The organism is Veillonella sp. CHU740 (assembly GCF_003992055.1).
Classification (GTDB): Bacteria; Bacillota; Negativicutes; order Veillonellales; family Veillonellaceae; genus F0422.
This window is the reverse complement of record NZ_RQVD01000003.1, coordinates 1-115,343: the sequence shown is the minus strand read 5'-3', so window position 1 is coordinate 115,343 and position 115,343 is coordinate 1. Positions and strand designations below refer to the sequence as shown.

95 protein-coding genes and 2 pseudogenes (1 of these 97 running past the window's edge) are annotated in these 115,343 nt (G+C 37.8%); 7 read left to right on the top strand and 90 right to left on the bottom strand.

The annotated features are described in order from the left end of the window. The 14 genes from menE to EO115_RS02730 form a co-directional block, all read right to left on the bottom strand. Window positions 1-429: the 5' end (the start) of an o-succinylbenzoate--CoA ligase gene (gene menE / locus EO115_RS02800; RefSeq protein ID WP_126937466.1), read on the bottom strand. It extends 1,068 nt beyond the left edge of the window; the window shows 429 of its 1,497 coding nt (coding positions 1-429); its start codon is at window positions 427-429; the stop codon falls past the left edge of the window. Between the two features lie 11 nt (window positions 430-440). After that, window positions 441-1,283: a 1,4-dihydroxy-2-naphthoyl-CoA synthase gene (menB, locus tag EO115_RS02795; RefSeq protein WP_126937465.1), complete on the bottom strand. Its 843-nt coding sequence runs from the start codon at window positions 1,281-1,283 to the stop codon at window positions 441-443. An 81-nt stretch (window positions 1,284-1,364) separates the two neighbouring features. Further along, window positions 1,365-1,784, bottom strand: coding sequence for a HutP family protein (locus tag EO115_RS02790; protein ID WP_126937464.1), 420 nt, complete (start codon window positions 1,782-1,784; stop codon window positions 1,365-1,367). Between the two features lie 273 nt (window positions 1,785-2,057). Continuing rightward, window positions 2,058-2,843 carry a tryptophan synthase subunit alpha gene (trpA, locus tag EO115_RS02785; protein WP_126937463.1) on the bottom strand — a complete coding sequence of 262 codons (786 nt, stop codon included), beginning with the start codon at window positions 2,841-2,843 and terminating at the stop codon, window positions 2,058-2,060. After that, window positions 2,836-4,029: a tryptophan synthase subunit beta gene (gene trpB, locus EO115_RS02780; RefSeq protein WP_126937462.1), complete on the bottom strand. Its 1,194-nt coding sequence runs from the start codon at window positions 4,027-4,029 to the stop codon at window positions 2,836-2,838. The genes trpA and trpB overlap by 8 nt, the downstream gene beginning before the upstream one ends. Before the next feature lie 11 nt (window positions 4,030-4,040). Continuing rightward, window positions 4,041-5,627: an indole-3-glycerol phosphate synthase TrpC gene (trpC, locus tag EO115_RS02775; protein WP_126937461.1), complete on the bottom strand. Its 1,587-nt coding sequence runs from the start codon at window positions 5,625-5,627 to the stop codon at window positions 4,041-4,043. A gap of 216 nt (window positions 5,628-5,843) precedes the next feature. Next, on the bottom strand, window positions 5,844-6,860 hold the full coding sequence (gene trpD / locus EO115_RS02770) for an anthranilate phosphoribosyltransferase (RefSeq protein WP_126937460.1): 1,017 nt from the start codon (window positions 6,858-6,860) through the stop codon (window positions 5,844-5,846). Between the two features lie 132 nt (window positions 6,861-6,992). Then, window positions 6,993-7,571: an aminodeoxychorismate/anthranilate synthase component II gene (locus tag EO115_RS02765; RefSeq protein WP_126937459.1), complete on the bottom strand. Its 579-nt coding sequence runs from the start codon at window positions 7,569-7,571 to the stop codon at window positions 6,993-6,995. A 1-nt stretch (window position 7,572) separates the two neighbouring features. Then, complete coding sequence (gene trpE / locus EO115_RS02760) at window positions 7,573-9,036, bottom strand: anthranilate synthase component I (protein ID WP_126937458.1); 1,464 nt, start codon at window positions 9,034-9,036, stop codon at window positions 7,573-7,575. A gap of 628 nt (window positions 9,037-9,664) precedes the next feature. After that, window positions 9,665-10,420 (bottom strand): type I 3-dehydroquinate dehydratase, encoded by a 756-nt coding sequence (gene aroD, locus EO115_RS02755; protein ID WP_126937457.1) that lies wholly within the window; start codon window positions 10,418-10,420, stop codon window positions 9,665-9,667. 357 nt (window positions 10,421-10,777) lie between these two features. Next, window positions 10,778-11,206, bottom strand: a complete 429-nt coding sequence (locus EO115_RS02745; protein ID WP_126937456.1) for a YbaN family protein — start codon at window positions 11,204-11,206, stop codon at window positions 10,778-10,780. Between the two features lie 419 nt (window positions 11,207-11,625). After that, entirely contained in the window at window positions 11,626-16,863 is a 5,238-nt protein-coding gene (locus EO115_RS02740) for a TonB-dependent siderophore receptor (protein ID WP_126937455.1), read from the bottom strand. 290 nt (window positions 16,864-17,153) lie between these two features. Further along, the gene (locus tag EO115_RS02735; protein ID WP_126937454.1) at window positions 17,154-22,304 is read right to left on the bottom strand and encodes a TonB-dependent receptor domain-containing protein; all 5,151 of its coding nucleotides are present in this window, start codon (window positions 22,302-22,304) and stop codon (window positions 17,154-17,156) included. Between the two features lie 298 nt (window positions 22,305-22,602). Next, window positions 22,603-24,924 carry a YadA-like family protein gene (locus tag EO115_RS02730; protein ID WP_126937453.1) on the bottom strand — a complete coding sequence of 774 codons (2,322 nt, stop codon included), beginning with the start codon at window positions 24,922-24,924 and terminating at the stop codon, window positions 22,603-22,605. A gap of 312 nt (window positions 24,925-25,236) precedes the next feature. Here EO115_RS02730 and EO115_RS02725 point away from each other — a divergent pair, with 312 nt between their 5' ends. Beyond that, window positions 25,237-26,232 carry a sirohydrochlorin cobaltochelatase gene (locus EO115_RS02725; protein WP_126937452.1) on the top strand — a complete coding sequence of 332 codons (996 nt, stop codon included), beginning with the start codon at window positions 25,237-25,239 and terminating at the stop codon, window positions 26,230-26,232. 72 nt (window positions 26,233-26,304) lie between these two features. Beyond that, on the top strand, window positions 26,305-27,249 hold the full coding sequence (locus tag EO115_RS02720; RefSeq protein WP_126937451.1) for an ABC transporter substrate-binding protein: 945 nt from the start codon (window positions 26,305-26,307) through the stop codon (window positions 27,247-27,249). A gap of 742 nt (window positions 27,250-27,991) precedes the next feature. Here EO115_RS02720 and EO115_RS02715 read toward each other — a convergent pair. From EO115_RS02715 to EO115_RS02585, 27 genes and pseudogenes are all read right to left on the bottom strand, one after another. After that, a complete protein-coding gene (locus EO115_RS02715; RefSeq protein WP_126937450.1) occupies window positions 27,992-29,560 on the bottom strand; it encodes a hypothetical protein in 1,569 nt (522 codons plus the stop codon). After that, on the bottom strand, window positions 29,541-30,215 hold the full coding sequence (locus EO115_RS02710; protein ID WP_126937449.1) for a hypothetical protein: 675 nt from the start codon (window positions 30,213-30,215) through the stop codon (window positions 29,541-29,543). The genes EO115_RS02715 and EO115_RS02710 overlap by 20 nt, the downstream gene beginning before the upstream one ends. Before the next feature lie 109 nt (window positions 30,216-30,324). Further along, entirely contained in the window at window positions 30,325-31,530 is a 1,206-nt protein-coding gene (locus EO115_RS02705) for an LlaJI family restriction endonuclease (RefSeq protein WP_126937448.1), read from the bottom strand. Between the two features lie 15 nt (window positions 31,531-31,545). After that, entirely contained in the window at window positions 31,546-33,267 is a 1,722-nt protein-coding gene (locus EO115_RS02700; protein WP_126937447.1) for an AAA family ATPase, read from the bottom strand. Between the two features lie 13 nt (window positions 33,268-33,280). Then, window positions 33,281-34,504: pseudogene (locus tag EO115_RS02695) on the bottom strand (DNA cytosine methyltransferase). A gap of 18 nt (window positions 34,505-34,522) precedes the next feature. Then, window positions 34,523-35,584 carry a DNA cytosine methyltransferase gene (locus tag EO115_RS02690; protein WP_240628921.1) on the bottom strand — a complete coding sequence of 354 codons (1,062 nt, stop codon included), beginning with the start codon at window positions 35,582-35,584 and terminating at the stop codon, window positions 34,523-34,525. Continuing rightward, window positions 35,577-35,801 (bottom strand): helix-turn-helix transcriptional regulator, encoded by a 225-nt coding sequence (locus EO115_RS02685; protein WP_126937445.1) that lies wholly within the window; start codon window positions 35,799-35,801, stop codon window positions 35,577-35,579. Before EO115_RS02685 ends, EO115_RS02690 begins: the two co-directional genes overlap by 8 nt. A gap of 1,796 nt (window positions 35,802-37,597) precedes the next feature. Beyond that, window positions 37,598-38,851 carry a DNA cytosine methyltransferase gene (locus EO115_RS02680; RefSeq protein WP_126937444.1) on the bottom strand — a complete coding sequence of 418 codons (1,254 nt, stop codon included), beginning with the start codon at window positions 38,849-38,851 and terminating at the stop codon, window positions 37,598-37,600. 29 nt (window positions 38,852-38,880) lie between these two features. Then, on the bottom strand, window positions 38,881-40,743 hold the full coding sequence (locus EO115_RS02675) for an ATP-binding protein (RefSeq protein WP_126937443.1): 1,863 nt from the start codon (window positions 40,741-40,743) through the stop codon (window positions 38,881-38,883). A gap of 1,428 nt (window positions 40,744-42,171) precedes the next feature. Next, complete coding sequence (locus EO115_RS02665; RefSeq protein ID WP_126937442.1) at window positions 42,172-42,531, bottom strand: type II toxin-antitoxin system RnlB family antitoxin; 360 nt, start codon at window positions 42,529-42,531, stop codon at window positions 42,172-42,174. Window positions 42,532-42,559: 28 nt separating this feature from the next. Further along, entirely contained in the window at window positions 42,560-43,957 is a 1,398-nt protein-coding gene (locus EO115_RS02660) for a viroplasmin family protein (RefSeq protein ID WP_240628920.1), read from the bottom strand. 211 nt (window positions 43,958-44,168) lie between these two features. Beyond that, entirely contained in the window at window positions 44,169-44,489 is a 321-nt protein-coding gene (locus EO115_RS08450) for a hypothetical protein (protein WP_240628919.1), read from the bottom strand. Between the two features lie 3 nt (window positions 44,490-44,492). Next, window positions 44,493-44,930: pseudogene (locus EO115_RS08445) on the bottom strand (KilA-N domain-containing protein). A gap of 513 nt (window positions 44,931-45,443) precedes the next feature. Continuing rightward, complete coding sequence (locus tag EO115_RS02650) at window positions 45,444-46,217, bottom strand: ABC transporter ATP-binding protein (RefSeq protein ID WP_126937440.1); 774 nt, start codon at window positions 46,215-46,217, stop codon at window positions 45,444-45,446. After that, window positions 46,217-47,179 carry a FecCD family ABC transporter permease gene (locus EO115_RS02645; protein WP_371413252.1) on the bottom strand — a complete coding sequence of 321 codons (963 nt, stop codon included), beginning with the start codon at window positions 47,177-47,179 and terminating at the stop codon, window positions 46,217-46,219. Before EO115_RS02645 ends, EO115_RS02650 begins: the two co-directional genes overlap by 1 nt. Window positions 47,180-47,214: 35 nt before the next feature. Further along, complete coding sequence (locus EO115_RS02640; protein WP_062402575.1) at window positions 47,215-47,880, bottom strand: precorrin-8X methylmutase; 666 nt, start codon at window positions 47,878-47,880, stop codon at window positions 47,215-47,217. Beyond that, window positions 47,867-48,643: a precorrin-6A reductase gene (cobK, locus tag EO115_RS02635; RefSeq protein WP_126937438.1), complete on the bottom strand. Its 777-nt coding sequence runs from the start codon at window positions 48,641-48,643 to the stop codon at window positions 47,867-47,869. Before cobK ends, EO115_RS02640 begins: the two co-directional genes overlap by 14 nt. Continuing rightward, window positions 48,640-49,329, bottom strand: coding sequence for a precorrin-3B C(17)-methyltransferase (cobJ, locus tag EO115_RS02630; RefSeq protein ID WP_371413250.1), 690 nt, complete (start codon window positions 49,327-49,329; stop codon window positions 48,640-48,642). The genes cobK and cobJ overlap by 4 nt, the downstream gene beginning before the upstream one ends. Window positions 49,330-49,349: 20 nt before the next feature. Further along, window positions 49,350-50,426: a cobalt-precorrin 5A hydrolase gene (locus EO115_RS02625; RefSeq protein WP_126937436.1), complete on the bottom strand. Its 1,077-nt coding sequence runs from the start codon at window positions 50,424-50,426 to the stop codon at window positions 49,350-49,352. Next, entirely contained in the window at window positions 50,426-51,184 is a 759-nt protein-coding gene (gene cobM, locus EO115_RS02620) for a precorrin-4 C(11)-methyltransferase (RefSeq protein ID WP_126937435.1), read from the bottom strand. Before cobM ends, EO115_RS02625 begins: the two co-directional genes overlap by 1 nt. A gap of 1 nt (window position 51,185) precedes the next feature. After that, window positions 51,186-51,767: a precorrin-6Y C5,15-methyltransferase (decarboxylating) subunit CbiT gene (cbiT, locus tag EO115_RS02615; RefSeq protein WP_126937434.1), complete on the bottom strand. Its 582-nt coding sequence runs from the start codon at window positions 51,765-51,767 to the stop codon at window positions 51,186-51,188. Next, window positions 51,764-52,390 carry a precorrin-6y C5,15-methyltransferase (decarboxylating) subunit CbiE gene (cbiE, locus tag EO115_RS02610; RefSeq protein ID WP_126937433.1) on the bottom strand — a complete coding sequence of 209 codons (627 nt, stop codon included), beginning with the start codon at window positions 52,388-52,390 and terminating at the stop codon, window positions 51,764-51,766. Before cbiE ends, cbiT begins: the two co-directional genes overlap by 4 nt. Next, window positions 52,366-53,484, bottom strand: a complete 1,119-nt coding sequence (cbiD, locus tag EO115_RS02605) for a cobalt-precorrin-5B (C(1))-methyltransferase CbiD (protein ID WP_126937432.1) — start codon at window positions 53,482-53,484, stop codon at window positions 52,366-52,368. Before cbiD ends, cbiE begins: the two co-directional genes overlap by 25 nt. A gap of 54 nt (window positions 53,485-53,538) precedes the next feature. Beyond that, a complete protein-coding gene (locus EO115_RS02600; RefSeq protein ID WP_062402554.1) occupies window positions 53,539-54,033 on the bottom strand; it encodes a YajQ family cyclic di-GMP-binding protein in 495 nt (164 codons plus the stop codon). A gap of 180 nt (window positions 54,034-54,213) precedes the next feature. Then, window positions 54,214-54,426 (bottom strand): DNA-directed RNA polymerase subunit omega, encoded by a 213-nt coding sequence (rpoZ, locus tag EO115_RS02595; RefSeq protein ID WP_009354099.1) that lies wholly within the window; start codon window positions 54,424-54,426, stop codon window positions 54,214-54,216. A 53-nt stretch (window positions 54,427-54,479) separates the two neighbouring features. Further along, entirely contained in the window at window positions 54,480-55,115 is a 636-nt protein-coding gene (gmk, locus tag EO115_RS02590; protein ID WP_126937431.1) for a guanylate kinase, read from the bottom strand. A 24-nt stretch (window positions 55,116-55,139) separates the two neighbouring features. Then, entirely contained in the window at window positions 55,140-56,021 is an 882-nt protein-coding gene (locus tag EO115_RS02585) for a YicC/YloC family endoribonuclease (RefSeq protein WP_126937430.1), read from the bottom strand. Between the two features lie 412 nt (window positions 56,022-56,433). Between EO115_RS02585 and EO115_RS02580 the strand changes: the two genes are divergently transcribed. Beyond that, entirely contained in the window at window positions 56,434-58,161 is a 1,728-nt protein-coding gene (locus tag EO115_RS02580) for an NFACT family protein (protein WP_126937429.1), read from the top strand. Window positions 58,162-58,340: 179 nt separating this feature from the next. Here the strand turns inward: EO115_RS02580 and bioA are convergent, their stop codons facing one another. From bioA to nth, 14 genes are all read right to left on the bottom strand, one after another. After that, window positions 58,341-59,687 carry an adenosylmethionine--8-amino-7-oxononanoate transaminase gene (gene bioA, locus EO115_RS02575; RefSeq protein WP_206168424.1) on the bottom strand — a complete coding sequence of 449 codons (1,347 nt, stop codon included), beginning with the start codon at window positions 59,685-59,687 and terminating at the stop codon, window positions 58,341-58,343. Between the two features lie 33 nt (window positions 59,688-59,720). Next, window positions 59,721-60,425, bottom strand: a complete 705-nt coding sequence (gene bioD / locus EO115_RS02570; protein ID WP_126937427.1) for a dethiobiotin synthase — start codon at window positions 60,423-60,425, stop codon at window positions 59,721-59,723. 106 nt (window positions 60,426-60,531) lie between these two features. Further along, window positions 60,532-61,095 carry a biotin transporter BioY gene (locus tag EO115_RS02565; RefSeq protein WP_126937426.1) on the bottom strand — a complete coding sequence of 188 codons (564 nt, stop codon included), beginning with the start codon at window positions 61,093-61,095 and terminating at the stop codon, window positions 60,532-60,534. 276 nt (window positions 61,096-61,371) lie between these two features. Then, entirely contained in the window at window positions 61,372-62,133 is a 762-nt protein-coding gene (gene surE, locus EO115_RS02560; protein WP_126937425.1) for a 5'/3'-nucleotidase SurE, read from the bottom strand. Between the two features lie 10 nt (window positions 62,134-62,143). Next, window positions 62,144-62,581, bottom strand: coding sequence for a ribose 5-phosphate isomerase B (gene rpiB, locus EO115_RS02555; RefSeq protein WP_126937424.1), 438 nt, complete (start codon window positions 62,579-62,581; stop codon window positions 62,144-62,146). A 17-nt stretch (window positions 62,582-62,598) separates the two neighbouring features. Beyond that, a complete protein-coding gene (locus tag EO115_RS02550) occupies window positions 62,599-63,051 on the bottom strand; it encodes a low molecular weight protein arginine phosphatase (RefSeq protein WP_126937423.1) in 453 nt (150 codons plus the stop codon). A gap of 18 nt (window positions 63,052-63,069) precedes the next feature. Continuing rightward, window positions 63,070-64,164, bottom strand: a complete 1,095-nt coding sequence (locus EO115_RS02545) for an L-threonylcarbamoyladenylate synthase (RefSeq protein ID WP_240628917.1) — start codon at window positions 64,162-64,164, stop codon at window positions 63,070-63,072. A 33-nt stretch (window positions 64,165-64,197) separates the two neighbouring features. Continuing rightward, complete coding sequence (prmC, locus tag EO115_RS02540) at window positions 64,198-65,148, bottom strand: peptide chain release factor N(5)-glutamine methyltransferase (protein ID WP_126937422.1); 951 nt, start codon at window positions 65,146-65,148, stop codon at window positions 64,198-64,200. Further along, the gene (gene prfA / locus EO115_RS02535) at window positions 65,141-66,223 is read right to left on the bottom strand and encodes a peptide chain release factor 1 (protein ID WP_126937421.1); all 1,083 of its coding nucleotides are present in this window, start codon (window positions 66,221-66,223) and stop codon (window positions 65,141-65,143) included. The genes prmC and prfA overlap by 8 nt, the downstream gene beginning before the upstream one ends. Before the next feature lie 12 nt (window positions 66,224-66,235). Next, the gene (locus EO115_RS02530) at window positions 66,236-67,126 is read right to left on the bottom strand and encodes a DUF1385 domain-containing protein (RefSeq protein WP_126937420.1); all 891 of its coding nucleotides are present in this window, start codon (window positions 67,124-67,126) and stop codon (window positions 66,236-66,238) included. Between the two features lie 72 nt (window positions 67,127-67,198). Continuing rightward, the gene (gene rpmE, locus EO115_RS02525; RefSeq protein ID WP_009354094.1) at window positions 67,199-67,396 is read right to left on the bottom strand and encodes a 50S ribosomal protein L31; all 198 of its coding nucleotides are present in this window, start codon (window positions 67,394-67,396) and stop codon (window positions 67,199-67,201) included. A gap of 87 nt (window positions 67,397-67,483) precedes the next feature. Then, entirely contained in the window at window positions 67,484-67,774 is a 291-nt protein-coding gene (locus EO115_RS02520) for a YdbC family protein (protein WP_126937419.1), read from the bottom strand. A gap of 2 nt (window positions 67,775-67,776) precedes the next feature. Next, the gene (locus EO115_RS02515; protein ID WP_126937418.1) at window positions 67,777-69,279 is read right to left on the bottom strand and encodes a hypothetical protein; all 1,503 of its coding nucleotides are present in this window, start codon (window positions 69,277-69,279) and stop codon (window positions 67,777-67,779) included. A gap of 1 nt (window position 69,280) precedes the next feature. Further along, window positions 69,281-69,916, bottom strand: a complete 636-nt coding sequence (gene nth, locus EO115_RS02510; RefSeq protein ID WP_126937417.1) for an endonuclease III — start codon at window positions 69,914-69,916, stop codon at window positions 69,281-69,283. A gap of 151 nt (window positions 69,917-70,067) precedes the next feature. Here nth and EO115_RS02505 point away from each other — a divergent pair, with 151 nt between their 5' ends. Next, entirely contained in the window at window positions 70,068-70,334 is a 267-nt protein-coding gene (locus tag EO115_RS02505; RefSeq protein WP_240628916.1) for a DUF896 domain-containing protein, read from the top strand. Window position 70,335: 1 nt separating this feature from the next. Next, the gene (locus EO115_RS02500) at window positions 70,336-71,664 is read left to right on the top strand and encodes a threonine/serine exporter ThrE family protein (protein ID WP_126937416.1); all 1,329 of its coding nucleotides are present in this window, start codon (window positions 70,336-70,338) and stop codon (window positions 71,662-71,664) included. 63 nt (window positions 71,665-71,727) lie between these two features. Here EO115_RS02500 and trxA read toward each other — a convergent pair whose 3' ends face one another. From trxA to polA, 8 genes are all read right to left on the bottom strand, one after another. Beyond that, on the bottom strand, window positions 71,728-72,051 hold the full coding sequence (trxA, locus tag EO115_RS02495; RefSeq protein ID WP_126937415.1) for a thioredoxin: 324 nt from the start codon (window positions 72,049-72,051) through the stop codon (window positions 71,728-71,730). Between the two features lie 12 nt (window positions 72,052-72,063). After that, window positions 72,064-72,435, bottom strand: coding sequence for a CoA-binding protein (locus EO115_RS02490; protein ID WP_126937414.1), 372 nt, complete (start codon window positions 72,433-72,435; stop codon window positions 72,064-72,066). A gap of 24 nt (window positions 72,436-72,459) precedes the next feature. Beyond that, complete coding sequence (gluQRS, locus tag EO115_RS02485) at window positions 72,460-73,386, bottom strand: tRNA glutamyl-Q(34) synthetase GluQRS (RefSeq protein WP_126937413.1); 927 nt, start codon at window positions 73,384-73,386, stop codon at window positions 72,460-72,462. A gap of 9 nt (window positions 73,387-73,395) precedes the next feature. Continuing rightward, window positions 73,396-75,381 carry an ABC-F family ATP-binding cassette domain-containing protein gene (locus tag EO115_RS02480; RefSeq protein WP_126937412.1) on the bottom strand — a complete coding sequence of 662 codons (1,986 nt, stop codon included), beginning with the start codon at window positions 75,379-75,381 and terminating at the stop codon, window positions 73,396-73,398. Window positions 75,382-75,419: 38 nt separating this feature from the next. Further along, window positions 75,420-76,064 (bottom strand): hypothetical protein, encoded by a 645-nt coding sequence (locus EO115_RS02475; RefSeq protein WP_126937411.1) that lies wholly within the window; start codon window positions 76,062-76,064, stop codon window positions 75,420-75,422. Window positions 76,065-76,075: 11 nt separating this feature from the next. After that, the gene (locus tag EO115_RS02470) at window positions 76,076-76,639 is read right to left on the bottom strand and encodes a lytic transglycosylase domain-containing protein (protein WP_126937410.1); all 564 of its coding nucleotides are present in this window, start codon (window positions 76,637-76,639) and stop codon (window positions 76,076-76,078) included. Then, complete coding sequence (coaE, locus tag EO115_RS02465) at window positions 76,636-77,250, bottom strand: dephospho-CoA kinase (RefSeq protein ID WP_126937409.1); 615 nt, start codon at window positions 77,248-77,250, stop codon at window positions 76,636-76,638. Before coaE ends, EO115_RS02470 begins: the two co-directional genes overlap by 4 nt. 77 nt (window positions 77,251-77,327) lie before the next feature. Further along, window positions 77,328-79,943, bottom strand: coding sequence for a DNA polymerase I (polA, locus tag EO115_RS02460; protein WP_126937408.1), 2,616 nt, complete (start codon window positions 79,941-79,943; stop codon window positions 77,328-77,330). Between the two features lie 210 nt (window positions 79,944-80,153). Here polA and rpsT point away from each other — a divergent pair, with 210 nt between their 5' ends. Continuing rightward, a complete protein-coding gene (gene rpsT, locus EO115_RS02455; RefSeq protein ID WP_126937407.1) occupies window positions 80,154-80,414 on the top strand; it encodes a 30S ribosomal protein S20 in 261 nt (86 codons plus the stop codon). A 167-nt stretch (window positions 80,415-80,581) separates the two neighbouring features. Here rpsT and EO115_RS02450 read toward each other — a convergent pair whose 3' ends face one another. The 27 genes from EO115_RS02450 to purF form a co-directional block, all read right to left on the bottom strand. Further along, a complete protein-coding gene (locus EO115_RS02450; protein WP_126937406.1) occupies window positions 80,582-81,118 on the bottom strand; it encodes an NYN domain-containing protein in 537 nt (178 codons plus the stop codon). A 10-nt stretch (window positions 81,119-81,128) separates the two neighbouring features. After that, window positions 81,129-81,848 (bottom strand): 23S rRNA (guanosine(2251)-2'-O)-methyltransferase RlmB, encoded by a 720-nt coding sequence (rlmB, locus tag EO115_RS02445; RefSeq protein ID WP_126937405.1) that lies wholly within the window; start codon window positions 81,846-81,848, stop codon window positions 81,129-81,131. A 658-nt stretch (window positions 81,849-82,506) separates the two neighbouring features. After that, window positions 82,507-82,965 (bottom strand): Mini-ribonuclease 3, encoded by a 459-nt coding sequence (locus EO115_RS02440; RefSeq protein ID WP_164724033.1) that lies wholly within the window; start codon window positions 82,963-82,965, stop codon window positions 82,507-82,509. Then, a complete protein-coding gene (gene cysS, locus EO115_RS02435; protein ID WP_126937404.1) occupies window positions 82,955-84,403 on the bottom strand; it encodes a cysteine--tRNA ligase in 1,449 nt (482 codons plus the stop codon). The genes EO115_RS02440 and cysS overlap by 11 nt, the downstream gene beginning before the upstream one ends. Window positions 84,404-84,427: 24 nt before the next feature. After that, window positions 84,428-85,867, bottom strand: coding sequence for a glutamate--tRNA ligase (gene gltX / locus EO115_RS02430; protein WP_126937403.1), 1,440 nt, complete (start codon window positions 85,865-85,867; stop codon window positions 84,428-84,430). Between the two features lie 3 nt (window positions 85,868-85,870). After that, window positions 85,871-87,037 (bottom strand): 2-C-methyl-D-erythritol 4-phosphate cytidylyltransferase, encoded by a 1,167-nt coding sequence (gene ispD, locus EO115_RS02425; RefSeq protein ID WP_126937402.1) that lies wholly within the window; start codon window positions 87,035-87,037, stop codon window positions 85,871-85,873. Window positions 87,038-87,048: 11 nt separating this feature from the next. Further along, complete coding sequence (locus tag EO115_RS02420; RefSeq protein WP_126937401.1) at window positions 87,049-88,182, bottom strand: PIN/TRAM domain-containing protein; 1,134 nt, start codon at window positions 88,180-88,182, stop codon at window positions 87,049-87,051. A gap of 84 nt (window positions 88,183-88,266) precedes the next feature. After that, window positions 88,267-89,643 (bottom strand): DNA repair protein RadA, encoded by a 1,377-nt coding sequence (gene radA / locus EO115_RS02415; RefSeq protein ID WP_126937400.1) that lies wholly within the window; start codon window positions 89,641-89,643, stop codon window positions 88,267-88,269. A 72-nt stretch (window positions 89,644-89,715) separates the two neighbouring features. Continuing rightward, on the bottom strand, window positions 89,716-90,342 hold the full coding sequence (gene upp / locus EO115_RS02410) for a uracil phosphoribosyltransferase (RefSeq protein WP_126937399.1): 627 nt from the start codon (window positions 90,340-90,342) through the stop codon (window positions 89,716-89,718). Between the two features lie 22 nt (window positions 90,343-90,364). Next, entirely contained in the window at window positions 90,365-91,600 is a 1,236-nt protein-coding gene (gene glyA / locus EO115_RS02405) for a serine hydroxymethyltransferase (RefSeq protein ID WP_126937398.1), read from the bottom strand. A gap of 74 nt (window positions 91,601-91,674) precedes the next feature. Further along, window positions 91,675-92,844, bottom strand: a complete 1,170-nt coding sequence (locus tag EO115_RS02400; RefSeq protein ID WP_126937397.1) for a type II secretion system protein GspD — start codon at window positions 92,842-92,844, stop codon at window positions 91,675-91,677. Next, window positions 92,832-93,551: a hypothetical protein gene (locus EO115_RS02395; RefSeq protein WP_126937396.1), complete on the bottom strand. Its 720-nt coding sequence runs from the start codon at window positions 93,549-93,551 to the stop codon at window positions 92,832-92,834. Before EO115_RS02395 ends, EO115_RS02400 begins: the two co-directional genes overlap by 13 nt. Window positions 93,552-93,567: 16 nt before the next feature. Continuing rightward, window positions 93,568-94,548 (bottom strand): UDP-glucose 4-epimerase GalE, encoded by a 981-nt coding sequence (gene galE, locus EO115_RS02390; RefSeq protein WP_126937395.1) that lies wholly within the window; start codon window positions 94,546-94,548, stop codon window positions 93,568-93,570. 11 nt (window positions 94,549-94,559) lie between these two features. Continuing rightward, on the bottom strand, window positions 94,560-96,011 hold the full coding sequence (locus tag EO115_RS02385; protein WP_126937394.1) for a glucose-6-phosphate isomerase: 1,452 nt from the start codon (window positions 96,009-96,011) through the stop codon (window positions 94,560-94,562). Window positions 96,012-96,108: 97 nt separating this feature from the next. Continuing rightward, entirely contained in the window at window positions 96,109-96,831 is a 723-nt protein-coding gene (locus EO115_RS02380) for a viroplasmin family protein (protein ID WP_126937393.1), read from the bottom strand. Window positions 96,832-96,833: 2 nt separating this feature from the next. Next, entirely contained in the window at window positions 96,834-97,322 is a 489-nt protein-coding gene (ybaK, locus tag EO115_RS02375; protein ID WP_126937392.1) for a Cys-tRNA(Pro) deacylase, read from the bottom strand. 8 nt (window positions 97,323-97,330) lie between these two features. After that, window positions 97,331-98,329 carry a nucleoid-associated protein gene (locus tag EO115_RS02370; RefSeq protein WP_126937391.1) on the bottom strand — a complete coding sequence of 333 codons (999 nt, stop codon included), beginning with the start codon at window positions 98,327-98,329 and terminating at the stop codon, window positions 97,331-97,333. 51 nt (window positions 98,330-98,380) lie between these two features. Beyond that, entirely contained in the window at window positions 98,381-99,298 is a 918-nt protein-coding gene (locus tag EO115_RS02365; RefSeq protein ID WP_126937390.1) for an NAD-dependent epimerase/dehydratase family protein, read from the bottom strand. Window positions 99,299-99,557: 259 nt separating this feature from the next. After that, entirely contained in the window at window positions 99,558-100,904 is a 1,347-nt protein-coding gene (locus tag EO115_RS02360) for an anaerobic C4-dicarboxylate transporter (RefSeq protein WP_126937389.1), read from the bottom strand. A gap of 314 nt (window positions 100,905-101,218) precedes the next feature. Continuing rightward, window positions 101,219-102,607: a 23S rRNA (uracil(1939)-C(5))-methyltransferase RlmD gene (gene rlmD, locus EO115_RS02355; RefSeq protein WP_126937388.1), complete on the bottom strand. Its 1,389-nt coding sequence runs from the start codon at window positions 102,605-102,607 to the stop codon at window positions 101,219-101,221. Between the two features lie 263 nt (window positions 102,608-102,870). Further along, window positions 102,871-103,530, bottom strand: a complete 660-nt coding sequence (locus EO115_RS02350; RefSeq protein WP_126937544.1) for a TerC family protein — start codon at window positions 103,528-103,530, stop codon at window positions 102,871-102,873. A 198-nt stretch (window positions 103,531-103,728) separates the two neighbouring features. After that, window positions 103,729-104,532 carry a peptidoglycan-binding protein gene (locus tag EO115_RS02345; protein WP_240628915.1) on the bottom strand — a complete coding sequence of 268 codons (804 nt, stop codon included), beginning with the start codon at window positions 104,530-104,532 and terminating at the stop codon, window positions 103,729-103,731. A 451-nt stretch (window positions 104,533-104,983) separates the two neighbouring features. Beyond that, a complete protein-coding gene (gene nhaA / locus EO115_RS02340; RefSeq protein WP_126937387.1) occupies window positions 104,984-106,168 on the bottom strand; it encodes a Na+/H+ antiporter NhaA in 1,185 nt (394 codons plus the stop codon). A 179-nt stretch (window positions 106,169-106,347) separates the two neighbouring features. Next, complete coding sequence (gene purD, locus EO115_RS02335; RefSeq protein WP_126937542.1) at window positions 106,348-107,616, bottom strand: phosphoribosylamine--glycine ligase; 1,269 nt, start codon at window positions 107,614-107,616, stop codon at window positions 106,348-106,350. Between the two features lie 95 nt (window positions 107,617-107,711). Then, window positions 107,712-108,326: a phosphoribosylglycinamide formyltransferase gene (gene purN / locus EO115_RS02330; RefSeq protein ID WP_240628914.1), complete on the bottom strand. Its 615-nt coding sequence runs from the start codon at window positions 108,324-108,326 to the stop codon at window positions 107,712-107,714. After that, entirely contained in the window at window positions 108,319-109,380 is a 1,062-nt protein-coding gene (gene purM, locus EO115_RS02325) for a phosphoribosylformylglycinamidine cyclo-ligase (protein WP_126937385.1), read from the bottom strand. Before purM ends, purN begins: the two co-directional genes overlap by 8 nt. After that, window positions 109,367-110,782 (bottom strand): amidophosphoribosyltransferase, encoded by a 1,416-nt coding sequence (purF, locus tag EO115_RS02320; protein ID WP_126937384.1) that lies wholly within the window; start codon window positions 110,780-110,782, stop codon window positions 109,367-109,369. Before purF ends, purM begins: the two co-directional genes overlap by 14 nt. Window positions 110,783-111,108: 326 nt before the next feature. Between purF and EO115_RS02315 the strand changes: the two genes are divergently transcribed. Further along, window positions 111,109-114,999 carry a phosphoribosylformylglycinamidine synthase gene (locus EO115_RS02315; RefSeq protein ID WP_126937383.1) on the top strand — a complete coding sequence of 1,297 codons (3,891 nt, stop codon included), beginning with the start codon at window positions 111,109-111,111 and terminating at the stop codon, window positions 114,997-114,999. Window positions 115,000-115,343 lie beyond the last annotated feature (344 nt).

Below are 115,343 nucleotides of genomic sequence, written 5' to 3'. Positions count from 1 at the left end.
GAAATCAGTATCTATGCATGTAGAAAAGCACAAATACTGTCGGTCTACTTGACTATGGCTATACTCATAAGTAGAAACGTCTATAATCTCTATGTCATAGGTTCCCTTTTGCGTTCGCAACACCTGTGCCATTTTTTCTGACATCAATAAGGTGCTTACGCCTGTACTTATCATTTGCTCAGATACTTCTCGTTCGGTCAGATTCGTATTCAGCAATACTGTTTCGATACCCAATGCAGATAGAGCAAATACATGAATCGCCATAGATACGGAGTTTTCCGCCCATAAAGCAATACGACTCTCTCCTCGAAGATGAGGAGCGAGTCGTTTTGCTGTAGCTATTGTTAAATCCAACACATCTCCATAGGTAAGTTCGTTTAAAAAAAGCTTATCTCTATGTGTATGTGCTCGTTCATATAACCACTTCATAACCTAACCCATTAAGGGAATTTAGGGAATTGTTTGAAATCAGGTTTGCGTTTTTCTTTAAATGCATCGCGACCTTCTTTACCTTCATCAGTTGTATAGAACAATAAAGTCGCATCCCCTGCAAATTGTTGTAAACCTGCTAAACCATCTGTATCAGCATTGAAAGATGCTTTCAAGAAACGAAGTGCCATTGGAGATAATTGAAGAATTTCTTCACACCATTTCACTGTTTCAGCTTCTAATTGATCAAATGGAACTACTGTATTAACAAGCCCCATATCTAAGGCTTCTTTTGCAGAATATTGGCGGCATAAGAACCAAATTTCACGAGCTTTTTTATGGCCTACTAAACGAGCCAAGTAACCAGCACCATAACCAGCGTCAAAAGAGCCTACGCGAGGGCCTGTTTGGCCAAATTTTGCATTTTCAGATGCGATAGAAAGGTCACATACGATGTGTAACACATGACCACCACCAATAGCAAAACCATTAACCATTGCGATTACAGGTTTTGGAGTAATACGGATTAAATGTTGCAAATCCAACACATTTAAGCGAGGAATTTTGTCATCCCCAACATAACCGCCATCTCCACGAACACGTTGGTCACCACCGGAACAAAATGCTTCTTTATCTTCTCCTTGACCATGGTTAGCGCCAGTTAAAATGATAACGCCCACTTCTGCATCTTCACGAGCAATCGTAAACGCATCAATTAACTCCATCACTGTTTTAGGACGGAACGCATTACGCACTTCTGGACGATTAATCGTAATTTTTGCAATTCCATTATATGTTTCATAAATTACATCTTCGTAATTACGATCTAATACTTTCCAATCGAATTGACTCATAGTTACCTCCAATATGATTAGCTATTGTCTAAATACTCTACCCCATATTATATCAAATATAAAGTAAAATTTATAGCATATCTACATACTTGGTACCGCTCGATGCGCCATAGCTACAGCTATTTCATCTAAATGTAAGACCCCTACTCCCAAATAGATAGCCACACTTAAATGCTCTTGGCTTCGAGCAATGCCTACTTTACCCCCTACATTGAGGCCCACACATTTATTTTTCAGCTGCTCTAAGGCTTGTGCCGTAGCCCCTACCACGGCCCCTTTACTGACATGATCATCTTGAATCAAGCCTTGCCGGTCTGCAGCTACCACAGCACGTTCAATAATCTTAGGAATAATATCTGTGAAAGTTCCCCCAAAATCTACCGCACAGGAATAAATTCCTTGAGCTTCAAAGGCTTTTCGCAATGCCATCTCTTCAGCTCGACTTTCAGAAATGGCAACATGCAGTGCTGCTCGTCCTACGCCAATACTCGTTTTTTCCATACTATTTGTCTCCTATTAAGAACTTTGTATATCCCTAAGTATACCGTATATGAAGTTATGTTTCCATATTATTTTCACTAGGACATAGAATATATATTTTATGGACAAACAGTACTCCCCCTCTTATAGATAGTAATCAAACAAAATAGCTGCACAAGATATACTTCTTGCACAGCTATTCAAAAGGCATCGTAAATAACAGAATTGGATATAAAGGATAGTATCACCAAGTAACCCTGTAATACATATACGTTACTTTAGAACACATTACTATTAGCTACCTACAGCTTCAACCATAGAACGAATATACTCATATAACTTTTCTTCACCATTTGGGCCCCATTCACCAATTTGTTTCACAATGGCACTACCAACGATGGCGCCATCAGACACATGAGCCATCGCTTTTGCTTGGTCTGGCGTAGAAATACCAAAACCAACGGCTACGGGAATATTTGTATATTGACGAATTTGTTGTATAATACTTGCAATATCTGTCTTTATGTCACTGCGCATACCCGTCACACCAAGAGAAGACACGCAATACACGAATCCTTCTGCATCTGCCGCAATCTCTTTGATGCGCTGTTCAGATGTGGGGGCAATCAAAGAAATCACAGATACTCCATGCTCTTTAGCTTGTTTACCTAACTCTTGTTTTTCTTCAAATGGACAATCTGGCACAATCACCCCTTGGACGCCCACTTCTTCGCAGCGTTTCATGAAGCTTTCAACACCGTACACATAAATAGGATTCATATAGGTCATGAAAACAAGAGGTATCGTCAATGCGTCATCACCCGTACGCAAACGTTGAACCATTTCAAAAATATCATCTGTTGTGATACCCATAGATAAAGCGCGTTCACTGGCTGCTTGAATAACAGGACCTTCTGCTACAGGATCAGAAAAAGGAATACCGATTTCGATTAAACTGGCTCCAGCCTTTGCCATAGTGCGAATGTATTTTTCTGTTGTTGTAATCCCTTGGTCACCAGCAGTAATAAAAGGGATAAATGCTTTCTTTGTGAAAGCCTGCGCTATTGTTATCTTATTCATGTAAATTCACCCCTCTATATCTTGCCATAGCTGCTACGTCCTTATCACCACGACCTGATAAGCAGATGATCATACTCTCATCAGGGCTCAATGTAGGAGCCAACCGCAATGCATGAGCAATGGCATGAGCACTTTCAATGGCTGGAATAATGCCTTCTGTGCGAGATAGATACTCGAAAGCATCCACCGCTTCATCATCGGTGATAGGCACATATTCAGCACGACCACTATCGCGTAAATATGCATGTTCAGGTCCAATACCTGGATAGTCTAAGCCTGCAGAAATAGAATATACTGGTGCAATTTGTCCATAGGAGTTTTGGCAGAAATAGGATTTCATACCATGGAAAATTCCTACTGTCCCCTTTGTCATGGTCGCTGCATGTTCCTCTGTATCAACGCCTTTACCTGCCGCTTCACAACCAATCAATTGTACTCCTTCATCGGGAATAAAATGATAGAACATACCGATAGCATTACTGCCACCACCAACACAAGCTAACACTGCTGCAGGTAGCTTGCCTTCTTTTTCTAGAATTTGTTCTCTTGCTTCACGACTAATGATGGACTGAAAGTCCCGTACCATCATAGGAAATGGGTGCGCTCCCATAACAGAGCCCAATACATAATGCGTGTCTGCAATTCGATTTGTCCATTCACGCATGGCTTCAGATACAGCATCCTTCAAAGTTCCAGTACCAGAGGTAACAGGATGTACTTTTGCACCTAATAGTTCCATGCGATACACGTTAAGAGCTTGCCGTTCACAGTCTTCTTGGCCCATGAAAATTTCACATTCCATACCCATCAAAGCTGCCACTGTTGCCGTAGCCACCCCGTGTTGCCCTGCTCCCGTTTCCGCAATTACTCTCGTTTTACCCATTCGTTTTGCTAGTAACATTTGACCTAGCACATTATTTAATTTATGAGAACCCGTATGGTTTAAGTCTTCTCGTTTTAAATAAATCTTGGCGCCCCCTAAATCCTTTGTCATTTTTTCAGCAAAGTATAGCAAAGATGGCCTGCCTGTATACGACACATGTAAGTCTTCTAATTCTTTAATAAATTCAGGGTCATGTTTATACGTTTCATAGGCGTCTTCTAGTTCAATGATGGCATTCATTAGCGTTTCTGGCATGAATTGACCACCAAATTCGCCAAAATAGCCATGGCGATGTATTGTCATACTCTATCTCCTCATCTATTTGTTACTTGTTTAATTAATTGCGACATAGTGCTCATTTTTTTAGCATCTTTTTGTCCATTTGTCTCTAGACTACTACTCATATCTAGTCCATAGGGCCGTAATCTACGAATGGCGCGCGCTACATTATGTAGTCCTATACCACCGGCTAGATAGTATGGGATCTGTACACCTTCTAGCAATGACCAATCGATGGTCTTACCAGTGCCACCACGTTCTTCCTTAGAGTAGGCATCAACCACAAGTCCATCGATAGGTGCTTGTTCCCATGGCAACATATCTTCCTTACCTTGCACCTGTATGGCTTTCCATATCTCAACGGATTCTAATTGTTGTTCCTGTAATTGATTCCGTAATGTTTCAATATAGGCTATCGTTTCATCTCCATGTAATTGCACTACTGAAAGTGGCACTGCTTTAGCAATCTCTACAATAGTAGGTATCGTTTCATTTACAAACACACCTACACATGAGATGCATTTGGCACCGCTTGTAGTTTTTAAGCCATCTCGCAAATCTCTTGCAATGAATTGGGCTTGCTCTACCGTCACTTGTCGTTTACTAGGAGCAAACACAAAGCCTACGTAATCTGGTCCTGTCTCTAGTAATACAGGCACTGTGTCTAATTGAGTTATGCCACAAAATTTTACTTTCACTTCATATCTCTGTTCTGTAACAGAGTCAGCTTCCAATACTATTCTATCTGTAACTTCCGATATTGGTAAGCCTTCAACCTTACATGCTCTTTTCTTTCCTAATACATCTAGATCTAAGTCATTTTCCATAAAACTATTATGTCTAATAGGCCCGTATAGTTCGGCAAGTTTTTCCACTTTATTCGCAGATCGCATGAAGCTTTCACCCATCAGGGCAGCATGAATATCGTTATCTCGTAAACACTGAATATCTGCAGCTGTGTCTAGGCCACTTTCAGAAACGAAAATAACAGAATCATCCACTAGATTGCGTAGGCGAATGCTGTTGTTCACATCCACCGTGAAATCTTTTAAATTGCGATTATTCACTCCAATGATGCGGGCTCCTATACTCACGGCTCGCAACACTTCTGTTTCGTCGTGAGCTTCTACTAAACAGGATAGCCCCAAGCTATCTGCTAGCTCGTGAAAGCGTCGCATCGTATCATCATCCAAGATCGCAACAATCAATAATATAGCCGAGGCACCCCATAATTTTGCTTCGTAAATTTGGTATTCATCAATGATAAAATCTTTCCGAAGTACAGGAATGTGTACAGCTTCTGCAATTTCTTGTAAATACTGAGGGCTGCCTAAAAAGAAATCTGGCTCCGTCAATACGGAAATAGCAGCTGCCCCTGCCATTTCATAATCGTTAGCTATCTCTAAATAGGGAAACTCTTCTGCAATTATCCCTTTTGATGGAGACGCTTTTTTCACTTCACATATAAAATTAAAATCTAACTCTTGTAATGCCTGTTCAAAAGGAAAATCCTTCGTAATAGGCATTCTTTCTACTTGCTGTTGCAACTCTGACAAGGGTAAGTTAGCTTTTGCATCACAGACCCGTTTTTCAGTAGCTGCTACAATCTTATCTAATATCATAACTATCTCTATTTCTATCCTACTATTCTGCAATAACCTTATTATCATAGTATGTATATGCCAAAGTACTATTAGTAGCATTCATATATCTAAATGATATGGGTAGGAATTACTATATCTGCACTATTTAGTTATCAAGATACCTAAAACGCTCTAAAATCTGCTATTCCTAAATGATATCTCCCACTTGATAAATATAATGACAAACATGTCCTATTAAGCATTTTGCGAGGCTTTCACAAATCTTGATAGTGCCTCTGCACCCGCACCGGAATACAGTAATTCTGCTACTTTTTTAAACGCTTCTTCTAAAGTCGCTGCCCCATCTTTTGCCAGATAATAGGCCATACCCGCATTTAATATAACTGCTGTAGCACGTCCACTCTTATCTTTACCTTCTAGTAAAGTACGAGTAATAATCGCATTTTCTTGTGCATCACCACCGACTAAGACCTCAGGTAATGCATAGTCAAACCCATAGTCCTTAGGATCTAGTTCATAGATCTTGAACGTACCATGATTGATTTCGCACACTGTCGTAGTACCTGTAGCTGTGATCTCGTCTAACCCATCACTACCATACACCACGGCACCACGATGTACACCTAAGTTAGATAAGACCTGTGCCAATGGTTCCACTAAGGACCGATCGTACACACCCATGAGCTCTACCGTAGCACCGGCTGGGTTTGCCAAAGGTCCTAAGATATTAAATACCGTTCTGACCCCCATGGCTTTTCGCACAGGACCCGCATATTTCATCGCTTCATGGTACACAGGGGCAAACATAAAGCAAATATTTGCTTCCTCTAAGACTTTTCTATTTTGTTCCCCATTCAGTTCTAGTTTCACACCCAATGCTTCTAATACATCAGCAGCACCGCATTTGCTAGATACGCTACGATTCCCATGTTTAGCCATAGGAATCCCCGCTGCAGCTAATAAGATGGCCGATGTGGTAGAAATGTTGAAAGTACTACTACCATCTCCACCAGTGCCTACAATTTCTACCACCGTATTGTCATGTGGTACAGAACCTGCTTTTTCTCGCATCACTTCTGCAAAGGCTGTAATCTCTGTCACGCTAGGACCTTTCGCTTGCAAGCCGCCTAAAAAGGCTGCCATAGGCACTTCCTGTACCTCTCCACTCATAATAGCGTTCATCGTTGCTTTTGCCACTTCATACGGCATATCTTGACCCTCTGTAACGAGACGTATTGCTTGTTGTATCATCTGTGTGTCCTCCTAGTATAGATACACACCTGGTCTATTTATTACCTATCAATATCTCACTATTAGTAAGATTTTAATCGTATTAGATACAGGTAGATGTATCGTTCCATCTTCTATTGCTTACCCTATCTTTTACTTAATTCCATAGTGCTTTAAGAAATTCTTAACCATTTGCGTTCCCTGCGGTGTCAATATAGATTCTGGATGGAATTGCACGCCATACATCGGGTACGTTCTATGTTCAATGGCCATGATTTCTCCATCTGATGTACGGGCTGTGACCACCAATTCATCTCCTAGGGTATCTTCTAAGACTGCTAAGGAGTGATAGCGTGCTACTGGGAACTCTTCTGGGATGTCTTTCCATAATATGGATGGATAACATTGGGTAGCCATACTTTGCTTACCGTGCATCACTTCTTTTGCATACCCTACAGTAGCTCCGAACACTTCGCCCATAGCCTGATGACCCAAGCAGATGCCTAAAATAGGAAACTCCCCTTGGCATGTTTCTAGCAATTCTTCGTACACACCTGCATCCTTTGGTCGTCCCGTTCCTGGTGAAAGGATGACACAGTCTGGTGCAAGCTCTCGAATCTCTTTCACTGTCATTTCATCACTGCGGATGACTTTAATATCTTTCACTAAAGAGCCAATCAATTGATAAATATTGAAAGAAAAACTATCGTAATGATCGATGAGTAATACCATGTTACACCTCCTGTGCCAATGTGATGGCTGTCACCATAGATTGTGCCTTGTGGATAGTTTCATTGTATTCATTCACAGGCACACTATCTCGCACAATGCCACCTCCGGACCGAACAAAGACTCTTCCCTCTTTTGCCATCGCCATACGAATCCCGATACACACATCCATATTGCCAGAAAAATCTAAGTACCCTACAGCACCACCGTAAACGCCACGTGGGCTTTTCTCTAATTCTTGTAAAATCTGAATCGCTCGAATTTTAGGAGCTCCCGATAAAGTACCTGCTGGCAAGGTAGCACCAATAGCATCTAAAGCATCAAACTCTGTTCGTAAAGTTCCTTTCACGGTACTTGTTAAATGGATAACATGAGAAAATCGTTGAAGTTGATGTAGCGCTTCCACTTGAACGGACCCGAACTCACAGATTTTACCAATGTCATTACGACCTAAATCGACTAACATGTTATGTTCTGCCAATTCTTTTTCATCTTTACTTAACTTAGCCTCTTGCGCTCTATCTTCCTCTTCATTCTTGCCCCGTGGTAATGTGCCCGCAATAGGGAAAGTGTAAACACTTCTATCTTGTAATTTCACCAATGTTTCCGGAGATGCACCTGTTAATTCTACAGATTTACCACTCATATAGAACATATACGGAGATGGATTCATCGTTCTCAGTACACGATACGCATTGAGTAAACTGCCCTTGAATTTAGCTTCTCTACGGTTGGATACAACCGCTTGGAAAATATCTCCTTCGGTGATGTAATGTTGCGTTTTTCGTACGACCTCTTGGTATTCCTCAGAGGTAAACTCGGATGTGAATTCACTTTCTAGTACACCACGTTCGATATCAGCTTCTTCGCCATCTTTCACCAAGTCTGCCAAGGCTTGTAGTTCTAATTGGGTACGCTCGTAATTGCGCTCTATATCATCTGTACGTACATGACCGATGATATAGATTTTATTTTTATAATGGTCGAACGCAATGACTTTATCGAAGAGCATAAGATCTACATCGTTAACCATACTTGTATCTGTATCACTAATATGTTGATCTAAGGTAGGCTCAATGTAACGTATGTATTCATAGGCGAAGTATCCCACAAATCCACCTGTGAAAGTTGGCAATTCTTCTACTCTAGGACTTTTATATTGGCTCAATATATTTCTAATCTCTTCCGCTGGATTATGACATGTAAACGTACGTGTCATATCTCCTTTGATCGTCATCGTATGATTTTTGCATGTGACTTCTAACAATGGATTATAACCTAAGAAAGAATATCGCCCCCAGTGATGCGTGTTATCTGCACTTTCCAATAGGAATGTGTGCGCGCTCACTTTCTTTAATGCTTTCAGTACGGAGATAGGTGTACGAATATCCGATAATAATTCCACATACACCGGTACTATGTCATATCCTTGTCCTAATTGTTTTACGATTTCTAATGATGGTTTCATAAGCCCTCCTGCAATAAAAAAACTCGCCCTAGACGTAAATGTCAAGGACGAGTTCATATGCTAAATAACTGCACGAATGCGCAGAAAGATTCATATAAATCGCGGTACCACCTTGTTTGAATGCATGCATTCCCCTTTGCAGGATACTATCATATCCCTCACGATTAACGCTCATGACACGTTATGCTATACTAGGACGAATTGTCCGTTCCCCATACCCTCGGTGGTCCATTTAATAGACTGCGTTCTGCGGGGCTCTCAGCTACCCCCACTCTCTGGAAGTGCACGTTCTATTTTTATCTCCACCTCATCGGTTTGTTAGGCGAGTATTAAATTATGTATCAAATATTATCACACTAAAATACATTTGTCTACTGAATATTAACATTTTTTCTATATTTTTTATAGGAATATCCTATATCACCTATAGATACTCCCTATAGATATATATCTACTAAGCATAAAAGAGAATGACCACATAAGTACTCCCTATGGCTACGTAACTACTCCGCATGAAAGCAAATAATCTCATATCTACTCCTTACCATGCAGAATAGCAGAAATAATCTTCTTGATGCCATAGTATAGTGGTTGTAAAACAATTTTACGATCATATTGATTCTTTACCTTATACTAGTTGTTTTAAAACCGCCACCTCTACCTGCCCAGGTGCTGATATTGGTCCCAATGTGCCAAAGGTTACACAATTTCCAAACACATTTCCACAAGTACGTGTCATCCGCCCTAATTGTCCCATAGACATGGTAATCCGTGGTAACTGTGGATACTGTTCCGTTAACTCCTTTGTTAGTCGCAATACTGAAAGTACATCATCATTTGTACTTGGCATGAGCGCAAACTTAATCACCTGTGCACCCACAGATACCATGCGTTCTGCATAGACATGTAATATTTCTATATCCGGCGTACTTTGAAAGTTATGATAGCTCATCACCATTTGTATCCCTTGTTGATACGCTTGTTTTATAATATGACCAATTGCATCTGTATAAGCAAATAACTCCACATCAATAGCTTGCACCAAGTCTTGGTCCACAACAGCTTGTAATAAATGGCCATAGTTTTCACTGCTTATCGGTGTTTCTCCGCCCTCAGCTAACGTGCGCCATGTAAACAGCATAGGCATATCTGCAAATCTGGAATGCACTTCCTCGACGAGTTTTACTATTGTTGGTATATACTCATCTTCAGATATATTGGAACTCTTCATCCACATATCTGGACGCAACTCAATGAGATCTACCTCTGCTTGCACTGCCTTTTGTACCTGTAAAAGAATCTCCTCGATACTAGGGCCTACAATAGGAACGCAGATACCACATCGATCTCCTTGTATAGGGCCTTGTTGTTGTTTTGGTTTCATAGTATTCCGCTCCTAATTATAATCTATACATATACACAACTATGTATTACTACAAGTATTTTTTAACAATAAATTTATGTGTCATCAAGTAGATTGAATTATCCTTAGTGAATACTTCATAATACTCACTATCTATTGTAATGATAGATTCTGTAACATAACTTTCTACAAGTACACCCAATGACGTAAGTTATATTTAAACGTTGCTACTACTATACCACATAATCCCAATACAATAAAAGCCAAATCACGATGAGAGTTCATTCATGATTTGGCTAATACAAATATTCCATCTTTATATGAACTTCATATTCAGTAGTATATAAACCTGATAAACTTTCACTACTACTAAAATAACTATTCCTTTGCTTTCGTTTCAGATGGCGCCGTTTTCACAATAAACGCAAGAGCAATCACATGGCCTATCCACACTGCCCCCATAACGTATAATGCTACAGGCATATTGCGCATACCATAAGCACCAATACCTAATAAAATTGACACGGACACCAAAATATTAATTTTAGTGCGCAATGGCATGCCACTTTTATTTTTAAACGGTTCTACATAGTTTGCATAAAGCTTAGAGTTTACAAACTTCTCATGAAATCGTTTAGAACCTCTAGCAAAACAAAATACAGCGAATAAATAAAACGGTACCGTTGGCAATAAAGGTAATACAATTCCCAACGACCCTAGGCCAAAGCTAATAGCACCTAATACAATCCAAATATAACGAATCACACCCGTTGATTCTTGTACCTCTTTTGTTACTGTTTCTTTCACTTGTCACCCCTATATAATATATATTCTGATACGTTTACTCCATATTTAAACATTTGGTAATATCCTCTTTACTTATACTTTGAACCTCAAAAACTGAAGAAAGGATGTTGTGTTATGCCACAAAAATACATCAGGATGCAATCTTCACTATAATTTGACCTAAGTTTACATTCTAATACAATCTATATTTAAAATGAATTACTTTTGCATTGTAATGTAATTTTAGATACGCAGAAAATATCCCATGCCATTAATATATTGTAGTCCTATATTTCCATACTGGTGCACATAGTATAGTAATAGAGGATAGCTAACTTATTTCGTTAACTATCCTCTATGGTATAACATTATATACTAAAAGCTAATCTATCTTCCTATAGCCATCAGCCAACGTCTATAACATTTTGTATTCTTTGATATTAGAATTTGTAAGTACCTTGGATACGAGTGTAGTTACCTAATTTAAAGTTTTCTGCACCGTATAATGTATCACGTTGTCCAATACTCTTCGCATCAAATGTGTAGAATGCTTCTAGTAATAAATCTTTACGAGGAACATAGCCACCACCTAATGTAAAGCTGCGGATACCATCTAAGTAACGATCAGGCACAGCACCTGTACCATTGCCACCAAAGAAGGAACCATGAGCAAAGTATTTGTAATCCATAAACGCATTCCAGCTACCTGGTCTTGTGTAATCAGATTGTCCGATATCTAGACGAGCTGTCCAGAAGTGTGGAGTACCACCCATGGAGTGACCTTTCACAGTGAAGTCCGCTGTATTTCGTACATGATCAAAGTTTGTATGACCGTTCATATAACGACCGAAATCACTGCGATTCAAACCATAATCTAAGGAAAGTAACGCATTATGACCTAATTGATATTGTGCACCGATGGCAAAGATATTTGCTAATCGATTCGTTGTGTACGTGTCATTTGTTAAATCTGGAACTTCAGATGTTACATCTCCATAAATTGGATCATCTGGATTGATATCTCCTGCCCAATCTGTATTATACCCGGTAATACCTGTATGAGTGACCATCTTAGTTTTTGCATGACCAGCTTGCATTGTGTGTTCATTATTGTTCAAGGAACGTAAGAACCATGCTTGAATACCTAACCGTGGGTTAATTTGTGTTTTATATTGAGCAAAGATAGCTTTATCGATGGCTGGAATTGCATCACGTTCTAATTTTAAGCCAGTCACTTTGATTGGTTTGCCAATTACTTTTTCGAGAGCTGCCCTAGGCAAAGTATTTCCTTGTTCAGAAGTTTTTAACACTCTAATTAATTCTCTCAAATATAGTTCTGGGAAAAACTGCATTTTGCCTTCGGTATAATCACTGGTTGTTGTCGCAAAATTCGCAGATTTTAATGTTTCGGCAATATCAACATCATTCATTTTACTGCCTTTACCAGATACGTAGTCTCCTTTTTCAAATATTTTCACAACTCTTTTAAATTTATATTCTTTAATTGGATTATCAAGTTTTTTCGCTTCAGGAGCGCTTGAAGATATTTTCTTATAATATCCATCATCAGTAAGAGTATAGTTATCAAAATATTTTATTTTGTCATCACGTGAGTCTAAAGAATATTCATTATCTTCAATCCATTGTTTACGCGCAGCCCATTCAGCAGCAGCCTTATATCCTTCTTCAAGCTTAGCTTTATTTTTATCAATATATTCCTTGCTTAATAAAGTTGGGTCTCCTAAACTTGCGGCAAATTTTGAATTAACAGACTCTAATGATTTACCATACAACTCTTTTAAGATTGCGTTTTTCTCTTTTTTAACAGCTTTTCGGGCTTCTGCTTCATCTTTGTTAATAGTATATGGTGTAAATTTTCCACCAGATGTATAAGAATCCATCTGAGCCATTAAGTATGCTTTTGTACCATTGGCGTCTTCTACTTCATACATGATGTTTATAACTTTTCCAGGCTTTTCAGTTCTATATGCTAAGTGAGTAGAGTTAGCTAATTCTGGATATGCTTTACCAACAATCTCAGCCATACGCTGTACAATCTCAGTACGTTTTGCAGCTCGTTCTTCTTCTGATAAGTTGGCCATTGTATTTTCTAAATCGGTCAATTGCTCTACAAAAAATAGATTTTCGTTCTTACCTTTAAAGTCATTTAAGTATCTTTCCATAAAAGATCCCTTTTGAGGAACTCTTTTTCCATCCTTTTCCTCAATCGGAGTCTTCCACTCATTTCCATACATACCTTCATTGAATGTATTATATAATTGACTATTTAATCCAATAAATTCATCCAATGTTGGTGCTCTAAAGTACGTAGCGTACGTACTATGGGTATAAGCAGAATCTGTAATACCAGTGCTTGCTTTGAAGGAACCAATACCTGTGCGGAACTGATTACGGTCATCAGTCCAAACAGCACGAATGCCATCAAATGTTTTATTAAACCAATAACCTGTAGTACCCATAGATTCAGATAAACGACCGATAGAGAAGTCCCAGCGGCCTTTGGAGCTAGTTACATCTAAGTTTTCTAAACGCTGTTTATTTAAGCCTCTAGAATTTACTGTTGTGCTTGCTGTATCAATGGAATGAGTTCCACTTGCACTAGCAAGAACTTTCACATTCGTATGGTCGTTAATTCTTGCATCTACACCAAAGCGAACACGTTGTTCAAAACCATGTTCTCTTTCATCTTTTAAGTTGTACTCTGCACTACCCACATAGGAATTACTTGTATATAGAGACTGAGGACGTTCAGAACCACCATGAGCCATTAAGCGTGCACGGTAATCACCAATAAATTGAGTACCTACTTCTTTTTTTGCATCAAATGGACGATCAAAGAAGTGATGACTATGTCCCATATCATCGCCATTAACTCTAGCTAACGCAGTATCAACTTGAGTTTGAGAAATCGGTGTTGTGGATCCTGTACTACTATTCGCTGTACCTATTGTTTGTGCTTTCGCATTTGTATCTTTATGTGCACCACCAGAACCGAATTTTAGGTTCACACCAAAACGATATACACGAGCTTGAGTAGCTCTATCATCATCACGATGATCAAATATATTATTAACACCAAAGTATACTAATGAATCATCGCCAAATTTACGTTGTACCATGGCATTCCATGTACCGTAGGATTTTTCTTCGTATTCATTAGACACATTATAAATAGCACTATCGGAATCAATTCCACTAATCCAGTAGTTAGAACGATTTTTTTGCGTATTACTATCCAACATTTTATGGTAATAGTCCGCCCAAAGTTGTGCATTCCATTTTTTAGTTTCGTATGTAATACCAAAATCAATTTTATTGGTTGGACGATCTAATAAATGTCTAGGCATTGTTGGGTCAGATTGGTTTAAAGCCTGTAGACGAGTCCAGCCAAAGCGCGTACTCCAATGATTGCCAAATTTATGTTTCCACTCTAATTGGGCACCGGTAATTCTAGCTTTCCCGATATTTTTAAAGCTATAAATTAAATCTGGTGCTTGCATCCATTTATCTTGTTTCGATAATTGCGGAGCCCAATCTTGTAGTTCTCCTGTAAAGTATACCGACATGTAGTTAGTAATACGGTTTTGGAAAATGCCAAAGCGAGCATAGTCATTTTTGCCTTCTCCTTCAAAACTAATGTCGATATTTTTGGATATTTCTGGTTTCAAGTTAGGATTACCTGCCCAGTACCATCCCATTTTAGCTACACCTTGTGCTACTGGGTTAGAACCAAACATTTGCCAGTTATACCACAATTCACCCATGCCTGGTTCAGCGTAGCCTGTACCTACATTGACTTTCAAACGACGATGCGCATTGGAGTTTACATTATAGGTAGCCCCTAAATTCCAGGATACATGACTACCGAACAAGTTACTTTTATCAATACGAACTGTTGGTTGTACTAGCAAATCTTTATTGACTTGCCATGCATCGGATAAGTACACATTTGTTTTATTGATGGTGCCTTCCCCTTCTGTAATACGTTGTTCACGTTCACGGTATTTTTCAAGGAATTTAACACCTTTATATTTTGGTGCTTTTGCGCGTTCTGCTGGATCCAAAGATTCCCCTTGTGTAAAGTATTTTACATATACCGATGATCCATTTATGTTATTTTCTTTTTTTAATGCATCATTAAAGTCGCGAATTTTTGCCCAATGTTCATCATCTACACCAAAATCTGTTAAGTTATTATACCAGGAGGATGGGTCTGTTGTTTTAATAGGGTCATCTAATTTATGTTCACGGAAGTATTCATAAGTAATCGGTGGAACATCACTTTCTTTTTCAGCTCCATAATACTCATAATCTTTATCCCAAATTGGTAAACCATCTTTACTTGGTTTAAATTTGAAATCATGAATGTGTGAATAAACACGCAGACTGTTGTCACCAGGGCGACGCTCTAGACGGTCCACTCCAGCCACTAATAAGTTTTTATCGTAATCCCATGGATCAATATATCGTGTTTTTACATTTGGAGAGCTTTTTAAGCGGCTACCAAAACCAGTTTCATGGGTTTGCGCAATCCCCCAACTCAATGTATGTTTGTCCCCAATAGCAGAATTTGCATTGAAGCGGACATCAGTTTGACGATGGTCTACATCATCAATATATTTCAATTCATTTTTACCTTCGTATTGGGATCGACCGGTATAGTTAATTAAAGAAATATCATTTTCATTAATACGAGAATGATTCAACTCTAATTTCCAATCACTAGCCCCACCGCGACCATTCCAAATCATATTCAACGTATTACGATTGCTATCACGTTTGAAATGACGTTGTGGCTCGAATGGAGATGTACTATGTTTTACATCACGTTGTAAATCTTCTGTATAACGGTTTAAACGAACTTGGATATTATTTTCTTTATTAATATCGTAAATTGCATTCAAACCAATATCAGATGTGTCCCCGTAGAAACGAAGTACATTTGGCTTAAATTCACCTTCTAATTTATCACCAGTGTCTCTTCTTTCTTGCGTAGCATATACAGGTAAAATATCACGTTTACTACCAGAGATAGCTACACGCACTTTACCCATTTGACCAGAGTCGGCACGTAAAAAGAAGTTGGAGTTTTTAAATCCTGTTTCCCCACCTTTAGCACGAGAGCCTTCACCATTAATTTGGATAGTTGGTTTTTTCGCCGCTTTTTTAGTGATGATGTTCACCACACCACCAATTGCATCAGCACCATATTTGGCACTAGCAGAACCTTGAACAATTTCAATACGTTCTACATTTTCTGTACCAAGACGCATTACTTCATCCGCAGCGCCACTGAATTTAGCTAAGTCACCAAGTACAGCTTGTCCATCTACCAAAATTAAAGTATGGCGAGCTTCTGCACCACGAATAGATACACCTACACGACCCATGGAATCAACAGTTTTAGAAACGCCACTTTCAGTGAAAATGATATCTTCTACTGATTTAGCTTGTTTCTCTTCAATATCTTTTTTAGTAATTATACTCACTTGTTGTGAGTTATACTTTGCTTCTTCATGAGCCCTATCAGCTGTTACATACACAGAACCCTCAGCTTGCACTGCGTTCGAGTACATCAGACCTGGTAACGCTATCCATGTAGCGATAGCACAGGATAACATAAAGTATTTTTGTTGCTTTCTACGAGATGTCGTCATTGCAATCTACTCCCAATTTAATCAAATAAAATAAAACACAAAAATAACACAAATGACAAAAAATATCATTTTCTCTTAATTTTATATTAATATGACATTCATATCTACTCCAAAACGGTTTCAAATATCCCATTTCGGTCATTTATTTGCGATTATTTCTCAAAAATACGGAGTTAGATAACAAAAAAAGCCTAATGGACACGGTTTTCTCATCGTATTCATTAGGCTTTTCTATGTATTTCTTTCTCGTGCTCTATACCAGAGACCACTGTTACATCAAGATATGATACTTAGAATTTATATGTTCCTTGGATACGTGTGTAATTACCTAAGGTAAAGTTTTCACCACCATATAATGTATCACGCTGTCCCAATGCTTTTGCATCAAATGTATAGAACGCTTCTAACAATAGATCTTTATGTGGCACATATCCACCACCTACTGTAAAGCTACGAATACCATCTAAGTAACGATCTGGTACAGCGCCAGTGCCATTACCACCAAAGAAGGAACCATGATCAAAACGTTTGTAATCGATGAATCCGTTCCAACTACCTGGTCGTTTGTAGTCTACATGACCAATATTAAATCGCACTACCCAGAAGGATGGTGTATTTCCCATAGCACGTCCAGTAGGTATAAAGTTAATGCTACCAGGTACATAATTATACTGAGTGCTTCCATTCATAAACCGACCATAGTCTGTTCTATTTTGTCCATAGTCTATGGATAAAGACGATTGACCCATTGTATATTTCGCACCGATACCAATCACATTAGCAAGACCTTTAAATGTAGCCGAAGATGTATCGTGTCCACTTGCAAATTGTACCGTTGTACTATCATCGCCAGTAGATTTTAAATACCAAGCTGTAAGGCCTAATTGTTTACCTACCATATGACGAAGTTGTACATATCCAGCCCGTTTCACTGCAGGAATCACATCACGTTGTAACACAATACCTTCCGCAGGAATGATAGCACCTGTATATGGAATAAATGCTTCCCTAGGTAATTTACTATGACCATCTGTAGCCTCTAAAGCACTTACTATTTCATTGAAATACTGTGCTACAAGGTATGGATACATTCCTGATTGATACGTTTTCGAGATCGTAGATTCACCTGGTGTGCCTACATTTAAATAGTTCATTTCGTATAATGCATCACCAGCTTTAGCTAAATCTTCATCTTTAAAGGTAATATCTTTCACTGTACCATGTTCACCTACAGAGTTTTTAGCTATTTCCATTGCTCGTTCTTTGTAGGCCTTAATGATTTCTTCTTTATTGGATTCAAACCATTTTTTGAGATATTCTTTTCTATCTTTACCCATTACAGCCGAATCAGAAATTTTCAATTTAAATAGTGGATTATCTAGGTTTGCACCGCTTGGGTTGGCCTTAGGTTTTGTATAAAATGTGTTGGAATCCACTGGATCTTCATAATCTGCATCCTCATCTTCATCATGATGAATAGATGTACCAGTATATCTAAATTCAATATCCGGCAACTTAATCGGAACCGTAATTTCTTCATCCGCTTTTTTAGCCACATTGTACTTCTTAAAGCCTTTATCCTTGCCATACGCCTTTATAGCAATCTCTTGCATACGAGCAACAACACCATATTGGGCCTCGATATTGGCATCTAATTTAGTAGTAACCTCTTCAAGTTCTTTTGTTTTCGCCTCAATATCTTTTCGATATTGCTCTTTCTTTTCAGGTGTATCAGCGATATATTCATTGTCCATTTCATCTTTCAAGGTAGCAAGGTCACTGGCAAACTCTTCTTTCTTGTCGCTTAATGATTTGTAATCCCCTTGTAGCGCTTTCAACTGTTGATAGAAGTTAATTGTATTCGGTGCATCTTTTACCACTTTTTCTACTTTGGCACCGCCTACTAATTTTTTCTCTTCCTCTGAAAGTCCTGTATAATCGAATGTTGTACCTACGAACTCATCCACAGTCGGTGGACGTTTGAACTTCGTATAAATCGCATGGGTATACGCCGAATCTTCGATACCTGTACTGTGGCGGAAATCACCATAACCAATACGAACTTGGTCTTTTTCACCAGTCCAAACAGTTCTAATACCATCGAACTCTTTGTTAAACCAATAGCCTGTGGTACCGAATTTTTCAGTCAAACGACCAACACTGAAATCCCAATTAGAATGATGTTGAGTTACATCTAATGTATCTAACCGAGTATGGTTAAGTCCTCTAGATCCTGTTGTTTCATGAGCTGTATCTATACCGGATTGACCTTGAGCAGATGCCACCACTTTCACATTCGTATTGTCATTAATACGAGCATCTACACCAAGACGTAAACGACTATGGAAACCATGTTCGTTTTTATCCTGCAAATTTTTCAATGCCCCATCGCTAATAGAGCTGACAGCTGTCACACGGTTAGCCGGTCTATCAGATCCTAAATGGCTATCCCCACCTACACGAATATCTCCTATTAGTTGAGCACCTTGTTTTTCATGTGTATCAAACGGTGTTTCCAAGAGAGATTCTTTCACAGATGGAACGGATGGCATAGATGGTGCAGACTGCAACATTTTTTCTGTAGTAGCCTTACCATGACCACCTATTACCTTTCCATGATCAGTACCCGCATGTGTGGAACCATCTGGACCAAATTTTAAATTCATACCGAACCGGAATTGACGGCCTTGTAATGCACGGTCATCGTCACGATGATCAAATAGATTGTTCACACCAAAGTAAACAAGAGAATCCTTGTCGATTTTTTTCTGTACAATCATATTCCAAATACCATATGTTTTTGTTTTATACATATCTGCCGTTTTTTTGCGGTTGAATTCATAGGTAATGATGGATTTATCATTATTTTCTGGGTTCACTTGAGATGTAATATAATTACCGCCACCAGATACAGAGTTACTGTCTAGCATATTGTAGTAGTAATCTGTCCATATATTACCGCTCCAACCGCTCACTTTATCTTCCAATTCTAGACCTAAGTCTAATTTATGCATTGGTTTATCTAACAAGCGTTTTGGCATATCTGGGTTGGATTTGTTGACTGCATCTAAATAGGTGTAACCAAATTTCAATTTCGCATGGTTGCCCAATCGTTGTTTTACTTCTAATTCAAGACCATTTATACGGGCTTTACCAATGTTTTTGAAAGTGTACAACAAGTCCGGTGCATGGGCATACTTCGTTGCACCAAAGAATGTACTTTCATCAAGGTATGGATAGAAATCCATGAGATGCCCAGTATTAGCTATAGTCATATAGTTACGAATTTGATTGCGGAACGCCGTCAATTTCATATAGGTATTTTTATTTTCCCCTTCAAAGGAGATATCAATGTTTTTAGATGTTTCTGGTTGTAGATTAGGATTTCCAACCCAGTACCAGCCTAAACGAGCACGACCGCCAGACAAAGGAGCCACATTGGTAATAGTAGGACCATACATTTCCCAGTTATAATATAGTTCACCCATGCCAGGCTCTGTATAACTAGTACCGATATTAGCTTTCAAACGACGATGCGCATTACCCCCTACATTCTGTGTAACACCCACATTAAACGTCATGTGAGATCCGAACAAGTCGCTATGATCTAAGCGTACAATTGGTTGTAAAATAGTATTTTTGTTGAGTTGCCATGTATCTTGGATGAAGAAATGTTGTTTTTTAAGACTCGCGCTACCTACCGTTTGTTGGTTAATGCGTTTATTATATTCATCTTTGAAATGACCGCCATTAAATTGAGGTCGTACAATTTTGAAAGACGGATCTTCCATGTAATAGAATAAAGCTAAATAATCTTTATTTATTACAGGTGGTTTGACCCCATCAATGGTTTCAGTACCTTGATGACCCGGTCCAAATTTAGCAATCAGTTCTTTATTGTAAGGAATTTCATTTAATTTATCGTTAAATGCCTTGAATCGTTTTAGTGCTTCTGGATTACGGGATTCCATATTGTTTGGTGTATATCCAGAGTTATACACCAATCCATGGAATGCGGCAGGGTCTAGATTAGCCTCTGGGTCTAAATAGTTTTTGAAATCTTCATAAGTAAACTCTGGTACACTCGTTTTATCTGTATGATCGTAACCATACCATTCTTTTTCTTTATCCCATTGCAATACGCCATCACTATTTTCTTTGAAAGAATGACGATAAATGGTACTTTCTGGTTTACCATGTTTTACAGCTAAACTTTTATCATAGTCCCATGGATCAATGTTTCTAACCCATGTATGAGGTGCACTTTTTAGACGGCTACCTTCACCACTTTCAGAGGTATAGCCGATGCCATAGGAAACTAGATGGTTATCATTGACTTGCGTATCTCCAGTAATATCAAGACTCCATTGTTTGTGGTCCACATTATCTACATAATTTAATGTATTTTTACCTTCATAATTACTGCGACCAAAATCACTAGTCAACGTAACATCATCTTCTTTTGTGCGCGTGTAGTTTAGTTCAACTTTCCAGTTGCTTTTTTCATCTTGTCCTGTATAGGATAGATTACTCTTATCTCTATCCAAGTTGCGTTTATAGTGCACTTGTGGCTCATCTTCAGAGTTTGTCCTCTTAATAAAGCGCTCTAACTTTTCATTGTATCGATCAGCACTGAATGTGAAAGAGTTTCGATCATTTACATCGTAAATAGCTGCCATTCCTAAATTGGAGTTATTGCCATAATAACGAAGAGAGTTTTTAGGAAATACCTCATTCACAGCGGCATTACCAAAAGGAACTTCTTTTCGTTCGTTAGCGGCATATACAGGCACGATATCTCGTTTACTACCGTGGATGTTGACACGCAAGTTTCCATGTTGACCAGAATCAGCACGCATGAAGAAATTACTATATGGGAACGGTGTTTGGTCACCACGAGAGCGTAGGCTTTCCGCATTCACTCGGATATTTGCGGTCTTGTTTGGTTTGTTAGTAATGACATTAATAACACCGCCAATCGCATCGGATCCATATTTGGCACTCGCTGCACCTTGAATAATCTCAATGCGTTCTACATTTTCTGTACCCAACCGTTGTAACTCATCACCTTGACCTTGGTACTTAGCAAATTCCCCCATCACAGGTTGTCCATCTACTAGGATTAGCGTATGTCTTGGCTCAGATCCACGAATCGATACACCTACGCGACCCATACTGTCTACCGTACGAGTCACACCAGCCTGAGTAAATACAATATCTTCTACTGACTTAGCCTGCTTTTGCTCAATATCTTTTTTGGTAATGATTTGCACTTGTTGAGATGTATATTTTGCTTCTTCTTGTGCTCTATCTGCGGTAACATACACAGATCCCTCTCCATATACAGGTGCAAAACCTCCTAATAAATACCATGAACATGCCATCCAACTCATGACAGCACCAGTCAATAGGCGTTTTTGATACGGTTTATGATAATGCATAGCATCCACCATCTTCCTTTTCTAACAGAAAACAACTGATAACGTTAATCGTTTTTATTGTAATACTATCTATACATCAAATCTACTCCATATGGTTTTCAAATGCTCCATTTGATTCACGACTTGTAGAATTATGTGATATCCATCACTATTCATATTCATTATCTATTCTCGGTCTTGTATCAATCATTGCTACCAAAGTGTCCAACCATATTGTAATCCATACAAAAAGGCTATAGCTGATACTATCAGTCTATAGCCTTTGTAGTAGTATAACTACCATTTGCATTCTATTATATTATTTTAGCAACGTTTTTAAGGCTGCTACCTCTTGTTGCAAGCGTTCATTTTGTTCTAATAAACGATTGAGTTTTGCCTCTTGTTCTTGCATACGACGTTCTTGTACTTCATTATTAGATTTTTCTAATGCTAACTCTTCTGAAAGTACTTGTACTGTTGCTGGCGGTGCGTATTGTGGTACATCATCACTACCATGTCCAATTCTAAAAGTAACACCTCCATTATAGGATCGTTGTTTTCCTGCAAAGGCAATGCCTGCATTAAACATGGTTCCTTCATCGGTATAATGGGCTACTCCTAGGGCAAATCCTGTTTTACCAGAGTTATGGCCCACACCCGCCATAATTTGTGTAGGTTCAGTCGACTTATATGCCACTGGTTTTAATGCTGCTAAGGCAGCATTCATGGCATCTCCTTCTCGACTTTCACTACGAAGGGCCTGTACATCTTGACGAACACCATTCACCAATGTGTTCGTTTGGTTCATGATATCCCCCATCGTATTGTTGATACTTGTATTAAGTACACGTTTTAATTGGGCCACATTAACTGCATCTGTATCTAATGTGCCTGCCGCTACATTATTTATTTGACGAGTTAATCCTAACTCTGCATTACCAACAGATACACCACCTAATGAGTTTTCCCATGCAGAGGCACCTTGGAAATTATTTTTAATCGCTTGCACAGCCTCTAATTTTTTAGCTTCTGCATCAATAATTTTTCCTCGATGCTCCGCCGTTAAAGTGTTAGCTGCATTGCGAATCTCAGTAGTGGCACCATAGATACGATCATACTCAGCTGTACGAAGTATCGTATTAGACTTGTCGATTGTCTCATTTGCCTCTTTAATGATAGCTTTTTGTGCCTCATAAGCAGCTACATCTTTCACCACTGTACTCATATCCATAGCTGCTTTTGTAGTCGGATCATAGCCCACTGTGAAAGCCTGACCTGATGTAGAGGATAATGCACCTAACGCTACGGAAGAATCAATTGTTGTTTTCGAACCTAAACCAATAGCAACACTGTTAGAGGCATTTGTGCTTGATTTAGTTCCCATGGCAATACTATCCACACCATTAGTAACCGTTTTAAGACCGATTGCTACACTTCGATTACGGTCAGTTTTGCTCTCTTGTCCGATGGCAACACTTTGCAAACCAATAGAATTTGCATATAACCCAATGGCAGCTGAGCCATATCCACGGGCACCTAGCTCTTCTCCTGTCACTTGATGCTTCTGCATACCCATAGCAACGGAATAGTGACCATAAGCCTTAGAATGTACACCTATTGCCGTAGAATATATCCCTTGCGATGAACTTGATGTACCGACTGCAGTAGAATACACACCAATTTCACCATCTACTAGCTCTGTATTAGCCACACTATTATTACCAATGGCAATAGAGCCAACACTACCTGTTCTAGCCCCAGTACCTACAGCAGTTGCCGCATAATAGGTATGATCTGCTCTAGGATGCTTTGTCTCATTTTTAGCATCTGCCCCTATGGCAACAGAAAGGCCTGCCGTAGCCGTCGAGTTTCTGCCAATAGCAATAGACCCGTGAGATCCCGAATCATTCGTACTAGCCCCTCTACCGATAGCAATCGTTTCTGTATCTTGCGCCTTTGCTCCATAACCTATAGCTACAGCTGTTTCACCACTAGCCGCAGAGGCATCACCAAAGGAAGCGCTATAGTTGCCTGTTGCATTGGAGGCATGACCAACCGCTGTCGATTGAATACCCGTTGCATTCGCAAATGCTCCATAAGAAGCAGATCTGTTGCTAGTAGCTGTAGCACTATCTCCTACGGCTGTTGTATGCGTGCTAGAAGCCAGTGTTTCATTACCAATACTGATAGAACGATCACCGGTAGCACCAAATCGTTTATTTTCTGTCTCATTGATTGCTACACCAATAGAAATAGCACGGTTACCTGTCGCATAAGAATCGGCTCCAACTGCCACCCCATAATCTCCACTAGATACAGCATACGCACCTACTACAGTAGTATTCACATTCGTTGCCTTTGCTTTTGTACCAATGGCTAATGCATCTGTATGTGTTGCCGTTGCATTTAACCCAAGAGCCGTCGCATTACCACCACTAGCTGCGGAGTTAGCACCTATAGCAACTCCTTGGTTACCCGATGCATTGGCATTAGCCCCCACAGCCAATGCTACATGACCTGTTGCACTGGCATTACTACCGCCAACAACAATAGCTGGATCAGCTGCCATTATTGGTGCAGACATTGTACCCAACACAAGAGTAAGAACTGCCAACTTAGGCTGATGCTTTTTAAATTTCATTGCTAACCTCTACCTTCTATAATAACTACGTATTAACTCTATACTAAAATTCATTATTTACAACTGTCTAAGGGTAGCATATCTATTTTTTATTGTCAATTTAATCCATAGAACCTATATATGAGTAAAACAAACTTAATACAACCTATGCCAATACGATTACAGCTTATCATTATAGCTAACTTTCATTATTACATATCCATAATTCATTGACACTTGTCACAGATGAGAATATAATAAATGTAAGTATGAATAGGGCAATAAATATTCATGCTGTTGGGTATATTCTAGTTTTAGGTAAGGAGAGTTATTATGAAATCACTTTCAAAAGGCGCTATGATTGCAGCATTAGCAGTAACTGCAGCATTTGGCGTATCCCAATCTACTGATGCGGCGTACATGTTAAACTCTGAAGTAAAAGATGCAACTCCAGCATTACAAGAAGCAGCTTCCATTGGTGTTCGCACATACGAAAATCCAATGATGAAAGACGCAATGGATAAAGATGCCATCGTAGTTATGTCCTTTGGTACTACTTTCAAAGATACTCGTGCTAAAACAATTGATGCAACAATCAATGAAATCAAAGCACAGCATCCAAATGTAAAAGTAGTCACTGCTTTCACATCCCATATCATCATTGATCGCATCAAAGAAAAAGAAGGTATTACATACCCTACTCCAGAAGAAGCATTAGACCAATTAAAAGCTGATGGATACACTCGTGTTGCTTTGACAACATTAAACATGATTCCTGGTATGGAATATAACTATGCAGGCGCTGTATTCAACCATCATAAACAAGACTTCAAAAAAATGACATTAGGTGTACCTTTAATGTACTGGATGGGTCAAGAAGACCAACGCGATGATGTAGAACAAGCATTGAAAGCATTCTCTTCTCAATTCCCTATGATGCAAAAGAAAGATTCTGCTGTATTGATTATGGCTCATGGTACTCCAGATCCTTCTAATGCATACTACGCAGTTATTCAAGATCGCATTGACTCTATGGGACTTAAAAATACATACCTTTACACTGTAGAAGGATGGCCAAATCTTGAAACAGTAATCCCTCAATTAAAAGAAAAAGGTATCAAACATGTTACATTAATGCCATTAATGATGGTTGCTGGTGACCATGCAAACAACGACATGGCTGGTGACGAACCTGATTCACACAAAAATATCCTTATGAAAGAAGGATTCACTGTAGATACATATCTTCATGGTGCTGGCGAAAACCAACAAATCCGTGATATCTTTGCAGAACGTGCTTCCGAAGCATATGATGCATTAGTAAAATAATCGTATAACAATACTATAGTAATAACAACAATAGGGGATACGCTTCGTATCCCCTTATTTGAAAGAACAAAAATGAAAACATATTTAAAAATTTGTAGTGCTGTTCTACTCTCCACTTCTCTTTTACTAGGTGGATGTACGAAAACAGGTCCTACTACAACAGAAACAACTCGTACTGTATCTTACCAAGATCAGTCCTACACAATTCCTACTAACCCATCCAAGGTGGTAGCGCTATCTAATTCTATTTCCAAAATGATCTATGCTGTAGGTGGCAAAGCCATCGCTCGTGTTGAAAGTAATGAAAAATTACCTAGTGAAATTGAATCATTACCAAGCATAGGCCATACAGCCAATCCTAATATGGAACAATTAGTAGGATTACATCCTGATTTAGTATTAGGTTTACCTAGCCAACATGAAAAATTTAAAGGGCAGCTAGATAGCAATAATATTCCATCTATTCTAATTAATTACGATGGCATCAATGATAACATTCCACTATTAACATTATTGGGCAATATTTTCCATACAGAAGATAAGGCCAAATCTGTCATCGAAGATTACAATAAAAAAATCGATACAGTGAAAGCCTCGATTCCAAAAGACAAACCTGTCAAAGTTGCTGTATTACGAGCTACTGGTAAATCGGTTACAGCCGAAACTCCATTAGCAATCACAGCGTCTATGGTTCGTGAATTAGGCATCAACAATGTAGTAGAACAACATTTGAAAGACAATGTGACATCTAAAACAGTGCCTTATTCCTTGGAAACATTAACAGTAGATAACCCGGACATAATCCTTGTCGTTACCATGGGTAAAAAGGATGAAATAAACGCCACCTTTGCCAAAGAAATGACTAGCAACCCAGCTTGGAATCAATTACAAGCTGTAAAAAATGACAAAGTCATCTTCTTACCATCCCAATGGTTCTTATTGAACCCTGGACTAGAAACACCAGAAGCTATGGCTGAGTTAGCCAATATTATCTATGGTGTGAAAGTGCAATTATAAATGATAAAATGCATGCTAACGTATATAGCAATCTATATACTGTATAGCATGCATTTTAATTTGCTATCTTGTTGCTTTCATTCTCAACTGATTACAAATTGTAAGCAGTTCACTTCCTTCTCCTTTTAATCTCTTCTGAATTTATTTCGTACCTATATGTTACTTCAAACTCCCTATTTCGTCTTCTACTTACAATGTAAGATTATTTCTACTTTATAATCACGTTTTTCAAATAATATACTACCTACGTAGCACCAATCCAACCATATCCCTGCACTGCCATATCTACAAAGTGATTCATGAGCAAGGACACTTTGGAATCGAATGCAGCTTTATGGTTATAGGCCACTTAAAAGAGACCTATGCATTGAAGCATTACTTTGAGCATCTCTTTAATGTACAGAGTAGAACGGCTATCGAAAGTACATTATCTAACTTTTGGGGTCTTATGAAAGTAGCAAAGCTTAGCGAATTTAATAACCTTCTACAATCGTTTACAAATTAGCATGACAAAGTAATTAACGCCTTTCTATTGCTATACCCTAATGACATTACTGAAGATTCTGACAACAAGGCCAAGGTAATGAAACAGAATAGTTATGGCGTCCGCCATTTCGGTTGATTTAGAGTTAGATTACTCATGATTTTATCGAGTATCTACACCAACCCTTACAAACCTGTACCTGTCACAGCATAACCTATTAGTACTTGCTCCATTAAATCTACAAGGACTTTTAAATTATTATAAAGCTTTTACATCATTATATATTTTATATAGATGCTTCAATGACATATCGAGAATTGGCTCAAACATAAATGAATTCAAATGGATATTTTCCGGTGTTATCATTGCGACAATCTCTAAAGTATTCATTGCATCATCATTTATATGCTTTTTATACGCTTTAATAAGCCATGCACTCTGATTTTTTTTGCTGAATATATCTTTCAATATGTCATCCCCATTTGATACCTCAGATACTATTTTATTCTGCATATATGACTCGCCTAACAGTCTTATTGCCATAGATAAAATGAGTTTATTCTCAATCTCCAACTGCTCTATATCTCTAATTTTTCTGCTTTCTTGCATTAAAATATCATACACCATTTCATTTTCTCTACCATTTGCAAATGTAAGAGGTTCTTTTTTACACCAATATTTATTAAAAATATCTTGAATTTGATTTAAAGTGATCTGTCTTGTATTTTCCTTGTAATGCAAAACACTTGTAAGAATTAAGTAGTCTTTATTATCATTACCTTCCGTATATTCAATTAGGTTACGAACAAAAGGAATAGATGCAACCATAATATGATCACTATAACTTTGAACCAGGCTATTTTTATAGTGCATGAAAATATTTTTTGTATATTGCCCTTTTTCTAATTTTACTTTATCTGAATCTACAAAAGCTATGAAAGAATTACCAGGCTTTGTAATTCTAGAAGATACTGTTCTGTAAAAATCAAAATTATGTGTTAGTAATAGAATTTTAAATAATTTTTCACCATTTGTATCAGTGTATTCCGAAATATCACTAATATACTCTATAATTGCATATTTGTTTTTGTAGTCGAAAGATTCTGAAATATCATCAAGTATAACAAAACACTCCTTACCATGTTTTTTTGCAACTAAGATATGAAAAATCATATTTAATATATAGTATGCTCTACGTTCACCTGTACTTAAAACATTAAGTAAATTATCTTTCGTTATTTCTTTTTTTCCCCTACTATCCGAAAAAATATACTTAAAACTTGGTAATTCCATATTCAAAATAACATCTTCCTGATTCGATGGTTCAATTGAAAAAGGAACAAAAAATCTTTCTTTAAATAAATCTAACGCTTTCTTCCACTCTGTAACTTGTTTCTTTGCATTATCACGTAATTTCTTTAAATCTTTTTGTGCGATCTTATAGTCAGCTATCAATTCATCAAGTAAATACTCATAACAAAGAAAAGCTTTAACCCAGACTTTTTTCTTGAATAGATCTATATCTTTATATTCTACAATTATATCTTGGTGAGTTTGTAAAAAAGCATTAAATTCTTGTGTATCTTTATTTTTACTGATTATTTTATTGATTTTTTCAAATAAATCTTTAATTTCCTTGGAATCTAATACTTGTTCTTTTTCTTTTTTTATAAGATCATCTAATTCTTTTGGTTCTTTTAATTTTACTGATGTACTCCCATCTTTAGCCTTTAGTATTACTTCGTTATTGGCGGCAAAAAAGCCGTTACTTTTCAATGCATTACTTATATTCCCATAATTATTGTGATCAATAATTCCTTGTTGCATATAGAGATTTATTAACCAACTCTCTATACTTATTTTCATACTCCTCTATTAATTCTCCTGTTTTTCCGGTCTTCATCATTGAGTAAACTTTCTCATTAAACAACGAATGATATTTCAAATCATCTTCATGTAACGAGCAAGCCATTACCGGATCGCGTAATAGCTCTTTAATATTAATTAAGCACTCATATTCTTGCTTTGATGTTAATCCCCAATCATTCAGCATACTATTTTTAACATCAAAATTACTACGAGTTGAGTACCCAAACTTCTCTTTTATTTTACTATATAATGATTCTTTTTTAGACTCTATTGACTCATAGATACTTAGATATAATTTTCTCAATTCGTCATCAGCCATCAATAACCCTTGCCCTTCGTATGCATTTTCATCAAATGGATTTATTACTATAATTTGTTCTTTTGATAATGCCACATTATGTTCGTCGAAAATATTACATGTACTTTTTAATCCATATACTTTTTCTTCAACTTGCCTGTCATCTCTTATAGCTTCAAACGTTTTTGCCAATGAAGACTTCATCGTACCATTTGGTGCATAGATAATCGCAACATTATTATTCGAATAATCAATAGTTTTATTTAACTTTTTAATTCCATAACAATTTTCTAAGTTCATATGTAATTCTTGCATATTCTATACCTCCTTTTATAAGAAATTTACAGCCTTTTTTTACAGCATTTACCAACTAAAGACATATTAATTAAAATAGAGTAATTACCTATTTAAACATTGATTTCATCTATATAATTCTTGAATAATGATCCAGAACTAACTTCAAGTTAATATAGTGTTCTACAATCTTAACTCCATCTAAATCAGTTCTATCCACATGAATTTTTGTATAGTAGTTTTTTTCTGTAGGTAATAGTAATCCATTGTATATAAGAAATTCAGGGTACTTCTGCTTCAAATTATAATGATAGAATAGTTGTTTATAATTTAGTTGATCAACTTCTGCATTAAAGTATTTGGAATCGAAAAGAACAATTTTGTGATTATCATCATCAATAAATATATGATCATATTGTATTTTATATGGACTTTTGCCGCTATGTTGCAATCTTTTTTCTACGCTTTCCACACATTCCATTTCTGGCTTAGAGAATTTATCTTGTTTGTTTTCTCCCCAAATAATTTGATCTTCTTCTATTCTACAAAAGCCATCGTTGAGATATTCATTTATCATTACTTCCCAATAATTTTCAAATTTCAATGTTATAAGTCTAAAATTATCTCTAGTTATACTTTTCCACTCTATATATTCAATCAAATTGTTAATAAGCCTTTTTTCTATATCTTTAAAATATAGATTTCTAATCCTTTTTAATTCATTAAGTACATACCTTAAGTTCTTGAATATATTGTTTTCATTATTATATTCATACGGCATAATCGTATTTATAAACTTCTTATATCTGCTTGCATCTGACAAAGCGTAATTCATACATTCGCTAATAAATACACTTTTATCCCTAGTCCTCTTAATAGTGAATGGAAAAAACATTACACCTTTTTTCTGAATGATTTTATTTGATTTATTTATTGTTCTATTCCAATCTATATTTCCAGCATATCCATTTTCATAATATTGTTCATTAGATAAATATAAACCATATTTCTTATAATGCATCAAAATACCTAAATATGCTTTTATCGGAAATTCTCCTTTTATTCCCTTATCGAAACTTGCATAACTTGCTTTTGATTTCGATAAAATATAAAGTATTTGTTTCATACAAGAAATTTGATTGTATTCATCATTATCGACTTTATAATGTTTTGGAAATGAAAATAAAATTTTATCATTTTTTATAATTGCTCCGACAAAAGATATTGTAAGACTTCCATTGTATTGATCACAATAATCAAATATCTCCCAAGAGTTTACGAAGTCTTTATCAACAGTTTGACCATCATTTACTACCCGAATTTCCTGTTGACTCATTTTGCACCTCTACAATTATTGTTTATCATATAAATCAATTAGTTCTTCACTAAATACATTAAGTTTCTCACCAAAATCTTTATATAGGGAAGAGAATGTTTTGTATTCCTTATTAAATATCTTATACTCATCAGAAATAACTGCACCTTGTACATCATCCCATAGATAATGCAATAGTTTATTTTGTATTGCAGCAAATTTTTGTTCATCACTACTATAATTATTAAATTTAATGAAGAACTGTCCAATTTGTTTATCTTCACTAAGTTCTAATTTTGTAGTTATAAGCTCATTCAATGACATGTACAATTTATTCCATTCAAATTCCTTATTTGTTAAAGTAAACACATATTCGTTCATGATTGTTCCATCTTTAGAAACAGGACTTACATCAACATATACAAATTCAAATCTTCTTTTAAACGCTGTATCTATTACGTTTACATTTTGGTCACTTGTATTAACTGTTCCTATTATATGAAAATTTCTTGGTAAGAATATTTTTTTATCGATATTAATACCTTTTTCAGCAAAATATTGAATTATTAAATCATTATTAATTGAGTATTCACTAACTCCGTTCTCATCCCTATCTAATAATTGAAAAATATCACCGAATATACTTGCAATGTTACCTCTTGACATTTCTTCAACAATTAAAAAGATTTCCTTTTCACTATATTCAAATGCCATTGCAAGTGCTTGCGTAAAAATACCCGCCTTAAAGTCATATCTAATTTCACCATTTTTTGATGTCGGCATAATATTTCCTATGAAGTTGTAATAGGAATAATCTGAGTACACTGTTGTCTTAAAGACAAATGGATTATCCTTGTTATCCGTATTTGGATAACAAATTTTAATTAATTTATCAACCTTATAACTCTTTCCTGTTCCAGGAGCTCCAAAGTATATATTTTGAATATTTCTGTTTAGCTTGTTGCATTGAATGTCATTGTAATTCTTAAATTCAACATTTTCGACGCTTATCTGTTCATCACAATATTCAAAATAACTAGATTTTAAATCTGAAATGCTGTTTTGGTCATTGAAATCCCAAAACTCATCAAACATAATAATATCCAATAATTCCGCCTTATATTTACTATCATCTTTGATAGGTAATATAAAAAATACTTTATCAGACTTAACCTCTATAAATTTTGACCATTCAATAACATTCAATAATTCATTAATTTGTCTATCTTGATGATTCCACGATCTTTCTTCAATTGGAATAATATTTGAAGGTAATTTTTTTGTAGCTCTATATTCCTCAATTTGTTTTATTAACTGAATCCTATCAACATCAATCTGCAAAGCTATATTTTTATTGTAAAAAATAAAATTTACTATTTCATCTTTCGTTAAATAAACTTCTCCAGAACCCATTTGATAGTATATAAAAAGTATTTTAATGATTTCACGCATCGGAGCTAATTTAATACCATCATTAACTGCATTATCAAAACTATCCTTTGTCCTTGGATTTGGAAATTGAAATGTCTTAATAAAATTAAGTACAACACTTCTAACATCACCTTTAGCTGCTAGTTTTGCACTGTTACCTTTATTGATAAGATTTAAATAAAATCCAATTGTATTAGCATTATTATTTGTCGATTTATCTTCACTAGCTGATGGTACTGAATCTGTTAAGAACATTTTTGAAAATTCTATAGCTTTTTCTTCTAAATGGGATACCCTCATATCATTTGTATATAAATAATGGAACATATTAATCTCCTCTTTATATATTATCTAAAAACTCTTTTACAGCTTTACCTATCGCTAAAGCTAATTTTGGTGGTACCGCATTACCAATCATTTGATATACGCTACCTTGCGATCCAATAAAGATAAAATCATCATCGAATGATTGAAGTCGTGCTGCTTCACGTGGTGTAATACTTCTAGCTTGGAATGAATCATAGTGGATAAATCTATTACCATCCTTATATAAATGAGCTATGATTGTCGTACTAGGCTCATCCTTTCTCAAAACATGGTATCGATGTATCGGCGACTTAGATCCAACTCTTTGTTCATATATTTTAGTAATCGCTGCAGCATTAGTATATTTCTTTTCACCAGTCTCAATATCTTCAGCTAACATTTTATAAATATCCATATCTCTCAAATTATGATAACGAGGTATGTGCCAATTTATCCCCTCTTGATAAGAATATGCTTTTTTATTCGTTCTTTTTTTCTCATCCCAAATAGGACTTATTTTAGGTAAATCACCTATTGCTTCTTCTACTGTTACTTCTTTTTGTTGATATTTGGGTAAAATAACATTATAAAAATTATCAATCTTATCATATATAGCGTCTAAAGAATCTATATCCTTCCTAACACCAAATAAAATCACTCTTTTTCGCCTTTGAGCCACTCCATATTTAGAAGCATCAACAATCCCATACTTCTGTATTTTATTGCTAATTATATATCCAATTTTTCTAAACTCTTCTTCAATTATTTCAATTATTTTTTTATTATTTGGCTTTGCACTTAATATGCCTGGGACGTTTTCAAACACAAATACCTTTGGCTTATATCTTTTTACGACGGATAGATAATGTTCGAAAAGATAATTTCTATAATCATTTCGCATTCCATTTTCGTCCCTTACTCTACCTGCAACTGAATATGCTTGGCAAGGTGGTCCACCTATAATTAGATCTACACCATTTTATTTTTTTACATAATAATCAAGTCCCCGGGATGATCCAAAATTCTCATCATTACTCCAACCATTGAATAGCTCATTTTCTCTCTGTATATCAAAGTGTAATACTGATTCTTCTGCATCTAAAATATTGTATTTACTTTTTAATCTATACCTTAGAGTATCTACTTGTGGTTTCATCCACTCAACTGATGATATACACTTATAATCACCAGTTTGCATAAATCCATCTTCCAATCCCCCACAACCAGCGAATAAGTCTATAAATTTATATTTTCGCATACTATGATTAGCCTTTCTCTATAAATAATCCTTGAGTTTTTTTGCAATAGCATACCCTAATTTAGGTGGGACTGCATTTCCGACTTGCTTATATTGTTCGGATTTATTTCCGTAAAAAATAAAATCATCTGGAAAAGACTGTAATCTTGCACTTTCTCTCACCGTCGGTATTCTATTATACTTGTAGTGAAAATGTGATCTATGCCCTGTATTTATAGTTAATGAAGGTTTCTTACTATGATATCGTGTAAGTGCTTCATTATATTTATACATATTTCTATATTCTTCCGGCAAAGCTTTATAGTTTTTTCCTTCTGGAACAAGAGAAATCATTCTTACTGTTTTTGTCGAATGAATTGTTCCTATATTATTATATAATTTAACTGAGTTTTTTCTCATCTCAGCTTGATATTTTGTTTGTGGGCTACATTCATATTCCTGTATCTCATCGCCATAAATGCCTTCTAAAGCTGGCAAATCTCCTATTGCATCCTCACAAGTAATAAAATTTTCTGAGGAAAGTATTGGCTCTGGAAAAATAAACTCTTCCTCAGAGTTTAATAGTCCTACAAAAAAAGCTCTTTTCCGTATTTGTGGAACACCATATTCAGGTGCATATAAAACTTTTACTGACATTTTATAACCCAGTTTTTCAAAATCATTAAATATTCTTTTTTTACCAGCACCCTCATAAAGTGTTAACATTCCAGGAACATTTTCTAATACAACAGCTCTTGGCTTCAGTCTTTCCGCCAATTTAACCATCGCTTTATATAACATATTTCTTTTATCATCTTCTTCTCTTTTACCAGCTAATGAAAACCCTTGACAAGGCGGCCCACCAACTAATACATCAAGGGTATCATGTTCTCTGCTAAACTCTGAAATTATGTACTCAATATTATCAAGATTAAACAAATCCAATTTTAATGCTTTAGCTTTTCCATGATTATTTTCAAAAGTTTTTAATGCACTATCATCAAAATCTATTCCTAAAATAACATCAAAACCGGCGTCTAAAAATCCCTTGGATAGCCCACCAGCACCTGAAAATAAGTCTATAACTGTAAACTTACACACCCGTATTTCCTCCATCTTCAATACTTACACACTCTGCAATTTCTGAAATATCACATTGCAATATATAACATATTCTTAGCAATACATCATTGATAACATTTTCACCGTCTTTCACAGAATTTATTTTACTTACTTTTGCTTTATCCATAAGTTTAAAATTTCTCATTTCTACATCCATTAATTTCTTAAATAAATTATTATAAATTAGTTTTGACATGTTTATCCTTTAGTCTTATATATCTTAATATCATTTTTATTATAATATGATAGTAGAACTTTTAATGATATTATTTTCTTTTTTGAGCGGTTATTTGAATAATAAAATTGAAGAATAAAATATTAAAAATCCATAGTGTTTCGTAGCATGATTCTATTATAAAATTTAAAGATATCACTAGGCAATCAATATGAACTATACTAATCACAGCACAGAAATACGAACAAACAAAACCTTTCCTTAGAAGCGCCATTTTACTGTAGAGAACGTCTACGACTAGGGTCAACAATACCTTCTACTGCCGCTTATCTAAAACATGCTAGAACCAATATTAATTGCGAAATAAAGTGTGGTACAGTCGACCAGATATAGAAAGATAAACTAATCAGTATATATTTTCTCAAAAGATGACAACAAATATATAAAAGCAGAACCAAATCATTTTCTCGATTGAAGGTTAATAATACCAGTCTGTTTCTAAAATTGAAAAGGATAAGATTCTAAAGCCTTCTAAACGGTCTATTGACACTTGTGTAGTTGTAACTCGGAAAAAACTATTTACATCAGATATGATATTTTATACAAGGACCTTGTATAGCCACATATATGAATGTCTTTTTCCACTTATCTTTGACTTTACTTGTATAGTTAAGATAAAATGAACGAACTGCATCCAACGCACTCGTAAACGTAGTCTTAAGTTAAATATTGAAGATCGTAAACCAACAGTAGATAAACGAACGGAATTTAAGCATTAGGAAGTGGAAACAATTCGCATGAAAAAGCAAAACCTCAACCTCAGCAAGTAACATTAACTGATAGAAAAATACGCTTTTTACTTTCAACTGTTAGCGGATAGAGCTTATGCTAATAATGTAACAAAAACCATTGCTGCATGGATAGGTCCGATGGTAATTCGGTCAGTGGATTACTTATATTCTCTACCCATTTCTTAAGAGACAATGTTAAGTAATTATATTCAGCTTACGATTTAATTCGGTCGAATTCGACTGAATTAAAATTTAATAACTGCGCCAAACTGCATTCCAATAATTTATTTTTTATTTAAAATTTTGATAAAAACTCAGATTCGTAAGTAATATTATTATCTTCGCAGATTTAAGCTTTAAATGTTAAAGAAAAATCACAGAAAGAAAGTTCAGTTTTAATAACTAATACTAAGATAGATTTATTAAATACACTACATATCAATGATATTATTAATGAAGCTATCTATATTGACGTTGAAATTTAATCACTTTTACTTTGTATAATCTCCATCTTATAATACGAAAGAGTCCTTGAATGTCAGTAACGTTGGTATTGTATTTTTCTCCATCTAATGATTCTAAATGCAGTTGTACGATATTTTCGTACAACTGCATTGCACCCTCTTCATCTTTCGTTTTTTAATCACTTCTTTATCTTCTTAGGTTTTTACCTTCAATTAGTGCTCCAACAATATCAATAATACTAAAATACCATTCTTCTTTGAGGGATCTATATTATATTTTGGATAGGACAGCAAAATATATTATAGATTCTAAAAAAGAAACATAAGTAGGGCTACTTTTTTGTACTATAATTAGTTACATCCCATGTATCTCTCCTATGTTTCTTATTATTTCTTTATATTTATATTTTTATACATTTCTCATACTAAATGAACTGAATAGATTAACTGCTGTCCCCAAAACTTGACAAAAATAATTTTTCTTAAAATTCCGATATGTAAGATCAGTGTTAAATCAGAAAAAATTATAAAAAAAATAACGATAATGAGATGGAGAGGTAATTCATTCTTTTTTTTGTACTCGCAAAAAATCTATAACAGCCATTGCAATTTTTTTAGATAGAATTGGTGGAACAGCATTTCCTATCTGTTTAAATGCAGCCGTTCGTGAATTTTCAAAATAAAAATCATCTGGAAATCCTTGTATCCTAGCTGCTTCTCTTACCGTAATTGAACGATTCTGTCTTAAATCTGGGTGGATATAGTAATGTCCATCCTTTGAAATATGAGCAACAACTGTATGACTAATAGAGCCATAATCCAAAGCTTTATATCTATCTAAAAAAGATGTGGTATTAGAATGTGTTTGTAGTTCTTCAGGTATATCGATATACCTTAAATTCTTACCTTTTTTCTTAGCTTTTAGTACCAATTTATATATCTTCAAATCATTTTCATTATGGGGCCTTGCAGCATGTTGTGTTAAAATATCATAATTTTTACGAATATATTTTGCAACAAACTGACTTGAAACATCAGAACAATACTTATGAGAACTTCCTCCCGACTTTATACTTGGCAAGTCCTCAAACAATTCTTTTATAGTTGGGGCAACCTCAACATATTTAGCCAAACAGTCAAAAAATGTGGTATCAAACAATAAATCTTTACGATGTCCGACAAGTATTAAACGTTCTCTTTTTTGTACTACTCCATAATTACTTGCATCTACTATTTGATAATCCACCTTATATCCACACTTATCAAATTCGCAAATTATTTTTGGCAAAAGTAACTCACCTGATAAATCCTTAAACGAAAGCAACCCTTTAACATTTTCAAAAATAAAGAACTTTGGTTTATATTTATCTAAAAAATCTAAATAGTGTTTATATAGATAGATTCTTTTATCAGTAGATTTTTTCGACTTGTTATTGGCTCTACCGATTGTAGAATATGCCTGACATGGTGGTCCGCCAATAATACCATCTAACTCATTATTGCCTAATCTTTGGTCAATAAATTCAAAAATCGAAGGCATGATATCTTTACTGATTTCTTTATTCAGTATATCTTTAGTCAGATCTCTTGGTATAATCGAGTACAAATCATCTCTAGAGATTTCACCTCGAATATATTCAAAATATGGAGATAGGTTATTTTCTTTTTTTAAATAGTAATATATATTTCTTAACTCTAAAGAAGAGCAAGCATCTTTGTCCATTTCTATATGACAAATAAAATTATAATAATCTTTATACCTAAATCCTTCGGTTAATCCACCTGCTCCTGAAAACACATCTACTATATTTAGCATAACCTCACCACCATTCGTATTTAATTAAATCAATTATCATACGCTTCTTTAATTTCTTCATATTTATTTATAAATTCTTGATTAAACTTTTTTGCATCTCTTAACAAGTCTGAATATGATCTTATAAATAAATCACCACTTTTTTCTAATGAATTTGCAGTAGTACTAACTATAGGATCCATATCATATCTATCGGACATCAAAAATGTTGTTACTTTATCCAACTTATAATGATTTTGAACAAAAATTTTATAATCTAACGCTTGATTTATTTCCTCTGTTTTAATTTTAATGTTCGGTCTCTTCAATTCAATAATAATTAATTCACCATTTACTAAATTACAAAGAAAGTCAATCCTACGATTACTTCCCTCTAATTTTTCATCTGGAAAATACTGTTTTAAAATTTCACTATATGATTTTTCTCTTTCAAATGTTGTAATTCTAGGATCTAAAATCCAAGGAAACTTTTCTAGAAATGGCTGAATTACCTTAGATTCACTCTCATTTCCATTAACATACTTTTCAAATTGTTCTATAGCTTTTATTCTACCAACTGCAACTTTTGCAAGCTCTTTTGCCTCTATATATTCCCAATCTGAAGTTATTTTTTCAACTTCATCGACTGTTAAATTCTCGGCTTTTAAATTCTCTATATATGACTGAAAGCTCTCAAATTTATATAAATTTTTTAAGTTGTCCAAAACGCGCTTAATTAATTCTATATCATCTGTTTCTGTGGAATTTGCTAATAATGTATCTTTAACCTTCTTGATGCTACTTATTTCTGTTGGTGTTAATCCCTTAAAAAACGATTTATCTAAAGTAATAAGCTCTTCTTTTTTCTTTCTTCTGTTTTCTCTCCATAAAGATGATATTTTTGAAATCAACTTATTTAAATCATTTTTCAATTGAATTATACTTTCATTTTCTTCCCACAGGATTGACTGTCTCGCTGTAGATATATAATCCTCTTCATCTGAATCATCTATAAAATCAATATTAAAAAATCCAGTTACATAGCCATTAAAACTATCATTTGCCCTATCATCAAAAAACACATTTTCTGAAGCCAATTTATTTCTAACATATAGCAAAAAACCACTATCTTTTTTTCTTAAAGGAGTCGATTTAGTATATACCCTTCCAGTAATACCATGATCTTTTAGCCTTTGAAATTCATCTACAATATTAATATCATTTATAAAGTCTTCTGGAAATTTCCATTCAAATTCTTTTTCTAACTTATCAAAATAAATTGATTTTGTAATTGGTTGCTCTTGTTGTAAACTTTCATCAATAAGTTTAACCTCAAACTCAGCATCATAAAACGAAAATCTTCTGGATAAATTGTATGCTAAATCTTCAATGCCCATTATTGAACTTTGCTTAATTTCTTTAATTTTAACCACAGTCCCAGATTGTTCATTGGTATTTTCATTTTCACAAATCACTTTTGGCTTATATTCTGATTCACTTTCTGCTTTCATTTCATCATAATTAATACTAAAAGCATTTTTCACACCATCTTTTATAGAATATACCTCTATAGTCTTTGCAATACCAAATACAGCTAATTTACCTAGCCCTTTCTTTCCTGTCACTTTTCTTTTTTTTACTTTAGAAACACCTGTGCCTTCGGCTTTTCTTCTGTTTCTACCGATCACCAAAAAGTTCTGATTTAATTCCTCATGGTTCATTCCTATTCCATCATCTGTAACCGTTACTACCTTTTCATCATAGTTAATTTTTATCTCTACATTTTCAGCATCTGCATCGTAAGAATTTGAAATTAATTCAGCGATAACTGGAGGAAATGAACTATATAATTTTATCCCTAAATGATCAATTGTATTTTTATCAAATTTAATTTTAAATCCACTATTTTTCATAATATTACATCTGATAAAACTATCAGACCCTCCTAGCATTCCTATTTCTAACTATAATCTATCGATATAATTATTATAGACATACCTATAATTTGTGTATTAAGCTTTAAACTTCAAACTTGATTCAGCCTTAGTCCAAGCCTCATGAATTCTGAAACTAAATTGCCAACCAACAATCTAGAAATATCTGCAATTTTATCTCTCTAGTTTCACTTTAAATGCATTTAATAAAAGAATATATACATCGTCTTATTTCTTAGGTAATTCACTTATAACCCTGTTGTTTTCATAAATTCAATATTCCTCATATCTTTATCTGTTAATTTTAAAAATAATTTTTTATAGCTTAATATTGAGATGACTAATCATAAGTCATTTTCTTGGTAAAATTATATTACTTTTATTATATCACAAAAATCAGCACTTATTATGCACTTTTATTCTCTTTTTCAAACCAATTTTATACCTTAAATTGCAAGTCGAAATTGAACTTTTCAATATAAATATCAAAATATCTAATAATAGATTGAAATGAAGATTAGCAAAATAGATTCGATATTTTATTTATGTACATTTCTCTTGTTATTTAGTATTCAAGAAGCCTTCTTGAATACTGATTTATCCAATTTTGTACAGCTTTAAGAATACCTATGACAAGATTACTGAATACTTTACCTTTTGATATAAATCGTCTTAACAATCCATTATCATATTTATTTACACCTCTTTACCAAGTTGAATTGGAGTTACCAAAATATACAAAGTAGAGTCCTATACAACTATTTGAAACCTTAGTAGACTCACTATCCTTATTTGAAGTGATACGATTTACTGGCCTATTACTATAGTATCTATCTATGCAGCAATCTTATTTGTTACTTCATTGTCAGAAATACTATCCGCTAACAGTTGAACGTTCAAGCGTATATTTCTTTCAAGTAATATCACTAGCAGAAGTTAATATTTTACTTTTTCCTACAAATTATATCCACGTCTCAGTGCTAAAGTTCCGTATATTCATCTACTGCTGAGCTACGATCATCAATACTTAATCAAAGATTAACGTTTACGGGTACGTTAAGTGTACTTTATTTATTTTCTTTTGACTATACAAGAAAAGTCAAGGATAGGCAGAAAAGGCCTTCATACACGTAGTTATACAAGGTTTTATCCAAATTATCATTTCTGATGCACTGTTCAATTTCATTATACAATTAACCAAGTATTAAAGAGAATAAACTTATGGATTGCGTCTTTTTAAACTCTTCAGAGTTCGTATACTTCTATTAAGTAAAAAGAATAGCACCGGCTATTTAAATAGCTAGTGCTAAAAACTTTTTATACGAACATCTCCTTGCATTTGACAAAGGCCCTGAAAAGGGCGGTATTTTTTCTATTTTTCGTCTCACATAATTTATTAATTGCAGATTATAATATAATATTATCTTTAATTTTCTGACGCTGTTCATCTGTTAATATAGAATTATTCACACAATGATAATTATTATGTAACCATTTAACAACCTCTTTCTTTATATAATCTGAAGGTGTAACTATTTGTGCTGTATTCAAATCTAATTTACCACTTATAAAATGGCACTTTAAAAATCTATTAGAATTATTTCCAGTTATTAACAGTTGATCAATCAACACATTTTTAATCCCTAAATTTCGTTTAAGATTGTTCTCTATTTTATGTATATATGTTAATAAGCTTTCAAAGGTTAGGCAAAGGATTAAGCTGTCATATTCTTTTACGTTAATCTTAATTATTATATATTCGTTCATGACATTTCCTCCTTCTATTTTTCTCTTTTTATTGTTCCGATATTATTAAATCAATACACTTTTTTATAAATTCATCTGCTTCTTCTTTATTTTTAATCAATCTAGTATTATCTGCTGCTCCTAATATATCTCCAAAATGAAATAGTGTATCCCTATGCGCTTTATAATAATTATAACACTTTTCAATACTAGAATTTTTACTTGTATCTAAAAAATTCTGTGAAACTATATATTTGCTTGTATCCACAGGGTCCGGTTGAAAGCAGCCAAAAGTTCTATTAGCCACTCCACCTACACATGTAATCAAGTATTTAATATGCCCCTCTAATGCTCTTAGTGCAGGGAAAGCATACATAGAGTAATCTTCACTTTCAATATAATATTTCATATTAATTAACGATTGCTTTAAAAGTCTTTTTATTCCATCAGGATAGTTTGTAGGTAATCCTTTCATTATTAGATTATACAAGGATGAAATAGTATCTTTTTTTATACTTATACGATAAGCGTTTGCAAGTATCTGTTCAACATGGCTATCATCATATAATTCAATAATTGTTGATGTGACTACTTGAAATAAACAACAGTTTTTCCCCTGTAACAACAATTTATGTTGACCTGTTTTAAATAAGGTAACAGTCACAGAATCCGAATTCATTTTAAACTTATATATAATCTTATCTGCATTACGATTTACAGTGTGAGTAATACTATCATCTGATTCCTCAATAATTTGCACAAAAGCTTCAAAATCACTTTGTTTAAAATATGGAATAGTAAACCAATTGTCTCCTTTTACAGCAACTTTCTTTTTATCTATTAAAGCAGATTTTGCCAAATGGTCAGCTTTTTCATTATAAATTATATTACTATGACTAGGAACCTTTATAAACTCTATTTGTAGAAAATCTTTAAATTTCGATTCATATACTCCAACATACATTCTAGCTACTTTAGATTTAGCAGCCCATTCTCCTGATATCCATTTTGATAAACCTTCATAGTCATAGTATATTCTAATTTTTTCATAATTATTTGACATAGCCCAATCAAGAGCATTGATTACTCCGAAAATTTCACCTATTATATTATTGCTCTCAATGTATGACTGATTACATCCATATCCACACACATTACTTTCCTGTCCATTTGGAAGTATAAACTGTACACCATACGAATATCTGTTTAAATCTTTATCAAAACTTCCATCCGTAAACGCAACTAAGAAACCTTCAGCATTATCTTTTGAAATCTTTTCAACCCAAATATCACGATCTTCAAGGTACAACTCTGCTTCTTTTCTTGTTTTGAAAGATTTAAATTCTGCTTTTGAAAATCCTTTTGTAGCTTCTAAACAATCTGCCCAATTATCGAAAATTCCCGTTTTATACCCTTTTTTTACAGCATATACTTTCAAACTAATCACCTCAATTTCATAATTTTAAATTTTACTATTTTTAAATATTTTTATCAATACCAACTATCTATTTTAATTTTCTAAGCAATCTTAGATTGCTAGTAGAAATTGAACATTTTGATATGAATCATTTAAAATCTTATAACACATCTCTCTATTTCTTTGACTTATCTTCTAAGCTCTTGATTCCTGTATTGTTCAACTTTTTAATCGACATTAGCTAAGTTTTAGTAAGCTTTCTAAGTTCTATCATTCTTTCTTTCTGCTCCTTACCTTTACCAATAAGAGTTACATTATAGCTTTCCATATTTGCCAGAACCAGTAACGCTTTCAGACTTGCATAGTCTCTCATATTTCCCTTTAAGTAAAGATTCTCTTCACGCCACTGTTTTGCTCTTTTGTCAAACAGAGCTACGTTTAGCATATCTGTTTCACTTTCATATTTATAAGATAGCTGTTCATTAGTAAGATCTCTTAAAAGATATTCTTTGATTCCATCTATATAAATTTTGTAATTAATCTTAGAAATTTCTATATTCAAATTTCAGTCTAATGATAACTTAAAATTTTTATCTTCCTTAAGTCTCTTGTAATCCTGAATAACATACATCTTGAATTCAACAGAAATCCATGAATCAATTTCAAAAGCAATATCTGTATGCACAAATGCACAACCATATCTTCCACCTTTTGACATAATTCCGATTGCTACTGCTTTTTCTATCCATTTCTTAGGAGACAATGTAAAGGGATTATATCCAGCTTCAGATTTAATTCAGTCGAATTCGACCGAATTAAAATTAATGTTATTCAAGCTTTCCCATAACTCAATAAATTCAATAGTATCTTTTCTTCTCATCCAATTTTTGATTACATCACTTGGCTCATCACTTTTATATCTTGCAATATCCGTCAGACTTATATAGTCGTTTTCAAAGTCTTCAGTATAAATTTGAAAAGTGAAACCTTTTACTTCAATCATCTCTTTATTCGCCTTAGATATATGCATTCCTACTTTATATTGATGTACTATTTACAACATTTATTTTTGTGATAACTTCTCTAAACCGCACACTATCCATTCATTTTTTGATTTCAAAATTTGCTAGAACCTTAGCTGTATAAAGAACGGTATAATCTAAGTAAAATACGTTAGTGTCTGGACAGTGTAAAATATTTTGTGTAAATATGTTTATATTATATTTTTACCATCTGATAATCCTAATTTCAGTTGTACGATATTTTCGTATAACTAAATTACACATTCTTTATTTTTCTTTGAAATCGCTACAATATTATCTGTCGTTTTTTACTCATTATATAACGTTATTGTATCATACAATTATCGTTTTATATACTATTTATCATCCAGTCGTACTAGCAAACTCCCACGAACTAAGTACATCTCCCAAGTCATAAAAAATCGGCATAGCCCATGGTTATGACTATGCCAATATAAAGAATTATAGATTTCTTATTAAATTTTGTTCAAGTACTACAGCAACCCCTGTATCCGTATATAAGGAAACTCCCCTACTTCTACATCGGTTCTAACAGCAAATACTTTTTCTAGTAATTCTTCTGTCATCACATCTTTTGGTGATCCATCGGCCAAGATCTGTCCTTGATAGAGTACACCGACCCGATGGGAATATTGTGCCGCTTGATTCAATTCATGAAGAACCATGACAACTGTTAACCCTTCACGGCGATTTAAGTCCTGTAATAGTTCCATAATCTCCAATTGATGGTTAATGTCTAAATATGTGGTTGGTTCATCTAAAATCAATACCTGCGGCTCCTGAGCTAGTGCCATGGCAATCCATACACGTTGCCGTTCACCACCAGACAAGGAAGATACTAGTTGATTCCGCAAATGGCTCACTTGTGTGGCCTCTAAGGCAGCATCTACTACTTCTTTGTCATGGGCTCCTTGTTGCTTCCACCAAGATTGGTAAGGGAATCGACCACAGTTGACGAGTTCTTCTACTAACATATCTTTTGGGATAGATGGTACTTGTGGTAAGAATGCCATATATCTAGCTAATTCTTTATTCGAATACTCCTTTGCCTCTTTCCCAGCAATTTGGATGTTTCCAGTCCTTTTAATAGCACTAGTAATGGCATGTAATAAAGTACTTTTACCACAACCATTAGGACCAATTAACGTAGCGATTTCACCTTCGTATACGGTCCACTCGATACCTTTTAAAACTTCTTTTTCACCAAAGGAGACACGACAATCTTTCACAGAAATTACTGGTTTCATTAGTCATCCCTCCTCAATAAATACAAGAAGAATGGAGCCCCAAAGAAGGCCATAATAATACCTACTGGAATTTCAATAGGACTAAATATAGTACGCCCTACAGTATCACTTATGACAAGAACGAAAGCTCCTAAAAAGGCAGATCCTGGTAACAGAAAGCGATAGTCTGTGCCTAGCATCATACGTGCAATGTGAGGAATAATCAGCCCTACAAAACCAATCAATCCTGCCACAGATACAGCACTAGCTGCTAATAATGCTGCCACGGCTGTCATCATAAACCTTGTTTTCTCTACAGCTAATCCTAAACTGCGTGCTGTTTCATCACCTAAGCTGAGTATGGTCAATCGTTTTGCCCCTAAGAAGGCAAATACCAAACCACCTATGGTATAAGGAATTAACACATACACTTGTGGCCAACTACGAGCGGCAAGACCGCCTACCATCCATAATAAAGCCCCTTGCACTCGATCTCCATAGAATACAAGAAGGGCAGATATCATGGACCCTAGGAATGCTGCTACCGCTACGCCAGCTAATATAATGCGGCTTGGTCGTATGCCCTGTTTCCAAGCTAAGGCATACACAAGTATAGCCGCTGTCAAAGCGCCAATAAAGGCAATGAGTGGTACTGCATATTCTAGATAAGGAAATAAAATTAATACAATAACACCAGCTAATCCTGCGCCTGAGGAAACCCCTACAATTTGCGGATCTGCTAATGGATTTTTCATTACAGCCTGTAAGATAGCACCTGCTACTGCTAGATTGGACCCTACTAGAGCCGCTACTATATTTCTCGGTAAGCGAATGTTCCATATGACTAGTGAGTTCGTATCAGATAAAGTGGGAGACCACAATGTGTGCCAAATTTGAGCCAATGTAGTCTGGGCGGACCCGAATACTAATGATAAGATTAGGGCAGCAATCGCTGCTGCCCCAAACACTAGAACGAGAAACATACGCCATGCATTGCGTGTTTGACTCGTTCTATCCATTATTTCTTTTCTTTTCCTTCTACAAACAACATGTCGTTACGTTTTACATCTGTGTAGAACAATGCGTTAACAACGGATGCAGCAATGGAGCTACCACCTTTGTTACCTTGGATTGTAATATAAGGAACTGGAGATACTTCTGCTAAATAATCTTTAGATTCTGCAGCGCCTACGAAGCCTACTGGAATACCGATGATTAAAGCAGGACGGATACCTTCTTCTAACGCTAGGCGCAATACTTCGTATAAAGCAGTTGGTGCATTACCAATTGCCACAATTTGGCCTTCTAACTGTTTACCGAATGTACGCATCGCAGCAATAGAGCGTGTTACGCCTAATTCTTTTGCCATTTCAGCTACTTTTTCGTCACGAATTAAGCAATGCGCTTCACTGTTGTGAAGTTTCAATGCTGGTTTAGAAATACCTGTACGCACCATTTCCACGTCAGTGTAAACATGAGCGCCATTATTAACAGCTGCAATACCTGCCGCTACTGCACCTTCACTAGTACGGAATAATTTCGCATATTCTACGTCACCAGATGCATGGATAGTACGAGATACTACACGAATTTCGTCCTCAGTAAATCCCATGTCTTTCACATATGGGTAAATAATTTCCATACTTTTATCTTCAATTGCTTTCGGGTTTTTAATGTAATCCATCGTAATCCTCCCATAGAGTTTTAAATTCTTCTGCTGCTGAAATTGTCACTGCCCCTTTCGCCGGTGTTGGGCGATCGATAACGATGACATGTACGTTTAAATCGATAGCAGCTTGTAACTTTGTATCTGAGCCTCCCACAAGGCCAGAGTTTTTCATCACTACTACCTCTGCTTTTGTATCTTGGAACATGACCTTATTCATGTCATAAGAAAATGGTCCTTGCATAGCGATTGTATGCTTAGGAGATACGCCCAAATCTTCCATCATTTGTAGCACTTCCGCCGTCGGTAATACACGGGTCCATACTTCTTTATCTTGTAAAGCTTCGGACTTGGCAAAGACATGCATCGTCTTACTCCCCGTTGTAAGATATACTACCTTACCTAGCTCACCCGCTAACGTAGCTGCCTCTTCCTCATTGCTCACATGATGTAATTTAGCATACTCTGGCAATGGCACTTCTTTCCGTTCAAAACGAATGAAAGGAATCTCCATATCTGCAGCGGCCTCACGAGCTGTGGCCGTCACAATCGCTGCATAGGGATGGCTCGCATCGATGAGCATCGTAATCCCTTTATTTTGAATGAGATCTTTCATTTCCTCTAAATTCAAACGACCTTCATGCACTTCAATACCTGGATGGGATGCTAATTGTGCCCCATATTGGCTCACCACAGACACCAATACAGGTAATCCTGTATGCTCTTGTACTGCTACCGCCAAATTACGACCATCTAGCGTACCTGCTATGACCCAAATCACAGTTTATATCCTCGCGGCGTAATGATTTTACCATTTTCCACATAGGTTTGGCTATTACCAATGATAACTAATGTTTGCATATCGATTTCTTCTTTGTGGAAATGTTCTAAATCAGAAATGATGATATGTTGACCTGCACGGCCTGCTTTTTGGACAATGCCTACTGGCGTTTTAGGGTCACGGTGTTGCAATACTAGTTCACGCACTTCATCTAAATGAGTCACACGTTTTTTACTGCGTGGATTATACAATGCGATAACCATATCACCTTCAGCACACAGTGCGGCACGTTTTTTGATTAAATCCCATGGTGTCATCAAATCGCTCAAGCTGATCACAGCGAAGTCATGCATCAATGGAGCACCCAATACAGCTGCTGCCATGTTCACAGCACTTAAACCTGGAACGATATGTACAGGAGGACGTTTCTCCTCTGCTACTTTATTAGCCAATTCGATGACAAGACCAGCCATGCCGTATACACCAGGGTCACCGCTGGATACCACCACCACTTTATAACCTTCTACAGCTAAATCCACTGCTTGTTGGCAACGATCTACTTCTTGCATCATGCCTGTTCCTACAGTAACTTTTTCTGCTACAAGGTCTTTAATCAAATCTAAATACGTAATATAACCTACTACACGGTCTGCTTGTAAAATCGCTTCACGTGCTTCTGGGGTCATGAACTCTGGGTTACCAGGTCCTATTCCGATAACTTGCAATGTACCCGTGCAATGGCTACGGTTGTTCTCGGAAATATTGTTTTGTGCTGCAGTAGCTCCTGCCCCTGCGCTAGTAATAGTGCTGTCGTTTCGCATACGTTTCCTACTCCTATGGTTTGTTTAACAAAATTTGATTCAATAATTTGTGCCTCTTCAATACAAGGGGCCATTTCTTCTTGTGTATAAAACTGGATAGGCCATTTGAGCGCTTCCATAGCTTCTAATAATCCTACTTCATCAGCTTTCACGATAACTGAGGCAGCTCCCTTAACACTTAATGGGGACCGTTTTATGTTTTGCAATGATTCTGCCACCGCTGAAAGTATCAATTCTTTCGGTGTATCACGGCGACATCCGATGCCTACCGTCATAGTCGCTGGTCGTAACACCAGTGTGACACCTATACAATCAATGATTCTATCTGTAATCACAACCTTTGGCTCATTCCCCCATGGGAATACTTCCTCTGGATGAAAGAGAGCATAGTCCACTTGATGTGCTTGTACAGCACTTTCAAAGTCATCTGCCAAGGTACTATCCAAATAATATTTGACAGATTCTCCATTGACGATGGCTGCATTCACCTTGATAAGCATGGAGAAATCTTCTACCTTGGCGCCTATCTTGCGAGCCAATACATCTGGTGCTGGCAATTGATTCACATCTGTAGCTGTCGTAATCACCGGAGTCGCCCCTGTAATCATAGCTACTTCACTAGTCCATTCATTAGCACCACCTAGATGTCCAGATAAAAGACTAATCACAAAGTGACCACCTTCATCCATCACCAAGATAGCTGGATCTTCCGATTTATGCTTGATGAAAGGTGCAATCATACGCACTACAATGCCTGTGGCCATAATGAATAAGATACGGTCATAGTCTTTCCACAACTGTTCTATATACGGTTTCAAAGAAGAAAAGGATATGGCTGTTTCACCACTTTCACGCTCTTCTTTTTCATAACAATCTACCACATGTTCCTGTACATAGGCACTACGTACTTGTTGGCCTAGCTTAGCCCCACGTTTTGTAACAGATACGATAGCAATCTTCATTACTTAGCATCTCGATACATATGAGCAAAGCCTTTGTCATAGAGTTTAGATAATTCGTAATCTGTATCTAATACACGGCTTACTACGATCATAGCTTGGCGGATCACACCTTCTTCTGCCACCACATCAGCAATCGTTTCTAATGTACCACGAATGATACGTTGATCTGGCCAAGATGCTTTCACAACGATCGCCACAGGTGTTGTTTTATCATAACCACCTTCAATTAATTCTGCCGCTACTTTATCAATCATTTGGACAGATAAGAAAATACACATTGTTGCGCCATGGCTAGCCAACATGGATAATTTCTCTTTCTCTGGCATAGGCGTTCTGCCTTCCATGCGAGTGATGATCACAGTTTGTGTTACATTTGGCAATGTATACTCTTGTTGCAAAGCTGCTGCGGTTGCTAAGAAGGAGCTTACCCCAGGTGTTACATCATAAGTAATGCCCATTTCTTTTAAGGCATCCATTTGCTCTTGGATGGCTCCATAAATCGCAGGGTCACCTGTATGCAAGCGCACCACTGTTTTACCTTCTGCCACACTTACTTTTGTCACTGCTAATACATCATCTAAGCTCATAGATGCAGAGTTATGAATTTCACAACCTTCTTTACAGGCTTCTAAAATCTCTGGATTCACCAAGGAACCAGCGTAGATTACTACATCTGCTTCTTGTACAAATCGGTATCCCTTACGGGTAATTAATTCCGGATCTCCAGGGCCTGCGCCCACGATATGTACTTGTACCATATTATGCCTCCTGTTTCACTGCAGTTACGATAAAAATAGGGCTCAATGGATTTAATAAATGGTATGGGCCAGCTTTTCTGAAACGGCTCACTTGCATTTGAAATCCTTCATAGGTATACGGTCTACCTTTTAACTCTTTCAAAATGGTATAGCCTGTTTCCATAGTTACAGCTGTTACCACAAGACGACCGCCCACCTTTAACAAGCGTGTCGCTTCGTCCATAATGGTGCCCATGCCACCAGCGCTACCGCCAATAATAACAGCATCTAATTCTGGTAAATTTTCCATGCCTTCTGGGGCTTTGGCCTCAATAATTGTTAAGTTTTTTACGCCAAATTTTTCTTGATTTTGGCGAATTAAATCTGTCGCTTTTTCAAATCGTTCAATAGCATACACATGTCCTTTCGGAGCTCCTAAAGCAGCTTCTATAGAAATAGAACCTGTACCAGCTCCTACATCAAGAACTACGCTATCCTCTTCAATACGAGCTTCATTCATAACAACCATGCGAATTTCTTTTTTCGTCATGGGCACGTCGCCACGAATAAATTCCTCGTCTTCAATTCCAAAAAAATGTCTCATCCTAATACCACCATCACGGAGTGACCGAAGCCCTCCAATGCTTGTAATTCTTCTAATGTACCGCGTTCAATACGCTCATCTTTATAACTCAATCGTTCGCAAGCAGCCGCTTTTGTATTCTTCGGCCAACCATGCTCTTCGATTAAATAGCTTGCAATATAGGCAGGATTCTGTTCCGGATCTGTTAAGAATCCTAATTTACGTCCTTCCGCATAATACAAATCTTTTTCCTCTGGGCGACGACCGTGAAAGCTCATTAAATCTGCATTATGCCACACTTCTCCAAGTCTAGCAAAGGCAAATGTCATGGAACTTATGCCCGGCGTCACATCGATTGGATTGTTAGGGAATTTAGTTTTTAAGTATGGCAATAAGGAATAATATCCCGTATCACCGCTGACTAAGACTACAATGTCATTGGATTGTAGTTGCTGTCCCATCCACTCTGCCATAGGCGCTAATTTCGCTATAGGAAAGGTCAACTGACCATGCTGAGCAAAATCTTCTAATGCTCTCTCACTTCCCACAAGAACTTTAGCCTCTTTGATAAGATGTAACCCTTTAGGTACTACATACTCTGGATTCCCAGGGCCAATACCTACGACATACAAGGTATGTGCCATGATTCTTCTTCTCCTATTTTCTTCGCTACCTCATCGACGGCCAATATAGTGCCATCTAAGGTAGATATGATAATACCAACGTTTGCATCTTGCGCAATATAGCGCATAGAGCGCAAGGATGCGCGATCCGCTACGCGCTGATAAATACCCTCTAGATGCTCTCGTTCAATAATTGGCATAGCTGCTTCTGTAGTGCGGCAGTCCATCAATTCTTCACACACCTGTTGGGAGGCCCCTTCTAATGCTGCATAGGCCACGATCGTTTCCATACGTCCATCACTCATGCGGTTATGCGTGTGAAAGCTACCGCTAGCCAATTTAATAATTTTACCAATATGACCTATGATAAGAATATTTTTGAAGCCAATCTTCACGCATTGTTCTAACATAAAGCCGATAAAATTACTAGTTTCTGCCATTTGATTGATAGAAATACCTAGCTGCTCTTTGGCAATTTCCTGTCCAATACGGCCAGGCACTAAAATCGCAGTGGTGTAACCAGCTTCCTTCATCACTCGTAATTGAGGTACCAAGGAGTTTTTGAATCCTTCTTCACTCATTGGTTTTACAATACCTGTAGTGCCAATGATAGAAATACCACCTTCAATACCAAGAGTGCCATTCAAGGTCTTTCTAGCTAAGGTTTCCCCGGCTGGTACGGATACTTTCACATGGATGCCCGTACCCTTAGGCACTAGTTCATCGAACACATAGGAAATCATTGTTCTAGGGCCCGGATTGATAGCAGGTTCTCCTACAGGTAACGCCAGTCCCGGTTTCGTTATGGTTCCTACGCCAAAACCTGCTTCATAGGTAATCGTTCCCGACTGATTTAATGTCACCGTAGTCACAATATCTGTACCATGTGTTACATCCGGGTCATCGCCACCGTCTTTCACAACAGTTACCATAGCCTCAGTAGGTGATAGTACTTCTACCTTCGCAATAGGCACAACAATGAAAGCATCTTGAGGATTTCGTATAGACACTTGGTCCACTATTTCTTCTTCGATTAGGGCTAAGAGTCCAGCTTTCACCCCTGCGGTTGCACAGGAACCAGTGGTGTACCCACCACGCATATCTTCTACGTTCATAGTCCCTCACATGATAAAATAGGAGCATCGATTGGGTGATGCTCCTCTATTTGATTAAGAACGGAAATTCACAAATTGTAATTCCACAGGTAAGTCTTGTTCACGAAGCATGGTAATCACTGCTTGTAGTTGATCTTTATCTTTTCCTGCTACACGTACTTGGTCTTCCATAATTTGAGCTGTCACTTTTAACTTCATGTTTTTGATTAATTTGACAACATCCTTAGCCACCTCTTTAGAGATACCATTTTTAATGGTCACAACTTGGCGTACAGTGCCGCCAGATGCTGGTTCAATTTTACCATACTCTAAATTTTTAATGGCTACATTACGTTTTACCATTTTACCTTTTAACACATCAATGATTGCACCTAATTTATATTCATCATCACAATGAATTTTAATGGTATCACCATCATGCTCTATATCTGCTTTACTATTACGGAAATCGTAGCGTGTACCAATTTCTTTCTTCGCTTGATTTACTGCATTATCTACTTCTTGCATATCCACTTCGGATACAACGTCAAATGAACAATCTTTAGCCATATAAACCTCCAATACATATTTACATGAACAGTTCAATTATACCCTACTTGCCTTATATTTTCTACCTTTATAGTGCGCTTTAATTATAGCTTTTAGGAATGTAGTATACGTTAAAAAAATACCTAATGAATACAGTGTTAATTCCTCTATTCATTAGGTATCTATTATCAATATATCAAATTATTTTACGCCATCTTTTGTGCGTTCAAAACCTACTTGCTCTGCGGCGATTTCATACAAAGCAATGGATACAGGATTTTCTGTTCCTACTTCACCTACAAGGGATGGATCTCCATCTGTCAATTCACGAGCACGCTTAGCTGCTAATGTCACCAATGTGTATTTACTATCCACTTGTTTTTCCAAATCTTTTAAATGCGGTTCTACCATCATAATGAAAGTCTCCTCTGTATTAAACACTAGTATTTTGAAATACCAATAGCAACTTAATGATTTTCTTGTTGCTCATTGCTATATCGTTTATAAATGTATTGAATTTTTTCTTTATTTCGACTAATCTTGCAGGTCTCAGCTCTTAAAATAGAAGCCGTTCTTTCAATGGCATCTTCTAAATCGTCATTGACTACAATATAGTCATAGCGATGTGCTAAGGCTAACTCAGAACACGCCAAGGATAATCGTTTGTGGATGACTTCTTTATCATCTGTACCACGTCCATGCAAACGTGATGTGAGTACATCTAATGAAGGAGGCACTACATAAATAAAGACAGCATCACTATAGGCCTCTTTCACTTTCATAGCCCCTTGAATATCGATTTCCAAGATCACGCTTTTGCCTTCTTCTAATAAGTTCATCACGTGCTCTTTTGGTGTACCATAATAGTTATCGTACACTTTTGCATATTCTAAGAATGCATCTTCTTTGATTAAACTTTCAAATGTATCTACATCGCGGAAGAAATAGCTAATGCCCTCTTCTTCACCCACCCGTGGTTGACGTGTGGTCATAGATACAGAATAGACCAAATTCGGCATTTGTTTGCGAAGTTCTGCACAAATTGTACCCTTCCCCGCACCGGATGGTCCAGAAATGACGATTAATATTCCTTTATCAGACATGATAACTCCAGTACTACTTACGCATTATTCTATATTCTGAATTTGCTCTCTTACTTTTTCTAACTCTACTTTTAATTGTACAACTGTATCTACAATTGTAATTTCATTCCCCTTAGATCCCATTGTATTGACTTCACGATTCATTTCCTGTAATAAGAAATCTAGCTTCCGTCCAATAGGTTCCTCTTCTTCGAGGATTTCCTTTAATTGTACCATATGTGAGGCAAATCGAGCAATCTCTTCTGAAATATCTACTTTATCTGAAAGTATAGCCACTTCTTGAACAAAGCGTTCTTCTTGAAAATCCGCACCTACTTTATCTAACATCGTATGAATCCGCTGTAACAAACGTTCTTCATGATGTGCTAAAGCCACATCTCTACGGCTTTCCATATAGGCAAATAACTTTTCAATCCCTTGTAAACGTGAAGTAATATCTTCTTTCATCGCCACGCCTTCTTTGGCGCGCATTGCAAGAACACCTTCTATTGCAATTTTGGTTGCTTCTTCTAAGGCTTTACCAATCGCCCCTTCATCAGTTGGTGGTTCTTCTACAGTAACCCAATCAGAAGAAATAGACATAATAGCAGATAAAGGAACATCTTTCACATCTGGGTAAAAGCCTTCATCTACTAAAAATTGTCTAATCTGTCCACATAAGGCTCGGTTCATACGCAAGTCTTTTTCTTGCTCCCCTGATTCTTTATACAAAATGGACACCTCTACCTTACCACGTTGAAAGGCAGATTGAATCAATCGTCTCACTTTGTCTTCAAACACATTAAATTGTTTTGGACTTTTTATAGTAATATCACAATAGCGTGTATTTACTGTTTTAATCTCTACTTGGAAACTTCCTGTTTCCGTAGTCACTATGCCGCGACCAAAGCCTGTCATACTGTTCATGGATTTACCTCGCGTTTCCGTTCTATTTCTTACCTTTCAGTATAGCACGGTAGGCGTAAAAATAAAACGTTTTATTTGCTCTAATCTATATCTACCATAAGGTTAATATAGTTAGAAATTTTAATTCACTGCTAATCCTGATATGCATTAACCTTCTCTTATATATTGCTCTCAATGAAACATCAAGTTTAACGATGTCTCTATTCAGCCATATTTTTGATGTCTTACCTTTAATTCAAAAGCTACCTATATCTACTAGTACTAGATTAGTGTATACTAATATAAGAATAGTACTGAAACTATTTAGCAATCAATTTATCATCGTATGATAAACTTATATATAGATGATGTATTAGATCTATACCCTATACATCATATCGTTCTAATAAAATGGAACATAGAAAGGATTCTCATGAATTTAGATGGCTTAACATTATCTGTGTTGATACGAGAACTGAACGACCAAATAGGAAATGGTCAGATTCAACGTATTCAGCAGATTGACAAAACAAGTATTCTTTTAAAAATTAATACACCTACCACTAGCCCCTACTTAGTGATTACCGTGGGCAGCGCTCCGTCTATCTATGTAACAGACAAAATAGTAGATGCTCCAAAAGAGCCTACGTCTCTTATTATGTATTTACGAAAACATATTGAAGGGGCTCGCATCACAAATATTGAGCAACTTCACGGGGACCGTATCATCCGCATTACAGCCGACAAGTTAGGGTTAGATGGTTCCATCGTTGTAAATGAAATCTATGTAGAGCTAATGGGCAAATATTCCAATTGTATTTTCGTACAAAACGGAACCATCTTGGAATCTCTCGTTCACGTCACTCCACTGATGAACCGTGTACGCTCTGTGGCACCTAAGTTACCATATGACTTGCCACCTAATACATCTCGTGTCGACCTCATGCAGTTCTCCGGTCCGGAGATCACACAATTACTCCAATCCTTTTCACAAGACACAGTGGGCAATACCATTCGTCATATCTTTAACGGCTTCGGTCCTGTTCTATTAGATGATCTATGTTATCGTATTGATTTACTGCCTACTACACCCATGACATCAGACCTGATTCATACAGTTACAGATGGACTGACCAATTTGCAATCTCAACTTCTTAGTGCTCAAGGATTATTGCAATATACTACAACAACCGGCAAACGTTTATTAACGCCTATTCCTATTTCTGAAAGTTCTCCTCATACTATTGTTGACACCATACAGTACACAACGATTTCCGAGGCCCTTTCACAGGATGTAGCAAAGCTAGGTGCCATTCACACAGCAGGAAAAGAACTAGAAAAAATTATCGCCGCCGCCATCAAAAAAGAAGAAGGTCGTCATGAAAAAATTAAGGCTGAACTAGATGACACATCCAAAGCTGATATGTATAAATCCTATGGTGATTTGCTCATGATTTATAGCTACTTACCACATCACTACGAGTCTGAAGTAACGGTACAAAATGTCCTGTCTGATGAAGGTGAAAACATTACCATTCCATTAGACCCACCTTTGTCCATTACAGAAAATGCGCAGGCCTATTATAAGCTATATCGAAAAATGAAAAATCGTACCAAGAATGGTCAATACCAATTAGAACAAAGTACAATGCGTCTTGCCTATTTGGAGTCCATTCAGTACAGTTTATCCCTAGCTACAACAAAACAGGCTGTCCAAGAAATCCGCAGTGAATGTGAAAGTGCAGGCATCTTGCGTCAATCTAAAAAGCCGATTCCTTTCAAAATAAAGAAGGATAATTTTCTGCATTTTACAGTCCCAGGTGGCGATGTATACGTAGGACAAAATAACCAACAAAATGAATACCTCACCAACCGTTGGGCTAAACCAAATGACCTATGGTTACATACACAACATATACAAGGTTCCCACGTGATCTTGCGGTCTGACATTGAGCCAACTATTAAAATGATTGAAGCTGCTGCACAAATCGCTGCGTACTTTAGTAAAGGAAAAGATACGTCTAAAGTAACCGTGGACTACACCTTAGTGAAACATATTAAAAAGCCACCTGGATCACCATTGGGGTATGTTATTTTTAATACCCATAACGACATCGTAGTAGAACCTAAAGCACCTGAGGGGTATATAGAAAACAACTAGTTTAGAATATCTTACATGCAAGATAGAAGGCTCTTTGTAATCTAATAGAACTACTGATTCCTAACAACATAATCAAAATATAGAAAAAACTGTAAGCATTCATATCGTTTGCTTACAGCCTTTTTATTATTCTAATTCATTACGAGTTATAGAACTACTATAATAATGCATTCATTTTACTACCCCAATACATCTGCCATGGCTTGTACTGTTCGTTCAATGGCGATATCGATAGTCTCTTTATCAATTGTTAAAGGTGGGTTGAAATAAATTACATTTCCTAATGGACGTAGTAATAAACCTCTATCCAAGGCTTTTTTATAGATTTGATACCCCATGCGCAAGGATCCATCAAAGCCTTCTTTTGTATCTTTATCTTTTACAAGTTCGATAGCATTGATTAGTCCCATACGGCGGATTTCACCTACATTTGGATGGTTGCCTAAAGCTTTCAATAAGGCATCGTGTAAATAATTCCCCATATCTTCAGCTTGTTCTAAAATATGCTCATCACGCAATGTATCAAGGACAGCCAATGCAGCAGCACATCCCAATGGGTTACCACTATAGGTATGGCTATGCATAAACGCTTTCATAGTATGGTAATCATCGTAGAAAGCTTGGTAAATTTTTTCAGCCACCACTGTAATGGACATCGGCATATAGCCACCCGTCAATGCTTTGGATACGGTCATGATATCTGGCGATACTCCAGCATGGTCAAAAGCAAATAACTTACCTGTACGTCCAAATCCTGTAGCAATTTCATCAGCAATCAGTAACACTCCATAACGGTCGCACAACTCACGTAGTTTACGTAGGTATTCTGGCGGATACATTTTCATACCTGCACACCCTTGAATCAATGGTTCGACGATTACTGCTGCCAAGGTAGATCCATGTTCTGCAAAGTCTTGTTCCATATGCTCAAAACATTCACAAGAACAAGTTTCACGAGTTTTATCATAAGGGCAACGATAGCAATCTGGTCCTTGCGTGTGGATAGTTTGATCCATCAACATCGGTTTATAAATTTCAGCAAATAAATCCATGCTACCTACAGACAAAGCTCCAATGGTTTCACCATGGTAGCTCTCACTAAGGCATAAAAATTTTTGACGCTCTGGATGACCTGTTTGATAGTGGTATTGGAAGGCCATTTTTAAAGCACATTCTACAGCACCAGACCCATTATCACTAAAGTGAAAGCGTGTTAATCCTTCTGGTACTACTTCTTTCAAACGTTCCGCCAAAGTGATGGCAGGGCGATGACTAAAGTTAGCAAAGATAACATGCTCCAATGTATCTAGTTGTTGTTTAATGGCTTCATTTACCTTTGGATGACAGTGACCCAATAAATTACACCACCAAGAACTGATGATATCTATATATTCTTTTCCCTCTACATCATATAAATAACAACCTTTTGCATGGTCGATCACAATCGGTGGCAATGTTTCATAATCTTTCATTTGAGAACATGGATGCCAAATTAATTCTAAATCTTTTTTTGCCCAATCTTTCATGTGTATACCTATACCTCTCTTATAATTATCTAATTACGCATGGGGATTCACTATATCCTCGTAGCAACTTAACATAGCATCTACGTCCATATGCAACGATGTTTGACCTGGCCCTACTCGATCTAATACAGGAATGCTTGTCAATCGTTCCATCATCACGCAATTATCTTCTTCCATAGGATTTCCTGTGTAGTGATTTACAATAATACCTTTTACAGGAATACCTTTGGATTGCAAATAATGGATTGTTAATACTGTGCTATTAATCGTCCCTAATGCCGCTGTGGCTACTACTATAGTGGGTAAGTTTAAATCTTTTACCACATCTTCTAGCATATACAGTTCTGTATCTGTTACATGCAGAGGGCATATGATACCGCCACTACCTTCTACCGTTGTGTATGCATGGGCCCTCGCTACATGACAGAAGTTTTTGTTCACCACAGTTCTATCGATGACTTTCCCTTCATGACGCGCTGCCAAATGGGGCGATACTGCCTCATCAAATACATAGGATAGCAATGTATCATCTGCCTGTGAAAGTCCTGCCACTTGTTTTACGTACCCTGCATCACTTTCAGTAATACTAGGTGCACCACTGACAGCTGCTTTGTAATAGGCTACATCATGTCCCGCCTCACTAAGACGTTTCAACCATAATGCTGTAATATATGTTTTACCAACATCAGTTCCTGTTCCTAAGATATATAAACCCTTCGGTTTTTGTATAGTTGTCATGATTCATACCCTTTCTTACGTTGTATATCTTGCTATTTTCCTCTGTAAAATCCATATAAGGTGCATATAGTCATTATATACGCACCTTATTTACATTCACTCATTTTTACTTCAAAATTGGAATCAAACGTTTTGCAATGACTGCTGCCAAAATACAAAGGAAAATATCTGGGATCACCGGCAAGGCAAAGCAATAGATAAACAGCGCATCAAGCCCAATTGGTTTTCCTAAATATAAATCTTTAATTTCATATAAGTAGAGCATCCCCACTCCATAAACGATTGCTAGGTTTACAAAGGATGCTGCTAATAATCGTTTAAATGTTAATGTCACTGAAGTTTCTACCATGCGACCAGCCACAAAAGCCCCAATAGCAAACCCTAGAAGGTATCCAAATGTAGGCTTTACAACATACATAAGTCCGCCACCTTCAGTAAAAATTGGAACTCCTGCCAGCCCAAGAATTAAATACATGACAACACTCATTCCGCCAAGTCGACTACCTAAAATTAATCCTGCTAGTGTAGTAAACAATAACTGCAACGTAAATGGCAAATACGGAATCGGAATTTTAATAAATGCTCCTACCGCTACCAAAGCTACAAATAAAGCCGTCATCGTAATTTGTCTAGCACTCATCGTTCCTCTTACATTCACTTCTTCTTTCATGATACGATCCTCCCTTGATCGACAATACATGATGATAAAAAATGTCTTTCAAGTAGTATTAAAGCACTATTATTTTTCATTGTCAACTCGAATTGATTTACTAGGAGTTTACAATAAAAAGAACCGATCACTCTAATATCTTCCAATGTATTAAAGTGATCGGTAGTAATGAATATATTTTATACTTAAAAATAAATTTATTATTTAAATATACGTAATACATCTAAACAAAATATAGATAGCAAAAATACCCCAAAAGCCTTCCATCGATTAGGGCTAGTAAGACTTAACTAGCTTCTCTACATTTGCTATCTGCGCTGTATCTTCTTGTTTCCATGTTAATGGAACCACAGAAATATATCCCTCTTTAATGTGCCCTACATCGGTTGGTCGTTCTTCTTTTTGAAAGCCTTGGTCACCTACAATCCAGTAATATTCTCTACCTTTTGCATCTTGACGAACATCGATAACATTCGTATATTCTTGGAACCCTTGATGGAATACTTTCACTTGTTCCCAACCTACAGGACCTTCTTTTAGGAAATTAACATTCAATAAACCTTGGTATTGCCCTTCTTCATACATTACCTTTATAAAGTCTGTAATAAATGGTAGAATTTCCTCCATACGTTTTGGGCTATATCGCTCTAGGGACAATGCTAATGATGGGATACCATACATCAACCCCTCCATAGCTGCCCCCACTGTACCAGAATAAATTGCATCAGATCCCAAATTAAATCCATGGTTAATGCCTGAAACCACTATTTCTGGTTTGTCTTCTTGCAATAAATAGGATAAAGAAAACTTCACACAGTCTACAGGTGTACCTTCTACAAATACCATTCTAGGATTCTCACCATCTTCGCTCATTTCCTTGGCACGGATTGGTACCTGCACCGTCAATGCACTAGATTTTGCACTTTGTTCGACTTTGGGTGCCACCACCGTCACACGGTGATGCTTAGCTAACTCTTGTGCTAACCCCTGTATCCCTGGAGCCCATAGACCGTCATCATTTGTTACTAAAATATGCATATTCGTATCATTATCCTTCTATAGCAGAAATTTTTTCTACTCGTTTTTCATGGCGACCGCCTTCAAATTCAGTATGTAACCAAATATCTACGATATCTAATGCTAAGCCTTGACCAATCACTCGTTCTCCCATAGTCAGTACGTTAGCATTGTTATGTTCACGGCTAGCATGAGCAGAGAATGTATCGTGACATAATGCAGCACGAATCCCTTTTACTTTATTCGCTGCAATGCCGATTCCGATACCTGTACCACATGTCAAAATACCGCGATCAAATTCACCCGCTGCCACAGCTTCTGCCAATGGCTTCGCCACATCTGGATAGTCCATGGAATCTGTGGAATACGTACCAAAATCTTTGTACTCAATACCTTGTTTCTCTAGTAAACCTTTAATCGCTTCTTTTAAATGAAATCCACCATGATCACAACCAACTGCTACTTTCATTTTATCCTCCTTTTGCATTATACATTATCTTTATGAATGTCTAACCCTTTATTAACATAATCAAAAATCTGTTTTGCTGTTCGGTTATATACCTCTTGAGATTGTCCAAAAGGATCTACCACATCTCCGTCTTCTCCACCAAATTCAGCAAGAGTCATAATTTTTTTACTGTCAAAAGGAAATTGACGAAGTAATATTTTTTTATGGTCTTCTGTCATAGCTAGTACATAATCTGCAGCTTTCACAAAATCTATTTTTAACGGACGAGAGCTATGCTCGCTAATATCTTCGCCTACTAATTCTTGAACTGCTACTACCGATTCTTCACTGACCTTAGCCCCTGGTACACAAAATAGACCAGTAGACAGCGTAACTACATCCACATGTTGTTCACGTCCAACTGCGCGTGCAATCCCTTCTGCCATGGGACTACGACAGGTATTTCCTGTACATACAAATAATAAATTCATAATTACCTCTACTATACTTTAAAGCAATGTTACATGACCACCACTGGCCTTCTCTAAGCGATTCATAACGGCCACGCCAAGTCCTACTGGTGTACATCCTTCCACAATCAATGTATCCACACCAACGTCGTTAAACTGTAATAAACTATCGTATAAACGATTGGCCAATGAAATAGGCTCTGCTTGTTCACCATATACAATGATATCTACTGAAAGTGTAAAATTAGGAAGTACTGCATTTAAATTTTCTAAAGTTTCCTCTGAAAGTAATAACCCAATTCTCGGCTTTCCCTTACAATCTTCCTGTAACATAGGTTCCTGCTGAACTATTGTATCTATGATGTCTTTCATATATTCTGCTACTGTTAATGACTGTCCCACGAGTACTTGCACCGGCATGTCTGGTGCATAATGGCGATATTTCATCCCTGGCGCTTTCGGCGCCTCTGTTGGGTCATGCAATGCCGTATCATATATTACATGGTCCGCCACCATTTCTAGCATCTCTTTTGTAACACCACCTGGACGCAAGATAATGACAGTATGATCTTCGACTTGTACGACTGTAGATTCTACACCTATTTCACAGGGACCTGCATCCACTATTGCATGAATACGTCCTTTCATATCATGCAGCACTGCTTCTGCGGTGGTTGGACTTGGTCGCCCTGACCGATTAGCACTAGGCGCTGCGATAGGAACACCTGCAATGCGTATCATCTCACGACATACGTCATGATTTGGACATCGTAATGCCACCCGTGAAAGTCCACCGGTCGCTCGTTCTGGCACTAGTGCTGACTTTTCAAAGGTAATAGTCAGTGGACCTGGCCAAAAGGTATCCATCAATCTTTGTTCTAAAGGAGTGATATGTTGTACTAAACGATGCACCATAGATTGGTCACATACATGTAAAATCAAAGGGTTGTCGGAAGGTCGCCCTTTTGCTTCATAAATGCGGTCCATAGCATCTGCTGCCAGTCCATTAGCGCCTAAGCCATACACCGTCTCCGTAGGTATAGCTACCAAATCCCCTACACGAAGTAAAGTACCGGCTAATTCTACATCATTTACAGTTAATAGCTGTGTTTCAATATTATCTACTGCTTCCATATCATACCTCCTTTCCTATGTACTATTATAGCACTATTTTCGTCGCACTTCCCAACGCACTTCACGTATAATACCAGCGATATCTCGTTGATACACTGGCTCACCATATTTCCCCGTTTCTATAGCTAGTTTAGATACTGCCTCTTCTTGACCTTGTCCAATTTCGATGGCAAGGTAACCACCATCTTTTACCAATCGCCACCCTTCACGAATGATAGGAATATAAAACTCTAATCCCGTAGTTCCTCCATGAAGTGCAATATGAGGTTCGTGTAATACTTCTTGAGATAATGTGTTCGTCTCCGCTGTCGTAATATACGGTGGATTCGACACAAGCACATCAAATACTCCTTCTAAGGATGTGATTTGTTCTCCAAATAGAGCCTTACAAGCATCCATTAGCGCTTTATATTCACTACCTTTGCCTATATTTACCTGTTCTAACAGTTGCTTTATGTCACTTTCACAGAATCTTGAAACATCAGCTAATTCTAAAGATGTGCGATTGTCCTCAGCGATCGCCAGAGCTTTATCCGAAATATCTACACCTACACCAGTGGCATTCGGTAAATAGTGCAGTAAACTTAGCAATATAGTGCCTGGACCGGTACATAAATCTAAAATCCGCGGCGCAGATTCTACATCATATAGATCCAAAATATCTTCAATTAATGTTTCTGTATCAGGACGTGGAATCAACACATGTTCGTTCACATGAAAGTCTAACCCCATAAATTCTTTATGCCCTGTAATAGCTGCTACGCTATATCCCTTCGCACGCTGCACCACAAGAGGCCGATAGACATCTAATTCAGCCTTGTCCAAAGGGCGATCAAAGTTCACATATAAATACATGCGGTCACAGCCCAAACTATGAGAAAGCAGTACTTCCCCATCCAAGCGGCTTGATTCTATGCCTTTGGAGCGAAAATACTGCTCTGTCCATTGGAGCATGCGACTAATAGTCCATAACTCATTATCCATGTTGATTTGCCTCTTGCATTTTAGCGGCTTGTTCTGCTGTAATGAGGGCTTGGATTAATTCATCCATATCCCCATTTAATACAGCATTTAATTTGTATAAAGTTAAGTTAATGCGATGGTCTGTGACACGACCTTGTGGATAGTTGTACGTGCGAATACGCTCGGAGCGATCCCCTGTACCCACTTGGCTTTTGCGATCTGCTGCCATAGCGGACGTTGCTTCTTGCTCTGCTTTATCTTGTAATTTAGCACGCAATACACGCATTGCTTTTTCACGGTTTTTAAGCTGAGAACGCTCGTCCTGACAAGCTACTACAATACCAGATGGTTTGTGCGTAATACGAACAGCAGACTCTGTTTTATTGATGTGCTGTCCACCTGCACCAGACGCACGGTATGTATCGATTTCCAAATCTTTATCGTTAATTTCGATGTCGATATCTTCTGCTTCTGGTAATACTGCAACAGTTACAGTAGACGTATGGATACGTCCAGATGATTCTGTATCTGGCACACGTTGCACACGGTGTACGCCACTTTCAAATTTTAACTTAGAATATACACTGTCGCCTTCGATGGAGAATACTACCTCTTTGAAGCCCCCTAATTCAGGCTCGTTCGCATCGATAATAGTACATCTCCAACCCTGTGTTTCTGCATACTTTGTGAACATACGGAATAAATCCCCTGCGAACAAAGCTGCTTCATCACCACCAGCACCGCCACGAATTTCGACGATAATATTTTTATCATCATTCGGGTCTTTTGGTAATAGCAAAATATGTAATTCTGCCTCTAGTTCATCTCGGCGAACTTTTAAATCATTCAATTCTTCTTGAGCCATGGCACGGAAGTCTTCATCTAAGCTTTTGTCGCCTAATACTTCCAACGCTTCTTCAATGCCCGCTAAGACTTGTTTGTATTGACGGAATGTGTTCACTGTATCTGTTAAGGATGCATGTTGACGCGTCAATTTACGCCATTCTTCTTGTCGAGCAATCACATCTGGGTCAGAAATGCGCTGTTCCAAGTCTAAAAATTTATCTTCAATCACTTGTAGTTTATCTACTAACACGGTGACTCCTTTCTACTCATCTTCGTATGCGTCTTCTTCACTAGGTCGCACCGATTGTAAGGCACGAATGGCCACTTCAATTTGATCATCATCTGGTTCTCGTGTTGTCATGTATTGTAACACAAGGCCTGGAGCGATCATAGCTTTTACCAGTGAGTTTTGAGAGCGTCCAGCAAAACGGATTAACTCATAGGAAATACCCGCTACTACAGGCATGAGGGCTAATCTGGAAACAATGCGCTCCACTAAGTTTGGCCACCCTAGAAAAGCAAATACAAATATACTCACGACCATGACGAATAGCAAGAAGTTTGTACCACAACGAGCATGTAATCTCGAATGCTTTCGCACTTCTTCTACTGTTAATGGCCTATCATTTTCATAAGTGTGAATGGTTTTATGCTCCGCCCCATGATACTGAAAGACACGCTTAATATCTGGAGTGAGTCCAATCGCAAAAATATATAGTAAAAAAAGAACTAATCGAATGGTTCCTTCATATAGATTCAATATCATATGATCTGAGCCAGCACCAGGCATAAATTTTGCTAACCATGTCGGTAAGGCAATAAATAATGCCGCTGCGATCAGCACAGATACAGCCATAGTGATGGCGATTTCCTTATTCGTTACTTCCTCCTCTTCTTCTCCAGAAGCTTGTGCGGAAAAGGATAAGGCTTTCATGCCGATCACTAAGGATTCAAACAAAGCTACAGTTCCACGTAAGAAAGGCAGTTTCAACACAGGATACTTGTCCTGGATAGATGTTGTAGGTTCTTCTTTTACCGTTATAGTTCCATCCGGCTTACGGCAAGCTGTGGCCATAATTTTAGGACCACGCATCATAACCCCTTCAATCACTGCTTGACCACCGACAAATTTCTTTACTCGTTGTTGAGTCATAGATTCTCCTGTAAAACAAATATAGGCAGAGCCTTAGCTCTGCCAATTAATTTGTATAGTTTGTGTACGCAATTATTTGCCGTAACGTTTGTTAAATTGTTCGATACGACCGCGAGCTTTAGCCGCACGTTGTTGGCCTGTGAAGAATGGATGGCAGTTGGAGCAAACGTCCACGCGAAGATCACCTTTAACAGAACCAGTTTTGAATGTGTTTCCACAACCGCAAGTTACAGTTGCTTCCGCATAATTAGGATGAATTCCTTCTTTCATGTATATACACCTCTTTTCAACGTCTAAACTTTTCCTATAGATTATATCACGAATACTAGTATCTATGCAACACTAGGGGGCTATGACTTATTCAGATTTTTCTGCTTCTAATTTTTTAGCCTCTGCTCGTTCTTGTTTTGCTTCTTCTAAGGCTTCTTCCAAATCTACAGAATTTAAGATTTCTTTTAATTCTAATATTTCTTCTAAGCTTAATGTAACACCTTTTGTCATTTGTACGTAATCTTCATCCCAAGCACGGATGTCGAATTTAGGATTGTAACGTCCCCAGCTTGTGCATGTTAATTGTTTTTTCATGCCGTCTTTATTTTCAGACAATGTGCCTAGTACTTTATAGATTGAATAATTTACAACTCCCATGATTAGTCCTCCTCTACTTCCGTATTAACTTCTGTTGGTTCTGGTACAATGGCAGCGGCCAATCCCGCTAATGCATTAGCCCAGTTTGTTTCGGCTTGTGCTTTTTCTGCTTCATATTGTTCTAATGATGTAGTAAACGTTGTGGTAAAAGTAGCTAACGCCTCATCTTTCACAACTTGGCGACGGCAACTACCCATTAATTGTAATAAGGCAGGTGTTGTGGTCACCATAGATGCTAAGGTACGGGCCACTTGTTTTCCTTCTTCACTATTGAAATATGTATACCACAAGAATGGCGCACTTGGATGGTTAAAGTACCAATGATACTCTACCGTATCATCTTGTAAAATAGATTGTTCCATTGCCTCTTGTACAGCTGCATCTTCTGGAGATGCTCCCAATGGTATACCACCTTTTTGTTCTAATGTAACAGATACATCGATACCTTTCATAGATACTTGTAAATAGTATCCTTCCAAGGCTTCAAACATGCGTTGCATGTAGGTTGGGATACGATAATCGCCATGCATATATCCATCTTCACCCATGGTTGGATGTTTCGGATTCATGCTCACTTGTACACCATATAGTGAAAGTCCATAATGAGCCAAGCTAAAGGTTTCCATGGATGCCAAAATTTCGTGAGGCAATGGAATAAAGTTCGTTTGTTTATACCCATCTTCAACGATTTCACAAATGGATAGATCTACTTTTTTCACAGGTCCTAATCCATAACGGAACTCATAAGTTTGTAGAGGCGCCCATTCTCGAACCGCTTCTAAATGATTTTGAAGAATCATGAACTGTAGAGCTACTCGATTCATATTTAATTGGTCTTGTACAGCAGACACTGGAATGAAGTACCGCACAGTACCTTTCTCACTCACATTGTTCACACGAGCCGCCATTTGTTCCATCGTTGTTACTGGCGCCGTAAACATACCAGATGTAGCTGCCACAATGTGGTCAAAAATCACATCTTCTGGCCATTCATTGATAACAGGTGCTAGTGGGTATAAACTGCGGAATAAATCATAGCAACTTTCAGAAGCGGTATAGAAGAGCAACCGATCTGTTGGAAGGGTTTGCATAATTTCTTCTGCGATAGCTGCGTATTCCTCGAAATAGGCAAAGAGAATGATTCCCTCTGTATTCTTATGGAAGTCGATGACTTCTTGCATCGGTACAGACCATTGGCGACCGGCTGACACGCCTTCATAATAGCCAGTAGCACTGATGAAGTCCATCAACTCTACGCTAAAGGAAATGCCGTAAATTTCTTTAAACGCTTCTTCGTCATAGGGCAAGGGTCCAAACATATCTACTGTAGATGTTTGAGCAAGCTCAAATAATTCTTTTGGTGTAATGCCCCACTCACGGACTTCACCGCTTTGCGTAATGATTTGATCTAATACTCTAAATCTTGCTATTTCTTGTACGATAGCAGGTCCTGTAATACCTACTTTTGTAAAAGTCTCAATAAGACGTCTCATTTGTTCTGTCATATTATACCTTCCCCGCCGATTGGCATACATCATATAAAGGACATTCGTCACATAAAGGTTTTCTTGCTTTACAAATTTTTCGACCGTGCCAGATCATCCAATGATGAGCAGCACTCCAATGTTCCATAGGAATTGCTTTTTTCAATTTCTTTTCTACTTCATCTGGTGTTTTGCCTTTGGCTATCCCCAATCGATTCGATACGCGGAATACATGGGTATCTACCGCAATGGCTGGTGTGTCAAATAAAATAGACACTAATACATTGGCAGTCTTACGTCCTACTCCTGGTAACGTTACTAAGGTATCAAAATCTTGAGGTACCTCACTATTGTATTGTTCCACTAAAATCTTGCATGTTTCGTGAATATGTTTTGCCTTGGAACGATATAGACCACAATCTTTAATTAATGCTTCTAATCCTGGAATCCCCAGTTCATACATATCTTTTGGATCGCTGTATTTAGGAAAGAGTCGTTTTGTTACAATATTAACCCGTTCGTCTGTACATTGTGCAGACAACGCCACCGCCACTAGTAATTCAAAAGGTGTTGTAAACTCTAAGGCTGGTTTTGCATCATGGTAGACTTCTCCCAATATTCGTATTTGCTCTGCCTTAATGGCTTTTGTGATTCGCATCGGAGCCTTCTCCTCTAAGATGAAAAAACTATGTAAAACGTGTTATAATATAAATCTACAATGAATACCATCGGTTAGATACTTTCATCTAACCTAGTATATAGAGTATCATACCATAAAGGTAGTCTAGTAACAAATAAGGAGATTATATATGACAGAACAAGAAAAAAAAGAAATGACTATGGAAGAAGCGTTAATACGCATTAATGCATTGGCAGCGAAAAAGAAATCCGGCCAAACTTTAACAGAAGAAGAGTTAGCCGAAAAAAAAGATCTATATGAAGTCTATTTAGGTTTTATCCGTGCCCAAGTGGTACAACATTTGGAATCTATTGAGTTTGTAGATGCTGAACCTGAAGCAGATACTGTGGAAGTTGATGTAGATTTAAATACGGAATACTTACGGAAGAAGCATTAATATGTCTCAATATACAGAAAAGGATTTGCATATTTTAGAAGAACCCTTTGTGGAAATCAGAAAAAAGGTAAAAATTCTACTTCGTATGGGCTGTTTATTATCTGAAAATGGGGCCAATGCGAACCAAATTGTTCGAGATATGCGTCGCGCGGCTGCATATATGGGAATTCCAGCAGATCATCTTCATATCCATATCGCCTACTCTAATATTTTAATTAATATTCATAGTCCAGAAGATTGCTTTACATCCTTTAGAAAAGTCCAATATTTAGGAGCTAATATGGATATTATTTCCGCCATTAGTGTCTTAACTTGGACTGCATTACGTAATGAATATACTCTTGATGAATTTTCTCAAGAACTGGAAGAGATTGCTAAAAAAGATCCTCCCTATTCGGATGCTACATCTGCTATCTTTGCAGGCTTTGCCTGTGGAGCTTTTCCCATCTTATTTGGGGGTACTATTATCTCTGCATGGATTACAACAGTTTGCGCTTTGTTAGGATTCATAGTGCAACTCGTTTTAAAACGGTTTCAAATCAATGGCTACATTGGCATTGCTTGTGCAGCAATGGTTTCCTCTGGACTCGCCTATATATCTGGCTGTGTATTTGATTCCTCCGATGTAATCTATGCTATGATTGCTTGCACATTGTTTATGGTGCCTGGTATCCCTCTCATCAATACCGTAGATGACTTGCTAAATAATCACATTTTGGCAGGTATCTCGCGAGCTGTGCATACCTTACTCATTGTTGGCAGTATGACCGTAGGAATTAGTATGGCTCAGTACTTTAACCATACCTATGACTTTACTCATCTGAGCATTGTACCAGATAGCATTTCTCCAGTCTTATTAGGAGCTGCCGTAGTTGGTGCTGCTGGCTATGCTGTCATGTTTTATACGCCGAAGCGTTTATTACCTCTTATTGGTATAGGTGGCCTTATCGCGATTTTAGTAAAAAATACATTAATCCTTCATTTAGGGTTTTCTGTATTCGGTGCTACTTTTATCGCTGCAGCCATGGTGAGCTTATTCTCGTTGAAAGCTGCCCGTCATGGCAAAACATCTTCCAAGGTATTAGCTATTCCATCAGCTATTCCTTTAGTACCTGGCGTATTTATCTATCGATTTTTATATGCTATGTTACACATTAACTCACTTACCTCTACTACACTCGTAGAAGCTATCCAAAGTGGGGTCACTGCCATCCTAATCATCATATCCATCGGTGTAGGCGTGGCTATCCCATCTATTCTAGCGGGTAAGATATTAGATGCTAGAAAAGAGAAAAAACTAGAAAGTTTATTAGATAAACGATATACATAAGAAAAGCATGTATCTTTTGACGCACTGTCAATGAGATACATGCTTTTTATTTGATAGTATATATTATAGATGAGCTTCTACAGCTGCTTTTAATTCTTCTAATGGAATGAAACCAATTTTGCGATCTACGATTTCACCATTTTTAAAGATAGCAAATGTAGGTAGAATTTCGATTTTGAAGAATTGAGCTAATTCAGGTTGTTCATCAGTGTTTACTTTTGTCAATGTCACTTTGTCGCCTAATGCAGCCGCTAATTCATCATATACAGGCATCATGCGAACACAGTATCCACACCATGGTGCCCAGAAGTCCACTACTGTTACTTTGTCGTTTGCTGCGACTACTTCTTTAAAATTTGCTGTTGTTACATCAATAATTGCGCTCATGAAAGCCTCCTATTAGATTTGAATCAATACACAATCTTGAATCACTTCAAGACCTAAATCCGTTGCTTTTTTGACTACTGTTGGTTTATCCGCACCTGGTTGTAACCAAACCGTCTTAACTCCTAACGCTTTACAACTATCGAGGGCTTCTAAACCCACTTTTTCTGGTACCACAAAGTCTACCACAGTAGGCACTACAGGCAAGTCCTGTAAGCTTGGATAGCATGGTATACCATCGATCGATGTAATATTAGGATTCACTGGATACACTGTATACCCTTTATTTACAAGATGTTTGAAAATCTTATATCCGAACTTATCGGTTCTTGTTGTGGCGCCTAAAACAGCCCACGTTTTTTCTTGGATCGCTGTTTCCATTGACATACGTATCACCTCATTACTGTATTATCATACCATAATATCGAAATTTGTCAATTTAATTATATCTTGAGCTAACACTTGGGGAGAAATCTGTATGCCTAGTAATTCCTCAAGAGATATTTTTCCACATCTAGGTACATCACCAGGCTCTAAAATTCCTGTGGACAATGCCAACCAACCCCATATAGATTCAGGAGAAGCTCCCTGACTTTGTAAGTCACGTATAGTAATACTTTGTTGTCGTTTGGATAAACGATACCCTTCTTCATCGACTAGCATTGGGACATGACCATATTGTAACCCAGAAAATTCGAAGGCATGGGCCAAGGCAATTTGATGTCCCGTAACAGGTAGTAAATCATTGCCTCGAATGACTTCTGTAACTCCCATCTCATAATCATCAATAACTACCGCTAAATGATAGGCTATCATGCCATCCCACCGCTTCAATATGATATCATCCACTAAAGATTGTACCTCATAATGGACACAATCTCTGTATAAATCCATAAAGCTACCTTCTTCATTAGGCATATGAAGTCGCCAAGAAGGTGGTCTCTCTCCCACGGTCGGTGTATTCTTAAAACAATACCCATCATACACATGATGTGACTCTCCTTGATGAGGAGCACTACTAATTTCTTGTAAACGGGCTCGATTGCAATAGCATGGATACAGGCGCTGTTGCTGTTGCAATTCCATTAGATATTGTTCATACACAGGCACTCGTTGCGATTGATATGTCAGTTCTTCATCCCAAGTGAACCCTAGCCAGGCTAAGTCTTCTAGTATATGTTCCGCATACATAGGCTTGGATCGTTGTGTATCTACATCTTCGATGCGAACGATGTATTCCCCACCTTGTCGCCGTGCAGACCAATAGGATAGAAATGCTACCCATATATTCCCTACATGCATATGTCCCGTAGGACTCGGTGCAAAACGGCCTTTCATAATCGCCTCCTAAGACTCTTCGCTAAGTGTTTCCCAACGTTCATACAAAGATTCTAATTTGCTTGTGGTAAGTGCTAGCTCCTCAGATAGACGTTCATAGTCAGATATACTGCCTTGAATTGATGGATCCTGTAATTGTACGGTATACATCTTTATTGTCGCTTCATACCGCGCAATATCCGACTCCACCTTAGCTAGCTCTTTTTCTAACATATATGCATTGGTTTTCTTTTTAGGTACCGTTACTACATCAGCATTACTTACTTCCACAGAAGATGGTTCTTGACCCGTAGATCTATTGTTTTCCTTCTCCAATGCTACGTAAGTATCTGAAGTTTGTGGTTTTCTAGATTGGGTATCACCACTCAATTTCTGCTCTTCTAACTTCTGAGCCGCCAATACAGATCGTTCCAACAGTTTTTCTTTATAGTATGAATAGTTTCCATGAAACTCTTCAATGCCACCAGCTTCTAATACAATAATTCGCTTAGCTACAGCATCTAATAGGTATCGGTCATGAGAGATAATCAATAAAGTCCCTTCAAATTGTTGTAACGCATGCTCTACCGTTTCTCTTGTAGGTATATCTAAATGGTTTGTAGGTTCGTCAAGGATTAAAAAATTACGGCCTTCTAAAAATAACTTTAAAAGAGCTACCCTAGCACGTTCTCCACCAGATAAGTCCCCTACCAATTTAAATACATCATCACCTCTAAATTGGAATGCTCCTAATATACTGCGGGCCGATTCCTCTGACATATCGTAAGGTGACATCACTTCTTGTAAAACGGACCACGTAGGATGCAACTCTTCATGTTCTTGTGAAAAGTATCCTGTCTGCACACGATTTCCTGTAGTGATAGAACCATCAATTGTATCAAGCTCCCCCATAATAGTTTTCACAAGCGTAGATTTACCGGCTCCATTTGCTCCAATTAAACCAACTACATCACCACGACGCAAGGTTGTGGTGATATGTGTAGCTACTGGCTCGTTTCTATCGTAACCTATAGCTACATCATCCATCATAAGCACTCGATCAGCACTCATTTCTGGTTTCGGGAATGTAAATGCAAACTCTCGATCTTGATCAGGTGCTTCTAACCGTTCCAATCGTTCTAACTGCGATTGACGGCCACGAGCCATTTTCGACTTTATACCAGCTCTGTATTTATCAATATATTCTTCTGTTTTACGAATATGTTCTTGTTGTTTATCATAGGCCCGTTGGTGTGCCACACGTTGTTGTTCACGTTGCTTCAAAAATTGACTATAATTCCCTTTATAGGTATGTACTTTATGATGTGCTAATTCTACTACTTCTGTAGCAACTTGATCCAAGAAATAGCGGTCATGACTGATGATGACAATGCCACCTTTATAAGACTTTAAATACCCTTCTAACCATTCTAGCATCGGCATATCTAAATGGTTGGTAGGCTCGTCTAAAAACAGAAAATCGGGGCGACGCACCAAAGCCTTTGCTAAATTAATGCGTGTTTTTTGTCCACCAGAAAATTCACTAGCTTTCTTTTTTAAATCTTCATCAGTAAAGCCTAATCCATAGGCAATACGTTGGTTTTGCTTTTCATAATCATAGCCTCCAAGCCATTCCAAACGGTCTTGTAAATAGGACAAGCGTCGCAAATCTTGCTCTGTCGCTTCTCGCTGCTCTAATTCCTTTGATAAAGAATGTAATTGTAACTCCAAGTGCTGTACGTCAGCCCAAGCTGTTTGAATTTCTTCTTCTAAACTAGCATCTCCTAAATTGACATCTTGTTGTAAGTACCCAATGGTGATACTGCTGTCTTTCACAATGATACCTTCATCGTGCTCTTCAATGCCTAATATGCACTTCATCAATGTTGACTTACCCGCCCCATTGGGTCCTACGAGGGCAAGACGTTCCCCTTGTCGAATCGTAAAGGATACATTGGAGAAGATTTCACGCACACCAAAAGACTTTCCTAATTTTTCTATTCGGATTTGTTCCAAAACTCTACTCCTACTTATTATCTGTACTCATCATCGCATTATAAATTGTCTAAAACCTCTTCTAAATGTTCTTCCAAGGCATGTTCAAACTGTTCTATCGTCGTCGCATCTAACTTATGAGTGATGCCTGGATACCCTTGTTGACGAGTTTCTCCAAAAAACTCATCCCGAAATGTATTATAAAATAGCACCACACCAGTTTCTTGCTTCTCTTTCACATAGGTTCCAATAAGATACGACCCATTGATCATAGCAAGACCCATATCAGGAGTTAAATCTCTATGGAACTCACCTATCTTTGATGGCAAAACTCGGTCATACTTCCAATGTGGAATCCCTTTTTTACGATACTCATACAAGAAACCTGCCTCTGGCTGTATAAATCGTTTTTCAATAGATTGTTCATAGGTTTCTTTTAAGTTTTCTATAAATGGTTCTAACGATTCACGTATGAATGAAATATCTACAAAGTCCACTAAAGGGATTGAGATACGAACCATATAATCTTCTACTTCTTTATCATATAAGGCTGACCACTGCCACCCTTTATTGTTCTCATAATGAAATATTCTATACACCGTAGAAGATGTTTGCTCTTGGTCTATTACCAAGCGAAAATTTCCTATAGATGGTTGCAGCCAAGATATATCAAGCGCTTGACAGGCATTTATAATCGATTCCATAATGTCCTCATTTATCGTAATTGACTATATAGCGATCTATATTGTTTTTCATTCGCCATCACTCGTTTTACATAATCTCTTGTTTCTTGAAAGGGAATGGCGTCAATATCTGAAAAATCATCCTTCCATCCATAGGTTGTCATCCATTCTTCCACATGACCACGACCTGCATTATAGGCAGCCAAAGCCAAAATTTCATTACCTTTAAATTCTTCTAATAAATAAGACAAATACCAAGTGCCCAACTGTATATTTACCTGTGGCTCTTTAATATCTTGATCGGACATAGTTGGCTGATTTAACTCTTCACCAATCCAATGTGCCGTTTCTGGCATTAACTGCATTAACCCCAATGCCCCAGGCAGGGACTTAGCATTCGTATCAAATTTACTTTCCGTATAGATAACAGCTGCCACTAATGAAGCCCGTACATGATATGTCTCTGCATTTTTACGCAAGGCATCTTCATAGGCAATAGGATATGCATATTGTCTTGCTAAATAAGGCTGCCCGTATTGTACATAATAGGCTGTCAATATAACTACTAACCACGCAAATGCGGTGGATACTCTCATGCTTCCTCCTTATGAAAGTACTCCTTCTTAATCTTCCACAGTTTTCGCAACTGTTTTTCTAACTGTTTCATAGTACCAGAATTATCGATAATTTCATGACTACGGCTACGCTTCTCATCTAAACTCATTTGGCTATGGATTCGGTCTAATGCTTCTTCTTCTGTATATGTATTCCGTTTCATCAACCGCTCTAACTGGGTCGCTTGATTGACATACACAAGCCATATTTCATCCATTCTTGTATACCAATCAGTTTCAAACAACAATGGAATGTCATATATAATCGCTGTAGCTCCTTTAGCCTGCCATTCTTCTTCTAATACCTGCATACGATGTCGAATATGTGGTTGTAAAATGCTATTAATCGTTTCTAGCGCTGTGGTATCCGAAAACACTAGAGACCCTACGTAGGGGCGATTCAATGTACCATCTGGCAATAATACATCTTGACCAAAGACCTTTACTAATTCTTGCAAACCAGGTGTCCCTGGCTCTACTACTTCTCTAGCTACCACATCGGCATCAATAAAAGGAACACCTTTTTTTTGTAACCATCGCAGCACTGTACTTTTACCAGAAGCAATGCCACCTGTAAGTCCAATTTTATACATAGCTACTCCCCATAATTGATTCTAGTCATACACATCATATTTCATATATAGAATATATACATTCTATGTAAATTCTATTATTTTACATCTGCCCAGTTCTTTGCACTATGTACATCTACTTGTAGTGGCACCTGCAGTACTACTACTTGCTCCATGCAATCACGCAAAATTGTTTCCACTACTTCTTGCTCTGATTCGATAACTTCCAATACTAGCTCATCATGAACTTGCAGTAAAATGCGAGATTGTAATCCTTTTGTTTCCAAAACGTTCTCTACTTCATTCATAGCTTTCTTGATGATATCAGCAGCAGTCCCCTGAATTGGCGTATTCATAGCTGTACGTTCCGCAAAAGACCGGCGGTTAAAGTTACGACTATTAATATCTGGCAATGGGCGTACTCGTCCAAACATAGTACGAACCATACCTGTTTCATGAGCTTCTTGCACCATGCGATCCATATAGGATTTAATTTGTGGATACCGGCTAAAATACAACTCGATGTATTCTTTTGCCTCTGCTCGAGTAATTCCTAAATCACGAGACAATCCAAAATCACTAATCCCGTAGATAATACCAAAATTGATAGCCTTTGCATGAGACCGTTCCAGTGGAGTCACCTCTTCTAAGGATTTACCCAATACTTCAGCTGCTGTAAACCGATGAATGTCTTCTCCATTTTTAAAAGCCTGAATTAAAGCTGGATCTTCGGATAAATGTGCTAAAATCCGCAATTCAATTTGAGAGTAATCGGCGCTCACAAACATATCATATCCATCACTTGGTTTAAACAAGGCACGAATTTCTCGGCCTTTTTCACTGCGTACTGGAATATTTTGTAAATTTGGATCAGAACTACTTAGACGTCCTGTAGCAGTGACCATTTGATTAAAGGATGTATGAATCCGATTCGTATGTGGGTTCACCAATCCTTCAAAACCTTCTAAATAGGTAGACACTAATTTAACGATAGACCGATAAGCTAAAATTTGCTCCACGATTTCATGCTCATTGCGCAGCATATCTAACACTTCTGCATCAGTAGAATAGCCGGTCTTCGTCTTTTTAATAACCGGTAATTGTAATTTCTCAAACAAAATCACACCTAATTGCTTAGGAGAGTTAATATTAAATGTTTCACCTGCTAGATCATAGATATTACTTTGCAATGTTGCCACTTCTACTTTAAAGCGCTCTAACGTGGAATGTAATTGTGCTACATCCATATAGATACCATGTTTCTCCAATATACATAAGGTGCGAAGCAGTGGTAATTCTATCTCTGTATATAACTCCCAAATACCTGCTGCATGCGCTTCTTTTTCCGCATTTTCATTCATATTCCACAATGCTTGACTTTGCAAGGCCCATTCTGCTTCATTTTCTGTAACCGGAATCGATGGTTGACCAAATCGTTCACATAAATAAGTCATACCATAATTCGCTCGTGTAGGATCTAATAGATAGGCTAATAAAGTAATATCTTTAATATGAACGGCTCCATTCTTTTTGATAGAAATATGCCCTGTTTTTTCTGTTCCTAACACTTCAAACAAAAGTTTCGCATTGTCAGTAACAACTTCTTTAGCTCCATCTAATACACGTTCAATATGCGAAACATCTGCGAATCCATTAATAACGAGTTGCTTCTCACCATTGTACATATAGATTGCTTCTATCGTTCTAAAAGGATGTTTGCCCGCCTCTTTTACGACAACACTAAGGGTTTTATCTTGATAGTAATCTAAGGGTAGCTCAACGACATGTTCTAATTCTATTTCTTCTGCTGGTGGTGCTAAAAATTGGTCAAATAAAGTACCTTCTTCTTCCACACCCATAGCTTTCAATAATCGTGGCGTCACTGCGTGAAAGCCCAATTTCTCAAATAATGGTGTAACTTCACTACGGTGGACTACTGGTACAAACTGTTCTAAGGCGTAAGGCATATCCATATCTGTTTTGATGGTAGCCAGTTGATGTGAAATAAACGCTAAGTCTTTATTGTCGACTAATCGTTCTTTCAACTTACCCTTTTGCTCTTCAATATGTTCGTATACACCTACTAAAGTACCATACTGGTTTAATAGTTTAAGCGCTGTTTTTTCACCTACACCTGGCACTCCCGGAATGTTATCAGAAGAATCACCCATCAAGGATTTCATTTCGATCACCATTTGAGGACCATAGCCATAAAGTTCTTCCATATTATCCATCGTTACATGGAGCATATCTGTAATGCCTTTTTTTGTTAAGAATACACTTGTATACTGATCGACTAGTTGTAAATTATCTCTATCTCCAGTGATGATATGAACTTGTACATCAGAAGATCCCCATTTCTTACTTAAGGATCCAATGATATCATCACCTTCAAAGCCTTCTTCTTCAATTACGATAATACCTAGAGATTCCAATACTTCTCTGATTAAAGCAAACTGAGGTCGCAATTCATCGGGTGCACTTTGACGTGTACCTTTATAATCCTCGTATATATCCATACGAAATGTTTGTTTTCCTTTATCAAATGCCACTGCAATATAATCTGGCTGAATCTCTTCATATAGCTTAGTAAGCATAGTTAAAAATCCATAGACTGCATTCGTAGGAACGCCTAATGCATTTTGCAATGGTGGTAGCGCAAAAAATGCACGATATAATAAACTACTGCCATCTATAATCATTAATTTTTTCATCGATATATCTCCTGTTTACTGATGTATATACCCTTCATTATATCATATTTCCCCTGACTACGTGGGAATAAAATCTATACATATAACTTACAAACCCTAGGTACATACAGTACTTTCACAAGAGAACCTACAAAAAAAAGTTGCAAAACTATCCCCCCTATGATATACTACTTTAGTAATAATACAGTAAATCACAAGGAGGTGACTCAATTGCCAAATATTAAATCCAGTATTAGAAGCGTAAAAACGGATGCTGAACGTCGTGCGAAAAACTTTGCTGTAAAATCTCAAATTCGTACAGCTACTCGTAAGACTGTAGAAGCTGCTCAAGCAGGCGCTGTAGAAGAAGCTAAAAAAGCACTAGTTCATGCTACAAGCGTAATTGATAAAGCAGCCTCCAAAGGCGTTCTTCATAAAAATACTGCAGCTCGCAAAAAATCCAATTTAGCAGCTAAAGTAAATGCTCTATAATGAACTCTAAAAGAGGGTTAACAAGGAGAAATGTAATTTCTCTTAGTTAGCCCTCTTTTTTATTTGGTATCATTATGTGGATCTACTATGAGCAATTACTACACATATATCTACTGCTTCTGGTACTGCCCTATAGATCTATCAAAGCATAATAAAAGGAGCTACTTTCATAGCTCCCCTCGCCGCATTCGTTCAAGCTTTTCGGCTACATCCCCATCAATATGTGCACCTAATTCATTGCGTTGTAATATCATAGCATCACGTTGATGATAACCTGTATATCGTTTTCGTTCTTCTTGTTTAGCTAAGTCTATTTGATGACGTAATTCACGTGCTGATATGCGTAATCCTCCAAATCCTAAAATTTGGTTTTGTTCTTCCCCATCACTTGTTACTACATAGATTGTTTTATATTGACCCTTTTTACTAAAGACTTCACGCTCAATATAAGCATCTGCCGTCTCATGGGTACCTGTAAAGACTTCAATAAAATCTGCAGATATACGTTGTTCATCTGCTGTAAAAGGTGCGTGCTTACCATCAAATACAAGAATAATTTTATATCCCTTATAGGTCCCATAATTGAGTAATCTATGACGTAATTCTAATCGGGCATGTTCTAAAGACTCCTTACTGAGTGATTTCAAGTCAGCCCAATCAAAAATAACATTATACCCATCTACAATTAAAATATCTTTTTTCATAGTATACCTATTATCGTTGACGTCTCGCTTCATATAAAAGGACCGCTGCTGCTACCGATGCATTTAATGAGTTAATGGTTCCAAACATAGGAATTGTTACCAATACATCACATAACTCTTTTGTCAATCGACTTAGACCTTTTCCCTCATTACCAATGACCAATACAATAGGACCTGTCATATTCACATCATACATCACAGTCCCATCCATATGAGCACCCATCACCCAAAATCCTTGGCTTTTTAATTGCTCAATCGTCTGTGCTACATTGCCAATTTGCACCAAAGGAATCGATTCCACAGCTCCTGCAGAGGTTTTGCTAACCGTAGCATTAATAGGCGCATTATGACGCTTAGGAATCAATACAGCCGTAGCACCTACACATTCAGCCGTACGAATAATAGCACCCATATTATGAGGATCTTCCACACCATCCGTTAAAATTAACAACGGATGTTCTTCCGTACATGCCAGCAATACCTCTTGTAACTCTTGGAACTTCACTGCATTCACCAAGGCTACCACACCTTGATTCGGCACGTCACTAGGATACTTCTGTAAATCCCGTTCCTTCACGCGACGAACCTCAATACCCTTAGACTTTGCCAAGCCCAATATCTCCGAAAGAGAGCCACCTTGCTTACCTTCCGCCACTAAAATACGATGAATCCCACGATCTGACTTCAGCGCCTCACGCACAGCATTACGACCTACAATAAACGTATCCATGAAAACCTCAAACTTTCTTAAAAGCAAATCTACCTATACGTAGTAACTTATTAGTAAATATATTGTGATACATATACTAATCATATCAATACTACAAAGTATCAATATTACAGAATATATTTTTATATCAGTAAAACCTATACCAAAGCTTAGAAAGCACTAAGCTATTACACCATTATACCACTAAAACAAGACAACTCCCAATATAACTCATGCACGCCACTGAAACGTTGTCTCCCTATATACGTTTAGAGAAATATGCCATAGGCTTTTATAAAGATATATTTGTATTCGTTATAAAAAGTCTGTGGCCTTGTGATGATAAACCGAAGACCTAGAAGAGCGCCACATGTTCCGGAGCAAAGCCTACCGTAGGATCAGTTTGTGGAGGAATGTGTGGCGCTCTTCCCACACCCCATGAGCACCCTGCTGAAACGTTGTCACAACCATTAGTATCTATCGAAACAACGCGACATATTCTAGTGAATGTCACGTTCACTTTATCTTAAATAAGACAATGCAGAAGAGTACGATATATTCCAGAGCAAACCTACCGTAGGATCAGTTTGTGGAGGAATATATCGTACTCTTCCCTTCATCTATATACAGATTATGAACGTGATAAAGCAAACCTGAATATGTCGCACTTTTTTGTACATCACATATGTGACAACGTTTCAGCAAAAGCGAATTCCATGAGAGTAGCAAGCCTCTCTTCATCTCCCTTGCGATAGGTATACCCTAACAAGGCCTCAAAGGCCGTACTCATACGGTATTCTTGTACACTAGCACTTTTCGGTACATGTACATTACTATTGCGAGCCCGTTTTGCCACTAACAACTCTTCCTCTGTTAGACTTGGTTCTAAGGCCTGTAATACTTTCGCTTGTGCTTTTGCATTGATAAATGATGTTACCACATCATGAAGTATTTGTGTTTTTGTAATGCCCGTTTCTACTACGCGATTTCTGATAAATAAGGTATAGACACCGTCGCCAATGTAAGCAAGCATAAGAGAGTCCTCTAAAGGACCCTCTCCATTTGCTTCTACTTTCACAGCAGATTTTAATTTATCAATCGCCATAGATCGTAGCTGTTTATATCGATTAAAGTTCACGTTTTTTCCACCGTGCCCCTTGCGGAGAATCTTCGATGACAATGCCAATATTTGCCAATTCATCACGAATGGAGTCTGCAATACCCCATTGTTTTTGCTCACGTGCACATTGGCGAATATTCAAGATGACATCCATTAATTGATTATATTCTTCATTACTAGTTTCTTGACCTTTCCAGCCCTCTTCTAGCAACCCAAGAATATCTAACATCATTTTAAAGATTTCTTTTACTTCACCAATTGTACTATGGCATACAGTGCCATCACAGCTTTGAACGGATTGGTAATAGATGTTAATTTCTTTTGCCAAACCATAAATTGGTGCTGTTGCTAACGCTGTATTGAAATCATCGCTCATAGCTGCTTCAAACTCTTCTTTATAGTTACGAGCATTTTTCAATAATTCTGCTGCTTCCAGTTCACACAATCCTTCTGGACGACTTTCTAAGTACAGTAAGTTGTCAATCACGGTTTGGAATCGTTCAATAGCCTTAGTCGCTTCATCTAAGCGTTCATCACTGAAGTCCAATGGACTACGATAATGTGTGCTCAACAAGAAGAAACGTAATGCATCTGCACTATATTGTTCTAAAATATCTTTCACCAAGAAGAAATTGTTCAAGGATTTACTCATTTTTTCTTGATTAATCGTAATGAAACCATTATGCAACCAATAACGTACAGCTGGATGGTGTTCAGAGCATCCTTCAGACTGGGCAATTTCATTTTCATGGTGTGGGAAGATTAAGTCAGATCCACCGCCATGGAAGTCAAACTCTTCGCCCAAATATTTTTGACTCATGGCAGAACATTCAATATGCCAACCTGGGCGGCCTTGTCCCCATGGACTTTCCCAGAATGGTTCCCCTGGTTTCGCCGCTTTCCACAAAGCAAAATCCATAGGATTTTCCTTGCGGTCATCTACATCTACACGAGCACCGGCTTCCATATCATCTAAAGTACGTCCAGATAGTTTGCCATAATGTTCAAATTTTTCTACACGATAGTACACATCGCCATCTACTGCATAGGCATAGCCATTGTCGATTAATGTAGTAATCATGGAAATAATTTCTTCCATATGCGTAGATACGCGAGGATATACATCAGCACGACGCACATGCAGAGCATCCATTACATCATAGTAGGCATCAATATAGCGATCGGAAATTACATTCCATGCCACACCTTCACCGTTAGATGTATTGATGATTTTATCATCCACATCTGTAAAGTTTTGAATATATGTCACTTTGTAGCCCACATGGCTCAAATAGCGACGAATGGTATCCCAAGTCACGAAAGGTCGTGCATTTCCAATATGAGGATGATTATATGGTGTCACACCGCATACGTAGATGCTAACTTCCCCTTCTTTTACAGGTTGGAATACTGATTTTTCGCGGGTCATCGTATTGAAAACTGTCAGTTCTCTCATTAGAAATAGCCTCCTTGTATGCACTTAGCCTAAGCGGCGAAGTACCTTTTCTTTGCCAAATAAGGTAATAATATAATTCAAATCAGGACCATGCATTTGACCAGTCGTAGCAATACGAATCGGCATAAATACAAATTTACCTTTTAATCCAGTTTCTTTCATAATCGCTTTGATGGCTGCTTTTACAGCATCTGGGGTAATCTCATCCATAGCTTCAATTTTTTCTTTGAAAGCCCCAATTACTGTTGGATAGGATTCTTCTGCTTTTACAGTTGCAATCTCTTCTGCATGTTCCGCATCTTCTAAGATATCATCTTGGAAGAACATACCAACTTCATCTACGATTTGTGCACCATAACTAATATGGTCTTTCACACAAGTACAAAGCATTGTGAGCCATGCTTGTTCTTCTGCAGATGGACTTTCACTAGCGTAGCCAGCTTTCACCAAGTGAGGCAAGCATAATTCATACAATGCTTCTGGTGTCAATTGTTTCATATAGTTAAAGTTGATGTAGTTCAATTTATCAATATCGAAAACAGCAGGATTTTTTGCCACTCGATCCATGGAGAATTTTTGACACAATTCTTCCTTAGTAAACAATTCTTCTTCCCCTTCAGGAGCCCAGCCAAGTAACGCCAAGAAGTTTACAATTGCCTCTGGCAAATATCCCAACTCACGGTATTGTTCAACAGAGGTAGCACCATGACGTTTACTCATTTTTTTGCCATCTTTGCCCATGATTAAGGAAATATGACCAAATGTTGGTACATCCCAACCTAGAGCTTTATAGATCACAATTTGACGTGGTGTATTCGATAAATGTTCTTCCGCACGGATAACATGAGAAATCCCCATTGTGTGATCATCCACCACAACGGCATAGTTATAGACTGGAATTCCATCAGATTTTACGATAACAAAATCACCAATACCGTTAGATTCAAAGGATACATGACCACGAACCATATCATCAAAAGCTACTGTTTCATGTAATGGAACACGTAAACGGATGGTTGGTTTGCGACCTTCTGCTTTGTAGGCAGCTTTTTGTTCTTCCGTTAAATGATGGCAATGACCATTATATTTTGGTGTTTCACCACGACCTAATTGCTCTTCACGAACTGCATCTAATTCTTCTTGGGAACAATAGCATTCATAAGCATGACCAGATTCTAATAATTGTTGTGTCACTTTTTCGTAAATATCTAAGCGTTCTGTTTGGCGGTATGGCCCTGCTTCACCACCTACGTCAACACCTTCATCCCAATCCATACCAAGCCATTTAAGAGCAGCTTTGATATTTTCTTCACTTTCACGAGTGGAGCGGGCTTGGTCCGTATCTTCCACACGCAATAAGAATGTACCTTGCTCCTTGCGAGCTAATAAATAGTTAAATAATGCGGAGCGAGCTCCACCAATATGAAATGGACCGGTTGGACTCGGTGCAAAACGAACTTTCATGAGTTATAACTCCTCTCTTTCATACATTGAAACAACAGCTTGTGCGGCTATACCTTCTGTTCTTCCCAAGGCACCTAACCCTTCATTTGTCGTTGCTTTAATACTAATTCTAGTAACGGGGATACCTAAATCCACGCTTAAATTTTCTTTCATTTGTTCAATATGAGGCTTCAATTTTGGGGCCTCTGCAATGACCATGATATCTGCATTGTAGATTCCAAAATTTGAGTCCTTTAATAATTGTACCACTTTTTCTAATAATAGCCTACTAGAAATCCCTTTGAAAGCATCATCTTCTGGTGGGAAATAGTATCCAATATCTCGGAATCCTGCTGCTCCCAACATAGCATCCATAAGGGCATGAATCAACACATCTGCATCAGAATGCCCATCAGGACCGATAGGACTATCGATAGAGACACCACCTAGCACACAAGGACGTCCCTCTTTAAAACGGTGAATATCATAGCCATAACCAATTCGCATCATCGGTTCTACTCCTAAATATTTTTTTGCTATCATCACATCTTCTGGAACAGTCAGTTTAATATTTCTCCGATCTCCTTCTACAATGTGAACTTTTTTTCCTTGAAACTCAACCAAGGATACATCATCGGTACCTTGGTATCCATGTTCCTTAGCATATGTATGCGCTTCAACTAAAATCTTTTTTTGAAACCCTTGTGGCGTTTGCATTGCATATAGCTCAGATCGGATCAATGTTTCTTGTACAGTTCCCTTTGTATCCACGCGCTTAATCGTATCGACTACAGGAACAGCTGGTACCACAGCACCATGCAGCTTAGCTCCTGCAATTACCCGGTGTGCCAATGCTGTATTTGCCAAAGGCCTAGCTCCATCATGTACAAGAACAATATCTGCTGCAGGCGACACTTGTGAAAGTCCAGAAGCTACAGAATCTTGACGCTCAGCACCTCCTATGACATAGCGTACTGTCCACTGAGCATCCATCGCTTCTACTTGTTCACGAATATGTGTCATTTCATCCTTCGATACAACTACAATCACTTCATCTAAACCATTCCAGCGTTTCATATGATGTAAGTTCCATTGTAACACGGTGTAGTGTCCCAAAGGCATACTTACTTTATTGTCTGTATATCCCATTCTACGGCCTGCACCTGCAGCCAATAAGATACAACTAATCATTTTGACCCTCTCTATTCTTCTGGTTCCTCTACACGAGCAAAGATCATCCGCCCAGCACTCGTTTGCAGTACAGATGTAACAGTAGCATCTACGACTTGATCCACATAGTCCACACCATTTTCTACTACAATCATAGTACCATCATCTAAGTAAGCAATCCCCTGATGTGGTTCTTTACCTGCTTTAATTATATGGACGGATAATGTTTCACCCGACATCATTCTAGGTTTTATGGCATTGGCAAGATCATTTAAATTCAATACAGATACGCCTTGCAAAGTGGCTATTTTATTCAAATTAAAGTCATTCGTAATCAGTTTCCAACCTTTATCTATACTTAATCGGATTAACTTTAAATCTACTTCTTGCATATCATCATAATCGAAGTCCACTATCTCCATCGAGTTTTCTAACTCTTCCCGCATGGATTGCAATAAATCTAATCCTCTTCTACCACGATTCCGCTTTAATGTATCAGAAGAATCTGAAAGCTTTTGTAACTCTTCTAGTACAAATACAGGCACTGCAAAAGGTCCTTCCAGAAATCCAGTTTTTACAATATCCATAATCCGACCATCAATCACAACAGATGTATCTAACACTTTTGTAGCTCCTTTGTAGGATTGTAGACTCACCTCTTTTTTTGTAGGTTCACTCTTCTTGCGTAGACCTCGGAATGTATAAGATACCATCGCTTTATACAAATCTGGGCCTTTATCCATGCCTAAACGAATCCCAATATAGCCTAGAACAGCACTGAGAGCAATAGGTAAGTATGAGCCAATAATTGGTACTCTCTCAAAAGCCATACCAATTAAATTAGCAATTATGAGTCCAAATAATAATCCTATTGTGCCAGCCACTAATTGTTGACTAGGAACTCGACTTAAAATACGTTCAATTTGTTTTGCTATTGTTAATCCTACACGTAGTATATATTTAGAAACTAAATACCCAATCATGGCAGCTATTAATGTTCCTATCGTATAGTACAAAATCATGATGATCGATATACTAAATGCACCCATCTGTAATATTTTTTCATCCCATAGGGAAAGTATAAGCGTAGATAGTGCATCAGCGCCAACATAGCCTATACTCCCAAATAGAATAGCAATAGCATAACGCAATAATTTATAAATCATAGGGTCACCTCCTCTTTACTATAAAAGTATACCATGCCCATGTATAATTCTCATGAATCGTAATTATAAAAACTACACGGATGCTTAAAAGATGCTTTTCATCACTTCTTGAATACTAGTCACACCTTGTATTGAGATACCTTCTTGTATTCCTTTTAGTTGTTTTACATTGCCTGCCGGAATAATAAATTGCTTGAATCCCAATTTCTTAGCCTCTGCAATACGCTGCTCAATCCGTGGAATGCTGCGGATATTGCCGGTTAATCCAACTTCTCCAAGAATGACCATATCAGACGGTACTGGTTTATTTTTTAAGTTAGAAATGATGGCCACTGCCATGGCTAAGTCACAGGCTGGTTCGTTCACTTTCAAACCACCAATGATAGTCACATACACATCTTTATTCCCTAATGTAAACCCACATCTTTTCTCTAATACAGCCAATATCAAAATAAGCTTATTTAAATCATAACCGATGGCTGTTCGTCTAGGCATACCAAACGCTGTAGACACAACTAAACTTTGCACCTCTACTAGAATCGGTCGAACTCCTTCTAAATAGGCCATTATAGCAGATCCAGTTTCCTCTTCCGATCGTTCTGCTAATAGCGTTGCTGATGGATTTAATAACTCTCCCAAGCCTTCTTCTTCCATGGTAAATAATCCAGATTCGGAAGTAGAACCAAATCGATTCTTAATCCCCCGTAAAATACGAAATTGATAGGATCGTTCTCCTTCAAAATACAATACCACATCCACCATATGCTCCAGCATACGAGGTCCTGCTATAGTACCATCTTTTGTAACATGACCAATGATGATGACTGGAATGTCTTGATCTTTTGCAAAGCGTAACAACCTAGCTGTACATTCACGAACTTGGCTAACGCTACCAGGTGCAGACTCTACAGAACCTACATACATAGTTTGGATAGAGTCAATGACAAGTAGCATAGGTTGACTTCGTTTCGCCTCATTCAATATAGTATCTAAATTAGTTTCCGCTTGTACCAATAGGTTAGAAGAGTTAATACCTAATCGATGAGCTCTAAGCTTCAACTGCATATCCGATTCTTCTCCAGAAGCATATAATACTTTGCCAGAATCTTCTGCAATGCGTCCAGAAACTTGTAATAATAAAGTAGACTTACCAATTCCTGGGTCGCCACCAAGCAAAATCAATGCTCCTGGTACAATACCTCCACCTAATACTCGGTCAATCTCTCCATAGCCTGAGGTGACTCTCGCAATCGCTCCTACTTCAATATCTGTCAATGCTTTAGGCTTATTCTCTTCATCTTGTACTGGTCGATAGGAAGCTACATGTTTTGTTTTTACCTCTGGTTGTAACTCTTCTTCTACAGCTGTATTCCAAGCTCCACACGCCGTACAGCGACCAAACCATTTCGATGATTCATTACCACATTCCGAGCAGAAAAAAACTGTTTTCTTTTTTGCCATATTTACCCTTTCTATATGAAAATAATGCGCGTCACTGAAAAGAAACGCGCACTACTCTTTGGGCAACACCGTTTATTTCGTACCGAAAATACGATCTCCCGCATCACCAAGACCAGGTAAGATATACCCATGGTCATTTAATTTTTCATCTAATGCAGCCACATAGATGCGTACGTCAGGATGCGCTTTATTCACAACTTCTACACCTTCTGGCGCTGCGACTAGACACATTAATTGAATTTCTTTAGCACCTTTTTCTTTCAATAAAGAAATTGCTGCCGCTGCACTACCACCTGTAGCCAACATAGGATCAGTAACAATAATGCGACGTTCCGATAAGTCAGATGGTAATTTGCAATAGTATTCTACTGGTTGCAATGTTTCTGGATCACGATACATTCCCACATGACCCACTTTTGCCATCGGCATTAATTCTAACAAACCATTGACCATACCAAGGCCTGCACGAAGAATAGGAACGATACCTACTTTTTTACCTGCAATTTGTTTGCCAATTGCTTCTACAAGAGGAGTTTGTACTTTTACATCTTCTAGTGGCAAATCACGAGTGATTTCATAGCCCATTAACAAAGCAATTTCTTCTAATAATTCGCGAAAATCTTTTGTACCTGTATCTACGGAGCGAATCAACGTTACTTTGTGTTGAATCAATGGATGTGTCATTACATTTACGTTCATAATAGTTACTTCCTTTTCTTAATTACGCATACATTGGATACTGTGTGCAAAGCTTAGCTACACGTTGTTTAGCTTCTTCTTGAGCCTCTGTATCCTCTGGACGTTTAAGAACTAATGCAATAATACTTGCAATTTCTTTCATATCCTCCGCATTTAGACCACGTGTTGTTAATGCTGGTGTACCTAGACGGATACCCGATGTAACAAATGGGCTTTCAGGATCGAAAGGAATTGTATTTTTATTACATGTAATCCCTACTTCATCTAAGATATGCTCTGCTACTTTGCCAGTTAAACCAACCGTGCGCAAATCCACTAACAATACATGTGTATCAGTACCGCCAGAAACGATAGTAAACCCTTCTTGTTGCAATGCATTAGCCAATGTTTGTGCATTCACAATCACTTGTTTTGCATACTCTTTGAACTCTGGTTGCAAAGCTTCACCAAATGCTACTGCTTTCGCAGCTACCACATGCATCAAAGGGCCACCTTGAATGCCAGGGAAGATAGATTTATCAATCGCTTTTGCATATTCTTCTTTGCACATAATCATACCACCACGTGGTCCGCGCAATGTTTTATGTGTTGTTGTCGTTACAATATCTGCATATTCCACTGGATTTGGATGTAAACCTGCTGCTACTAACCCAGCAAAGTGTGCCATGTCTACCATGAAAATAGCTCCTACTTCATGGGCAATATCAGCCATTGTTTTGAAATCGATTTGACGGGAGTAGGCACTACCACCACCAATAATCATTTTAGGCTTATGCTCTTGCGCAATTTTACGCATTTCATCATAATCAATGCGACCTGTTTCTGCATCTACACCGTAAGGAATAATATTAAAATACTTACCAGATACATTCACTGGAGACCCATGTGTTAAATGTCCACCATGGGATAAATTCATGCCCATAATTGTGTCGCCTGGCTCTAATAGTGCAAAGTACACACCAAAGTTGGCTTGAGAACCAGAATGAGGTTGTACATTCACATGTTCTGCGCCGAATAGTTGTTTTGCTCTTTCAATAGCCAACTCTTCTACCATATCGACATATTCACATCCACCATAATAGCGTTTGTGTGGATATCCTTCTGCGTATTTATTTGTCAATACGCTACCTTGTGCTTCCATCACAGCTTGAGACACAAAGTTTTCCGATGCAATCATTTCTAATTTGTTGCGTTGACGACCCAACTCTAATTCAATCATTTCTTGAACTTTTGGGTCCTGCTGTTTTACATAGCTCATGGTAACCTCCTGTGAAAGAAACATTTTAATCTATCTTTTATTATAGTAATAATCACAGTCTTTTGCAAGGTAATTTAGGGAATAACCTTGGCTGTTACCAAAATATATAATTCAACTTCATCCTTTGTTTTTCTACTGTGCTGAAATAGTTTTCCCAGTAACGGGATATCACCCAAAATAGGAACTTTCTGCCACTGATGCATAGTTCGCCTATCCATCAATCCCCCAATCACTAGCGTTTGTCCATTGGGTATCTGCACCCTAGTTTTAGCCTGTCGTGTGGTGATTCGATAGGCTTTCATTTCTGGCACTAATGTGGGATTACTGACTTCTGCCTCAATCACTGTATCAATTCGATTGTCTTTTACTATGAAAGGCTTACATTGCAACCGTATGCCCGCCTCTTCATACTGCGTACTAATGCGAGAGACTCCATTTTGTATAGACTCCATTGTCACCGGCACTCGTTCTCCAATTAATATGCGAGCTTCTTCACCATTCATCGTCACGATACTAGGTCTTGCTATTAAGGCCATACGACTGTTCCCTTCCTTCGCCACCACATCTGGATGGGCTAAGAAAGAATACTGTGTACCACTAGGCATATAACCAATATGAAGGTTGCCCTGCTGGAAACCGCCCTTTTTAGAATGAGCACTAGAGGAACTACCATCCTGTAAACCAGGGAATGACCATTGCACTCCTAGTTCTTTTGCATAGCCTTTTTCCATGGCTAATACAGCTACATCTAGTTGCACCTGTTTTGGTGTGCTTTGCCAAGTAGACAGCAGCTTCTCTACTTCTAAAATCTCATGCACTGTCCCATAGTATATGACCTCATTTGTGGCGGTCATAACTTGTATATGCTCTTTAGGGACAATAGTTTGTATTAATTGTTGTAGCTCTTCTGGCGTCGATGTGTCGGCCACAACCCTACGGATACGTCTTTGATCTTGCTTCATTCCTTCCACAACAAGCGTTCCTTGGTCGTCATACACTAAAAAGCCTAATCGTTGCCCTAGCTTTTGTATGGCCACAACTCCATTCTTCTCTTTCACTTGTAAGGATACATTTCCTTCTAATCCTTCTAAGCCTACTACTGAAAGACCTTCTGTTCTCGCTATAGTTTGCACTAAAGTTTTTAGGGGCATATCTTTCGCCACCATTTGAATTTCTTTTCCCTGCACAGTACAGAACATACAAAATACAAAGGTCATGATATACATAATTACTATTCTAACCATCGTACTTCCCCCCTATCTTTTATAGATACTCGCATCGATTCAATAGCAACAACTTGAACACCATTGATTACTTCATGTACTCCTACTATATGCGTAGTCCCATCAATCGCCAACACAGCCAAAGGGGTGCTTCCATGTACAATACCCAACAGCTGAACTATATGAGATACTTGCTTAGATGGTTGTATAGGTCTGTCAGAATGTGTATCAGACACGACAACATTATCCTCGGAGGATTGCTTCCGATGCTCCCGACGCGACTTTCTTTTTCCTTTATGATTTATATCATGTACCTCCTCATAGTCCTTGAATGTTTCCTCCTCTTCCGTATCTCGCATTGGCACATTAGAAGCAAAACTATCTACTAAAGGATACGCTCGTATCACATTTCGAACTGGGTATACCAAAGATGTCTGACTTTCTGTCTCAGTGGTTTTATCCTTATGTCCACGCTTTTTACTCTCTTTTTTATGCGTATCATGATCCTTCTCACTTTTTTTATTTGTCTGTATTTCATGTAACTCTTCTTCCTTTGCTTGTTGTATAGGACTACGCAAACTTTCTACTTCTGACCACGCTGACTCTCTCCAACCTAGATAGCAAATGAGGCATAATAAAACGGTCGTCCCAAGAACGAGACGACCGTGTATACGTACATAAGTTACTATTCGATTGTAGAGGTCTTTCACAGATGATACTTTCATCATGCCCTCCTAGATATGATTAATATCCTTTTGGATGTAATTGATGCCAATTCCAAGCATCACGAATGACTTCTTTTACCGTACTATGAACTGGTTTCCAACCAAGTTTTGAATGAATTTTTTCTGAAGATGCAATTAAAGTGCCAGGATCCCCCGCACGACGAGCTCCATAATCAACACGGAAATCAACGCCTGTTACTTCTTTCGTAGCTGCTACAATTTCGTTCACGCTGAATCCGTTACCAGAGCCTAAATTGAATACATCCGACTCACCACCATTGTACAAGTATTCCATAGCTAGAATATGAGCCGAAGCTAAATCATTGACATGCACATAATCACGCACACAAGTGCCATCTGCCGTATCATAGTCTGTACCAAACACAGTGATAGATTCACGTTTGCCTAATGCCGCATCGATAATGAGAGGAATCAAATGCGTTTCTGGCGTATGATCTTCTCCAATTTCACCTGATGGATCTGCACCTGCTGCATTGAAATAACGTAACGCTACAAATTTAAATCCATAAATCTTACTGTAATCACGAAGCATATCTTCAATCATCAATTTTGTCCGACCATACACATTGGTAGGATTCCATTTCGCATCCTCTGTGATAGGAACTACTTCTGGTTCACCATACACAGCTGCTGTAGAGGAAAACACTAACCGATTCACACCATGCTTACGAGCTGTTTCTACCAGACGGTAAGAACCTACTACATTATTTTCATAATAAATGGATGGATTCGCCATAGACTCCCCTACTTGGGAATGGGCTGCAAAGTGCATAATACCATCGATATGATGCTTTTCAAGAACCTCTCCTAATTTAGGATCTACAATATCCATTTCGTAGAAAGGGACTCCTTGAGGAATGGATTCTACATGGCCTCTAGATAAATTATCCACAATCACCACTTGATGCCCTGCTCCCAATAAAGCACGCACTGTATGGCTGCCAATATAACCTGCGCCACCTGTCACTAAAATATTCATTCTTACTTCTCCTATGCTTTTGAAAGTTTAGGTCCCAACAATTTTTTATAGACTTCTACACCTGGTTGATTGAAAGCATCTACCCCTGCCAACTGACCTTCAAAGTAGATAGCCCAGCACATGGTGAACATCAATTCACCTAGGTGAAATGCATTCATTGTTGGCACTTGATATCTTCCATTGAATCGACCATCACTAGCCAATGATTCCGCATTGGATGCTAGTGCAGCACGATTAATAAAGCCTAAATCAAGACCAGCTAAGGCTTCTAATTTACTATATTGATCGTACATGTGAGGCACTGTTAACGATACATGCCAATCTTCTACGTCTACAAAGGAAACTACTTTATCATAGCGACCTTCTTGATGTTCTTGCGTTTGAGCGTGCATATCCGTAGTCCCTACAGCCACTACTGGAGTACGTCCATAATGACCAGATTTGTCAGCTTTTTCTTTACCCAAGGATTCTGCCAGTAATTGTACATACCACTCAGATAAGGATTTCAATCGATCTGCATAAGGCATAAACACTTCAATATGACGACCATACTGTTCAGAACCAATATATTTTAATACGGCACTTAATAAGGCTGGATTCTTCCACACATCTTCATTTTGAGCAGCCTTATCAGCAGCTTTCGCGCCTTCTAAATAAGCGCGAATATCAAAGCCTAATAACGCTCCAATCACAAGACCCACTTCAGAGAATACAGAGAAGCGACCGCCAATTCCATCAGGAACAGCAAAGATGGAATCACCCCAGCCTTCTGCAACAGCTAATTTATGAAGTAAGGTTTCTTTTTCATCAGATCGAGGATCTGTGACAACTACAACTTCATAATCGATCATAGCCACTTCTAACGCTTCTTTCACAATCATAAAGTTTGTCATTGGTTCAATCGTAGAGCCAGATTTAGAAATCAATACCAATAATACTTTATAATTATTAGGTACATGAGCATGGTCTTCTAGGAATTGTTGTTCTTTCCATTCTCGTTGTAATTGCTTAATCAACTCTTGCGTGCGAACAGGATCTACATTGTTGCCACTGAAGTACATGCGAGGACGATAGTTTCGTTCTTCATCTGTCATAGAGTTCCAAAACTCTCCACAATGTACATCAAAAAGCACCTTGCCACCTAAGAAGGACCCTCCGATGCCAAAACTAACTACCGTGCTCACTTGCTTAGAAGCTAACGCCTCTAAACGAGCCATCACATCTGGATTATTGATATGACCTTCTACTACATATGGCAACTGCGGAAATAATACTAACTCAGGTTCTCCATCTTTAGATAAATGACCTTTTACTACACCATTATGACGAGTTTCTTTGGCTGCCTCTAGCGCTTCTGAAATAGCAGGACCTAATTGTTGTACATCTGTTTCAGTGATACCACCTGGTAACATCATATTCGTATAATCATAAACAAAACCGGATTCTAATTGAACTTGTTTCATAAATTCCTCCTATACAGGGTATGATTTAATTTGTATCTTTATTGTACATCAAAACAAGGATAGATGAAAGGAAATATCCATAAATTTCCTAACAGTGTTACTTTTTCAGGATCGCTTTTCTAGCTAGCGCATCTGCTCGATCATTATAGTGTATGCCAGAATGGGCTTTTACCTTGTGAAAGTCGATACGAATCTGAGAAGCCCACTCTTTCATAACTTTTGCATAACTTGTCGTTAAAGGATTGTTTGCTTTCCATCGACCGGTAGCCCACATTTCAATCCCCATATAATCGTAATACAAGGAACATGACGCATATCCGTGATCAATAGCATACTGTACTACATGCAGGGCTGCCAATAATTCGCCAGATACATTCCAATATTCCACGTACTTAGGATCCGTTGTAGCCAGAGAAAATTCAATCTCTTTCTCTCCTACCAACATAACACCGCCACTGCCTACCATGCCCAACTTCTTATCGAAACTACCATCGATAAATGCACGTAGATCACACGTATCATAGTCTAACATAGATTGTATATTCTCTATCTTTCTTTGTTTGTTTTGTGGAGGAGCGCTATGGTCAAAATACTCTTGCAAGGATACACCCGCTTTTACTTGTTTTGCATCACGACTCGCATGAATGGATTGTTTCTCAGATACAATCTGATGTCCCACAAAATTCTCTGCTTCCTCTTTTGTAGAAAAGGACTTGTATTGCGCTCCTGAATAGCCTTTTACCTGCGCTTCGCAATCTGCCCAAGTTGTATAAATCCCCACATTTCGTCCCACCCGAACTGCGTAATATTTCTTTGCCATAGTTACCCCATTGTAAGAGGAGCTACTGTCCCCTCAACGACTGTTATCAATGATGTAGGTTCTACTTGTACCTGCATTCCACGCAATCCAGCACTCACATATACAGAAGAGATATGTTCAATACTGGCATCAAAGAAAGTAGGAAATGCTTTCTTCATACCTAATGGTGAACAACCCCCTCGCAAGTATCCTGTTAATGGCAACAATTCTTTCACTGCTATCAATTCCACCGATTTATTGCCACTCACACGAGCAGCCTGTTTCATATCCAGCTCACCCTCTACAGGGATGCAAAATACTACATGACCCGTCACATTTCCTTTACCTACCAATGTTTTAAATACTTGTTCGACTGGTATCTGCAAGGATTCCGCCACATGAACACCTGCTGCCTGTTCCTCAGACCATTCATACGTAAATACTTCATAAGGAATATGATGTGTATCTAAAATACGCAAGGCATTTGTTTTTTTATGTCCTTTTTTACTCATAGTGCCTCCTATTTATTGGTGATCTTCGAGATATTTTTTAACTCGATCTTTAAGGTGCCATTTTCATTGGTAGAGATTTCAATAAACTCTCGATCATTCATATATTCAACAGGGAAAGAAATTTCTATACCTGTATCTGTTTTAATCTTATGCTGTTTCCCCATTTTCGTAGCATAGGTACGGCTCACTGGCAATGGTTCTAATAAATCTTCTTCTGCTAACTCTTTCATAGCTGCTTTGCGTTGAATAGGATTGGATCCAAATACATGTTCAATAATATGGCGAGCTTCTAACGTATCTGATACTTCTGCATTTTTGGCGAGTAGTTCCTTCGTTTTCGCCATAGCTGCTACACCATCTTGCTCATGAGCCTTAGAAACACGATCCACTACTGTGCGCACTTTTTTCACTGTATCTTTAGACGATGGATTCATAGTGACCTGAAAGATTCTCTCTTCCAAAAAGTGCATTTTTTCTCCATCATATTCACCTTTAGGTTCAAACAAACGAATCGACATATCCGACAGTTTAATACTTACAAAGGCGTACAATTTTTGTGTGACTGTAGGTAATACAACTCGATGCTCTACTAGTTTTGTGGCTAAGGAACCATCTTCTTCTGAATATAAATGGTGTGTATATCCATCATGGGCTTTACATAATAATATACAAAGGTAAGGCTGCTCTCCTTGCGCTTCGCAAACAATCATATCTAATACACAAGGATCCATGGCTTGTGCCATATAGGTAAATAACGTCTCCCCTAGCTCTTTACCAAAGTCAACAAGTTTGATTTCTTTATCATGGAATTGTTGCACCTTTCGGCCCCATGGAGTATGTGAAGAAATATACCCTGTTCTAGCACTTGGATCTTGTAAAGCTTTCATCACATGCATTTCTAAATAACTTTGTATTTCTGGTTCTTCAATGTCCATCGTATGATCCGAATAGGCCGCCATAGAAGATGTAAAGTCAAATACTTCTAATACCGCTGCATTAATTTGCATAGTTCCTCCTCAATAACAAAGAGCTTTGCCAGTGACAAAGCTCTACTGCTGTTACATGTTGTCTTTCACATAGTGATATGTGTTTTCTAATCCATCGCGCAAAGACCACGTTGGGGCATACCCTAATACTTGGCTTGCTTTCTCTGTACTCAATAAAGAATGTTTAATATCACCTATGCGTGGCTCTTGGTACTCTCGGTTAATGGTGGTATTCGTAATTTCTTCAAGGGTATTCATCAAATCATTTAAAGAAATACCGGTGCCCGTACTTACATTGATAATGCCTGTTACATCATCACGCAAGCCCAATATATTCGCTTCCACTACATCATCTACATACACGAAGTCTCTCGTTTGTGTACCATCACCATACACTACTAGTGTCTCACCTTTTACGACCTGTTCACAAAAGATGCTAATTACACCACCTTCACCACCATTGCCCTGACGTGGTCCGTACACATTAGCATAGCGATAGCATATATACGGAAGTCCAAAGGACTCTTCATAAATTCGCAAATATCCTTCTGTAGTCAATTTTGTCAAACCATAGCAAGAGCGAGGGATTCCTTGTAACTCTTCTGTAAGAGGTAAGGTTTCTAAATCTCCGTACACCGCTGCAGAAGAAGGCATCAAAAACTTTTTAACCCCTACTTTTACTGAAGCTTGTAATAGATTTAACAATCCCATCAAATTAATATCACAATCTTCTGTAGGATTCACCATAGATTCCCCTACCACCGTTTGTGCTGCCTCGTGAAACACATAATCTGGCTGAAAGTCTTGAAATACATCTAGTATCTTCGCATCACGTATATCTAATTCTACAAATTCTGCTTTTGGGTTCACAAATTCACGCAATCCACTGCTTAAGTTATCTATCACTTGAACTCGATGACCTTCCTTGATCAATCGATCTACAAGATGGGATCCGATAAAACCAGCTCCACCAGTTACACATATATTCATTCTTGTTTCCTATCTATTAATTAATCCTATATACAAATCTATGTGATTATATATCTATTATTAAATTATAGTATTAAGAAGTCATTAAAACAAGACTATTTAGGAAAAAGTATTTTTTTATCTTTCTAGAGTAGTCAAAATAAAAAGTCAACAGGAACGAAGGGATGATCCTGTTGGCTTTCTGCAATATATAGTTATACTATATGTTATTAATTCAAACCATATACTATTCTTTTAATGAATATAAAACAACTAATTTTTAAAACATGGCATGAGCGATAATATATCCCACTACGCAACTTGTAAAGACTCCAATACAACCTGGTAAAATAAAGCTATGGTTGATAACGAATTTACCAATACGAGTTGTACCAGAACGGTCAAAGCCGATACATGCAAGATCAGATGGATAGGTAGGTAGCACAAAATATGCATAACAAGCAGGTATAAAGGATAACACAATAAGTGGATCTACTCCGACACTAAGCCCCATTGGCACTACAATTGCAAGAGCTGCTGCTTGTGAATTAACCAATTTAGAAATAAGAAATAATACAAATGCATATGTCCAAGGTTGCTCTACCACAATAGAAGATAATGTGTCTTTAAACACTGGAATATAAGCACCGAAATATGTTTCTGCCATCCACGCTACACCATATACTGAAATAACCGCAATCATACCAGATTTAAAAACAGAACCATTTGTGACATCACTCACTTTAACTTTACATACAAGCAAAATAAGGGCTGCAATCACAAGCATGGACATTTGGATTGTCGGAGTCATAGATAATGGTTTCCATAAGCCTTTTGCATTTGGAACTAATGGCAATAATTGATTTGGGAAACTACCGAATAAAGCAATCACAAGAATACCTATTAAGAAAATAATCGTTGCCCAGTAAGCTGTACGAGGTAAGTCTGTGTTAAGGTTAGCTTCTTTATTTTCTGCATAAATATATTTACGTTGTTCAGGATCTTGAATACGTGCTTGGAATGTAGGGTCATTAGCAAGATCTTTGCCTCGACGCATACTCCAAAGGCCAGCTACTAAAACTCCACAGAAAGATGCTGGGATTGTGATGGATAAAATGGTAACAACGCTAGCAGGGAAATTAACAGCTCCCAACATAGCTACGACAGATACAACTGCAACAGATGCAGGAGATGCACAAATACCCATTTGAGAGGCGACGGAAGAAACTGCCATTGGTCGTTCTGGACGGATTCCTTCTTTAATAGCGATATCATAAATAATTGGGAATATAGTATATACAACATGGCCAGTTCCACATAATACTGTTAAAAACCAAGTTGTAATAGGTGCTAAAATTGTAATTTGTTTTGGGTTACTACGCAATACTTTTTCAGCATATACTAACATTACATCCAACCCTTTAGATGCTTGCAAGAAACCTGAACAGGTAACTACTGCCATGATAGTCAGCATAACATCAATAGGGGGCTTTCCTGGTACAAGTCCAATAACGAACACATAAAATACCAAACCTAGGCCAGATATAGCCGCTAGTCCTAATCCACCGTATCTTACCCCTACAATTAAGCAGGCTAGTAATACAATAAATCCTAATAAAATAATCATAAAACTACTAAGTCCTTTCTAAAAAAATAATACTTATCGGCCTTATTATACGATAATACGTATTATAAAAACAGTGATATTCCTCCCTGAAAGGACATTTTCCTTATGAAAGTTTTTTATTGCATACTAGATTCGGCTTTATAAACAGGGCAAAATCATTCTAAACTGGGCCGTCCTTGCATGGGCCGTTCTAATCCTTACTGCATCGCTTCGTTCCTAGTTAGCAAAGATACGGCCTCAGTCGTAGGCTGTTTCCAATCCTTCTTCGCTTCGCTCGAACTCTTGGACATCCCTGACATGGGCCAATCTAATGCTTACTGCGTCGCTTCGCTCCTAGTAAGCAAAGATACGGCCTCAACATGGTAGGTCTGTGGAAACATATCTACTGGTTGGACTTTCACCAGCTCATAACCATGTTTTGTTAATATTTCTATATCTCGTGCCATGGAGGATGGGTTACATGACACGTAAACGATACGTTGTGGTGCCATACCAACGGCAGCCTGCAATACATCTTCTTTGCAGCCTGCACGGATGGGATCAAATACGATGACGTCTGGCTTGATACCTTGTTTATACAACTTAGGCATTTCCATGGCTGCATCGCCTACGATAAATTCTGTATTATCATAACCATTTCGTTCTGCATTCTTTTTCGCATCTGCAATGGCAGGCGCCACGATTTCAATACCGATGACGTACTTTGCTTTATGCGCTAAGAATAAAGATATGGTTCCCGTTCCACAATAGGCGTCAATCACTGTTTCGTGACCTTTTAAATCTGCAAATTCTAAGGCTGTATCGTAGAGCACCGTAGTCTGCTCTGGATTGACTTGGAAAAAGGAATGCGGTGATAGTTGAAACGCCAAATCTTTTATGTAATCTGTAATTTGGTCTTTCCCATAAATGGTGCGATTCCTAGGACCTAAGATCACATTTGTTTGTTTTGGATTATGATTTACAACAATAGAGGTGACCTTTGGCAAAGCCTCAACGATACGATTTGCCAATTCTTGTTCATATGGAATCGTTGCTATTCTGCTCACAAGGATAACCATCCATTCCTCTTTGCCAATACGGCCTATGACATGACGAATTACGCCTCGTCCTTTATACTCATCATAAGGCTCGATGCCTAGTTCATGCATAGCATCATAGCAGACCTTGCGGATTTCATCATTCCCCTCATCTTGGATAGGACAATGCTCGTGGTTAATAATGCTATGGGATCCTTTTTGGTAAAAGCCCATTCTCAGTTTTCCCAATGTACCACCTACAGGCATTTGCATCTTATTCCGATATCGCCACGGTTCTTTTGGACCTATGCACGGTAATACCAATTCTGGATCACACTTTGCAATACGTTCGATAACAGATTTTACAGATTCTGTTTTTAGTCGCAATTGTTCTGTATAGGACGCATGTTGTAACTGGCATCCCCCACAGTCTCCATATACGTCACATTGAGGTGCCACACGCTCTGCAGAAGGTGTTATCACTGATACAATATCACCTACTGCATAACTTTTCTTTACTAAGTTAATTTTCACTTGTACAGTTTCATTGGGCAGTGCATACGGTACAAACACGGTAAACCCTTCGTATCTGCCTACTCCTTCACCACTACTACCCGTACCATGAATGTTTATGACATAAGTCTTTCCAACGCACACCGGTGCTATTTGTTGTTTCTTGTTGCTCATGTATATCCTATATATCCTTTAATCAACGTAATTTTCTATCATTGTTTATTTCTTTATTATATCACTTTTTATACAATCTTCTTAGTAATTACTAAAAAATTTGTAACCCCTACAATTAGCTCCTCTACGCAAACAAAAAAGCACATAGCCCCGTTGATATCCCCCATCATAGGTGCTATATGCTTATGTATTATATTTCTTTTGTTATTGCCTAGTGCCTATATCCCATAGAAGATTAAGCAAACATATTCCACTCTATTCGTTTATTTCGCTAAACGATTCCGAATGATCGCTGCCCCTAATACCAACACTACGCAACCAATATGGAATGGTAGGCTATAAGGCTCAATATACGGTGCTGCCATAGGATCATGTTGAATCATACTAGCCGACACCCAACCAAGGATACCACCACCCACATATAAAATAATAGGGAATTTATCGATCAGCTTAACAAAGATAGTGCTTCCCCAAACAATGATAGGTACAGTAACTAACATACCTGCCACCACAAGGCCAAAATGACCCTCTGCAGCTGCTACAACCCCTAATACATTATCAATACCCATGACACCATCGGCAATGATAATAGTGGCAATAGCACCCCAAATGTTATCTTTCGCTTCAATGTTATGGTCATTATCCCCCTCTTTCAATAAGGAGTAGCCAATCCATAGCAACATAATGCCCCCGATGATGCGTAGGGCCGGAATATTATCTAGGGCCTCAATAAATAGAATCGCCATCACTAGTCGTAATACAATAGCACCTGCGGTCCCCCAGAAAATTGCTCGTTTCCGTAACTGCTCTGGCAAATTTTTGGCTGCCATTCCAATCACAATGGCATTGTCACCTGCCAATAATATATCAATAATAATAATTTGAAGAATTGCTAATAATCCTTGTGTTGATGTAATATCCACCATATCCTCCTATATATACTACTTAGAATACCTCTATTATATCACAGCGACTTATCTAGTGATAGTAAAAGAGAGGATAGTGATTATATCATCTATCCTCTCCTTTATACTGAACGTATCCATCAGATACGTTTCTTATGTAGTGTACAACACTTGTGCAATTAGATGTTCTTTCTGTTTATAAAACAATGTACTTCTCTAATTCAAAACATATACTTTTACATTACGACGACCGAATTGAATAGCTTCATCATAACTATCCATAGCCAAGTCAATTTTATGACCAATAATCGCTCCACCTGTATCATCAGCTACTGCATAGCCGTAACCTTCTACATACACTTCTGTACCCAATGGAATGACACTCGGGTCGACAGATACATAACCTCTACGCAACGCATGTCCACGAGCCGTATACGATCCAGACTCATAACTAGAGTATGCACTTGCATCCATTTCTATGACTCTGCTGTACGAGGATGGTGTTCCTCTTTGTACAGATAATTTTGCCATAGTGGCACTATCTGCAACGCCTGTTTCCGCTAGCCCATAATGGCGCTGAAAGCGAAGTAAAGCGTCTTTGGTTCCACTCCCAAATACACCATCAATGCCACCAGGGGAGAAACCACTATTCAATAATTTTAATTGTATTTCTTCTATGTGACTGCCACGTTCACCAAATTGTGACGTTGCTTCACTACGGGTATTACGAGTCGCAGGCTGCGCCCCGAATTTTTTTTGATTTTCTAGCAGAGCACGCATTGTTTCCTTGCCTACTCTACCATCTGGAGTTAACCCGTGCTCTTTCTGAAAGACGAGTACTGCGTATTCAGTATTATTCCCAAACACTCCATCTGCTGTGTCAAGCAAATAGCCTTGGGATACTAACAACGCTTGTAACTCTTCTACCTCTTTACCGCGATCCCCACGTCCCGATGTTGCCAAAGCTGTCGCCATGGAACACACCAAGAGGAGTATCGCTATGAGAGTTATTTTTTTCACGATGTTCACCTCATATCTAAATGCTTACCTATTTTACCATTTTTTGGGAGATACGTCAAAATTTTAGGCTTTTTTCAACACTTATTTACCACTTATTGCCTATTTTTACACTTTTTTTCCCACATATAGTAGAAATATACTTTCACAGAAATTGTTAACTACCATATATACCCCTTTAATTTCCCATATTTTTGTAGCATTATGACTTTAACTCATCGAGTTTAGACTATTATGCTAAATTAGCATAAATTTAGACATCTATAATTCTAAAATATTACATAATTCATCCTGTAATATAGTATATATACTCAAATATAGCGTATATACTCAAATGTAATATCACACCGCTTTACATTATTTTGAATACCACAGCAACCTGATAAACAAACAAAAGCTGTAATGAAATTTCTTTCACTACAGCTTTCTATCTAAGAGATAATACTCTATGTATTTAAATATTTTGCCCACGGACTAGTTCATCATCGGAAGCTTCCTCTTGATGATTACGTCCTGCTAGGCTAAGCACAATATATCCTAAGATACCTGCTACAATAGAACCCAAAAAGATACCTACTTTAGCCATTTCTTGTGCTTCTCCAGGTGGGAATGCTAATAAGGAGACAAATAGACTCATAGTAAAGCCGATACCGCAACAAAGAGCAATACCATATACTTGTAACCAGTTAGTTTTAGCTGGCATTTCTACTAGTTTTGTTTTCACTAGTACAAACAAAGTACCAAATACACCAACTTGTTTACCTACTACAAGACCTACTGCCACACCAAGAACTACTGGATGTGCAAAACTATCCATTGTAAATCCATGGAAAGATACGCCTGCGTTAGCAAACCCAAACACAGGAATGATCAAATAGGTAACCCAATTACCTAATGCATGTTCCCAGTCTGATAATGGAGATACTTGACGTCCATCACGTGTACCGCTAAATGGAATAAATGCCGCTAGCGTTACCCCTGCTAATGTGGCATGTATACCCGATTGGAACACACAGAACCATAGAGCCACACCTAATACTAAGTATGGTATGGGACGAGTATAATTCATACGATTAATATAGAACAATATAAGCACAATCACCGCCGCCGCAAAGAGATACATAGTTTGTAACTCTGTTATATAGAAGAAGGCAATGATCACAATAGCCATCAAATCATCCATAACAGCTAAGGTAGTTAAAAATACTTTCATCGCAATAGGAACACGACTACCTAATAAAGATACGATGCCGATAGCGAACGCAATATCTGTAGCCGTTGGAATCCCCCAACCATGAATAAATTCAGGATGATATCCTACGATGAAGTAATAAATTAATGCAGGCATTAATAATCCAAAAAAGGCTGCAATACCAGGCAAAAATCGTTTTGTGTTAGTATTCAATTCGCCGTCAATCATTTCACGTTTCACTTCTAAGCCTACAAATAAAAAAAACACGGCCATAGCCACATCATTGATCCATAGTTCAACAGATAATGGACCTAATTTAGCATGAAGAAGTGAATGATACAAACTTTCTACTGGAGAGTTTGCCAATAGTACTCCCACCACAGCAGCTACGAACAAAAGCACGCCACCTGCCGATGGGGAGGTAAAAAAAGATACAATTCGATTCATAAAATTACCCCTCTACTATGTAATTGTACATAAACATGTTAAAAATATGTCGATATCTATTATAACACTTATTACTGTCTATATCTATCGAAAATATTCTATACCTTCTATGTATACAAAATTCACTACAAATTTCCTTTGTATGCATACACTTCTATAACTAGTATCTAGTAATCTATCTATTCCTTGCTTTCCCACACATTCTTTGGTCGTCCAATATCTGTACGATATTGTTTCCCTGTAAAATCGATGGTCTCTACCATATCATAGGCCTTATTCGTTGCTTCTTTTAATGTAGCTGCTATAGCTGTAATGCCTAACACTCTCCCACCTCGGGTTAGAAAGTTTCCCCTATCGTCTTCTTTTGTGCCGCTATGAAACATTAAAATATCATCGTCCATTCTTCTCACATCACCCTTAATGCATCTTCCTACCTTAGGTGATATTGGATAGCCCTCTGAAGCTAACATAACGGTAACTGCATATTCTGGTTTCCACGACAATGACATACCTTCTAAATTACCTGTTGCTGTGGCATACAGAATAGCCCCTAAATCGCTTTCCATAAGCGGTAGAATTACTTGTGTTTCTGGATCTCCAAATCGAGCATTGAACTCTACTACCTTCGGACCTTCCGAAGTAATCATCAAACCGACGTATAAGCAGCCCACATAGGGATATCCTTCTTGAGCCATTGCTCGCACAATGGGCTGCAAAATAGACTCTACGATTTCCTTTTGCAGATCTTCTGTCAAGATAGGCGTAGGACTATAGGCGCCCATACCTCCTGTATTAGGTCCTATATCTCCAGTACACAAGCGCTTGTGATCTCGAGCTCCAATCATAGGTAACACATGTATGCCATCTACAAACGATAGGAATGACAGCTCTTCCCCTGTCATATATTCTTCAATCACTACACTCGCATTTGTCTCTGTGAATAGCTTTTCTAGTATTGTTTCCGCCTCTGTGAAAGTCTTACAAATTGTCACACCTTTGCCTGCACAAAGTCCATCTGCTTTAATAACAATAGGTAGCCCTAGTTGCTTCATAATGACTTGGCCCTCTTTCATAGTGGAACAGATTCCATACTTAGCAGTAGGTATCCCATATTGTGTCATTAACTGCTTAGCAAAAGATTTTGACCCTTCTAATTGAGCTGCCCCTCGGGAAGGCCCAAATACAGGTATGCCGGCGGACCGAATGGTATCTGATAGTCCCGCTACAAGTGGTGCCTCTGGTCCTATCACCACAAGATCGATATGGTGTTGTAACAACCACTCTACCAAACTAGAGGTTTTCTTCCAGTCAATCTTTACAACTGTCGCTATGGATGCCATCACATCGCTACCTGGGACCACATACACCGTTTGCACACTGGGACTTTGATGTAATTTCCATACGAGAGCATGCTCTCGTCCGCCACTACCTATGACACAAACTTTCATCATTACCTCTCTTATGTAATTCATTGATTATAACCGTTTATAATACCCCATCCCTTACTATTTATACACAGTAATTTACTCTGAGTATTTGGGTACTATACATCTTCAACCACTAGCACTTTTCCATTCTCTATATGCAAAGCATCATTACAGAATAAACGCACCGCTTCTGGATAGATACGATGTTCCTCTTGTAAAATCCGTTCTGACAAGCTATGCACTGTATCTCCTTTATGCACAGGCACTATGGCTTGCATAATCACAGGTCCTGTATCGATCCCCGCATCCACAAAGTGAACTGTACATCCTGTATTGGATACGCCCGCCTCTAAGGCTTGCTTTTGTGCCTGTAAACCTCTAAAAGCAGGTAATACTGAGGGATGTATATTCAATATCTTATAAGGATATGCATCAAGCAACGTCGGTCCTACGATACGCATATATCCTACCAAAAGAATCGTATCTGCCCCATGTTCTTGAAGCCGCTTAAGTATCTGTGTTTCAAAAGCAAGGGCGCTTTCATAACTATTTCTTTCTACAAGATAGCAAGGAGTACCCCACTGTTTTGCCTTATTCAATAGTCCAGACTCAGGAATATCACTAATAACAACTACAATATCTCCTCGAATCTCTCCATTTTGTATAGCTTCATAAATAGCCTCTCCGTTGGAGCCTCTTCCACTCCCAAACAAAGCCAGTCGTTTACGCATGGAATGTTTCACCTACGATGGTAACCTCACCATCTCCTTCTGTTACGATACCGATGGAGTATACTACTTCTCCTTGTTCATGAAGCAAGGCAACAATAGACTCTACTACTTCCGGTTTAACCACTAATACCATGCCAATCCCCATATTGAAAGTATGATACATTTCTTTTGGCTCTACGTTCCCCCATATTTGTAATAGTTTAAAGATGGGTAATACTGGCCACGCATTACTATTAATGGTTACTGCCATACCTCTAGGCAAAATGCGTGGAATATTATCATAAAAGGAACCCCCTGTAATATGAGCCATGCCTTTCACATAACCTGCCTCAACCAATGGTAGTATCTGTTTTACATACAATTTTGTCGGCTCTAACACTTCTTCACCAATAGTACGACCTAATTCATCGATATACGTATCTAATGGTAATTGTTTTCGTTCTAAAATAATATGACGCACTAAAGAAAATCCATTAGAATGTAACCCTGATGATGGTAAGCCTAATACAATATCACCTACTTCGATAGTCTCTCCCGTAATGCATTGTTCTTTATCCACAATGCCTACAGCAAAACCAGCCACATCATAATTACCATCACCATAAAAGCTTGACATTTCCGATGTTTCCCCACCAATTAGGGCACAACCACAATCCTCGCAAGCATCACTAATCCCCGAAATAAGGCTTTCAATATGATTATGATTGAGCTTGCCTACAGCAATATAATCTAAAAAAAATAGAGGTTTTGCCCCTTGTGCCACTACATCATTTACGCTCATTGCTACACAATCTTGTCCAATCTGATGATGTTCATTCATCAAAACAGCGAACCGAATCTTTGTGCCTACTCCATCAGTGCTCGATACTAGCACTGGCTCTTTCATGGAGTGATTCGCCAAGGAAAAGAGTCCACTAAAGCCCCCTAATGAGCCCAGTACTCCAGGCGTATAGGTTCTTTCCACACGATGCTTTATTTTTTGGATGAGTTGATTTCCAGATTCTACATCGACGCCTGCATCAAGATAGGTTACTGGTTTTTCATTGTAAGTCATAGGTATCTCCTGATTCTACTTCCTTGGGAAGATTACTTGTATAGTGACCATTAAAGCAAGCCAAACACAGCTGTGAAGGATGCACTGCTTTCATAGATGCTGCCAAACCATCATGGGATATATAATATAACCTATCCACACCAATGTATGTTCGTATCTCTTCTAGACTGCGTCCATAGGCAATCAATTCACTCTGCACAGAGGTATCAATACCATAGTAACAAGGGAACTGTATCGGCTCAGAACTAATACATAAATAAATTTTTTTCGCTCCTCCTTGGCGCAATATATCGACGATAATTTTACTAGTTGTACCACGCACAATAGAATCATCCACTAAAATAATACGCTTATCTTGTACAATATGCGGCAATACATCCATCTTTTGGCGAACGGCCAATTCGCGCGCTTCTTGATTGGGCTTGATAAACGTTCTCTCTACTTTATGATGTCTCACTAATCCTTCCATATAAGGAATTCCTGACTCCTGTGCATATCCCAAAGCTGCTGCAGTACCTGAACTGGGTATAGGCATGACTATGTCTGCTTCATATTGTGTTTCCCTCGCTAATTGTCGGCCCATTTCAAACCGTGACTCATAGACTCCTTGTCCATCGATGACACTATCAGGACGAGCAAAATAAATATACTCAAACACACAAGTATGTTGATTATTTACTGTCTCCGAAATATAACTGCTATGAATTCCCTGTTCATCAATGATGACTATTTCTCCCGCCTTCACATCTCGAAGAAATGTACCATGTACAGCATCAATAGCACAGCTTTCGGAGGCTAAAATATATCCATGCTTAGTTTTACCGATACAAAGGGGCCGATACCCTTGTGGATCTCGCACCCCTATCAGCATTTCTCCAGTGAAGATAACTAAAGAGTATGCTCCTTCTATACATCGACAGGTCTTTTTAATTCGCTCTTCTAGATTCTTCTCTTTCGATCGGCCCAACATATGTAGTATGATTTCTGAATCTGTTGTTGTTTCAAACACAGCACCTTGACCTTCTAAGTCCTTACGAAGATCTAATGTATTGGTTAAATTCCCATTGTGAGCCAGCCCTATATTTCCACATTTATAAGAGCCTAGCAATGGTTGTATATTCTGTACTTCACTAGCTCCTGTTGTGGCATATCGCACATGTCCAATGCCTATATGACCACGTAAATGATCTAAGTCAGCCAAGGCATCTTCTACCAGTCCCATCCCTTTTTCGACAGTCACAAGATCCCCACTAGAAACAACAATCCCCGCACTTTCTTGGCCACGATGCTGTAATGCTATAAGACCTTCATATACACATTTTCCAATTGACAACGTTGTATCAAATATACCAAACACTCCACATTCCTCGTGAAGCTTATCTAACACACTATCATTTTCCATGGTGTCTCCCCGTGTCAGTTTGACAGTTCCTATACTCATATACATGATGAACACATATAGAACTTCTATCAACATAACAACCCATGAAACTATGTACAATATTTCACGAATTGCAAGTTTCTAACTATTAACTTTATTATAACTTGACATATCTCTATCAGCAATACGAACTCTTACTCAAATTATAAAATTATATTTACAATCTCGAAGTAGCTCATTTGGATTCCCTTAATTTTCGTTTACCAACCTTTTATTTCCTTGTATACTGTAAAGTATACGAAGCTTTTGCGTACATATCGCTCCTATTAGATCCCATCGGAGGTACTATGTCAGTTCATCGTCTATTCGTCAAAAAACGTTACCCTTTCCATAGTGAGTCCCACCAACTTCTTCGCACCATCCAAGAAGATTTACATATCCCTATTACGAATCTTACTATTTATGAACGCTATGATATAGATGGTATCAGCGAAGAAGAATATATAGCGAGTCAAAACCTTATTTTTTCAGATCCTCCAACAGAAGAATGCTACACATCATTACCATTACAAAAAGATGATACACCTATTGCTATCGAGTATGTACCTGGTCAATATGACCAACGAGCTGATTCTGGAGAACAATGTTTAGCCATGTTAACATCTCATACTCATGGAACGGTTCGCACCGCTCGTATCTTTGTACTATCAGGCCAAGTCTCAAGAGAAGAAAAAAACAGAATTATCCAATTCTTCCTCTCCTCTATCGACTATCAACAAGCTAGTTTAACCTTACCAACTATGCTAGTACTCACATCACCGTCGCCAAAAGACATCGAGTATATAGATACCTTCCTCACTATGACAAAAGATGAGTTGTATCACTGGATGCAACAGTTACAATTTGCCATGACCATAGATGACATGCTCTTGGTACAGGCATACTTTCAAAGGGAACAACGACCTCCTAGTATCACCGAAATTCGAGTCTTGGATACGTATTGGTCAGATCACTGTCGTCATAGCACATTTCTAACAAAGCTCACGAACATTACTTTTGAACCATCGGATTTTACTTTACCAATACAAAACACCTACAAAAGGTATATAGCCACTCGAGAACAACTGGGCCTATCTCAAACAGATCCTACTCTAATGGATATGGCAACCATTGGCATGAAAGAGCTACGCGCCAAAGGATTGCTGAAAAATCTCGATAGTTCCGATGAAATCAATGCGTGCACAATTATTGTGCCTGTAGAAGTCGATGGATATGAAGAGGAATGGTTACTGTCCTTTAAAAATGAAACACACAATCATCCCACTGAAATTGAACCGTTTGGTGGCGCTGCTACTTGTCTTGGTGGTTGTATCCGAGACCCCCTCAGCGGTCGTACCTATGTATACCAAGCGATGCGCATCACTGGCTCTGCCGACCCGCTTACACCTCGTTCCTCTACACTACCTGGTAAATTGCCGCAGTCTTATATTACTACCACAGCAGCCCGTGGTTTTTCTTCCTATGGTAATCAAATCGGAGTTCCAACTGGTGAAGTACGAGAATATTACCATCCCGGCTACGCAGCCAAGCGCATGGAAGTAGGCGCTGTCATTGGGGCTGCACCGCGCCATTCAGTGCGCCGTGAAAGTCCCTCTCCTGGTGATATCATCATTCTTGTAGGAGGCAAAACAGGCCGTGATGGATGTGGTGGAGCTACAGGTTCTTCAAAATCACATACAGATCAATCACTCACACACTGTGGTGCGGAAGTGCAAAAAGGGAACCCTCTGACAGAGCGCAAATTACAACGACTATTTCGGAATCCCCAAGCATGTACTTGCATCAAAAAATGCAATGATTTCGGTGCTGGTGGTGTCGCTGTTGCGATTGGTGAACTAGCACCAAGTATATACATTAATCTAGATACGATTCCTACCAAATATCATGGATTAGATGGTACAGAACTAGCAATTTCTGAATCACAAGAGCGAATGGCTTGCGTTCTATCTCCTACAGATTGGCTTACATTCCAAAACCTCTGTAACCAAGAAAATATAGATGCTACCATCGTTGGACATGTAACAAACTCTGGTAAGCTTGTCATGGTATGGAATGGGACAAAGATCGTCAATATCCATCGTGACTTTTTAAATACTAATGGAGCTACGCAACATGCGGCCGCTCTTATTGTGGCGCCTGCCAATATAGAAGGATCAGCTATTTCAAAGGAATTCAGTTTTCATCATTACCAAAATCGTACGCATCCGCTGTCTCTAGCAGATCGGTTTCATCTAACACTCCAATCTTTGCTATCCACTTCACAACAAGGTCTTCAAGAACAGTTCGACTCCACCGTTGGAGGCAATACAGTATTATTTCCTTTCAGTGGAGCCTATAGAAAAACGCCTGTACAAGGCATGGTTGCCAAATTACCTGTCTTACAGGGTACAACGTCTACTGCTAGCATCATGACGCATGGTTTTGACCCCTACTTGTCTGAATGGAGCCCTTATCATGGAGCCCAATATGCTGTATTACTGAGCATAGCGAAATTAGCTGCCCTAGGAGGCGATATTCGTAAGGCCTATGTATCCTTTCAAGAATATTTTGAAAAACTCAAAACTCCAAATGCTTGGGGTAAGGTAGTATCTGCTCTGTTAGGTGCCTATGAAGCACAACATCAGTTGCAAATAGCTGCTATTGGTGGAAAGGATTCTATGAGTGGTTCTTTTATGGATCTATCTGTACCTCCTACACTGATTTCTTTCGCCGTTACAACAGAACATATTGAGCATATCGTATCGCCCCACTTTCACCAAGCTAATCATGCCATTGTTTTAATGCATATCCCAGAGCAGAAAAATGGCACACCTAATTGGGATGTATTCAAATCTCACTGTCATGAACTATATCAATTAAATCTGAATCACTCTATTTACAGTGCCTATGTAGTCGAGCAAGATGGGATTGGTCCTGCCACTGTAAAATCATGCTTAGGTAATCGCTTAGGATGCCTATATGATGCGAAAGTTCTAGAAGCACTAGGGCAATCCCTGATTACACCAATGTCTGGAGAAGATACCTTATTCTGTCCACTACGAGGTTCTTTACTCATAGAAGTAACCCCAACTGTAGCCGATACCCTCACTTCTAATCCCCATATATACAACATAGCTAACACTATACAAACACCACACATTATATATAGGGATACTATTATGAATTTGCAGGACTTAGAAAACTCCTATGAAAGCACGTTACAACCTATATTTCCTATCTACGCAAATGATAGAGATAACCAAAAAGCAACTAATGCTATCGATATAAGAAAAGATCCTCTCTTCTCATCTTCCTATGAAAACACAAACTCTAAATATGTATCCTCTAACACTATATGGAATCGAAGAACTCACTATCGTTCCCACTCTAAATTAACAGCACCTAGAGTAGTGATTCCTGTCTTTCCAGGAACCAACTGCGAATATGAAACAGCTCGAGCTTTTGCTGCTTGTGGCGCTAACGTACAAGAGATTGTAATTTGCAATCGCTCTCCTCAAGACTTAAAGGATTCTATTGAACGTATAAAACAGGCTATAGATCAATCTCAAATCCTATGTTTCCCAGGAGGCTTTAGCGCCGGCGATGAACCAGCAGGGTCTGGAAAATTTATTGCCACTTATTTTAGAAATCCCTATTTACAAGAAGCATTAGAAACTCTGCTGTATAAACGAGACGGACTAGTATTAGGTATTTGCAACGGATTTCAAGCCTTGCTAAAATTAGGCTTATTACCAAGCGGACATATTCAGCCTGTAACAGAAACAAGCCCTACTTTAACATACAACACCATCAGTCGTCATATTTCTTGTATGGTCCATACAAAAGTTGTTTCTACCTCCTCTCCTTGGCTAACCCAATGTCAGATAGGAGATATCTACACAGTGCCTATTTCACACGGAGAAGGTCGTTTCATTGCCAATAAAGAACAACTGACACATCTATATACACATCATCAAATTTCCACCCAATATGTAGACCCTTATGGACAACCAACCTATGATTCTCGATGGAATCCCAATCAATCTATTGAAAGTATCGAAGGCTTACTGAGCCCTGATGGTAGAATTTTTGGGAAAATGGCTCATATTGAGCGTGTTGGGGCTGGAATCCATAAAAATATAGAAGGAACACTATATATGCCTATTTTTGCATCTGGAGTTTCTTACTTTACAGATTAAGTATTCAAATACGTAGGTAACCTATGAAATAATCTGCATCTCAAACCCGTACATTTTGTCCTACCTCAAAGTCATTTAAAACAACTTTAAAATTCAACGAGCCTAGTATTTAACTAGGCTCATTGCTATTAAAACCAACTCATTTTGTCCTATAACCCAAAAAGAGGTTAGTTGATACACTCAACTAACATCTTTTGCAAAAAAAAGGCTCTATAATAAATGTTGGGGCTACTCATATAAGAGTAGTCGCCAACATTCTTTTTTTTGCAATAAAATAGACATATACAAACTCAAACCGTATCATAAAAGTAACCACACAATTAAGAAAGGGTGAGTCATATATG

Coding starts and splice junctions, on each gene's coding strand:
- EO115_RS02365 (WP_126937390.1), bottom strand. CDS start 99,298: ATGAATATATGTGTAACTGGTGGAGCTGGTTTTATCGGATCCCATCTT.
- EO115_RS02710 (WP_126937449.1), bottom strand. CDS start 30,215: ATGCAAGAATTACATATGAACTTAGAAAATTGTTATGGAATTAAAAAG.
- EO115_RS02790 (WP_126937464.1), bottom strand. CDS start 1,784: ATGGAAAAAACGAGTATTGGCGTAGGACGAGCAGCACTGCATGTTGCC.
- EO115_RS02505 (WP_240628916.1), top strand. CDS start 70,068: ATGACAGAACAAGAAAAAAAAGAAATGACTATGGAAGAAGCGTTAATA.
- EO115_RS02395 (WP_126937396.1), bottom strand. CDS start 93,551: ATGATGAAAGTATCATCTGTGAAAGACCTCTACAATCGAATAGTAACT.
- EO115_RS02715 (WP_126937450.1), bottom strand. CDS start 29,560: ATGCAACAAGGAATTATTGATCACAATAATTATGGGAATATAAGTAAT.
- EO115_RS02470 (WP_126937410.1), bottom strand. CDS start 76,639: ATGAGAGTATCCACCGCATTTGCGTGGTTAGTAGTTATATTGACAGCC.
- EO115_RS02650 (WP_126937440.1), bottom strand. CDS start 46,217: ATGAAACCAGTAATTTCTGTGAAAGATTGTCGTGTCTCCTTTGGTGAA.
- EO115_RS02680 (WP_126937444.1), bottom strand. CDS start 38,851: ATGCTAAATATAGTAGATGTGTTTTCAGGAGCAGGTGGATTAACCGAA.
- EO115_RS02730 (WP_126937453.1), bottom strand. CDS start 24,924: ATGAAATTTAAAAAGCATCAGCCTAAGTTGGCAGTTCTTACTCTTGTG.
- ybaK (WP_126937392.1), bottom strand. CDS start 97,322: ATGAGTAAAAAAGGACATAAAAAAACAAATGCCTTGCGTATTTTAGAT.
- EO115_RS02645 (WP_371413252.1), bottom strand. CDS start 47,179: ATGTTTCTCGTTCTAGTGTTTGGGGCAGCAGCGATTGCTGCCCTAATC.
- EO115_RS02585 (WP_126937430.1), bottom strand. CDS start 56,021: ATGAACAGTATGACAGGCTTTGGTCGCGGCATAGTGACTACGGAAACA.
- purF (WP_126937384.1), bottom strand. CDS start 110,782: ATGGAAAATGATAGTGTGTTAGATAAGCTTCACGAGGAATGTGGAGTG.
- prmC (WP_126937422.1), bottom strand. CDS start 65,148: ATGGATAATGAGTTATGGACTATTAGTCGCATGCTCCAATGGACAGAG.
- polA (WP_126937408.1), bottom strand. CDS start 79,943: ATGAAAAAATTAATGATTATAGATGGCAGTAGTTTATTATATCGTGCA.
- trpA (WP_126937463.1), bottom strand. CDS start 2,843: ATGAATAAGATAACAATAGCGCAGGCTTTCACAAAGAAAGCATTTATC.
- EO115_RS02420 (WP_126937401.1), bottom strand. CDS start 88,182: ATGATTTATAAATTATTGCGTTATGCTATTGCTATTCTATTTGGGAGT.
- EO115_RS02515 (WP_126937418.1), bottom strand. CDS start 69,279: ATGACAGAACAAATGAGACGTCTTATTGAGACTTTTACAAAAGTAGGT.
- gluQRS (WP_126937413.1), bottom strand. CDS start 73,386: ATGAAAGGCCGTTTTGCACCGAGTCCTACGGGACATATGCATGTAGGG.
- purN (WP_240628914.1), bottom strand. CDS start 108,326: ATGCGTAAACGACTGGCTTTGTTTGGGAGTGGAAGAGGCTCCAACGGA.
- EO115_RS02400 (WP_126937397.1), bottom strand. CDS start 92,844: ATGGTTAGAATAGTAATTATGTATATCATGACCTTTGTATTTTGTATG.
- purM (WP_126937385.1), bottom strand. CDS start 109,380: ATGACTTACAATGAAAAACCAGTAACCTATCTTGATGCAGGCGTCGAT.
- EO115_RS02520 (WP_126937419.1), bottom strand. CDS start 67,774: ATGGGAGTTGTAAATTATTCAATCTATAAAGTACTAGGCACATTGTCT.
- aroD (WP_126937457.1), bottom strand. CDS start 10,420: ATGAAACCAAAACAACAACAAGGCCCTATACAAGGAGATCGATGTGGT.
- EO115_RS02450 (WP_126937406.1), bottom strand. CDS start 81,118: ATGAAAAAAGATATTTTAATTGTAGATGGGTATAATGTTATTTTTGAT.
- EO115_RS02545 (WP_240628917.1), bottom strand. CDS start 64,164: ATGGAAGCAGTAGATAATATTGAAACACAGCTATTAACTGTAAATGAT.
- gltX (WP_126937403.1), bottom strand. CDS start 85,867: ATGAAAGTTCGTTTTGCACCGAGTCCAACCGGTCCATTTCATATTGGT.
- rpmE (WP_009354094.1), bottom strand. CDS start 67,396: ATGAAAGAAGGAATTCATCCTAATTATGCGGAAGCAACTGTAACTTGC.
- glyA (WP_126937398.1), bottom strand. CDS start 91,600: ATGAGCTATGTAAAACAGCAGGACCCAAAAGTTCAAGAAATGATTGAA.
- cbiT (WP_126937434.1), bottom strand. CDS start 51,767: ATGAGACATTTTTTTGGAATTGAAGACGAGGAATTTATTCGTGGCGAC.
- EO115_RS02550 (WP_126937423.1), bottom strand. CDS start 63,051: ATGAATTTATTATTTGTATGTACAGGAAATACCTGTCGTAGTCCCATG.
- EO115_RS02705 (WP_126937448.1), bottom strand. CDS start 31,530: ATGAGTCAACAGGAAATTCGGGTAGTAAATGATGGTCAAACTGTTGAT.
- rpoZ (WP_009354099.1), bottom strand. CDS start 54,426: ATGATGGTAGAACCGCATTTAAAAGATTTGGAAAAACAAGTGGATAGT.
- EO115_RS02765 (WP_126937459.1), bottom strand. CDS start 7,571: ATGGTATTACTCATCGATCATTACGATAGTTTTTCTTTCAATATTTAT.
- cobJ (WP_371413250.1), bottom strand. CDS start 49,329: ATGACCCCAGAAGCACGTGAAGCGATTTTACAAGCAGACCGTGTAGTA.
- upp (WP_126937399.1), bottom strand. CDS start 90,342: ATGAACGTAAATGTAATGACACATCCATTGATTCAACACAAAGTAACG.
- EO115_RS02315 (WP_126937383.1), top strand. CDS start 111,109: ATGTCAGTTCATCGTCTATTCGTCAAAAAACGTTACCCTTTCCATAGT.
- cobM (WP_126937435.1), bottom strand. CDS start 51,184: ATGGTACAAGTACATATCGTGGGCGCAGGCCCTGGAGATCCGGAATTA.
- EO115_RS02600 (WP_062402554.1), bottom strand. CDS start 54,033: ATGGCTAAAGATTGTTCATTTGACGTTGTATCCGAAGTGGATATGCAA.
- trpC (WP_126937461.1), bottom strand. CDS start 5,627: ATGATATTAGATAAGATTGTAGCAGCTACTGAAAAACGGGTCTGTGAT.
- EO115_RS02475 (WP_126937411.1), bottom strand. CDS start 76,064: ATGGAATCGATTATAAATGCCTGTCAAGCGCTTGATATATCTTGGCTG.
- EO115_RS02385 (WP_126937394.1), bottom strand. CDS start 96,011: ATGAAACAAGTTCAATTAGAATCCGGTTTTGTTTATGATTATACGAAT.
- EO115_RS02665 (WP_126937442.1), bottom strand. CDS start 42,531: ATGAACGAATATATAATAATTAAGATTAACGTAAAAGAATATGACAGC.
- rlmD (WP_126937388.1), bottom strand. CDS start 102,607: ATGAGCAACAAGAAACAACAAATAGCACCGGTGTGCGTTGGAAAGACT.
- bioA (WP_206168424.1), bottom strand. CDS start 59,687: ATGAAAGATTGGGCAAAAAAAGATTTAGAATTAATTTGGCATCCATGT.
- cysS (WP_126937404.1), bottom strand. CDS start 84,403: ATGAGAGAACTGACAGTTTTCAATACGATGACCCGCGAAAAATCAGTA.
- EO115_RS02700 (WP_126937447.1), bottom strand. CDS start 33,267: ATGTTCCATTATTTATATACAAATGATATGAGGGTATCCCATTTAGAA.
- EO115_RS02735 (WP_126937454.1), bottom strand. CDS start 22,304: ATGCATTATCATAAACCGTATCAAAAACGCCTATTGACTGGTGCTGTC.
- cbiE (WP_126937433.1), bottom strand. CDS start 52,390: ATGGCACATACCTTGTATGTCGTAGGTATTGGCCCTGGGAATCCAGAG.
- galE (WP_126937395.1), bottom strand. CDS start 94,548: ATGAATATTTTAGTGACAGGTGGCGCAGGTTATATTGGCAGCCATACA.
- trxA (WP_126937415.1), bottom strand. CDS start 72,051: ATGAGCGCAATTATTGATGTAACAACAGCAAATTTTAAAGAAGTAGTC.
- EO115_RS02685 (WP_126937445.1), bottom strand. CDS start 35,801: ATGTCAAAACTAATTTATAATAATTTATTTAAGAAATTAATGGATGTA.
- EO115_RS02740 (WP_126937455.1), bottom strand. CDS start 16,863: ATGACGACATCTCGTAGAAAGCAACAAAAATACTTTATGTTATCCTGT.
- rpiB (WP_126937424.1), bottom strand. CDS start 62,581: ATGAAAGTAGCAGTTGGTTGTGATCATGGTGGATTTCATTTAAAAGAA.
- trpE (WP_126937458.1), bottom strand. CDS start 9,036: ATGAAACCATCATTAGAAATCGTAAAACAATTAGGACAAGGATATGAC.
- EO115_RS02500 (WP_126937416.1), top strand. CDS start 70,336: ATGTCTCAATATACAGAAAAGGATTTGCATATTTTAGAAGAACCCTTT.
- EO115_RS02565 (WP_126937426.1), bottom strand. CDS start 61,095: ATGAAAGAAGAAGTGAATGTAAGAGGAACGATGAGTGCTAGACAAATT.
- trpB (WP_126937462.1), bottom strand. CDS start 4,029: ATGACAATACATCGCCATGGCTATTTTGGCGAATTTGGTGGTCAATTC.
- surE (WP_126937425.1), bottom strand. CDS start 62,133: ATGCATATTTTAGTAACAAATGATGACGGTCTATGGGCTCCAGGGATA.
- radA (WP_126937400.1), bottom strand. CDS start 89,643: ATGGCAAAAAAGAAAACAGTTTTTTTCTGCTCGGAATGTGGTAATGAA.
- EO115_RS02360 (WP_126937389.1), bottom strand. CDS start 100,904: ATGATTATTTTATTAGGATTTATTGTATTACTAGCCTGCTTAATTGTA.
- trpD (WP_126937460.1), bottom strand. CDS start 6,860: ATGATACAACAAGCAATACGTCTCGTTACAGAGGGTCAAGATATGCCG.
- coaE (WP_126937409.1), bottom strand. CDS start 77,250: ATGTATAAAATTGGACTTACAGGTGGCATTGCTTCTGGTAAAAGTACA.
- nth (WP_126937417.1), bottom strand. CDS start 69,916: ATGCGAATCACAAAAGCCATTAAGGCAGAGCAAATACGAATATTGGGA.
- EO115_RS02720 (WP_126937451.1), top strand. CDS start 26,305: ATGAAAACATATTTAAAAATTTGTAGTGCTGTTCTACTCTCCACTTCT.
- EO115_RS02725 (WP_126937452.1), top strand. CDS start 25,237: ATGAAATCACTTTCAAAAGGCGCTATGATTGCAGCATTAGCAGTAACT.
- purD (WP_126937542.1), bottom strand. CDS start 107,616: ATGAAAGTTTGTGTCATAGGTAGTGGCGGACGAGAGCATGCTCTCGTA.
- EO115_RS02490 (WP_126937414.1), bottom strand. CDS start 72,435: ATGTCAATGGAAACAGCGATCCAAGAAAAAACGTGGGCTGTTTTAGGC.
- menB (WP_126937465.1), bottom strand. CDS start 1,283: ATGAGTCAATTCGATTGGAAAGTATTAGATCGTAATTACGAAGATGTA.
- EO115_RS02530 (WP_126937420.1), bottom strand. CDS start 67,126: ATGACTCAACAACGAGTAAAGAAATTTGTCGGTGGTCAAGCAGTGATT.
- cbiD (WP_126937432.1), bottom strand. CDS start 53,484: ATGAACGTAGAAGATATGCGTGGTGGGTACACCACTGGTTCCTGTGCA.
- rlmB (WP_126937405.1), bottom strand. CDS start 81,848: ATGGATACGTTTATTGTAGGTCGTAATGCTGTGCGTGAGGCGCTGAAG.
- bioD (WP_126937427.1), bottom strand. CDS start 60,425: ATGACAACTATACAAAAACCGAAGGGTTTATATATCTTAGGAACAGGA.
- EO115_RS02675 (WP_126937443.1), bottom strand. CDS start 40,743: ATGAAAAATAGTGGATTTAAAATTAAATTTGATAAAAATACAATTGAT.
- EO115_RS02580 (WP_126937429.1), top strand. CDS start 56,434: ATGAATTTAGATGGCTTAACATTATCTGTGTTGATACGAGAACTGAAC.
- gmk (WP_126937431.1), bottom strand. CDS start 55,115: ATGTCTGATAAAGGAATATTAATCGTCATTTCTGGACCATCCGGTGCG.
- EO115_RS02625 (WP_126937436.1), bottom strand. CDS start 50,426: ATGAAGATTGCTATCGTATCTGTTACAAAACGTGGGGCTAAGCTAGGC.
- ispD (WP_126937402.1), bottom strand. CDS start 87,037: ATGATTAGTTGTATCTTATTGGCTGCAGGTGCAGGCCGTAGAATGGGA.
- EO115_RS02640 (WP_062402575.1), bottom strand. CDS start 47,880: ATGGATTACATTAAAAACCCGAAAGCAATTGAAGATAAAAGTATGGAA.
- EO115_RS02370 (WP_126937391.1), bottom strand. CDS start 98,329: ATGCAAATTAATGCAGCGGTATTAGAAGTATTTGACTTTACATCTTCT.
- EO115_RS02380 (WP_126937393.1), bottom strand. CDS start 96,831: ATGGCAAAGAAATATTACGCAGTTCGGGTGGGACGAAATGTGGGGATT.
- nhaA (WP_126937387.1), bottom strand. CDS start 106,168: ATGAATCGAATTGTATCTTTTTTTACCTCCCCATCGGCAGGTGGCGTG.